This window comes from Streptomyces sp. Qhu_M48, assembly GCF_051305195.1.
Taxonomy (GTDB): domain Bacteria; phylum Actinomycetota; class Actinomycetes; order Streptomycetales; family Streptomycetaceae; genus Streptomyces.
The window spans coordinates 6,637,480-6,749,381 of the sequence record NZ_CP195432.1 but is presented as its reverse complement, the minus strand read 5'-3'; the positions used below and the strand labels follow the sequence as shown (position 1 = coordinate 6,749,381).

Sequence of the window (111,902 nt, the reverse complement as noted above, 5' to 3'; positions counted from 1 at the left end):
CTCCGACCGCGTCGGTGAATCTCCCACTCGCCGCCGGCGCCTCCGTCACGTACCGAACGGAGACACGTTTTCCCACGTCAGCGCTGGTAATTCGGACCTCAAGGCGCCCTCCGCCGGTGAATTCCACAGCTTCTCCGCCCCTCCTGTTCGGATCGCCCTCAAGAACGGAGATACTAGGTGCGGGCATCGACGACGCCGCGCTCCCGCGCAGACCAGCCCTATCGAGGAGGAACGACAGCGTGACCTACGTCATCGCGCAGCCTTGTGTCGACGTGAAGGACAAGGCGTGCATCGAGGAGTGCCCCGTCGACTGCATCTACGAGGGCAAGCGGTCCTTGTACATCCACCCGGACGAATGCGTCGACTGCGGGGCCTGTGAGCCGGTCTGCCCGGTCGAGGCGATCTTCTACGAGGACGACACCCCGGAGGAGTGGAAGGACTACTACAAGGCGAACGTCGAGTTCTTCGACGAGCTCGGTTCGCCCGGTGGTGCCTCCAAGCTCGGCGAGATCGAGCGTGACCACCCCTTCATCGCCGCCCTGCCGCCGCAGAACGGCTGATCGACCGCATCCGGTCCCGTACGGCGTCGGCCGCCGTGCGGGGCCGAGGCGTTTCCCCGTACGTACAGGAAGTGAGAGCCAACCCGTGAGCGCAGTCTCTTCGCGCCTGCCCGTCTTCCCGTGGGACAAGCTGGAGCCGTACAAGAAGACGGCCCTGGCCCACCCCGACGGGATCGTGGACCTCTCGGTCGGCACGCCCGTCGACCCGGTCCCCGCGCTGATCCAGGAGGCCCTGGTCGCGGCGGCGGACTCGCCGGGCTATCCCACGGTGTGGGGGACGAAGGAGCTGCGGGACGCGCTCACCGGCTGGTGCGGGCGGCGGCTGGGCGCGGTGGGCCTCGCCCACGAGAACGTGCTGCCGGTGGTGGGCTCCAAGGAGCTGGTGGCGTGGCTGCCGACGCAGCTGGGTCTCGGCGCGGGCGACAGGGTCGCGTACCCGCGGCTCGCCTACCCGACGTACGAGGTCGGCGCGCGGCTCTGCGGCGCGGAGGCGGTCGTCTACGACGACCCGACCGAACTCGACCCGGCCGGTCTGAAGCTGCTCTGGCTCAACTCCCCGTCCAATCCGACCGGCAGGGTCCTCTCCCCGGAGGAGCTGACCCGGATCGTGGCCTGGGCGCGGGAACACGGTGTCCTCGTCTTCTCCGACGAGTGCTACCTGGAGCTGGGCTGGGAGGCCGATCCGGTCTCCGTCCTGCACCCGGACGTCTGCGGCGGTTCGTACGAGGGGATCGTCGCCGTCCACTCGCTCTCCAAGCGCTCCAACCTGGCCGGCTACCGGGCCGCGTTCATCGCGGGCGACGCGGCCGTGCTCGGTGAGCTGCTCCAGATCCGCAAGCACGGCGGCATGATGACCGCGGCGCCGGTCCAGGCGGCGACGGTGGCGGCGCTCGGCGACGACGCGCACGTGGCCGGACAGCGGGAGCGGTACGCGGCCCGCCGGGCGGCGCTGCGGGCGGCGCTGGAGGCCCACGGCTTCCGGATCGAGCACAGCGAGGCGAGCCTGTACCTGTGGGCGACCCGGGACGAGCCGTGCTGGGAGACCGTGGCGTACCTGGCGGAGAAGGGCGTCCTGGTGGCGCCGGGCGACTTCTACGGCGAGGCGGGCGAGCGGTTCGTGCGGGTCGCGTTCACGGCGACGGACGAGCGTGTCGAGGCGGCGGTCAAGCGCCTGGGCTGACCGCCGGACGAGACGGGCAGCACAGCGGGCGAGGGCCCGGGGAGCGGATGCTCCCCGGGCCCTCGCCCGCTGTGGTGCGTGCGGTCAGCCGATCGGCAGGCCGCCGAGCGTCTGCCCGGTCGGCAGGCCGCCGAGGCCGCCGCCCAGGGCGCCGCCGGTCGGGCCCTCCGCGCTCTCGGCGGCGGCGCCGGCGGTCTTGCCGACGACCTCGCCCGCGCTGCCGGCGGTGTCACCGGCGACCTTCTGGGCGGCCGGGGTGGCGGTCTTGCCCGCCGCGCCGACGGTCTTGCCCGTGGCGGGGACGGCCGTGCCGACGGCCTTGCTGCCGGTGGCGCCGACGACGCCGGTGGCGGTCTGCGAGGCGCTGTCGACGGCGGTGCCCGCACCGGCGGCGTCCAGGGCGGAGACGCCGCCGAGGGCGCCGGTCGGCGCGAGGTTGTGGTCCAGGGCGCTCGCGGAGCCGGCCGCACCGACCACGGGGGCTGCTCCGGCCGCGAGGATGAGGGCGGCGCGGGCGATCCGACGGGTCAGGGGGAGGGTCATGGTGCTCCTTCGACGAGGTGCGAGGTGTGGTTCGGACGCAGTGACAACCGGCCCTGGGGCGGGTGAGGTTGCGGAGGTCGAAGGTAAAGAATTGGCAATGCGTCGTATTGTCGGGTGGGGAGGAAAACGGACGAACGCGTCATTGTCCCGGCCCCTGGCGAACCGTCACTTCCCTTGCCCGGCAAGGGGATTGGGCGGGTGGGGCGCAGGGTGCGAAAAGCGGCGCGGAAGGGTCGCGAATTTCTCCGGACGCGAACCGGGTCCATGCCACGGGCGAGTGAATCGCCGTACGGGTGACCGGCTACTGAGCGAGTCGCATACGGACGGTCTCCCCGCCCGCGGCAGCCGCGTCCGCGGCCTCGGACGCCCCCTTCGAGGAGTCCGGGGCCTCGGCCGCCGGAAGCTTCGACCAGCCCCCGAGCGCCTCGCCCGCGCGCCACACCCGGTCCCCGTAGACGACCTCGGTGATGCGCAGCGTCTCCGACCGCGCCACCGCCCACTGCGCCAGCTCCCAGCCGCGCCGGCCGTCCGCCCCGGCCCCCGCCGTCCCCGACCCGGCCACACCCCGTACCGGCACCACGAGCACCGGAGCCCCGGCCGCCGAACGGTCCGCGCTCGGACCAGCCGTCACCGCCTCCGGCGCCGCCTTCTCGCCGAACGCCCGGACCAGCTCCGCGCGGACCCGCTCGGGGTCGCCCGGCCGCCCCTCCGTCTCGTTCGCCGTACAGGTCAGCGCCGCCGGGGACCGGCCCGTCAGGGCGGCCGCGAGGAGCGTGGCGTCCGGCTCGTGCTTCGCGTACGCCTGCGGGAAACCGCTCTTCTGCACCTTCTGCGCCGCCACCGTCAGCGGCAGCCGCGAATACCCCGGAACCTTCTCCAGGCCCTCGTAGAACCGGGTCGCCGAGTACACCGGGTCCATGATCTGCGCCGGCGTCCCCCAGCCCATCGAGGGCCGCTGCTGGAAGAGGCCGAGCGAGTCCCGGTCGCCGTGCTCGATGTTCCGCAGCGCCGACTCCTGGAGCGCGGTCGCGAGCGCGATCGTCACCGCGCGCTCCGGCAGACCCCGGGTCGTACCGACCGCGGAGATCGTCGCGGCGTTCGACGCCTGCTCCGGCGTGAACTCGTAGCGGTTGTCGCCACTGCCCACACCGCACCGGGGGGTGCCCTTGCTCCCCGTCATCTGGTGCAGGGCCACGTACGAGGCGAGGCCGAGGAGCACGGCGAAGGCGGCCGCGGAACGGGCGAGGCGGCCGCGACGGGCGGGGCGGGTGGGCTCGGACACGGGGCCCACCGTACTGGAGGCCGCGTTAGGGTCGGCACATGGCTGACATCACCCCGCTCGACGCGCCCCTCGACCTGACCCAGGACGGGGCCGCGCTCACCGCGGCCCTCGTCGACTTCCCGTCCGTCAGCGGGACCGAGCGGCCGCTCGCGGACGCCGTCGAGCAGGCGCTGCGCACCCTGCCGCACCTCACCGTCGACCGGTACGGCAACAACGTCGTCGCCCGCACCCGGCTCGGCCGCGCCGAGCGGGTCGTCCTCGCCGGCCACATCGACACCGTGCCGATCGCCGACAACGTGCCCTCGCGGCTCGACGAGGACGGCATCCTGTGGGGCTGCGGCACCTCCGACATGAAGTCCGGGGTCGCCGTCCAGCTGCGGATCGCCGCCACCGTCCCCGAGCCCAACCGCGACCTCACCTTCGTCTTCTACGACAACGAGGAGGTCGCCGCCGACCTCAACGGCCTCGGGAAGATCGCCGCCGCGCACCCCGACTGGCTGGAGGGCGACTTCGCCGTCCTTCTGGAGCCCTCCGACGCCCAGGTCGAGGGCGGCTGCCAGGGCACCCTGCGCGTCATCCTGCACACCGCGGGCGAGCGGGCCCACTCCGCGCGCTCCTGGATGGGATCCAACGCCATCCACACCGCCGCCCCGATCCTCGCCCGCCTCGCCGCGTACGAGCCGCGCAAGCCGGTCATCGACGGCCTGGAGTACCACGAGGGCCTCAACGCCGTGGCGATCCAGGGCGGCGTCGCCACCAACGTCATCCCCGACGCCTGCACGGTCACGGTCAACTACCGGTACGCCCCCGACCGCTCCCCGGCCGAGGCCCTGGAGTACGTCCGCGCGTTCTTCGACGGCTGCGACATCGCCGATCTCGTCGTCGACGACGAGAGCCCCGGCGCCCTGCCCGGCCTCTCCCACCCGGCGGCGGAGGCCTTCATGAAGGCCGTCGGCGGCAGCGCCCAGCCCAAGTTCGGCTGGACCGACGTGTCCCGCTTCAGCGCCCTCGGCGTGCCCGCGGTCAACTACGGACCCGGCGACCCCATCTACGCGCACAAGCGGGACGAGCACGTTCCCGTCGAGCGGATCCACCACTGCGAGGCACGCCTCCGCGACTGGCTGACCGCCTGACTTCCGTAATTTCGCGTTTCGTCACCTCTGTGGTCCTACGCTGACCGGACCAGAAGATCAGTTGGCGGCCGGAAACGGGCCGCCGATCGGCGGAGGGAGCAGGCCATGGGCATTCCCGAGGGAATGGCGAAGCCCGAGGAGCAGCGACTCGGTCCGGTGCTCAGGCGGCGGGACCAGGTCCAGTCCGGCACCACGGACCAGCGGCTGCTCGACACGGAGGGTGACTCGGAGTGGGTGCACACCGACCCCTGGCGGGTCATGCGCATCCAGTCCGAGTTCGTCGAGGGCTTCGGCGCCCTCGCCGAACTGCCGAGCGCGATCAGCGTCTTCGGCTCGGCCCGGACGAAGCCCGACTCGCCGGAGTACGAGGCGGGCGTGCGGATCGGCCGGGCGCTCGTCGAGGCCGGGTTCGCGGTCATCACGGGCGGCGGCCCCGGCGCGATGGAGGCGGCCAACAAGGGGGCCAGGGAGGCCAAGGGCGTCTCCGTGGGCCTCGGCATCGAGCTCCCCTTCGAGCAGGGTCTCAACCCGCACGTCGACATCGGCGTGAACTTCCGCTACTTCTTCGTCCGCAAGACGATGTTCGTGAAGTACGCGCAGGGCTTCGTCGTCCTGCCGGGCGGCCTCGGCACCCTCGACGAGCTCTTCGAGGCGCTGACCCTGGTCCAGACGCGCAAGGTCACCCGCTTCCCGATCGTCCTCTTCGGCACGGAGTACTGGAAGGGCCTCGTCGACTGGCTCCGCGACTCGGTCGTCGCGGGCGGCAAGGCCTCCGAGCACGACCTGCTCCTCTTCCACGTCACGGACGACGTGGAAGAGGCGGTCGCGCTGGTGACGAAGGAGACGGGCAAGTAGCGGCCCGCGGGGCGGGAACGGCGGTCCTCCGCCGCCCCGCCCCGCCCGGGGTTCCTACGCCAGCCCGCGCCGGGCGACGGCCGGCGGCCGGTGCCCGGCGATCGACGCCACCATGTCCAGGACCTGCTTCGTCTCGGCCACCTCGTGCACCCGGTACACCTGGGCGCCCAGCCACGCGGAGACGGCGGTCGTCGCCAGCGTCCCGAGCACCCGCTCCTTCACCGGCCGGTCCAGCGTCTCCCCGACGAAGTCCTTGTTCGACAGGGACACCAGGACCGGCCACCCCGTCTCCGCCATCTCCCCGAGCCGACGCGTCGCCTCCAGGCTGTGCCGGGTGTTCTTCCCGAAGTCGTGGCCGGGGTCGATCATGATCGCGTCCCGGCGCACCCCCAGCGAGACCGCCCGCTCCGCGAGCCCCACGGTCACCCGCAGGATGTCGGCCATCACGTCCTCGTACGCGATCCGGTGCGGCCGGGTCCGCGGTTCGGCGCCCCCCGCGTGCGTGCACACGAGCCCGGCGCCGTACTTCGCGGCCACCTCGGCGAGTCCGGGGTCGACCCCGCCCCACGCGTCGTTCAGGACGTCCGCCCCGGCCTCGCAGACCGCCTCGCCGACCTCCGCCCGCCAGGTGTCCACGCTGATCACCACGTCGGGGTGGCGCCTGCGGACCTCGGCGACGAAGCCGACCGTGCGTCGCGCCTCCTCCTCGGCCGTCACCTCCTCGCCCGGGCCCGCCTTCACCCCGCCGATGTCGATGATCGCCGCCCCCTCCGCCACGGCCCGCTCGACCCGGGCGAGGGCGGGCTCGTCCCGGAAGGTGGCGCCCTGGTCGTAGAAGGAGTCCGGCGTCCGGTTCACGATCGCCATGATCACCGGCTCGTGCGACCCGAATTCACGCCGTCCCAAGCGCAGCATCCCTTTTGTCCTCCCTCGCGTCCGTTCGCCTGCGACCCTAGCTGTCGGTGACGCATGGCACGATCGGCACGGGACGTATTCCACTCCGGGGAGAGGCGCGCAGGTGTTCTGGTTTCTGCTCATCACGATGGTCGTGGTCGTGGCCGCGGTGACGCTCGCCGTGGTCGGCGGCGGCGACAGCGAGGTGCTGCCCGACGTGGCGCCCGAGCAGCTCGTCGACCCCCTCCCGGTCGCCCGCCCCGTCGACCGCGCCGACGTCGAGGCGCTCCGCCTTCCCGTCGCGGTCCGCGGCTACCGCATGGAGGACGTCGACGACGTCCTGGTCCGCCTCGGCGCCGAACTCGCCGAGCGGGACGCGCGGATCGCCGAGCTGGAGGACGCGCTCGCGGGAGCGGCGGGCCCCGGCCTCGGTGGAGGTCCCGCGGCCGGACCCGGCCCCGTCGACTTCACCAAGGACGTCGCCGGTGACCCAGAGGACGGCCGGGCATGACGGCCGGCGGGGCGGTACCGGGCCCCGACGGGCTGCCGCGCTGCCCCTGGGGCCTGTCGGCCGAGGACTACGTGGCGTACCACGACGAGGAGTGGGGCCGCCCGGTCCACGGCGACGACGCGCTCTTCGAGAGGCTCTGCCTGGAGGCCTTCCAGTCGGGCCTGTCCTGGATCACGATCCTGCGCCGCCGGGAGACCTTCCGGACCGCCTTCGCCGGCTTCGAGATCGCCTCCGTGGCCGGTTTCGGCGAGGCCGACCGCGAGCGGCTCCTCCTGGACGAGGGCATCATCCGCAACCGCGCCAAGGTCGACGCGACCCTCGCCAACGCGAGACTGCTCGCCACCTGGTCCCCGGGCGAACTCGACACCCTGATCTGGTCGTACGCCCCCGATCCGGCGGACCGCCCCGTGCCGCGTACGGTCGCGGACGTCCCGGCGGTCACGGACGAGTCCACGGCCCTCTCGAAGGCCCTCAAGAAGCGCGGCCTCCGCTTCATCGGCCCCACGACGGCCTACGCCCTGATGCAGGCGTGCGGGCTGGTCGACGACCACGTGGAGGGGTGCCTGGCCCGGGGCGGCGGAGCGGCCCCGCGCCGGTGATCCCGGTGGATCGGAAGACGTGCACGGCGCCGCCGCGGTCGTCATCGATCCCGAAACGCGTCGCGTGGAGGTCGGCCGAGCCGTTGTCCGCGGAGACGCGCGGCCACCAGGACCCGACGGTGCGCGGGATGCCGCCCCCGGTCATGTGCGTCCGCGTGGTGAGTGGATCTCACGTCCACCCACCACGCGTACGAACGCGTTCCGTCCCGGCTCAGCGGCCCAGGTACTTCGGCTTCTCCTTGGCGACGAACGCGCGGACCGCGATCGTGTGGTCCTCCGAGGAGCCCGCCAGGCTCTGGAGTTCCTCCTCCTTCTCCAGGGCCTCGGCGAGCGAGTGGTCGGCGCCGTAGGCGAGGGACTCCTTGAGGGCCGCGTACGCGACCGTCGGACCCTCCGCCAGCTCGCGGGCCACCTTCTCGGCCTCGGCGGCCAGGTCGGCGGAGGGGACCAGACGGTTCGCGATGCCGAGTTCGTACGCCTCCCGCGCGCCGATCGAGCGCGGGAAGAGCAGCAGGTCGGACGCGCGGCTCGCGCCGATCAGCCGGGGCAGCGTCCAGGACACGCCCGAGTCGGCGGTGAGCGCGACCCCCGCGAACGAGGTGTTGAACGAGGCGGTCTCCGCGACCACCCGGTAGTCCGCCGCGAGCGCGAAGCCGAGGCCGGCCCCGGCCGCGACGCCGTTCACGCCCGCCACCACCGGCTTCCGCATGCCGGCGAGCGCCTTGGTGATCGGGTTGTAGTGGTCGCGGACCGTGTTCATGGTCTCGCGGGTGCCGTTCTCCTGGTCCGCCATGAGCAGACCCACGTGCTCCTTGAGGTCCTGGCCTACGCAGAACGCCCGCTCGCCCGCCGCGGTGAGCAGCACCGCCCGTACGGCGGGGTCCGCGGCGGCCGTCTCCGCCGCGTCCCGGAGGGCGATCTTCGTCGCCACATTCATGGCGTTCATGGCCTCGGGCCGGTTGAGGGTGATGGTGGCGAGTCCGTCGCTCACCTCGTACAGCACCGTGTCGGCCATGGGGTTCCCTTCGCCTCATTGCGTGGTTGACCAGCACAGCATGGCGGAGATCACCCTCCCCGCACATGTGAGCTGTGTCAAAGACCGAAGGGGCCCCGGGGGACGCGAAGCGGCGAAGTATCGCAGGCGGATCGCCGAAATGTGGGGTTTTGAGAGAGCGCGTTGCGCAAGCGATGCCATTCGATGTTGGTCATCGGGTCCTGCCATGCGGGATAATGACCTGGAAGCAATGTGTTCGAAGCCGGCGACGCGTGCTCCATATCATGGAGCTGCCCGGCTGACAAAGAGCTGGTTTCAGGAAGGGGAACAAGCATGGCGGCCATGAAGCCGCGGACGGGTGACGGCCCGCTCGAGGTGACCAAGGAGGGGCGGGGCATCGTCATGCGCGTTCCGCTCGAAGGCGGCGGTCGGCTTGTCGTCGAGCTGACTCCCGACGAGGCCGAGGCACTGGGCGACGCCCTGAAGAAGGTCGTCGGCTGACCCCTTCCCTCGCATCCTGACCACTGCCCCGGTACGGCTCGCCGTACCGGGGCAGTGGTGTGTCCGCGGGGTGTACGGGAGGCGGCGCGGGGCCCCGGCCCCGGCCCGGTGCGGTTCCGGCCCGGCGAGACCGGCGGTACGGCGGCTCCGGGCGCGGTGGTGCCACGGCTCCGGACCCGGCCGTGCCACGGCTTCAGCCCCGGCGGACCGCGCACAGCAGGCCGTCGCCCACCGGCAGCAGGGAGGGGATGAGCTCCTGGCTCTCCCGCACCGTACGCAGCAGCTCGCGGATCCGCTGGACCTCGGCCGGCTGGGCCGCCGAGTCGACCGTGCGGCCGTCCGCGAAGACGCCCTCGAAGCAGACGAGACCGCCGGGCCGCAGCAGGCGCAACGATTCAGCGAGGTAGTCCAGGTACTCCAGCCGGTCGCCGTCGCAGAACACCAGGTCGTATCCGCCGTCCGCCAGCCGCGGCAGGACGTCCAGGGCCCGGCCGGGGATGAAGCGGGCCCGGTTGCCCGTGAAGCCGGCCTCGCGGAACGCCGTCTTGGCGAGCTGCTGCCGCTCCGGCTGGAGGTCCACCGTCGTCAGGACGCCGTCAGGGCGCATCCCGAGCAGTAGATAGATGCCCGACACGCCCGTGCCGGTGCCGATCTCCGCCACCGCTTTCGCGTCCGCCGTCGCGGCGAGCAGGCGCAGCGCGCCACCGGTGCCCGGGGACACCGAGGGCAGCCCTGCCTCCCGGGCCCGCTCCCGGGCCCAGCGCAGAGCGTCGTTCTCGGCGACAAAGGCGTCGGCGAACGACCAGCTCGTCTGCCGGTTGGCGGTAATGGCCCTCTCCTGTCCCCGTAGTTGACGCAACGGTGACTGTATCCGCTGTGAGCGGGAACCCGCAGATGGGACCGGGCGTTCACCAGGGGAAGGACGCGGCAGGAGGAAGCCGGGGGACCCGGTTCCAAATTCGCGTAAAGATTCTTATCCGGAGCTAACGGGCGAGGTGGCTATGGTAGGGGCTCCGCTGGACACCACCAGAGCCGACAGGGGAGGTGCGGCTGCGCCTGTGGATCGGGGAGGAGTGCTTCGGCGTCTTCTCAGGTCGGCTGGTGAGCCGAAATCCGTGACCGACACCGCTGACCGATTCCGCTCCACCGACTCCGCTCCCACCACCGCGACCTTCGCATCGGATGCGGAATCGCAGGCGTGGACTCCGCCCACCTGGGAGGAGATCGTCAGCACGCACAGTAGCCGGGTCTATCGCCTCGCCTACCGCCTCACCGGCAATCAGCACGACGCCGAGGACCTGACCCAGGAGGTCTTCGTCCGCGTCTTCCGCTCGCTGTCGACGTACACGCCGGGCACCTTCGAGGGCTGGCTCCACCGCATCACCACCAACCTCTTCCTCGACATGGTCCGGCGCAAGCAGCGCATCCGGTTCGACGCGCTCGCCGACGACGCCGCCGAGCGGCTGCCCAGCCGTGAGCCCTCGCCGCAGCAGGTGTTCAACGACACCCACTTCGACGCCGACGTGCAGCACGCCCTCGACACCCTCGCGCCCGAGTTCCGTGCCGCGGTCGTCCTCTGCGACATCGAAGGACTGTCGTACGAGGAGATCGCCGCGACCCTCGGCGTGAAGCTCGGCACCGTCCGCAGCCGGATCCACCGCGGGCGCTCCCACCTGCGCAAGGCCCTCAAGCACCGCTCCCCCGAGGCCCGGGCGGAGCGCGCCCTGGCCTCCGTCGGATGGGAGGCAGGGACAGCGTGAGCGGCACACGTCCCACGTCACCGGCCTCCGCTGAGCACCACCTCGGGGACCGGCTGGCCGCGCTCGTCGACGGCGAACTCGGTCACGACACCCGTGAGCGGGTCCTCGCCCACCTCGCGACCTGCGCCCGATGCAAGGCGGAGGCGGACGCCCAGCGCACCCTCAAGAGCGTCTTCGCCTCCGCGGCGCCCCCACCCCTTTCGGAGGGATTCCTCGCCCGGCTCCAGGGGCTACCCGGGGGCCCCGGTGAGCCGGGAGGCCCCGGTGGACCGAGAGGCCCCGGTGGACCGAGAGGCCCCCTGGAGGAACTCCTCGGCACGGGCGGAGTGAAGTCCGACGGCTTCGCCACGGCGGCCGTCGTCAGCCCGCACCCGCCGCACACCGGCTTCCGCATCCACGACGTCGGTGACCGCGCGTCCGGCGGCTCCGGCCGCGGGCGACGCTTCGCCTTCGCCGCGGCCAGCGCGGTCTCGTTCGCGGCCATCGCCCTCGGCGGCGCCCTGCCGATCGAGGCCTCGGTGAACGCGGGCACGCGCGGCGGCCAGGGCACGGGCACCGCGGTCACCCCGTTGCGCGCCACCGCGACGGGTCCCGGCGGCGGCACGGCCGTCACCCGGGGCACGCGCTCCGGCGAGCGGGGCGCCCAGTCCTTCGACGGCAACCGGGCGACCCCGGGGGCCCCGCTGTCCCCCGGGACCCCGTCGGCGGTGCCGCACGGGCCGGTGGCACCGGTCGGCCAGGGCATCGTCCCGGTGGGCGCGGTGCCGTCGGGCGCGGCGCGTCCCCTGATCGAGCCGCTGGTGGCGGTGCACCTCCAGAACCAGGCCCCCCAGTCGCTGTTCGCCCTCTCACCGTTCATACGACCGACGGCTCCGGCGCTTCCCCTGGCCTTCGGCCCCGGGCCCAGCCCGGCGCCGAGCCCGACGACCACACCGCTCGGCTCCCACCGCTGACCCGCGACCTGGTTGAATCCAGGGACAGGGGCGCCCGACCCAAGGGGCGCGGACGGGTCAGCGGGCTGCGGGGAGAGCATGAGCAACGGGAAGCCGAACTGGTGGAGCCGGCCTTCGAGCACACCGGAGGCGGGGCGGATACCCTCGCCGCCCCCGGCCGACGACGTCACCGGGGCCGGCAGCGGGGTCGGCCCCGTCGTCGAGGACGGCGACGGTGACTTCCCGCTGCCCGCGCCCCGGCCTCCGGGCGGGAGTCCGGCCGGCGCCGACGTGACGGACACGGGGGATGCCGTGGGCGTCGGGCCCGCGGCGGACGAGGCGTACGAGGCGTACGTGGCGGACCCGGCGGACCCGGCGGTGACGCCCCAGGCCGGCGCACCCGCCGAGATTCCCGCGCCCGCGCCCGTTCCCGAGGCCGCGCCCGCGCCCTCCGTCCTGCTGACCAAGAGCGAGCCTCCCGCCCCGGCGGACGCGGCTCCGACCGCGGGCCTCCCCGTCGTGGACGCCCCGGGGGCCCCGGCCGAACCGGCCTCCGCGCAGACCGCTCCACAGCCCCTGCACGCGCCCGACGAGTACCGGACGCCGCCCTACGGCGAGCCCGGGCCCTGGGCGCCCGCGCCGCCCGTACAGCGCCCCCCGGCGCCCGTACCGCCGCAGCAGGCCCATGTGCCCCCCGTACCGCCCCAGGGGCAGCCCCAGCCGCAGCCCCTCGTGCACGCGCGGGGCGGGGCCGTGCCGCCGCAGAGCGGCGCCCCCTGGGTGCAGTACGACCCCTGGGGAGCCGGCGGGGCCGGACTCCCGCCCGCGCCCGCGAAGAAGTCCCGCAAGGGGCTCGCGGTCGCGGGAGCCCTCGTCTTCGCGCTCGTCACCGGCGTCATCGGCGGCGGGATCGGCGCGTACGTCGAGCGGAACGGCGGACTCACCACCGTCGAGCTGCCGCAGGCGGACGGCGGGGACACCGACCGGGCCCCCGACAGCGTGGCCGGGATCGCGGCCAGCGCCCTGCCCGGCGTGGTCACCCTGCACGTCAGGGGCGGCGGTTCGTCCGGCACCGGCACCGGCTTCGTCCTGGACACCAAGGGCCACATCCTCACCAACAACCACGTCGTCGACGCGGCCCGGTCCTCCGAGGACATCTCGGTGACCTTCTCCAGCGGCGAGACCGCCCGCGCCAAGCTCGTCGGCAAGGACACCGGCTACGACCTGGCCGTCGTCCAGGTCACCGGCGTCTCCGGCCTCAAGCCGCTGCCGCTCGGCAACTCCGACAACGTGCGCGTCGGCGACCCGGTCGTCGCCATCGGCGCCCCCTTCGACCTCTCCAACACAGTCACCTCGGGCATCATCAGCGCCAAGGAGCGCCCGATCACCGCGGGTGGCGAGAAGGGCGACGGCACCGACATCAGCTACGTCGACGCCCTCCAGACCGACGCCCCCATCAACCCCGGCAACTCCGGCGGTCCGCTCCTCGACTCCAAGGCCCGGGTCATCGGCATCAACAGCGCGATCCGCGCCGCCGGCGGCTCCGGCGAGGGCGAGAACGCCTCCCAGCCCGGCTCCATCGGCCTCGGCTTCGCCATACCGATCAACCAGGGCAAGCGCGTCGCCGAGGAGCTCATCAACACCGGCAAGGCCACCCACCCCGTCATCGGGGTGAGCCTCGACATGCAGTTCAGCGGCGACGGCGCCCGCGTCGGCGAGAAGGGCAAGGACGGTGCCGCCTCCGTCACGCCCGACGGCCCGGCCGCGAAGGCGGGACTCCGCCCCGGGGACGTCATCACCAAGGTCGACGGACAGCGGGTGCACAACGGCGAGGAGCTGATCGTGAAGATCCGCGCCCACCGCCCCGGCGACAGGCTGGAGCTCACCCTGACCCGTGACGGCAAAGAGCTGACAAAGACGTTGACGCTCGGCTCCTCGCAGGGCACCTGAGTGCCATGTGGGGGACACCGCAAGGTACCCGTCCGGCAGTTTCGGCGGGTACCTTGGACCGGGCCCTTGACCGGCATGAAGGAGCTACTAGGTGTTCAGCGACATAGGCGCACTCGAGCTGGTGACGCTCGTCGTCCTCGCCGTGCTCGTCTTCGGGCCGGACAAGCTCCCGAAGGTCATCCAGGACGTCTCGCGTTTCGTCCGGAAGGTACGTGACTTCTCGGACAGCGCGAAGGAGGACATCCGCAGCGAGCTGGGCCCGGACTTCAAGGACTTCGAGTTCGAGGACCTCAACCCGAAGACGTTCCTGCGCAAGCAGATGGAGCAGAACGAGGACCTCAGGGAACTCAAGGAGCTGCGCGGCACCTTCGACCTCAAGAAGGAGATGAACGACGTCGCCGACGCGGTCCACGGCCGTGAGCCGCAGCCCTCGGCCGTCAACGGCTCCGGCTCCCCGGCGAACGGCTCCTCCACCGGCACCCCGGACCTGCTGAAGAAGCAGGACAAGCCGGACACCGGAGAGCGTCCGCCGTACGACTCCGACGCGACCTGACGACGGGCTGTCACCGACTCGACGCGTCCCGGTGGCTATCCTCCCTCTGTTGACGGAACGAGGAGGCGGCCTTGATGGAGACCACGAGTCGGGTGGAGGGCGTACCCACGGCCCGGCGTACCGCCGAGGGCTATCTGCGCGCGCCCTTCGCCTGGTACGGCCTCGACGAGGCGTTCACCGGGCCCCGCTGGCTGATGCAGGTCGGCACGGCGGCGGACGGAAGTGTGCAGCACGGGTCGACCGGGCACGGTGACACGCCGACCATAAAGTCGGACGCGACCGCCGCGGAGAAGGAGCGGTTCGCGGTCGTCGTGACCGTGGCCGCGAGCCCCGTACGGCGGACCGGGGACGGGACGGGCGTCCTCGATGCCACCACCGTCTCCTCGGCCGCCTGGCTGGCCGGCTCGGGGCTGCTCGTCCACACCTGGCCCGCCTCGCTGGACCACGCGACGCGGGACAACTGGCTGGACCAGCAGACGGAGACGGCGTTCGAACTCGCCGACGACCTCGACGGAGCGGAGTGGTCGACGCTGTCGCTCCCCGTGGACGGGGTGCCGGTGCCGTTTCACTACCGCGAGTCCGAGTTCGGGTGGGTCCTCGCCGGTTCCGCCGCGGGGGTGCACCTCGGGGCCTACGGGCGGGGGATGAGCGCGTACGGGCTGGGGTTCTCGCAGATCAAGGACCTCGACGCGTACGCGTGACGGCACGACGAAGGGGCACCCCGGATTCGGGGTGCCCCTTCACGCTGCGCGGCCGCCGCCGGCCGCTGGTCGGGCTGGGCCGTCGTTCCGCCCGCGGAACGACGGCCCACGACCTCCGTCAGAACTTGTTGCGCGGCGTGATGCCCAGGCTCATGCCCGACAGGCCGCGCTGACGGCCGCCGAGCTTGCCGGCGATGGCGCGGAGGGCCGCGCCCGCCGGGGAGTCCGGGTCGGACAGGACGACCGGCCTGCCCTCGTCACCGCCCTCACGGAGCCGTACGTCGATCGGGATCGAGCCGAGGACCGGGACGGTCGCGCCGGTGGTCTGCGTCAGACCGTCGGCGACCCGCTGGCCGCCGCCCGTGCCGAACACGTCGACCATCTCGTCGCAGTGCGGACACGGCAGGCCCGCCATGTTCTCCACGACACCGACGATCTTCTGGTGGGTCTGGACGGCGATCGAGCCGGCCCGCTCGGCGACCTCGGCCGCCGCCTGCTGCGGGGTGGTGACGACCAGGATCTCCGCGTTCGGGACGAGCTGCGCGACCGAGATCGCGATGTCGCCGGTGCCCGGGGGCAGGTCGAGCAGGAGGACGTCCAGGTCGCCCCAGTACACGTCCGCGAGGAACTGCTGCAGCGCGCGGTGCAGCATCGGGCCGCGCCACACGACGGGCGCGTTGCCCGGGGTGAACATGCCGATGGAGATGACCTTCACGCCGTGCGCCGACGGCGGCATGATCATGTTCTCGACCTGGGTCGGACGTCCGTCCGCGCCCAGCATCCGCGGCACGCTGTGGCCGTAGATGTCGGCGTCGACGACACCGACCTTCAGGCCGTCGGCGGCCATCGCCGCGGCCAGGTTCACGGTGACGGAGGACTTGCCGACGCCACCCTTGCCGGACGCCACCGCGTACACCCGGGTCAGCGAGCCGGGCTTCGCGAACGGCACCTCGCGCTCGGCGCTCGTGCCGCGCAGCGCCGCCGCCAGCTCCTTGCGCTGCTCGTCGCTCATCACGTCCAGCGAGACGTCGACGCCGGTGACGCCCTCGACCCGGGAGACGGCCTCGGTCACGCGCTGCGTGATGGTGTCGCGCATGGGGCACCCGGAGACCGTCAGGTAGACCGTCACGGCGACCCTGCCGTCCGGTTCGATCTCCACCGACTTGACCATGCCGAGCTCAGTGATCGGTTTGTTGATCTCGGGGTCGTTCACCGTCGCCAGTGCTTCGCGCACCGCGTCTTCCATAGCCATACCGACGATGGTACGGCGCCGACCACCGGCCCATGAAAGGCCTGTCAACGGTCGGCTACGTCACTTCCACGGGTGTCGCCGGACGGGAATAGATCCCGGCGCTCCTCCAGCTCCCTGATCAGGTCCTGGAGTTCCGAGCGGATCCAGTCACGGGTGGCGACCTCGCCGAGGCCCATCCGCAGCGCCGCGATCTCCCGCGTCAGGTACTCGGTGTCCGCGATCGACCGCTCGTTCTGCTTCCGGTCCTGTTCGAGGTTGACCCGGTCGCGGTCGTCCTGCCGGTTCTGGGCGAGCAGGATCAGCGGCGCCGCGTACGAGGCCTGGAGGGACAGCGCGAGCGTCAGGAAGATGAACGGGTACTCGTCGAACTTGAGCGACGCGGGCGCGAAGATGTTCCACACCACCCAGACGATGATCGTCAGGGTCATCCAGACGAGGAACCGGCCCGTCCCCAGGAACCGGGCGATCCGCTCCGAGAGCCGCCCGAAAGCCTCCGGGTCGTACTCGGGAAGCAGCCTGGCCCGCCGCTCGCGGGGCAGGTCGAGCCGGATGCGAGGACCCGGCCGCTCCCGCTCCCTCTCCCGCTCCCGGTCCTGCGTGCGCTCAGCCGCCATGCCCGGCCCCCTCCTCGTGGAACTCGGTCTCCCGCCAGTCCTCCGGCAGCAGGTGGTCGAGCACGTCGTCGACGGTGACCGCGCCGAGCAGCGAACCGCTCTCGTCCACCACGGGCGCCGCGACCATGTTGTACGCGGCGAGATAGCTGGTCACGGCGGGCAACGGGGTGTCCGGGCCGAGCGGCGGCAGATCGCTGTCCACGAGCGAGCTGACGAGCGTGAACGGCGGATCGCGCAGCAGCCGCTGGAAGTGCACCGTGCCCAGGTACTTGCCCGTCGGCGTCTCGTCCGGCGGCCGGCACACGTACACCTGCGCGGCGAGCGCCGGGGACAGGTCCTGCTGCCGGACCCGGGCGAGCGCGTCCGCGACCGTGGCGTCCGGCCGCAGCACGATCGGCTCCGTCGTCATCAGACCGCCGGCGGTGCGCTCCTCGTACGCCAGGAGCCGGCGCACGTCGGCCGCGTCGTCCGGCTGCATCAGGGTCAGCAGCCGCTCCTGGTCCTCCTCGGGCAGCTCGGACAGCAGGTCGGCCGCGTCGTCCGGGTCCATCGCCTCCAGGACGTCGGCCGCCCGCTCATCCTTCAGCTTGCCGAGGATCTCGATCTGGTCGTCCTCCGGCAGCTCCTCCAGGACGTCGGCGAGCCGGTCGTCGTCGAGCGCCGCGGCCACCTCGGCGCGCCGCTTGGGGGAGAGGTGGTGCAGCGCGTTGGCGAGGTCGGCGGGGCGCAGCTTCTCGAAGGTGGCGAGCAGGCTCTCGGCGCCCTGCCCGTGCTCCTCCAGGGAGAAGCCGGTGACCGCCGACCACTCGACGGTCAGCGTCTCGCCCTTGCGGCTCAGCACCCCGCCCTTCCCCTTGCGGACGAAGACCTTGTCGATCTCCCAGTCGCGGCGGGCGGGCAGCTGCTGGATGGCGACGTCGAGGACGGTGACCTCCTCGCCCTCCTGCCCGCCGGGCCCGACGAGGCGGACGCGCCGGTCGAGGAGCTCGCCGAGGACGAGCCGCTCGGTGGGGCGCCGTTCGAAGCGGCGCATGTTGACCACGCCGGTGGTGATGACCTGGCCGGACTCGACACCCGTGATGCGGGTCATGGGGACGAAGACGCGGCGGCGGCTGAGGACCTCCACGACCATGCCGAGCAGCCGCGGGGGCCTGCGGCCGACCCGCAACATGGCCACCAGGTCGCTGACCCGGCCGACCTGGTCACCGACGGGGTCGAAGACCGGGACCCCCGCGAGGTGGGAGACGAAGATCCGGGGGGCGCCTGCCGCCATGCCACGCGCCTCCTCGGTGCCGGACGATTCGAGTCCATGCGGTGCTTTGCCGGGTTCAGGCTAGCCCGTGCCGTTCCGGCCCGCCCCGGCAGCGCCTCCGTACGGCTGCCGCCGGGTCCGCCGACCGTGCCGGGTACGCTGCGGTCTTGCCGTCCCCCACCGGCACGCCGGCCCTCCCGCCCGGCAGAACAGAGGGCCGCCGCCCCGGCATCCGGTACGGGCGTGGCCCGGCAGCCCCCACGATCCCGAGAGGCAGCGCAGGTGACCGTTCGCACCCCGTCATCGCGTACCCCGTCAGCAGCGGTACGAGTCGTCCCGGCCGGGCGCCTCCGCAGAGCCGCCGTGCCGTTCGCGCTGTGCGCCGGCCTCACGGTGGGACTCGCGGCCTGCGCCGCGGACCCGGACGAGGGGACCAACGGGGTCGGGCGGCTCTCCGCCCCCGAGATCGAGGGCAAGGCGCGCTCCGTCGCGGACACGGCGAAGGCGGTACGGCTCGCCGGGACGCTGGTCAGCAAGGGCGACACCTTCAAGCTGAACATGCGGCTCAAGCAGGACGGCGCCACCGGCTCCGTGACGACGAAGAACAGCACCTTCGAGCTGCTGCGGGTCGGCGAGGCGCTCTACCTGAAGGCCGACGCGGACTTCTGGACCCACGACAGCCAGGGCGGCGACAGCCCGACGGACGCGGACGCCGAGGCCGCCGACAAGCTCGACGACATGTACGTGAAGGTGCCGCAGGGCGACCCCGCGTACAAGCAGCTGCGCGGCTTCACCGACATGGACCTGCTTCTGAAGGGGCTGATCGGGTTGCACGGCGAGCAGGTCAAGGGCGACCGGGACCAGATCGGCGGGGTCCGCACGATCAAGGTCAAGGGCGGCCCCGCGGGCGAGGGCGGCACCCTCGACGTGGCCCTGGACGGCTCTCCGTACCCGCTGCGGTTCGCGCGGGGCGGGGGAGCGGGTGTCGTGGTGCTCTCCGAGTGGAACACGGACTTCCCGCTCGCCGCGCCGTCCAGGGAGGAGACCCTCGACTACGGCAAGCAGCTGCCGCGGACCTGATTCCGGGGGTGAGGTCCGACCCGGTTCCGATTCCGGGGTCAGCGCCGCTTGCGGCGCTTGAACAGCAGCTTCGGGAGCCCGGACGGGACGCGGTCGAGGGTCGTGGCCCCCGAGGGCAGCGGTACGGCGGCCAGGGAGCCGTCGGGCAGCTCCGTGGTCGAGGAACGGGGGTCGAGCCGCAGGACCCGGCACTCGCGCGCCCAGCGGCCCGTCATCGCCTCGCCGTCGGGCGCGTTGAGCCGCTTGCCCTTGAGCTCGGCGACCGCGGCGTCCCACTCCTCGGTGCCGTGGGCGAGCTCGCGCACGGCCGCCGTCCAGACGACCAGCCGGCCGCCCTTGTCCTTGCTGCGGACGGTCACCTCGGCCGTCCCGCCGTCGGCCAGTCCCGGCAGCGGCTGCTCGCCGGGGCCGTCGCCGACGACGAACGCGGCGCCGTCGTGCCACACGTGCCAGAGCGCGCGGGCCGGCCCGGTGCCGCGGACCCACACCAGGCCGGACTTCTTGGTGGCCTCCTCGACGAGGGCGGGCCCGAGCAGCTCTTCAGTCATGGCCCGAAGCCTAGGGGATGCCGGTCAGAGCCAGCCGTTGCGCTTCAGCGTGCGGTGGATGGTGAAGCAGACCGCGATGATGCCGGTCAGCACCATCGGGTAGCCGTACTTCCAGTGCAGCTCGGGCATGTGGTCGAAGTTCATGCCGTAGACGCCGCAGACCGCCGTGGGGACCGCGACGATCGCCGCCCACGAGGTGATCTTGCGCATGTCCTCGTTCTGCGCGACGGTCGCCTGCGCCAGGTTGGCCTGGAGGATCGAGTTGAGGAGTTCGTCGAACCCGACGACCTGCTCCTGGACGCGGGCGAGGTGGTCGGCGACGTCCCGGAAGTACTTCTGGATGTCGGGGTCGACGAGCCGCATCGGCCGCTCGCTCAGCAGCTGCATCGGGCGGAGCAGCGGCGTGACGGCCCGCTTGAACTCCAGCACCTCACGCTTCAGCTGGTAGATCCGCCCGGTGTCCGTACCGCGCGAGGAGCCCTTCGTCGCCGGCGAGAAGACGTCGATCTCCAGCTGGTCGATGTCGAGTTCGACGGCGTCCGCCACCGCGATGTAGCCGTCGACGACATGGTCGGAGAGGGCGTGCAGCACGGCCGAGGGACCTTTGGCGAGCAGTTCCGGCTCGCCCTGGAGGCGGTGCCGGAGGTTGCGCAGGGAGCCCTGGCCGCCGTGCCGGACCGTGATGACGAAGTCCGGGCCGGTGAAGCACATGACCTCACCGGTCTCGACGACCTCGCTGGTCGCGGTGAGCGCGGTGTGCTCGACGTAGTGGATGGTCTTGAAGACGGTGAAGAGGGTGTCGTCGTACCGCTCCAGCTTGGGCCGCTGGTGGGCGTGGACGGCGTCCTCGACGGCGAGCGGGTGCAGTCCGAACTCGGCGGCGATACCGGCGAATTCGGCCTCGGTCGGCTCGTGCAGGCCGATCCAGGCGAAGCCGCCGCTCTCCCGCACCTGGCTCATGGCGCCACGCGGCGTGAGGCATTCGCGGTCGTCGACGCGGCTTCCGTCGCGGTAGACGGCGCAGTCGACCACGGCGCTGGAGGCCGTGTGGTCGCGGGTCGGGTCGTACGAGGTGTAGGTGGTGGGTGTCTTGCGCAGGGGGTGCCGCAGGCTCGGGCGGACGGCGGCGCGCAGGTCACGGATCATCGACATGGGCATGCTCCTTCACGGAGAGGCCGTCGGCGAGCGTGGCACAGCCCGGAATGGGGACGTGGAGCTACGTCGTCCACAAAGCGGGCGGCACCGAGGGATCGCGGTGACGGCGTTCGCTACAGACAGGCAAAGGCGAGATGCTCTTCCGTCGTGCGAGATGCCGGGGAGCGGGCCCGTACGGTCACGGGCCGGGAATCACCGGAGGTACGTACGCACCGGGCTCGGGTGCGGGTCGGAAGAGCGGCTTGTACTGCCCGATCGACTTCGGTCCATCGCAGCCCCACCTCCTCCGGCCGGTCCCTCGTGAGGGATGACGTGTGACGAGTAGTCGGGAGTCCCGACCAGCGGCCAAGACTATCAGCCGACTGAGGGTCAATCCCTTACTTTGCCCGTTCCATACGCGCTTTATGCTCAACCCATGGGAGAAGTTCTTGCTCTGGTCGAGGCCCGGCTGCGGACGGCGCTCGGAGAACCGGACGCGCGGGCCGCGGTGACGTTCCTCGGCACGGACCGGATCGAGGTACTCCGTTTCATCGACGGCGATCTCGTGCGGTACGCCACCCTCGGCATGTCCGCCCAGCCGATGGCCGACCCGACCGCCGCGCTCGCCGACCCCGTCAAGGGACCCCGCGCGGAACTCGTGCTGACCGTGCGGGCCGGACTTGCCGACACCGACAAGGTGCTGCGCCCGCTCGCCGTCCTCGCCGCGACCCCCCAGGTCGAGGGCGTGATCGTGGCGGCGGGCGCCTCGCTCGACGTCGGCGACCCGCTCTGGCCGGGCGCCGCCTTCAGCTCCGTCCTGGTCGCGGAGTCGGGCGGGCTCGTGGAGGACCTGGAGCTCGACGAGCCGATGGACCCGGTGCGGTTCCTGCCGCTGCTCCCGATGACCTCGAACGAGGCCGCGTGGAAGCGGGTGCACGGGGCGCAGGCCCTGGAGGAGCGCTGGCTCGCGCAGGGCACGGACCTGCGCGACCCGCTGCGCCGCTCCGTGAACCTGGACTGACGCACCCCGGCGGTCGGGGCGCGTCAGCGGTCTCCGGAGGGCTCGACCGGGTGGGGGCGCCGGTGGGCCGGGAGCTCGCCGCCCCCGCCCGGTCGAGCCCTCCGGTTCGGGTCACCGGGCGGTGGCGACCCGGCCGGCGACGAGGTTGGCGATCACCACGTAGACGACGGCGGGGATGCCGTAGTCGAGCAGGACCTGGAAGGTGTGCTGGGAGACGCTGAACAGCCCGATCGACCAGCCGGCGAGCCAGTCCGCGGCGCTGTGGAACCAGCCGACCACGGTGTTCCCCCTGTTGGCGTCCAGCAGGTCCAGGGCGATCCAGACGATCAGGATGCCGGCGAGGACGTGGGCCACGGTTCTTATGACGGAGTCGATGCCTCTCATGGGTTCCGTCTAGCCCGAGCCCGCCGAAGCAAACCGGCCACGACGGTCCCGGACCCCCGCCGCCCGCCGGATTACGGGCCGCGGCGCCCACCGAGGGTGAACGCCACGGGCCGGACGGGTGATCGTCGGTGATCGTCCTTGACGCGGGGCCCCGGGGGTAGGACCGTTGAGCCCTATGAGGGGCGAACCCAGTTGTCCGAAGTGCGGTGGCCGGGTCAGGGCGCCCGGGCTCTTCGCCGACTCCTGGCAGTGCGACGCGCACGGCTCGGTGCACCCGCTCCAACCCGTGATCCCACCCAGTGTCGAGGCCCTCGGCGTCGTGGTGCACCGGTCCCGGGTACCGGTGTGGATGCCGTGGCCCCTGCCCGTCGGCTGGCTGTTCACCGGAGTCGCGTACGCCGGTGACGACCGCAGCGGCGGACGCGCGACCGCCGTCGCCTGCTCGGGCCCCGGACCGCTCGGCGGGATCGGCGAGCTGCTCCTGATCGCCGAGGAGCTCGGAGTCGGCCTCGGCGCCCGGTACGCCGGCATCGACGGCCCCGATCCCGGCGCCGGCATGGCCATCGACAAGCCCCCGCAGACCAAGGTCCTCGCCGCCGGACGGCCCACCGCGCTCTGGCACGTCAACGGAGCCCCGCACGACCGCGCGGTCTTCGCCGGTGAGGCGCGCGGCCTCTGGCTGTGGGCGATCGTCTGGCCCGAGCAGTCCGGCCTGCTGATGTACGACGAACTCGTCCTGACGGACCTGCGGGACGCGGGTGCCGAGGTCGAACTGCTGCCGTGCGGCGCGCTGACACCGAGGCTGCTGAACTAGCCGGATCACCCCCGGCCGCTCCCGTCGACCGGAGCGCTCGCGGCCCCGGCGGCGCCGTCGCTTCCGTACGGGCGTGTTCGATTCGCCCGTTATGCTGGAGCGTCCCTCGTCCGTGCCGAGTTCCTGGAGTACCGCGTCGTGCGCATCGACCTGCACACCCACTCCACGGCCTCCGACGGTACGGACTCCCCGGCCGAACTCGTCCGCAACGCGGCGGCCGCGGGACTCGACGTCGTCGCGCTCACGGACCACGACACCACCCGCGGCCACGCCGAGGCGATCGCCGCGCTCCCCGAGGGCCTGACCCTCGTCACCGGCGCGGAGCTGTCCTGCCGGGTCGACGGCATCGGCCTGCACATGCTGGCGTACCTCTTCGACCCCGCGGAGCCCGCGCTCCTCGCCGAGCGCGAGCTCGTCCGGGACGACCGGGTGCCGCGCGCGCGGGCCATGGTCGGCAAGCTCCGGGAGCTGGGCGTCCCCGTCACCTGGGAGCAGGTCGCCCGGATCGCCGGCGACGGCTCCGTGGGCCGGCCGCACGTCGCCGAGGCGCTCGTCGAACTCGGCGTCGTACCGGACGTGTCGGGGGCGTTCACACCCGAGTGGCTCGCCGACGGCGGCCGCGCGTACGTCGGGAAGCACGAGCTGGACCCGGTCGACGCGATCCGCCTCGTCAAGGCGGCCGGCGGGGTCACCGTCTTCGCGCACCCGCTCGCCGTCAAGCGCGGCCAGGTGCTGTCCGACGCCTCGATAGCCCGGCTCGCCGAGGCGGGGCTCGACGGCGTCGAGGTCGACCACATGGACCACGACGAGGCGACGCGCGCGCGGCTGCGAGGGCTCGCGAAGGAGCTCGGTCTGCTGACCACGGGCTCCAGCGACTACCACGGCAGCCGCAAGACCTGCCGCCTCGGCGAGTACACGACCGACCCCGAGATCTACGGCGAGATCACCCGCCGTGCCGCGGGGGCCTTCCCGGTCCCCGGCGCGGGGGGACCCGCCGCCTAGGCCCTGCCCGGGCCCGGCTCGGGGGCGACGGTCCGCTTCGGGACCCGCCTCCGGCCGGTCGCCTCGGGGAGCGGGTCAGGTCCGGTCCGCTTCGGGCCGGTCGTCTCAGGGAGCAGGTCCGCTTCGGTCCGGTCCTCTGCGGTGCGGTTCTCTGCGGTGCGGTGCGGTTCGATCCGGTCCGCTTCGGTCCGGTCGTCGGTCCGCCCCGAGTGCGTCCGGGACGTGGTTCCGCCGGCCCGGCCCGTCGGGCACGTCCTGGCGGGATCCGTTCCGTCGGGACGGTTCCGTCCGGTCCGACGGAACGGATCCCGCCCTGTCCGACCCGCCCGCCCGTACCGCGTCCCGCCCGTCGCCGCCCCCGCGGTGACGTCCGCGTGCGCTCCGGGCTCCTGCCGGACGCTCCCAGGCCTCCTCAGGGCTCCTTCCGCCTCCTGGTCCGCCCCCGTACGGCTCCGTGCCGTGCGCGGGGCGGCGCTCCTCCTGCCCCGCGCACGGAATCCCGCATTCCGTCGCGCCGGGTCACACCCCACCGTTCGACCTCTCCCGCAAGGCACCCCACCGTGTTCGACGTCGCCGTCTTCGGCTCGCTGTTCCTGACCCTCTTCGTGATCATGGATCCCCCCGGGATCACCCCGATCTTCCTCGCCCTCACCTCCGGCCGCGCGGCCAAGGTGCAGCGCCGGATGGCCTGGCAGGCCGTCGCCGTGGCGTTCGGCGTCATCACCGTCTTCGGCATCATGGGGCAGCAGATCCTCGCGTATCTGCACGTCTCCGTCCCCGCGCTGATGATCGCGGGCGGTCTCCTGCTGCTGCTCATCGCGCTGGACCTGCTCACCGGCAAGACCGACGAGCCCCAGCAGACCAAGGACGTGAACGTCGCCCTCGTCCCGCTCGGCATGCCGCTGCTCGCCGGGCCCGGCGCGATCGTCTCGGTCATCCTCGCCGTGCAGAACGCCGACGGCGCCGCCGCGCGGGTCTCCGTCTGGGCCGCCATCGTCGCCATGCACGTCGTGCTCTGGCTCACCATGCGGTACTCGCTGCTGATCATCCGGGTCATCAAGGACGGCGGCGTGGTCCTGGTGACCCGTCTCGCCGGCATGATGCTCTCCGCGATCGCGGTGCAGCAGATCATCAACGGCGTCACACAGGTGATCCAGAACTCCTGACCCGCCGGGGGACCCCGGACACCACTGCGCCCCCGTACGGATTCCGCTCTTGCGAAGTCCGTGCGGGGGCGCGGTGCGTGGTGTGGACCTGACCTGCTACGAGGCCGAGGTCTCGGCGGGGCGGATCCAGATGCGCTGGCCGATCGAGGCGGCCTGCTGCACGATCCGGTTGACGGAGGCGGCGTCCACGACGGTCCGGTCGACGGGCGTGCCGTCGATGTCGTCGAGTCGCAGGATTTCGAAGCGCACAGGCTTCTCCCTTCGTCTGAGTTGATCCTCCTGGTGGAGAACTGCGTTACGTATGGGTCCAACGACATGCATCCTGCAAACATTCCTTACGCTAAGGAAAATTTTCGGATGACTAACTACCCGCTGGTAGGAGGGTGTGGCGGCCGGGCCTCCCACGGCGGACAATGAGCCCCGTATGAACGACGCAGACACCCCACAGGTGACCGAGACCGACGCCCGCCTTCGCGCGCTGGACGCGCGCCTGGAGCGCACCAACGAGCTCCTCCAGCGGATGCTGGCCGAGGTCGCCAAGACGCCCTCCACCCACGCCATCTTCGTCGACGCAGGTTACGTCCATGCTGCGGCCGGGTTGCTGGTGGCGGGCACCGAGGACCGGCGCTCCTTCGACCTCGACGCGGAGGGCCTCATCGAGGCCTTCATCGACAAGGCCCGCACGATCTTCGCCGACAGCCGGCTCCTCCGCGTCTACTGGTACGACGGGGCCAGACGGCGCATCCACACCCCCGAGCAGCAGGCCATCGCCGAGCTGCCCGACGTCAAGGTGCGCCTCGGCAACCTCAACGCCAACAACCAGCAGAAGGGCGTCGACTCCCTCATCCGCACGGACCTGGAGTCCCTCGCCCGCCACCGCGCCATCAGCGACGCCGCCCTCGTCGGCGGCGACGAGGACCTCGTCTCGGCCGTCGAGGCCGCCCAGGGCTACGGGGCCCGTGTCCACCTCTGGGGCATCGAGGCCGCCGAGGGGCGCAACCAGGCCGAGGCGCTCCTCTGGGAGGTCGACAGCCAGCGCACCTTCGAGCTCGACTTCTGCCGCCCCTACGTCACCCGCCGCCCCGTCACCACGTACGAGAACGAGGGCGAGCCGCCGCCCTCCCGCGAGGAGGTGCGGTTCGTCGGCGCACAGATCGCGGCGACCTGGCTCGGCGAGCGCGGCCGGGACCGGCTGGCCGAGCTGCTGCCGAGCGCGCCCTATCTGCCCGGGCCCGTCGACCAGGACCTGCTCGTCGAGGCCGAACGCCTGCTCAGCCGCTCGCTGCGCGGCCACGCCTCGCTCCGGCGTGCCCTGAGGGACGGCTTCTGGCAGCACCTCAAGGCGCAGTTCTGACGGCTTCCAGGCTCTGGGGCGCCGCTCCGGCCCCTATCGCGCCGCGCCGGCTCCGGCGGGGGCGGCCGTCCGCTCCCAGAAGCCGGTGAGCCGGTCCGTCAGCTCGCGCGGGTGCGACACGTTGGGGGAGTGGCCCGCGCCCGCCACCACCGTGTGGTGCGCGCCGGTGCGGGCCGCCGCCGCGGCGAGGTCCGCGACGGGCCAGACCATCTCCTCCGCCCCGTACGCGATGTGCAGCGGCGTCCGCAGCGCGGCCAGCTCCGCCGTACCGTCCCGGCGGCTGAGCAACAGCCGCCCCGCCCCAGCCAGTTGGGCGATCCTGGTGCGCATCCAGCGCCGCCTCAGGAAGCCCGCGAGCTCCGGGGCGTCGTCCGTGTCCGGCTCCTCGCCGCGGCTGTCCAGCCAGCACATCGCCTGCCACACCCGCTCCTTCGGCAGCAGCGCGAGCGCGCCGCGCAGCACCCTGATCCGGATCCGCTGCGGCCGGGCGACCCGGCCGGGGCCCGAGGAGAGCAGGGTGAGGGACCGGAAGGCGGCCGGGGCGAGCGCCACCGCCGCACGGGCCACCAGGCCGCCGAACGAGTGGCCGAGCAGATGGACCGGGCCGTCGCCGAGCGCGGCGGCCTGCGCCACCGCGTCGAGCGCCAGCGCCCTGCGTCGGTAGCCGGCCCGGCCCCGGGAGCCCGGGGACTGGTACTGCCCGCGCCCGTCCACCGCCACGGACCGGTACCCGGCCTCGCTCAGCGGCCCGAGCAGGGCCAGGAAGTCCTCCTTGCTGCCGGTGTACCCGGGCAGCAGCAGCACCGTTCCGCGCCGCGCGCCCAGCGGTTCCGTGTCGAGGACGGCGAAGTCGCCCCGCGCCGTCGTGAGGTGGCGGGCGCGGGTACCGGGCGGCAGGACGAGGGACCGGGGCTTGCTCATGTCTGGACTGTAACCGCGCGGCATGCGGGCCCGCGCCGTGGGAAGACGACCGCGGCCCGGCCTCTGGGGAGGGGCCGGGCCGCGGTCATGAGGGTCGGACGGGATCAGCTCTCCGGCTGAGCCGCCGCCTTCTTGGTGGTGCGACGGCGCGGTGCCTTCGGGGCCTCGGCCTCGGCGGCCTCGGCGACCGGCTCGGCGACGGCCTTCTTCGTCGTACGGCGACGGGTCGGCGTCTTCGGCTCCGAGGCGTCGGGCGCCTCGGCGGCGACGGCCTTCTTGGCCGTACGGCGACGAGGGGCCTTCTTCGGCTCCTCGGCAGGCGCCTCGGCGGCAGGCGCCTCGACGGTCTCGGCGACCGGTTCCGCGACGGCCTTCTTGGCCGTACGGCGGCGGGGAGCCTTCTTCGGCTCCTCGACCGGGGCCTCGACCGGGGCCTCGGCGGCGGGGGCCGGAGCGGCCTCCACGACCGGAGCGGTCTCCACGACCGGGGCCGTCGCGACGATCACGGTCTCGGCCGGGGCGGACGACGCCGGCGAACCGGCGGCCTTGCGGACCACACGGCGACGCGCGGGCTTCTTCGGCTCCTCCTCGACGACCGGCGCGGGCGCCGGCTCGACGACGGCCTCGACGACCGGGGTGGAGGTCACCGGCGAGCCGGCGGCCTTGCGCACCACACGGCGACGACGCGGCGCGGGAACCTCGGCCGTGACCGTGACCGCGGGTGCGGCCTCGACGACCGGCGCGACGGGCTCGGCCACCACCGGGGCGGCGACGACGGTCTCGGCGACCGGCTCCGCGACGGTCTTCCTGGCCGTACGGCGGCGGGGAGCCTTCTTCGGCTCCTCGACCGGGGCCTCGGCGGCGGGGGCCGGAGCGGCCTCAACGACCGGGGCGGCCGACGCGGCGCGCAGGGCGGCCGCGGCCGTCTCGACCGTCTGGAACGAACCGGTGTCCTCGACCGGCCGGGCCACCCGGGCACGGCGACGACGCGGCGCCGGGGCGAGCTCCTGGGCCACGGGGGCCGGAGTCGCGGGCTTCACGGCCTCCGGGCGGGCGGCGGTGCGGCTGCGGCGGCGGGGGGCCTTCGGCTCGGCCGCCGGGGCCTCGGCGACGGGCGCCGGAGCCTCCTCGACCAGGACCGGGGCGGCGACCGGAGCGGCCTGGGCGACGGGGGCCGCCTGGGTCACGGGTGCGGCGGCCTGGGCGACGGGGGCCGCCTGGGTCACGGGTGCGGCGGCCTGGGCGACCGGGGCCGCCTGGGTCACGGATGCGACGGTCTGGGCCACCGGCGCGGAGCCCGGGGCGCCGACGCGGGTACGGCGACGACGGCGCGGGGTGCGCGGGCCGGACTCGGCCTGCGCCTCGTCCGCCACCGTCTCGACGGCCGGGGCCGCCGATGCTGCCGGGGCCGCCGACGCCGGAGCGCCGTCGAGGTCGCCGCCACGGGTCCGTCGGCGCTGACGCGGGGTCCGCGGCCGCTCCGGGCGCTCCTCGGTCCGCTCGGCCTTGTCGGTCTTCGGCCCGCGCGCACGGCGTCCGCCGGGCTCGCCCAGGTCCTCCAGCTCCTCCGCGCCCAGACCCGCGCGGGTCCGCTCGGCGCGGGGCAGGGTGCCCTTGGTGCCCGTCGGGATGTCCAGCTCCTCGAAGAGGTGCGGGGAGCTGGAGTACGTCTCGACCGGGTCGTGGAAGTCGAGGCCGAGCGCCTTGTTGATGAGCTGCCAGCGCGGGATGTCGTCCCAGTCGACCAGCGTCACGGCCGTGCCCTTGTTGCCCGCGCGGCCGGTGCGGCCCACGCGGTGGAGGAAGGTCTTCTCGTCCTCCGGGGACTGGTAGTTGATGACGTGGGTGACGCCCTCGACGTCGATGCCGCGGGCGGCGACGTCGGTGCAGACGAGCACGTCGACCTTGCCGTTGCGGAAGGCGCGCAGCGCCTGCTCGCGGGCGCCCTGGCCGAGGTCGCCGTGGACCGCGCCGGAGGCGAAGCCGCGACGCTCCAGCTGCTCGGCGATGTCGGCCGCGGTGCGCTTCGTACGGCAGAAGACCATCGCGAGCCCGCGGCCGTTGGCCTGCAGGATGCGGGAGACCAGCTCCGGCTTGTCCATGTTGTGCGCGCGGAACACGTGCTGCTTGATGTTGGCGACGGTCACGCCCTCGCCGTCGGACGAGGTCGCCCGGATGTGCGTCGGCTGCGACATGTAGCGGCGGGCCAGACCGATGACGGCGCCGGGCATGGTCGCCGAGAACAGCATGGTCTGCCGCTTCGGCGGCAGCATGTTCATGATCTTCTCTACGTCGGGCAGGAAGCCCAGGTCGAGCATCTCGTCGGCCTCGTCCAGGACGAGGACCTTGACGTGCGAGAGGTCGAGCTTGCGCTGGCCGGCCAGGTCGAGCAGGCGGCCGGGGGTGCCGACGATGACGTCGACGCCCTTCTTCAGCGCCTCGACCTGGGGCTCGTACGCGCGGCCGCCGTAGATGGCGAGCACACGGACGTTGCGCACCTTGCCGGCGGTCAGGAGGTCGTTGGTGACCTGCTGGCACAGCTCGCGGGTCGGGACGACGACGAGCGCCTGCGGGGCGTCGGTCAGCTGCTCGGGCCTGGCCCGGCCGGCCTCGACGTCCAGGGGGACGGTGACGCGCTCCAGGATGGGCAGACCGAAACCGAGGGTCTTGCCGGTGCCGGTCTTGGCCTGGCCGATGACATCGGTGCCGGTGAGGGCGACCGGAAGGGTCATCTCCTGGATGGGGAAGGGGGTGACGATGCCGACCGCCTCAAGGGCTTCGGCCGTCTCGGGAAGGATTCCGAGGTCTCGGAAAGTCGTAGTCAGGGTGCTGCCTCTTCTGTGAGACGCGGTGCGAGGCGAACGAAGGGGGTCGTACCGTGCCGGGAACTTCCGGCGCGATCGGGAAGATCGCTGCCGGGTGGCGCGGGACCACTGCCGTCGCTCGAGCGTCGTACCGCTGAGGGTGACCCTTCCGCGGGTCCGCCGGAAGGGCTGTCGGGCCGGAGCCGATCGGGCCACCGACCGGGCATCCTCATTCATGCGTCGGCCCACCGGATACGTCCGAACGTGCGAAAGCATGTCCGCATACTCAGCAGGCGCCTTATCACTGTACCCCGGAATCGTGCATGTGTGTTGGGGGAAATGGCGATGAGGGCACCGTCACACTGACTGACCAGCGCCTTACCCCGGTGCGCGAGCGGGCTATTGTGCGCTCCATGGAGACGCCTGACAACGCCACACCCACCGGGATCGCCGCCAAGGACTGGGCGACGGCTTCCGAGGAGCCGCAGTACCGCGCCGCCGTGATCGACCTCCTCGGCGCCCTCGCCTACGGAGAGCTCGCGGCCTTCGAGCGGCTCGCCGAGGACGCCAAGCTGGCGCCGACCCTCGCGGACAAGGCGGAGCTGGCGAAGATGGCCTCCGCCGAGTTCCACCACTTCGAGCGGCTGCGGAACCGCCTCACCGCCGTGGACGCCGAGCCGACCGCCGCCATGGAGCCCTTCGCCAAGGCGCTCGACGACTTCCACCGCCAGACCGCGCCCTCGGACTGGCTGGAGGGCCTGGTCAAGGCGTACGTCGGCGACTCGATCGCCAGCGACTTCTACCGCGAGGTCGCGGCCCGCCTCGACTCGGACACGCGGGACCTCGTCCTCGCCGTGCTCGACGACACCGGCCACGGCAACTTCGCCGTGGAGAAGGTCCGCGCGGCGATCGACGCCGACCCGCGGGTCGGCGGCCGCCTCGCGCTCTGGGCGCGCCGTCTGATGGGCGAGGCGCTCTCGCAGGCCCAGCGTGTGGTCGCCGAGCGCGACGCGCTCTCGACCATGCTGGTCGGCGGTGTCGCGGACGGCTTCGACCTCGCGGAGGTCGGCCGGATGTTCTCCCGGATCACCGAGGCGCACACCAAGCGCATGGCGGCGCTCGGTCTGGCCGCCTGAGGGCTACCGGAGCGGGTGGGGGGCGGGCGGTGTCGTCACGCCGCGGCTGATCGGCGCAGTCGGCGACGCGAGGCCGGCCGGATCAGCAGCGAGAGCAGCACCGCCGCCACCGCCACCGCACCGATCAGGGTGGCGAGGAAGTGGCCGGGGCCGAGGGCCCCGTGGGTGACGAGCGCGCCGAAGACCCCACCGAGCGTGCCGGTGGCGAGGACGAGCACCCGGACGGGGAGGCGGTCGGACAGCCGGTGCGCGGCGGCCCAGGCCAGGGCGAAGCCGAGCAGGGCGGAACCGAGGGCTTCCAGGAACACGGAGAATCACCTCGCGAGGGGTGCGGGGCGGGTGGTGCGGTCGAGGACCCTCCTACCCATGGCGTCCGGAACGCAATCCTCCCGTACCCCCGACGTGGCCGTCCGCCCCGCCCGGATGGGGTGTCCGCTCCCGCCCCGACGACCCCGTCCGCCCCAGCCCCGACGTGCTCGTCCGCGCCGCCCCGCGCCGGGGCCGTCCGCGCAGACGAGAGGCCCGGTGGACCGAAGACGGTCCACCGGGCCTCTCGCGCGGATCCTGGGCTCAGAGCGCGCCGAAACCCACGCGGCGAACGGCGGGCTCGCCGAGCTCCACGTACGCGATCTTCTCGGCCGGGATCAGGATCTTGCGGCCCTTCTCGTCCGAGAGGCTGAGCAGCTGCGCCTTGCCGGCCAGCGCGTCGGCGACGGCGCGCTCCACCTCCTCGGCGGACTGCCCGCTCTCCAGAACGATCTCCCGGGGTGCGTGCTGCACGCCGATCTTGACCTCCACGGCTATGTCCCTCCGAACGGTCAGCGTTGCGCGAATACCCGCGCCGTACGCTGCACACATTAGCCCGGTGAGGGGACGCGTACGGCTCAGCCGCCGCACGCCAGGAGCGAACAGCCCGCGGGAATGCCCCGCGGGGACGCTCAGTGACCCTCGGCGCTCAGCTGGCCCTCCACCGCGTGCAGCGGGAAGCCGGCGATGCCGCGCCAGGCGAGCGAGGTCAGCAGACCGACCGCCTTGTCGCGGGGGATGGCGGATCCGCTCGACAGCCAGTAGCGGGCGACGACCTGCGAGACGCCGCCGAGGCCGACGGCGAGCAGCATGGACTCGTCCTTGGACAGGCCCGTGTCCTCGGCGATCACGTCGGAGATCGCCTCGGCGCACTGCAGGCTGACGCGGTCCACGCGCTCGCGCACGGCCGGCTCGTTGGTGAGGTCGGACTCGAAGACCAGCCGGAAGGCGCCGCCCTCGTCCTCGACGTAGGCGAAGTACGCGTCCATGGTGGCCGCGACCCGCAGCTTGTTGTCGGTGGTGGAGGCCAGGGCCGTGCGCACCGCCAGGAGGAGGGACTCGCAGTGCTGGTCGAGCAGCGCCAGGTAGAGCTCCAGCTTCCCGGGGAAGTGCTGGTAGAGCACCGGCTTGCTGACGCCCGCGCGCTCGGCGATGTCGTCCATCGCGGCGGAGTGGTACCCCTGGGCGACGAAGACCTCCTGGGCCGCGCCGAGGAGCTGGTTCCGTCGGGCACGTCGCGGCAGGCGCGTGCCCCGAGGGCGTGCTGCCTCTGTCTGCTCGATGGCGCTCACGCGGCCTCCCAAAAATCGATCCATGCGCGCTGTCGCACGCGCCGCCATCGTACTTTTGGGTAACCCGGCTGTGCGCGGTGCGAACGCAGAATTTCACGGACCGGACGCCCGGGGCGACAGTCGATTCAAGATTAAACCGAACAAATCAGCGATAGTCGTCTTCGTCCAGGGCGACCACACGGGCCTGTTCGGACGAATCCGCCTCGTTCGCCGAGTCGCGTTCGACCGTGGTCAGCGGATCGTCCTCGCGCTGCCGCAGTTCGGCGTGCTGCTCCGCGGCGTCGGCCTCCGGGATTTCCTCGTCCAGCACGACGTCCTCTTCCTCGGCGAATGTGTCCGGTTCGGTCGGATCGACAGTCATGAGGTTCCTTCCGGAGCATGCGGGTCGCGGTCCTCTCCGATGGCCCTCTCTTCGAGCCTAGGAGCACACGCGGCTCGCCGCACACGCACCTGTGACCGCACCCACACGTCCGGGCGCGTGATCGTCTCGTAATATTGCGGCCATGTCGTCGACCGAGCTGCCGGAAACACGGACCGCCGCCGCACCACCCGCGTCGCGCACGACCCGCGCCGTGCGGGTCGCCGACGGCGAGGAGCTCCGCTCCGTCTCGCTGCCCGGACTCACCCTCACCGTGCGGGCCCGGCCGGGTGAGACCCCCGGCCTGCCGCCCGCGCTGTACGTCCACGGCCTCGGCGGTTCCTCGCAGAACTGGTCCGCCCTGATGCCGCTCCTCGCCGACCTGGTCGACGGCGAGGCCGTCGACCTGCCCGGCTTCGGCGACTCGCCGCCGCCCGACGACGGCGACTACTCGGTCAGGGGCCACGCCCGCGCCGTCATCCGGCTCCTGGACTCCACGGGGCGCGGCCCGGTCCACCTCTTCGGCAACTCGCTGGGCGGCGCCGTCGCCACCCGCGTCGCCGCGGCCCGGCCCGACCTGGTCCGCACCCTCACCCTCGTCTCGCCCGCCCTCCCCGAGCTGCGCGCCCAGCGCACGGCCTGGCCCACGGTGCTGCTCGCGGTGCCCGGAGTCGCCTCCGCCTTCGCCCGGCTCACCAGGGACTGGACGCCCGAGCAGCGGGTCCGGGGCGTCCTCTCGCTCTGTTACGGGGACCCCGGCCAGGTCACCGACGAGGGCCTCCGGCACGCCGTCGAGGAGATGGAGCGCCGCCTGGAGCTCCCCTACTTCTGGGACGCGATGGCCCGTTCCTCGCGCGGCATCGTCGACGCGTACACGCTCGGCGGCCAGCACGGACTGTGGCGGCAGGCCGAACGGGTTCTCGCGCCGACGCTGCTCGTCTACGGTGGGCGCGACCAACTCGTCTCGTACCGGATGGCCCGGCGGGCGGCCGCCACCTTCCGCGGTTCGCGCCTGCTGACCCTCCCCGAGGCGGGGCACGTGGCGATGATGGAGTACCCCGAGACGGTCGCCCAGGCCGCTCGGGACCTGATCGCCGATCACGGCGGGAGCTGATCCGGGGCGTGGGACGTCACAGTCGCAAGGGCTCCGCGCCCTCGGTGGCCGACACCGGGCAACAGCGGCAACAACAACAGACGGCGGCGGCCGGGCAGCCGGCCGGGGCGGGACCGGGGGCGCCGGGTACGGCCGCCGGGCGCGCGCCCGGCACCGGACGCCGCCGCAGGACCGCCGGAGCCGGCCAGGACGCGGCCGGCGCTCCGACGTACGGGACCCCGGCACACGGCACTCCGGCTCACGGAACCCCCGTCCAGGGCACCCCCGCGCACGGCACCCCCGCGCACGGCACCCCTTCCTACGGCACCTCCGGACACGGCGGCGGGGCCCACGACACTCCGGCGCACGGCACCCCCGGCACGCCCGCCCACGGCATCCCCGTCTACGGCGGCACCGCCGTCCGGGGCGGCCACCCGCAGCACGAGGAGGGCACGGCGCCCCGCCCCGGTGGCTACGGTCCCCGGCGCGCGGACCGGCGCGCCGCTCCCACCAACGACGAGGCCGAACAGGCCTCTCCCCAGGGCCCGTTCATTCCCGGCCAGCGCCGCGAGGGCGGGGCCGGGGACGAGGAACCGGCCGGCCGGGGCGGGCTCGGCCGCACCCTCTCCGGAGTCGCGGCCGCCGCCGTCGCCACCGTCCTCGCCGTGGTCGTCACCGGGCAGGTCGCCGACCGGGAGGAGGCGTCGGCCACCACCAGCGCCGCCGAGCAGCCGGCCGACCGGTCCGTGGACGACTCCTCCGCCTCCCGTTCCGACGAGCGGGACACCCCGGCGAGCCCGGCGCCCGTCGCCCTCCCGCCGCCGCCCACGTACGCGCAGCTGATCGCCCGGCAGTACCCGATCGACCCGAAGCTGAAGGGCTCGGGCGCCTTCAAGGCCGTTCCGGGCTTCCAGAAGGCGCCCGGCAAGGGCCGCCTGGTCCGCTACCGGATCGACGTCGAGGAGGGGCTCGGTCTCGACCAGGACCTCTTCAGCTCGACCGTCTTCAAGACCCTCAACGACCCGCGCAGCTGGGCCGGCCGGGGGGCGATGACCTTCGAGCGCGTCTCCAGCGGCGAGGCCGAGTTCGTCATCACGCTCGCCAGCCCCGGCACCACGGGCGTCTGGTGCGACAAGTCCGGGCTCGACACCACGGTCGAGAACGTCTCCTGCGACTCGGCCTCCACCGACCGCGTGATGATCAACGCGTACCGCTGGGCGCAGGGTTCGGCGACCTACGGGCCCAAGGCGATGCTCGCGTACCGCCAGATGCTCATCAACCACGAGGTCGGACACCGGCTCGGACACGACCATGTGAACTGCGGCACTCCCGGTGCGCTCGCTCCCGTGATGCAGCAGCAGACGAAGTCCCTGAACATCGGCGGAATCAAGTGCCGCCCCAACCCCTGGGTGTATCCGGGCAGTTGATGTTCCTTCACTACGCGATTCGGCCACATGGTGAGACGGGTGTCTCACCGAATCCCCGAATCGCGTTGACATCGTTCGCGTGTTCGTCCATATTTCTCGGCATGTCGAACCGTCACGTCGTCTCCGATCGCGCCGCCTTTGAGCTGGCGCTCATCGGCGTGGCCGGACATTCCGTCGCCGACGTTCTCTGTAGCTGACCCGCCCCGGGCCCAGCGCCCCGGGCGGAACCCCCGGCCCGAGTGCGCCCGTCGGCCCCGCTTTCCCTCTTTCGCCGACGATCTTCCGCGCCCGGGTGTTCCCTCCCGCAGGCGCGGCTTTTCTCTGTGAATCCCCGATCCCGGCCATTCCTCATCGACGGCACCGATCGCCGCTGCCTGCGCGGAATTCCCTTTTCCGTGCCCGCAGTTCTTCGAGAGGTTCCTTCCGATGCGCCAATCGTCCGTCATTTCCCGCCGCGTGGCAGCGGCCGCCGTCAGTCTCGTCCTGGCCTCCGGCGCCGTCGCCTGCGCCGGACCCGAGGACACCGGCGCCAAGAGCGGCACCTCCGGCAAGGCCGCGGGCACCCCGCAGAAGGGCGGCACGCTCACCGTCCTCAACGCCGAGGCCCAGACCGACTTCGACCCCGCCCGCCTCTACACCTCCGGCGGCGGCAACGTCCCCTCCCTCGTCTTCCGTACGCTCACCACCCGCAACCGCGAGGCGGGCGCCGCCGGCACCCAGGTGGTCCCCGACCTCGCCACCGACATCGGCCGGCCCAACAAGGACGCCACGGAGTGGACGTACACGCTGAAGGAGGGCCTGAAGTTCGAGGACGGCACGCCCATCACCAGCGCCGACATCAAGTACGGCATCGAGCGCTCCTTCGCCGCCGAACTCTCCGGCGGAGCCCCGTACCTGCGTGACTGGCTGGTCGGCGGCGACACCTACCAGGGCCCGTACAAGGACAAGAAGGGCCTCGCGTCCCTCGTCACCCCCGACGCCCGGACGATCGTCTTCAAGCTGAGGAAGCCCGAGGGCGAGTTCCCCTTCGTCGCCACCCAGACCCAGTTCACCCCCGTCCCGAAGGCCAAGGACACCGGTGCGAAGTACGAGGAGCACCCCGTCTCCTCCGGCCCGTACAAGGTCGTCAGGAACGAGAACGACGGCGAGCGCCTCGTCCTGGAGCGCAACGAGCACTGGGACCCCAAGACCGACGAGGAGCGCAAGGCCTACCCGGACAGGATCGACGTCAGGTCCGGGCTCGACGAGGCCGTCATCAACCAGCGCCTCGCCACCTCCTCCGGCGCCGACTCCGCCGCCGTCACCACCGACACCAACCTCGGCCCGGCCGAACTCGCGCAGGTCGGCTCCGACAAGGCCCTCGCCGCCCGCGTCGGCACCGGCCACTTCGGCTTCACCAACTACATCGCGTTCAACCCCAAGGTGAAGCCCTTCGACAACCCCAAGGTGCGCCAGGCGATCTCGTACGCGATCAACCGCACCAGCGTCGTCAACGCGGCCGGCGGCTCCTCGCTCGCCGAGCCGGCCACCACCTTCCTGCCCGAGCAGAAGGCCTTCGGCTTCACGCCGTACGACCACTTCCCGGCCGGGAGGACGGGCGACCCGGAGAAGGCCAGGCAGCTCCTCAAGGAGGCCGGACACCCCGACGGCCTCAAGATCACCCTGCTGCACTCCACCGCCCAGAACCGCGCCACCAGCCCCGAGATCGCCACCGCCGTCCAGGAGGCCCTCGGCAAGGCCGGCATCACCGTCGAGCTCGACGGGCAGGAGCCCAACTCCTTCAACGAGAAGCGCTGGAGCGTCAAGGACGCCCCCGGCTTCTTCCTCTCCCGCTGGGGCGCCGACTGGCCGGCCGGCGGCCCGTTCCTCGCGCCGATCTTCGACGGACGCCAGATCGTCGCCAACGGCTCCAACTACAACCACGCCCAGCTGAACGACCCCGCGGTCAACAAGGAGATCGACGAGATCAACAAGCTGACCGACCTCAAGGCCGCCGCCGCCCGCTGGGGCGCCCTCGACAAGAAGATCGGCGAGCAGGCGCTCGACGTGCCCCTCTTCCACCCGGTCTACAAGCGACTCGTCGGCAAGGACATCAAGAACGTCGTCATCAGCGACTGGACCGGCGTCCTCGACATCTCGCAGGTCGCCGTCAAGTGACCGCGTCGATCGGCACGACGGCGCCCGTGGCGGGCATCCCCGCCACGGGCGCCGCCCGGCAGGTGTGGCGACGGCTCCGCACCCGCCCCGCCGCCCTCGTCTCCGCCACCGTCCTCCTCCTGCTCGTCCTCCTCGCCCTCGCCGCGCCGCTGCTCGCCGCCCTGGAGGGCCAGGACCCGAACACGTACCACGACGACCTCGTCGACTCGGCCCGCGGCGGCGTCCCGTACGGCGCCTTCGGCGGGGCGAGCGCCGACCACTGGCTCGGCGTCGAACCCGGCACCGGCCGTGACCTGTTCGTCCGGCTCCTCCACGGCGCCCGGGTCTCCCTCCTCGTCGCCGTCGGCGCCACCGCCGTCCAGGTCGTCATCGGCGTCCTCGTCGGACTCGTCGCCGGGCTCGGCAGCCGCTGGATCGACGGCGTCCTCGGCCGGATCACCGACGTGCTCGTCGCCCTGCCGATGCTGGTCCTCGCCGTGGCGCTGACCGCCGTCGTCCCGCGCGACTTCCCCCGGCCCCTGCTGCTGATCCTCGTCATCGGCTTCCTCGGCTGGGCCGGGACCTCCCGGATCGTCCGCGCCCAGACCCTCACCCTCAGAAGCCTCGACTTCGTCGCGGCCTCCCGGCTGGCGGGCTCGGGGCCGTGGCGGACCGCGCGCCGCGAGCTCCTGCCCTCCCTCGCCGCCCCCGTCATCACGTACGCGGCGATCCTCGTCCCCACCAACATCGTCGTCGAGGCGTCCCTCTCCTTCCTCGGGGTGGGCGTCACCCCGCCCACCCCTTCTTGGGGACAGATGCTGTCGACCGCCCAGACCTGGTTCCGGGCCGACCCCGCGTACGTCCTGCTGCCCGCCGGACTGCTCTTCGTCACCGTGCTCGCCTTCACCGTCCTCGGCGACGCGGTCCGCGCGGCCCTCGACCCGCGCGAGGCGAGCCGGCTCGGCGTGGGCACCCGTAAGGAGACCTCCCGATGACCCGCTTCGTCCTCAAGCGGCTCGCGGGTGCCGCGCTCGTCCTCCTGGCGCTCTCGGTCCTGGTGTACTCGCTCTTCTACCTGGCCCCGGGCGACCCCGCCCGGCTCGCCTGCGGAGAGCGCTGCAACCCCCAGCAGATCGCCCAGGTCCGCGAACAACTCGGCCTGAACGACAGCATGGTCACCCAGTACCTGCACTTCCTCCAGGGCGTCTTCGCCGGCCGCGACTACTCCACCGGCACCTCCCTCGTCCACTGCGACGCACCCTGCCTCGGCCTCTCCTACCAGAGCGACCAGCAGGTCACCCAGCTCGTCCTGGAACGGCTGCCCGCCACCGCCTCCCTCACCCTCGGCGCCATGGTCATCTGGCTCGTCATCGGCGTCGGCACCGGACTGGTCTCCGCACTGCGCCGGGGCGGCCCCACCGAGCGGATCCTGACCCTGCTCACCCTCGCCGGCACCGGCACCCCCGTCTTCATCCTCGGGCTGCTGCTCCTGATGGCCGTCTGCGCCTACCTCCGGTGGCTGCCCTTCCCCAGCTACGTACCGCTCGGCGAGAACCCCGAGCAGTGGGCCTGGAACATGCTGCTCCCCTGGCTCACCCTCGGCTTCTTCGAATCCGCCAAGTACGCGCGCCTCACCCGGAGTTCCACCCTGGAGACGCTCGCCGAGGACCACATCCGCACCTTCCGCGCCTACGGGGTGGGAGAGCGGTCCGTCGTCACCCGCCACGCGCTGCGCGGCGCCGTCCCGCCGGTCATCGCGGTCAGCGCCGTCGACCTCGGGTCGATGTTCGGCGGGGCCGTCCTCACCGAGTCCCTCTTCGGCATCCCCGGCCTCGGCAAGACCCTCCTCGACGGGGTCCGCGCGATCGACCTGCCCGTGGTGGTGGGCGTGGTCATGGTGACGGGCACGTTCGTCGTCCTCGCCAACGTCCTCGCGGACCTGCTCTACGCCGCCGCCGACCGAAGGGTGGTCCTGACGTGACCCCGATCGTCGAAGTACGGGACCTGACCGTCGAGTTCGCCCGTGAGGGGGAGCCCGTGCGGGCCGTCGACAGCCTCTCCTTCACCCTCGACGAGGGCCGCGCCCTCGCCCTCGTCGGCGAGTCCGGCAGCGGCAAGTCCACCGTCGCCGCGGCCCTCCTCGGACTCCACCGGGGGACCGGCGCGAAGGTCGGCGGCACCGTGCGCGTCGGCGGCGTCGACGTCGCCGCCGCCGGGACCGGCGAGCTGCGGAGACTGCGCGGCGGAGTCGCCGCCATGGTCTTCCAGGACCCGCTCTCCGCCCTCGACCCCTACTACGCCGTCGGCGACCAGATCGCCGAGGTGTACCGCATCCACGCCGGAGGCTCCCGGCGCGCCGCCCGCGCCCGCGCCGTCGAGGTCCTCGACCGGGTCGGCATCGCCGACGCGGCCCGCCGCTCCCGCTCGCGCCCGCACGAGTTCAGCGGCGGCATGCGGCAGCGGGCCCTGCTCGCGATGGCCCTCGCCTGCGCGCCCCGGCTCCTCGTCGCAGACGAGCCCACCACCGCCCTGGACGTCACCGTGCAGGCCCAGATCCTCGACCTGCTGCACGAGCTGCGGCGCGAGACGGGCACCGCGCTGCTCCTCGTCACCCACGACGTGGGCGTCGCCGCCGAGAGCGTCGACGAGGTACTCGTCATGCAGGGCGGCCGGGAGATCGAACGCGGCCCCGTGGAAGGGGTGCTGGGCGCGCCGTCGGAGCCGTACACACGCCGGCTGCTCGCCGCCGTGCCCCGGCTCGACGGCCCGGTGCGCGCACCCCTGGCCAAGGGCGAGCCGCTGCTCGAAGCGCGCGACCTCCGAAGGGAGTTCGGGCGCGGCGTGAAGACCGTGACCGCCGTCGAGGGAGCCTCCCTCACCGTCCACGCGGGGGAGACCCTCGGCGTCGTCGGCGAGTCCGGCAGCGGCAAGACCACCCTCGGCCGCATGCTGGTCCGGCTCCTCGACCCGACCGGCGGCGAACTCCGTTACCGGGGTGCGGAGATCGGCGCCCTCCCGGAGCGGGAACTGCGCCCGTACCGCCACGAACTCCAGATGGTCTTCCAGGACCCCGTCGCCTCCCTCAACCCGCGCCGCTCCGTCGGCGAGTCGATCGCCGACCCCCTGCGCGTGGCCGGGGAGCGCGACGAGACCCGGATACGCGGCCGGGTGCGGGAGCTGCTCGACCGGGTGGGGCTCGACCCCGACCGGTACGGGGCGTACCCGCACGAGTTCAGCGGCGGGCAGCGCCAGCGCGTCGGCATCGCCCGCGCGCTCGCCGCCGAGCCCCGGCTGATCGTCTGCGACGAACCCGTCTCCGCGCTCGACGTCACCACCCAGGCCCAGGTGACCGCGCTGCTCGCCGAACTCCAGGCCGAACTCGGCCTCGGGCTCGTCTTCATCGCCCACGACCTCGCGGTCGTCCGGCAGGTCAGCGACCGGGTCGCCGTCATGCGCACCGGGCGGATCGTCGAACAGGGCACGGTCGAGGAGGTGTACGGCGCGCCCCGGCACCCGTACACCCGGCAACTGCTCGCCGCCGTCCCCTCGCTCGATCCGGTCCGCGCGGCCGAACGCCGGGAGCGACGCCAGGAGCTGGCCGCCGCTTGACCCTCCGTGACCGTTCTGCCGCTTAGCGCGACAGAACGCGACCGGGGTGGGAAAGTTACGTGCATTCACCCCTTCCGGTGGTGCGACGGACAACCGTCCGTCGCTCCACCGGTATCTCCGCTTACGTTCTTCCCGCTGCGAGTCGCCGGACCGACGGTGACCGGCGTCAAGGGAGAACGGGGGTGCACTCGTGCGGATCGGACTGCTCACGGAGGGCGGCTACCCGTACGCCACCGGCGAGTCCGGACTCTGGTGCGACCGGCTCGTACGCGGACTCGGGCAGCACCAGTTCGACCTGTACGCCCTCGGCGGGTCCGGCACCCCGCGCCCGCTCCCCCCGAACACCCGCGTCGCGCGAGCCGCGGACCCGGGGAGCCCCGACGCGGCCCCCGCGGGCAGGAACCTCCTCGAACGGAGCGCCTTCGGCGACCGCGCCGCCCGCCGCGCCTACGGCCGCCGCGAGCGCCGCCGCTTCACCGAGGCCTTCCACCAGCTGGCCGTGGGGCTGTGCGCGGAGCCGGGCGCCGGTGACCTCGCCGTCGACCCCTCCTCCGCCGCCGAAGCCTCTTCCGCCGTCGCTCCCTCCCTCGCCTCCGGCCCCTCCTTCGCCACCGGGCTCTACGCCCTCGCCGAACTCGCCCGCGAGCGCGGCGGACTGCCCGGCGCGCTCCGCTCCGACGACGCCGTCCGCACCCTCGAATCCGCCTGCCGCGCGCCCGGCGCACGCCGGGGCGCGGCCGCCGCCGGACTCCCCGACCACCTCGCCCTCGTCGAACACCTGGAGCGGGCCCTGCGCCCCCTCTCCCTCGACTGGTACGCGGAGGACGCCCTCGGCGCGGCCGACCTCTGCCACGCCGCCGCCGGAGGCACCACCGCGCTCCCCGGCCTGCTGGCCAAACGCTTCTTCGGCACCCCGCTCCTCGTCACCGAGTACGGCGTCCAGCTCCGCTCCCACTACCTCTCCGCCGCCGGCGCCGACCGCTCCGCCCCCCTGCGCACCCTGCTCGCCGCCCTGCACGGTGGACTCGCCGCCGAGGTCTACCGGCAGGCCGCGCTCCTCACCCCCGGCAACGCCCACACCCGCCGCTGGCAGGAGAAGTGCGGCGCCGACCGGGCCCGCATCCGGACCGTCCACCCCGGCATGGCGGCCGACCGCTTCGCCGAGGTCGGCGAGGACGAGGAGAGCGGCGACCCCGCCACCCTGGTCTGGGTCGGCCGCGTCGAGCCCGCCAAGGACCTCATCGCCCTGCTGCACGCCTTCGCCGAGATCCGGGCCCGTCGGCCCGACGCCCGGCTGAGGATCGTCGCCGTACCCGTACGGGAACCCGGAGCCGGCGCCTACCTCGCCCACTGCAAGGGCCTCGCCGCCCAGCTCTTCCCCGACGAGGCCGCCGGGGCGCACGCCGTCGGCGAGAACCCGGTCACCTTCGAGGAGCTCGGCGGCCCCGAGGCACCCACCCTGGAGGACACCTACGCCTCCGGCGCTGTCGTCGTCCTCTCCAGCGTCGTCGAGGGCTTCCCCGCCGGCCTCGTCGAGGCCATGCTCTGCGCCCGGGCCACCGTCTCCACCGACGTCGGCGCGGTCGTCGAGATCATCGGCGGCACCGGCCTCGTCGTCCCCCCGCGCAACCCCCGGGCGCTCGCCGACGCCTGCCTCGCGCTGCTGCGCGACCCCGAGCGCCGTCACCGCCTGGGCGCCGCCGCCCGCGCCCGCGCGCTCGAACTCTTCTCCGTCGAACAGAACCTCGCCGCGTTCCGCGGCATCTACCTCGAACTCCTCTCCCACGCGCCGGTGCGCCGCCGCCCCGGCGACGGCGTGCCCTTCGCCCACCCCGCCGAGGCGCACGTGCGGGGCAGCTGGGCGCAGAAGGCCGTGACCGCCGGGACAGGAGGCCCCGATGCCTGAAGGAGACACCCCCATGCGCGGCTCCGCCGCCCCGACGAGCCCCGGAGCCTGGGACGCCCGCTCCGAGGCCCTCCTCGGCGCCCCCACGCCGACCCTCCGAGCCGGGGTGGGCCTCGACCCCCGCACCCCCGCCGACACCGCCGACCCCGCCGACCCCGCATCGTCCGGGATAGCCCCGGCCCCGGGGGAGGCCGCCGCGATGCCCCCACGACCGGAGACGACGGGGGAGCCGACCGCCCTGGTCCCCGCCCCCCTCGCACCCGCGCCGGTCCCCGTCGCACCCGAGCCGGCTGTCCCGGTCCCCGCCGCTCCCGTCGCACCCGAGCCGGCTGTCCCGGTCCCCGCCGCTCCCGTCGCACCCGAGCCGGCTGTCCCGGTCCCCGCCGCTCCCGGCGCACCCGCGTCGACCGCCCCGGTCCCCGCCGCTCCCGTCGCACCCGAGCCGGCCCCGGCCGCACCCCCGGCCGGCCGGGAGGGGAGCGCAGCCGCCCCCCGTGCCCGGCGCGGGAACGCCGACCCCGTGAAAGTCCTCATGCACCGTCACCGGGAGCTCTGCGAACGGGCCGTCGACCCGCTGGAGATCGCCGCCGGCCTCGAAGCCCAGGGATTCACCGACCGGACCGCCGCACGGTTCCGGCACCGGGACGTCTTCTCGCTGGCCGAGGAGCTGTACGTACGCGTGCCCCGCGGTACCGGTACCGGTACCGGCACCGCCACGGCTCCGGCGTCCACGGCACCCCGCACCGACGCGTGGCTGCTCGCCGCCCTCACCCCCGGCGCCGCCGCCGCCCTCACCGGCATCGGGCTCGCCGTCACCCACGGGCCCGTGCGCCTCGCCGTCGGCGCGACCGGGGCCCTGCTGCTCGCCGGGTCGCTCCTGTTCGCCGTCCGGCGCGGGCCCTTCCGCGCCCCCGACGGCCGGGCCGTGCCCGCCGCCCGCCTCTGGACCCTCTGGCTCCTGGCGTACGCGGTCGGCGGCGACGGACTCCTGACCCAGGTGCTCGGCGGCGGCCCCGACGGCCCCTGGGAGCTGACCCCCGGCCCCCTCCTGGGCCTCGCCCTCGCCGTCGCCCCCGCCGCCTGGTGCGCCCGGCTCTTCGCCACCCGGGCACGCCGCCGGATCGCCGACAGCCGCGACCTCGCCGACTTCGCCGCCGCCGCCAGGCCGCTGCTCCTGGGCACCGTGACCCTCCAACTCCTCGCCCTGACCGCCCTGCTCGGGCTCACCGGGTTCAGCCCCGGAGCCCTCGCCCTCGGCGCCCTCCTGCTGTTCGCCCGGCTCCTCACCGTCCACGGCTTCCTCGAGACGGCCGCCGCCGCCCTCGCCGCCGCCAGCGCCGCCGAGGCGCTCGCCCTCGCGAGCGTCCTCGCCGCCCGAGTCCCCCTCCCCGGCTTCGACGCGCTCGCCGCCCCCGTACGGGCCGTCGTCGACGCCGGGGGCCCCGGAGCCGTACCCACCCTCGTCTGCGGCGCCGCCGCGCTCGGCCTGCTGGCCCACGCGACCGGCTCCCTCGCCCGGGCCTCGGCCCACGCCACCCCGTGAGAACCCGCCGCGACCCCCGGCGGAGGCCGGGCGACCACAGCACCACCCACCCCGCCGAGCCTCCCGTCCGGAAACCTTCTCGCACCCGCGGAGCCGACGCTGCGGGCGCGCCCCGTCACCTCTCCCACCACCCCGCAAGGAGCTCGAAGACCATGACCCCGCAACCCCAAGGAACGGCCGGTCGGCACGAAGGGGCCGCGCGATGAGGGTGCTACTGCTCGGAGCCAACGGCTTCATCGGCCGGTTCGTCGCCGACCGACTGCTCGCCGACCCGGCCGTCCACCTCACCGCGCTCGGCCGGGGCGACGACGCCGACGTGCGTTTCGACCTCGCCTCCGGCAGCCCGGGAGCGCTGACCCGCTTCCTCGACGCCGTCCACCCCGGGGTCGTCGTCAACTGCGCGGGCGCCACCCGCGGCGGCGCCCGCGACCTGACCCGGCACAACACCGTGGCCGTCGCCACCGTCTGCGAGGCGCTGCGGCGCAGCGGCTGCGGCGCCCGGCTCGTCCAGGTCGGCTGCGCCTCGGAGTACGGGCCGAGCCAGCCCGGCTCCTCCACCGCCGAGGACGCCGTCCCCCGCCCCGGCGGCCCGTACGGGGTGTCGAAGCTGGCGGCGACCGAACTGGTCCTCGGCTCGGGACTCGACGCCGTCGTCCTCCGGGTGTTCTCGCCCGTGGGCCCCGGCACCCCGGCCGGCTCGCCGCTCGGCCGCCTCGCCGAGGCGATGCGCCGGGCCATGCAGGCCGGGGACGGGGAGCTCAAGCTCAGCGGCCTCGGCGTGCAGCGGGACTTCGTCGACGTACGGGACGTCGCGCGGGCCGTCCACGCGGCCTCGCTCTCCGCCGCCCAGGGCGTCGTCAACATCGGCACCGGCCGCGCGGTCCGGCTCCGGGACGCCGCCGCCGTCCTGGCCAGGGTCGCCGGCTACTCCGGCAACCTGCACGAGCTGGACGCCCCGCACGGCATGCCGCAGCGCCCGATGATCGGCGCCCCCCGCACCGAGGGAACCATCGCCGACCAGCTGGCCTCCGCCCCCTACCCGTACCCCGACGGCTGTGGACCCTGGCAGCAGGCCGACGTCCGGACCGCCCGCGACCGCCTCGGCTGGCGGCCCCGGATCAACCTGGAGGAGTCCCTCGCCGACATCTGGATGGAGGCGGCGTGTCGCATCTGACGGCGACCGGGGCGGTCCAGGCGCTCGGGGTGGGCGTGCCCGGCTACGCCCACCCGCTGCTCGCCCCTGTCGAGTGGGGCGAGCTGACCCGCCCCGGGACCCCGCTGCACTGGGCGGTGCTCAATGTGGCGGAGGGGCCGGGCAGCCGTCCCGACCCGCACTGTCTGGAGGCGGCGGGCAGGCTCCGCGACGCCGGGGTACGGGTCCTCGGGCACCTGGACGCGGCCCACGGCTCCCGGCCGTTCGGGGAGCTCGTCACGGACGCCCACCGCTTCCTCGACTGGTACAAGGTGGACGGCTACTACCTGGACCGCTGCCCCGCGGACCGGGCGGACCTGGCCGGGGTGCGGCGGGTCACGGCGACCCTGGAGGCGATCCTCGGCGGCGAGGCCCATCTCGTCCTCGGCCACGGCACCCACCCCCACCCGGGGTACGCCGAGACCGCCGACCAGCTGGTCACGTTCTCCGGCTCCTGGGTGGACTACCGCTGGTCGCAGGTGGCGGAGTGGACCGCCGAGTACACGGAGGCGAAGTTCGTCCACCTCGTGCACGGGGTGCCGCGCACCCACCTGGAGGAGGCGCTGCGGATCGCCCGCTGGCAGGGGGCCGGGACGATCTTCTTCACGGACCGGACGGGGGCTTCGGGACAGACCGCCGCATTCCACTCGCTGCCCGGCTACTGGGACGAAATCGTCTCGCGGATCGGACCGGGTGTCTCGGAATGAGGAGGGGCGTGGCAGTGTTACGGGGAGAACAACCGTACTGACATACCGACCACCGGAGTCCCCGTGTCGCTGCCACCCCTGGTCGAGCCGGCTGCCGAGCTCACCGTAGACGAGGTCCGCAGGTACTCCCGCCACCTGATCATCCCGGACGTCGGGATGGACGGGCAGAAGCGGCTGAAGAACGCCAAGGTGCTGTGTGTCGGCGCCGGTGGCCTCGGCTCGCCGGCGCTGATGTACCTGGCCGCCGCCGGCGTGGGCACGCTCGGCATCGTGGAGTTCGACGAGGTCGACGAGTCGAACCTCCAGCGCCAGATCATCCACAGCCAGGCCGACATCGGCCGCTCCAAGGCGGCGTCGGCGCGCGACAGCGTGCTCGGCATCAACCCGTACGTGAACGTGGTCCTTCACGAGGAGCGGCTCGAAGCCGAGAACGTGATGGAGATCTTCGGTCAGTACGACCTGATCGTCGACGGCACGGACAACTTCGCCACCCGCTACCTGGTGAACGACGCCTGCGTGCTGCTGAACAAGCCGTACGTGTGGGGCTCGATCTACCGTTTCGACGGCCAGGCGTCCGTCTTCTGGTCCGAGTACGGCCCCTGCTACCGCTGCCTCTACCCGGAGCCCCCGCCGCCGGGCATGGTCCCGTCCTGCGCCGAGGGCGGCGTCCTGGGCGTGCTGTGCGCGTCCATCGGCTCCATCCAGGTCACCGAGGCCATCAAGGTGCTCGCCGGCGTGGGCGACCCGCTGGTCGGCCGCCTGATGATCTACGACGCCCTGGAGATGCAGTACCGCCAGGTCAAGGTCCGCAAGGACCCCGGCTGCGCGGTCTGCGGCGAGAACCCGACCGTCACCGAGCTCATCGACTACGAGGCCTTCTGCGGCGTCGTGTCCGAGGAGGCCCAGGAGGCGGCGCTCGGCTCCACGATCACTCCGAAGCAGCTCAAGGAGTGGATCGACGAAGGCGAGAACCTCGACATCATCGACGTCCGCGAGCCGAACGAGTACGAGATCGTCTCGATCCCGGGCGCGCGTCTGATCCCGAAGAACGAGTTCCTGATGGGCACCGCCCTCCAGGACCTCCCGCAGGACAAGCGGATCGTCCTGCACTGCAAGACGGGTGTCCGCAGTGCGGAGGTCCTCGCGGTGCTCAAGTCCGCGGGCTTCGCGGACGCGGTCCACGTCGGCGGCGGCGTGATCGGCTGGGTCCACCAGATCGAGCCCGAGAAGCCGGTCTACTAGTCGGCCGAACGAAGGGGCCCGGATCTCGTCACGAGATCCGGGCCCCTTCTCATGCCCCGCTGCCTCTCATGCCCCGCTGCGAGCCGCCCCGCTGGAGCAGGTCTTGCCGTACGCGGGGACCTCGCCGTCCAGGAGGTACGCGTCGACGGTCGCCGTCACGCACGACGACGTGCCGTACGCGCCGTGGCCCTCGCCCTCGTTGGTGACCAGGACGCCGACGCCCCCGCCGAGCTCCTTCGCCATCTTCTCCGCGCCCTCGTACGGGGTCGCCGGGTCGCCCGTCGTCCCGACGACCAGGATCGGCGCCGCCCCCGAGGCGCTCGCCTCCGGCGTCGCCCGCTCGCCCTTCACCGGCCACTCGGCGCACCAGCCGGCCGTGTCCCAGGCGAGGAACGCGCCGAACACGGGGGAGAGCCGGCGGAACTCCGGGATCAGCGCCTTCGCCTCCGCGGCGGTCGCCCGCGCGCTGGTGTCGGCGCAGGAGATCGCCCGCTGGGAGTGCGACTGGGTGGAGTAGTGGCCCTCGGCGTCACGGTCGTTGTAGTAGTCGGCGAGTTCGAGCAGGGCGCCGCCGCGACCCTTCTCGGCGTCCGCCAGGGCCTCGGTCAGGAGGGGCCAGTTGGACTGTCCGTACAGCGTCACCGCGATGCCGGTGAGCGCCAGGCCCTCGGTGAGCTTCCGCTCGCCGACGGTCAGCGGCGCCCGGTCGAGCTTCCGCAGCAGACGCGCGATCCGCTCGCTCCCGGCCTTCGCGTCCTCGCCGGTGCTCTTCAGGTAGTTGTCCAGGGCCCGCTGGAAACCGATCGTCTGGTGGCGGGCGTGCCCGACGGTGTCGGCGGTCGGGTCGACGACGGCGTCGAGGACGAGACGGCCCACGTTCTTCGGGAAGAGGTGGGCGTAGGTGCCGCCGAGCTGCGTCCCGTACGAGATGCCGAAGTAGTGGAGCTTCGCGTCCCCGAGGACCTGCCGGATCAGGTCCAGGTCGCGGGCGGTGGCGGTGGTCGTGGTGTGCGGGAGGAGCGCGGCGGAGCGGCGGGCGCAGCCGGCGGCGAAGTCGGCGTTGTCCTTGAGGTACGTGGCCTCCTCGGCGGCCGAGTCCGGGGTGAGGTCCACGGTCGCCTCGGCGGCGGCCTGTTCGGCGTCGCTCCGGCAGACGACACCGGAGCTGCGGCTCACCCCGCGCGGGTCGAAGCCCACCAGGTCGTAGCGCTTGCCGAGCGTGTCGTAGTCCTGTGCCGCCTGCGGCAGGATGTCGACGCCGGAGCCGCCGGGGCCGCCGAAGTTGAAGAGCAGGGAGCCGATGCGGTCGGCCTTCCGGCCGGCCTCCTTGCGGATCAGCGCGATCGGGATCGTCGCGCCCTCGGGCTTCGCGTGGTCGAGCGGCACCGCGACGGTGGCGCAGCGCCACTCCGCACCGGGCTTCTCCCCGCCCTCGGGAGCCGCGCACCGCTTCCAGTCGGGGCGCTGGCCGGTCAGGGAGGCGGGCAGCGGGGGAGTGGTGGCGGCACCGTCCGACGGCTTCGCGTCGGTGGTGCGCGGCGGGGCCGTGGTGGGGGTGGCGGACGGCGCCCCGCCGCCGGTGCTCGTACAGCCCGCGACGAGCAGACCGGTGACGGCCAGGACGGCCGCGCGGATGCGTATGGACATGTGTTCCCCCCAGGAGCCGGCAAGGCGGCCCATCCTAGGGGGAGCTCCGGCCGGAGTTACTTGCAGACCGTGCCGGAGGCCGGGACCCTGCCGTCCAGGAGGTACGCGTCGACCGCCTTCTTCACGCACGCGTTGCCGCTGGTGTAGGCACCGTGGCCCTCGCCCTCGTACGTCAGCTCCACGCCGACACCCGGGCCGAGCGCCTTCACCATCGACCGCGCGCCCTCGTACGGGGTGGCGGGGTCGCCGGTGTTGCCGACGACCAGGATCGGCGCCGAGCCGGGCGCGGAGACGTCCGGGTTCTCCCAGGTGCCGGGCACCGGCCACTGCGAGCAGCTGGAGAGGGCCCAGCCCATGAAGTCGCCGAAGACGGGGGAGGCCTCGCGGAACTGGCCGAGGCGCTCCTTCGCCTGGCCGAGGGTGTAGCGCTCCTTGAAGTCCACGCAGTTGATGGCGGCGTTGGCGGCCTGGATGTTGCTGTAGGAGCCGTTCGGGCCGCGGCCGTTCATCGAGTCGGAGAGGTTGAGGAGCAGCGCCCCGTCGCCGCCGTCGGCGTCGTCGAGCCCCTGCTCCAGATAGGTCCAGTACTCCTTGGAGTACAGGGCCTGCGCGATGCCGTTGGTGGCCTGTGTCTGGGTGAGCTCGCGCTCGCCGATGCCCGCGATCGGCTTCTTGTCGAGGGCGGCGAGGAGGTCGGTGATGAAGGACTCGATCTCGGCGACGCTCGTCCCGGGCAGGGTGCACTCGTCGCCCCGGTCCACACAGTCCTGGGCGAAGTTGTCGAGGGCGAGCTGGAAGCCCTTCGCCTGGCCGAGTGCGCCCTCCTCGACGCCCGCGTCCGGGTCGACTACGGCGTCGAAGACGGCCCGGCCGACGTTCGAGGGGAACTGGTGGGCGTAGACGCCGCCGAGTTCGGTGCCGTACGAGATGCCGAAGTAGTGGAGCTTGTCGTCGCCGAGGACCTGGCGCATCAGGTCCAGGTCCCGGGCGGCGTTCTCCGTGCCGACGTGCGGGAGCGACGGCCCCGCGTTCTTCTCGCAGCCGCCCGCGTACCTCTTCTGCGCGTCCGAGAGGGTCCGTTCCTCCGCCTCGTCGTCGGGCGTGAAGTCCAGGGCGTAGTAGGCGTCGAGCTCCTTGTCGGTGAGGCACTCGACGGGGTCGCTGCGGCCCACCCCGCGCGGGTCGAAGGAGACCAGGTCGTAGCGGCCGCGCAGCCCCTCGTACTCGTTGGCGAAGGCGGGCAGCCCGGTGACGCCGGAGCCGCCGGGCCCGCCGAAGTTGAAGACGAGCGAACCGATCCGCCGCTCCTGGTCACGGGCGCGGGCCCGGATGAGCGCGAGCTCGATCGTCTCGCCCTCCGGAACCGCCCAGTCCAGCGGGGCCTGGAGGAAGGAGCACTCCCAGGCGGCGCCGCCGGGCAGCGCCGAGGGCGCGGTCCCACCGCCCTCGGCGGCGGACGGCGGCGGGCACGGCGCCCAGGACAGCTTCTGCGACGCCAGCGTCGAGAGCCCGGCCGAACCGCTCGGCGACGCCGGAGCCGCCGCCTCGTCTCCCCCGTCCGAGCACCCGGCGGCGAGCAGCACGGTGGTGGCGGTCAGCAGAGCGGCGCGCTGGGCGGCGGAGATCGGCATACGCCCATGGTGGGTCGCGGGCCCGGCCGCCGCGCGGGACGGAGGTCCAAGTGGGTGGGCCGGCACCGGCGCCGCCGCGCGGGACGGTGGTCCAAGTGGGTGGGCCGGCACCGGCGCCGCCGCGCGGGACGGTGGTCCGGGTGGGCGGGCCCGGCCCGGTGCCCCGCCCCACGGCCTCGTCCTACAGCGCTTCGCGTTTCGTCAGCCAGTTGAAGCAGATCCACCCCGGCAGCACCGGGATCCACAGGGTCAGCAGGCGGTAGAGGAGCACCGCCGGGGTCGCGACCTCCAGGGGGAGGCCCACCGCGACCAGGCCGAAGGTGAGCGCGCCCTCGACCGCGCCGACACCGCCGGGCGTCGGCGCCGCCGAGCCGAGGGCGTTGCCCGCGAGGAAGACCACCGCCACGCTCGCGTAGCTGATCGACTGGTGGCCGTGGCCGAAGGCCCGGATCGAGGCGTCCAGGCAGAGCACGAACGCGCCGGTGAGCAGCAGCATCCCGCCGATGCCGGTCAGCAGCTTCATCGGCCGCTGGAGCACGTCCAGCATGCGCGGGACCACGCCCGCGAAGAGCGACCGCAGCCGGGTCGACACGAACTTGCGCATGAACGGGATCGCCGTCACCACGAGCACGAGCACCGCGACCGTGAGCAGACCGGCGATGACCGTCCTCGACGGGGTGAAGGACTGCGACTTCTCCGTGCCCGTGAGATAGCCGAAGGCGAGCAGCAGCAGGATGTGCGCGCCGAGACCGAAGAGCTGGGAGGCGCCGACGCTCGCCACCGCGAGCCCCGGCCGGACCCCCGCGCGCTGGAGGAAGCGGGTGTTCAGGGCGACGCCGCCGACCGCCGCCGGAGCGACGATCTTCACGAACGAGCCGGCGACCTGCGCCACCACCGTCCGCCAGAACCCGACCCGCTCCGGCACGAAGCCCAGCAGGCTCATCGCCGCCGCCAGATAGCTGACCGCGGAGAACAGCACCGCGGCCGTCACCCACCGCCAGTCCGCCTGGCTGATCGTCGACAGCGGCGTCCGGGCGATCTGCGACAGCAGGAAGTACGCGGCGACCGCGCCCGCGATCAGGCTGACCAGGGTCCGCGGCTTGATCCGCTCCAGCCGGACCGGCTCCACGGGGGCCTGCGGGCGGATCAGCAGCACCTGCTGGCGGATCTGGGCCAGCAGGTCCTCCTCGCGGGCCTCGTCCAGCGCCGTGTCGAGAGCCCGCTTCTCGGCCTTCTTGTCCGCCTTCTTCTCGGCCTTCGTCTCCGCCCGTACGACGGTCGGGTCCGCGGCGGCCTCCGCCGCCTCGGCCTTCGCCAGCTCCCGCTCGTGCTTGGCCGCCTCCGACGCGGCGAGCACGGCCTCGCGCTCGCGCGCCGACCGTTCGCGGGCCAGTCTCCGCAGCGTCGCGCGCGTGGAGCGGCTCAGCGCGATCGGCTGGAGCAGCGGCAGACAGTCGGCGACCGTGTCCGGGCCGAGCACCTCGACGGCCGCGGCGACCGCCCGCTCGGCCCCGACCCGCAGGCCGAGGGTGGTGAGCAGCTGGGCGATGTCCATCCGCAGGATCAGGTCGCCGGCGGCGATCTCGCCGCCCCGCAGATCGGTGAGGATCACCCTGCCGGAACGATCCACCAGAATCGCGTCGCCCGTGAGCCTGCGGTGCGCGATCCGGCGCGACTGGAGCGCCCGCACCTGCCGGAAGGCGCTGCGGACCAGCTCGTCGTTGATGTCGTCGTCGTCCAGCGAGTCCAGGCTCCGGCCGCCGATGTGCTCGTACACGAGCATCACGGCGTCCGGGCCGAGCTCCGAGGTGGCGATCAGTTTCGGCGCGTTCGCCCCGGCGGCGATCGCGGCGTACGCGAGGAGCGCCTCCTGCTCCAGGGCCTGCCGCAGCGAGACGATCGAGCGGCGGGTGGTGATCGTCCGCAGGGTGATCCGCCGCCACGCGCGGTAGAAGAAGCCGTGCGCCTGCTGTTCCCGGTCGACGACGGTGACGTCGAGCGGTGGCCCGTCCTCCAGGGTCACGATGTACCGGCGGCCCCGGTCCCCGCTGTCCGCCGAGTCGGGGACGCCCTCGGCGCGCAGCGCCGTCACCGGCCGGAAGCCGACCCGGCGCAGCCCGGCGAGGAGGGTCTGGCCGGTGGGCCGCACGTTGGGGGAACCCACCGCGTAGAGGGTGCCGTACGCCACCGTCCAGCCGATGAGGACGGTCAGGATGATCGAGAGCGCGGTGGTGTAGCCGGCCACCAGCATGGTGAAGGCGTCGAGCAGCAGCACCACCCAGAGCGACACCCGCCAGCGCGGTCTGCGGGCCATGCCGACGGCGGTCATGTACGCGATCACCGGGGCGAGGTAGTTGTGCACCGGGTCGGTCAGCCCGCCGCCGGACTGCGGCTGGGTCAGCGCGTCCTGGATCGTGCCGGGCGCGGCCTGGGCGACCCAGAGGTCGGTGGCGAGGGTGACGCCGTGGGCGAGGACGGCGGCGAGGACGCCGTCCGCGATCCGCAGCCCGTCCCGTTTGATCAGGCGCTCGATGGCGAAGGCGACGGGGACGAGCAGGACGGCGATGGAGGAGACGAGACCGGCGATCTTGACGAAGACATCGGGTGCGCCGACGGCACCCTTGTTGATGTCCTCCTCCAGGCCCGAGGTCGTCGCGTGGGCGAACGCGGCGACGGCGATGACGAGCCCGATGGCGAGCAGACCGGCGAGCAGTCGCATCAGGTCGGAGGGCCGGTGGACGCGGGCGGCGAGCAGCGGCTCGTCGCCGGAGACCCGCTCGGGCACGTCGGGCTGGGCCTCCTCCGGAGGCTGCGTGTCCTGCCCCATCACCATGTCCGTCTCTGCGTGCGCGTCGTGTCGTTCCCGTGCCCGTACGTCTGCTCGTACGCCGTCTGGAACGTGCTCTTGTTCTTGTCCCGGTTCTTGTACTTGTCGCTCTTGATCTCGTATCACCAGTCACCGCCCGCACGATGGTGGCACGAAGAGCCACCGCGCGGAGGCATCAGGGCCATGTCGGTGGGGTGAGGCAGGATGGGGCGGATGAGCGTGGAGAAGCCCGTGGGGGAGACCGGAGAACTGCCCGAGTACGCGGAGCGGGTGCTCGACGTCGCCGACGGGATCCCGCCCGGCCGGGTGATGACCTACGGCGACGTCGCCGAATGGCTGGGCGAGGGCGGGCCGCGCCAAGTCGGCCGCGTCATGGCCCTGTACGGCGGGACGGCACCCTGGTGGCGGGTGGTCCGGGCGGACGGCACGCTGCTCCCCGGGCACGAGCCGAGGGCCCTCGGCCACTACCGCGAGGAGGGCACCCCGCTGCGCGAGGCGGGCCGGGCGGCCGAGGGACACGTACCGAGGATCGACATGCGGCGGGCCCGCTGGGACGGAACTCACACCTGACGGCTCCGGCCGGGAGGGCACGGGCCGGGCCGGGCGCGAGCGGCGCCCGGCGGGGCACCCGGGGGACGGAACGGGGTACGGAGTACGGCTCGGCGACGGTCCGTTTCGCGTAACGTCGACGTTCGCGTCTCCCGAGGCGACGGCGGGCCGACGAGCCCGCCGGCCGTCCGCGGCGGACGGCCGCCTCACCCGCACCACCACTCCCACCAGGACCGGCGACCCACGTGAGTACCTCCTCGACCACCCGGCGTACGCCGCCGCACCAGGGACAGCCGTACCCGGGTCCGGGACGGCAGCGGACCCCGGGCGCGTACCGACTGGTGCGTACCACGCCGGCCCCGATGGATCCCCCTCAGCTGGACGCAGCCCAGCGGGAAGTGGTTGACCACACCGCGGGACCGCTTCTCGTCCTCGCCGGACCCGGCACCGGAAAGACGACCACCCTCGTCGAGGCCGTCGCCGCCCGCATGGAGAACGGCGCCGACCCCGAACGCCTCCTCGTCCTCACCTTCAGCCGCAAGGCCGCCGTCGAACTCCGCGACCGCATGGCCGCCCGGCTCGGCGGCCGCCGCCCGCCCCAGGCCACCACCTTCCACTCGTACTGCTACGCCCTGATCCGCGCCCACCAGGACGCCGAACTCTTCGCCGAACCCCTGCGGCTGCTCTCCGGACCCGAGCAGGACCTCGCCGTGCGCGAACTGCTCGCCGGCCACATCGACCTGGAGAAGGCCGGCCTCGGGAGCATCCGCTGGCCCGACGAACTCCGCGCCTGCCTCACCACCCGCGGCTTCGCCGACGAGGTACGCGCCGTCCTCGCCCGCTCCCGCGAACTGGGCCTCGGACCCGACGCGCTCGCCCGCTTCGCCGAACGGGTCGGCCGCCCCGACTGGAAGGCGGCGGCCGGCTTCCTCGCCGAGTACCTCGACGTCCTCGACCTCCAGGGCGTCCTCGACTACACCGAACTCGTCCACCGGGCCGTACCGCTCGCCGGGAACGCCGGCCTGCCCGCGTACGACGCCGTCTACGTCGACGAGTACCAGGACACCGACCCGGCACAGGTCCGGCTGCTCCACGCGCTCGCCGGCACCGGACCCCGCACGGTGGTCGCCTTCGGCGATCCGGACCAGTCCATCTACGCCTTCCGGGGCGCCGACGTGAACGGCATCCTCGACTTCCCCGCCGCCTTCGGCGGCGCCGACGTCCGGGTCCTGCGCACCGCACGCCGCTCCGGCGCGGAGCTGCTCGGGGCGACCCGGTTCCTCGCCCGCCGGATGCCGATGCCCCGGCTCCCCGCCGACAAGGTCCGCGCCCACCGCGACCTCACGGCCGCCCGGGACGGCGGCCGGGCGGAGGCGTACACCTACCCCACCGCCTCGGCGGAGGCCGAGAACATCGCCGACCTCCTGCGCCGCGCCCACCTGGAGGACGGCGTCCCCTGGCAGGACATGGCCGTCCTCACCCGCGCCGCCGCCTCCCTCCCGTCCCTCCGCCGCGCCCTCACGTCCGCCGGCGTCCCGGTGGAGACGGACGCGGCGGACACCCCCCTGCGCCACGAACCGGCGGTCGCGCCGCTGCTCCTCGCGCTGCGCGCGGTGTCGACGGCGGGCCCCGTCACGGACGAGCCCGACGCCACCCCCGACTGGCTCCCCACCGAGACCGCCCTGGAACTGCTCGCCTCCCCCCTCGCCGGCGTCGACCCCGCCGACCTCCGGCGCCTCGGCCGCGCCCTCCGCGACGAGGAGCGGGCCGCCGGGAACAAGGTCCCGCCCCCCTCCGACGTCCTCCTCGCCCGCGCGCTCGCCGAGCCCGAGCGGCTCGTCGCGCACGACCCCGCCCACGCGCGCGGCGCGAAACGGCTCGGCGACCTGCTCCGCGACACCCGCACCCTCCTCGCCGACGGCGGCACCGCCGAGGAGGCCCTCTGGGTGCTCTGGAACGGCACACCCTGGCCCGGCCGCCTGGAGCGCGCCGCCCTGCGCGGCGGCCCCGCCGGACGGAACGCCGACCGCGACCTCGACGCCGTCTGCGCCCTCTTCGAGACCGCCGCCCGCGCCGAGGAGCGCGTCGGCGGCCGCGGCGCCCTCAACTTCCTCGAAGAGGTCGACGCCCAGGACATCGCCGCCGACACCCTCACCCGCCGCCACACCCGCCCCGACGCCGTCCGCCTCATGACCGCCCACCGGTCCAAGGGCCTCGAATGGGACCTCGTCGTCGTCGCGGGCGTCCAGGAGGGCCTCTGGCCCGACCTGCGCCGCCGCGGCTCCCTCCTGGAGGCCGACCGCATCGGCCGCGACGGCCTCGCCGAACCCCTCACCCCCGGCGCCCTCCTCGCCGAGGAACGCCGGCTGTTCTACGTGGCCGCCACGCGCGCGCGTGAACGGCTCGTCGTCACCGCCGTCAAGGCCCCCGCCGAGGACGGCGACCAGCCCTCCCGTTTCCTCACCGAACTCGGCGTCGAGCCCAGGGACGTCCCCGGCCGCCCCCGCCGCCCCCTCGCCGTCTCCGCCCTCGTCGCCGAACTCCGCGCCACCACCGTCGACCCCGCCGCCTCGCCCGCGCTCCGCGACGCGGCCGCCCACCGCCTCGCCCGGCTCGCCGCGCTCACCGACGAGGACGGCCAGCCGCTCGTCCCGGCCGCCCACCCGGACCGCTGGTGGGGCCTGTTCGAGCCGACGCACAGCACGGTGCCGCTGCGCGAGCGCGACCGGCCCGTCGCCCTCTCGCCCAGCTCCCTGGAGAACCTCGTCGGCACCTGCTCCCTCCAGTGGTTCCTGGGCCGCGAGGTCAAGGCCGCCGCCCCGGCCACCGCCGCCCAGGGCTTCGGCAACGTCGTCCACGTCCTCGCCGACGAGGTCGCCTCCGGCCGTACCCCCGCCGACCTCGACGTCCTCATGGCCCGCCTGGACTCCGTGTGGGACGCCCTCGCCTTCGACGCGCCCTGGAAGTCGGCCCAGGAGAAGGCCCACGCGCGCGTGGCCCTGGAACGCTTCCTGAGCTGGCACGTCATGGACCGGGGCGGCCGCACCCCCGCCGCCTCCGAACACGGCTTCGACGTGACCCTGGAGGCCGGCGCGTACGAGGTCCGCATCCGCGGCTCCATGGACCGCGTCGAGACCGACGAGCAGGGCCGCGCGTACGTCGTCGACTTCAAGACCGGCAAGTCCGCCCCCACCAAGGACGAGGTCGCCCAGCACCCGCAGCTCGCCGTCTACCAGCTCGCCGTCCGGGAGGGCGCCCTCGACGAGGTCTTCGACGGACGCCGGCCCGAGCCCGGCGGCGCCGAACTCGTCCAGCTGCGGCAGGCCGCCCCCCAGAAGGAGGGCGGCGACGCCCTCCCGAAGGTCCAGGCACAGCAGCCGCTCGCCGGGGAGTGGGTCGGCGAGCTGCTCGCCCACGCCGCCGGCCGGGTCCTCGACGAACGCTTCACCCCCTCCACCGGCCAGCACTGCACGACCTGCTCCTTCCGGGCCTCGTGCAGCGCCCAGGCGGAGGGCCGCCAGGTCGTCGACTGAGCACCCCGGCACCGACTGTGCGGCGCGTCACGTCCCCATCCGCACATCCTTCGCACTCCCTCGCAGGTCACTCTCCTCGCACCGCCCGGTAAGGGCGGCGTGAGGAAACGCTGTGAACGATCGCTGTTGAGGAGTACGGGCATGAGGGCGAACAAGAGGTTCTGGGTGGCGGCGACGGTCTGCGCGGCCGTGGTCGCGGGTGCCACGGGCTGCACCCAGGGCGACGACAAGGCCGCCGACCCCTTCGCCGGGCTCACGGCGGACGCCATCGCCGAGAAGGGCGTCCAGACCACCAAGGCGGCGACCGCCCTGCGCATGTCCGGCACCGGCAAGACCGAGGGCAAGGACATGACCACCGACTTCACCCTCGACGCCAAGGGCTCCTGCAAGGGCACCATGGCCGCGAGCGCGGGCAAGGACGGCAAGGCCGAGATCCTGCGGACCGGCGGCTTCACCTACATGAAGGGCGACGACGCCTTCTGGCGTTCCACCGGCGGCGAGGAGGGCGCCTCCGCCGACGAGGCCGGGGCCATGGCCACGCTCCTCAAGGGCCGCTGGATGAAGATGCCGTCCCAGGGCGACGACAACGACCTCGGCTCGCTCTGCGACCTCAAGACCATGATCAAGGAGATGGACGACGAGAAGAAGAGCGACCGCACGGGCCTGACCCGGGGCGAGGACGCCGACGTCGACGGCACCCCCGCGGTCGCCCTCACCAAGAAGAAGGGCGCCGAGACCACCACGTTCTACGTCGCCAAGGAGGGCAAGCCGTACCTCCTCCGGGTCGTCGCCACCGGCGGCAAGGAGCCGGGCACGGTCACGTTCAGCGAGTTCGACAAGGCCCTCACCGTCGCCGCGCCGCCCGCCGACCAGGTCGTCGACATGGCGCAGCTCGCGGAGCTCTCCGGCTCCTGACCCGCGCGGAGGAGGGGCCACGCGCGCGCGGCGGCTCTGGTGGACGGGGACCCGGAGCCCGGGAACGGTCCGGGAATCCGCGAGGAGGCCCGCACGACGTCCCACCGAAGGCTCCGCGCCGCGGCCCGTCGGCTGCGCCGTCGCGTCGTCGCGGGCCCCGCGGCGGCGCGCACCTCCCCGCACGGGGCCCGCGGGCGTCCGGCGGGACCGCACTGTCGGCGGTCCGCGTTAGCCTCTTTGAGGTGACCGCACGAATCACCGACCCCGAGCAGCTCAAGGAGCTCCTCGGCATCCCCTTCACCCCGGAGCAGACGGCCTGCATCACCGCGCCGCTCGCCCCGCAGGTCGTCGTGGCCGGAGCCGGCTCCGGCAAGACGACGGTGATGGCCGCCCGCGTGGTCTGGCTGGTCGGCACGGGCCAGGTCGCCCCCGAGCAGGTCCTCGGTCTCACCTTCACCAACAAGGCCGCCGGCGAGCTCGCCGAGCGCGTCCGCACCGCCCTCGTCCGCGCCGGGGTCACCGACCCCGACGTCATCGACCCGGACAACCCCCCGGGCGAACCCCGCATCTCGACGTACCACGCCTTCGCCGGTCAGCTCCTCACCGACCACGGCCTCCGCATCGGCCTCGAACCCACCTCCCGGCTCCTCGCCGACGCCACCCGCTACCAGCTCGCCGCCCGCGTCCTGCGCGAGGCCCCCGGCCCGTACCCGGCCCTCACCCGGTCCTTCCCGACCCTCGTCACCGACCTGCTCGCCCTCGACGCCGAGCTCGCCGAACACCTCGTACGGCCCGAACAGCTCCACGCGTACGACTCCGAGCTGCTCACCGCCCTCGCGGACACCAGGCTCAGCAACGCCGAGCTGCGCAAGATCCCCGAGGCCGCCACCGCCCGCCGCGAACTCCTCGACCTCGTCGTCCGCTACCGCGCCGCCAAGCGCTCCCGCGACCTCCTCGACTTCGGCGACCAGATCGCCCGCTCCGCCGAGCTGGCCACCACCCGCCCCGAGGTCGGCGAGATCCTCCGCGAGGAGTTCCGCGTCGTCCTCCTCGACGAGTACCAGGACACCTCCGTCGCCCAGCGGCTGCTGCTCTCCGGCCTCTTCGGCCAGGCCACCGGCGGCCGGGCCACCGGACACGCGGTGACCGCCGTCGGCGACCCCTGCCAGGCCATCTACGGCTGGCGCGGCGCCTCCGTCGCCAACCTGGACGACTTCCCCGAGCACTTCCCGCACCGGGACGGCACCCCCGCCGACCGCTACTCGCTCTCCGAGAACCGGCGCAGCGGCGGCCGCCTCCTCGACCTCGCCAACGGCCTCGCCGCCCCCCTGCGCGCCATGCACGCGGGCGTGGAGGCGCTGCGCCCCGCTCCGGGCGCCGAGGCCGACGGCAGCGTCCGCATCGCGCTCCTCCCCACCCACGCCGAGGAGATCGACTGGCTCGCCGACTCCCTCGCCCACCTCGTCCGCACCGGCCGCGAACCCGGCGAGATCGCCGTCCTGTGCCGCACGGCCACCGACTTCCCCGCCCTCCACGCCGCCCTCGTCGCCCGCGACGTGCCCGTCGAGGTCGTCGGCCTCTCCGGCCTCCTCCACCTGCCCGAGATCGCCGACCTCGTCGCCGTCTGCGAAGTCCTCCAGGACCCCGGGGCCAACGCCGCCCTGGTCCGCCTCCTCACCGGCCCCCGCTGGCGGATCGGCCCCCGCGACCTCGCCCTCCTCGGGCGCCGCGCCCGCCTCCTGGTCCACCGGGGCGGCGACGACCCCGACCCCGAACAGCGGCTCGCCGCCGCCGTGGAGGGCGTCGACCCGGCCGAGGTCGTCTCCCTCGCCGACGCGCTCGACACCTTCCTCGACTCCGGCGGCGCCGCCGACGACGGGCTCGCCTTCTCCGCCGAGGCCCGGGTCCGCTTCGCCCGCCTCGCCGCCGAGCTGCGCTCCCTGCGCGGCTCGCTCGCCGACCCCCTCATGGACGTCCTGCACCGGGTGCTCTCCGCCACCGGCCTCGAAGTCGAACTGTCGGCCTCCCCGCACGCGCTCGCCGCCCGCCGCCGCGAGACCCTGGGCCACTTCCTCGACATCGCCGCCGGCTTCGCCTCCCTCGACGGCGAGGCGAGCCTGCTCGCCTTCCTCGGCTTCCTGCGCACGGCCGTCCAGTTCGAGAAGGGTCTCGACAACGCCCTGCCGGGCGGCGAGAACACCGTCAAGGTCCTCACCGCCCACAAGTCCAAGGGCCTGGAATGGGACGTCGTCGCCGTCCCCGGCCTGGTCACCGGCCAGTTCCCCAGCGCCCGCGCCCGGGAGTCGTGGACCTCCCAGCCGCAGGTCCTCCCGCACGCCCTGCGCGGCGACGCGGACACGCTGCCGGGGATCGACACCTGGAACGCCAAGTCCCTCGCGGCCTTCAAGAACGAGATGCGGGACCACCAGCACACCGAGGAACTCCGCCTCGGCTACGTCACCTTCACCCGGCCCCGCTCCCTGCTGCTCGGCTCCGCCCACTGGTGGGGCCCGTCCCAGAAGAAGCCCCGCGGGCCGTCGGACTTCCTCCAGGCCCTGTACGACCACTGCGCGGCGGGCCACGGTGACATCGAGACCTGGGCGGAGGAACCGGAGGAGGACGCCCGGAACCCGACGCTGGCCGCGGCGGACCACGACCGGGCCTGGCCCCTGCCCCTGGACGCGGAGTCGTTCGAGCGCCGCCGGAAGGCGGCGGAACAGGTGATGACCCGGCTGTGGGCCCTCGCCCCGCAGGAGGGCGCACACCACCCCGCCGCCACGGCGCCCACCACCACGGCACCCGCCCCCCAGGACCCGCACGGCCAGGACCCGCACGGCCAGGACCCCTGGCCGGACGAGGAGGAACCCGTCTGGGACGAGGACGAAGAGGCCCTCCCCGAGGACATCCACGCGGACGCCGTCCCGGCACCCCGCCAGGAGTCCGAGCCCCCGCCCCCGGAGCCGGACGAGGACCTCGCCCCCGAGGACGCCAGAACCATCGCCTCCTGGGACCGCGACCTCACCGCCCTCACCACCGAACTCCGCCGCGCCCGCGCCACCACCCGCGACGTCCTGCTCCCCGCGTACCTCTCCGCCTCCCAGGTCCTGCGGCTCGCCGCCGACCCCGACGGCTTCGCACAGGAGCTGGCCCGGCCCATGCCCAAGGCGCCGCAGCCCGCCGCGCGCCGCGGCACCCGCTTCCACGCGTGGGTGGAGTCCCGCTTCGAGGAACTGCCGCTGCCCTTCCTCGGCCCGGACGAGCTGCCCGGCGGAGAGGAGTTCGCGGGCGAGCCGGAGATCCTCGACGAGCGGGACCTCGACGAGCTCAAGGAGGCCTTCGCCCGCACCCCGTACGCCCACCGCACCCCCTACCGCGTCGAGGTCCCCGTCCACCTCTCGCTCGCGGGCCGGGTCGTCCGGGGCCGGATCGACGCCGTCTACCGGGACCCGGAGTCCGGCGCGTACGAGATCGTCGACTGGAAGACCAGCCGGGTGCGCACCGCCGACCCCCTCCAGCTCGCGATCTACCGCCTCGCCTGGGCCGAGCGGCACGGCCTCGCGCCCGAGGACGTGGCAGCCGCCTTCGTGTACGTCCGAACGGGTGAGGTCGCCCGCCCCGCCCGCCTGCCCGGCCGAGCCGAGCTGGAGGCCCTCCTGCTGGGAGGGGCACCCCCGGACGCCGGATAGGCTCGGGGGCATGAGCGAGACCCCGGACAGCGTCGTCCACGCCGTGCGTACGTACATCGAGCAGCACCGTGCCGCCTTCCTCGGCGACCTCTCCGAGTGGCTGCGCATCCCGTCCGTGTCGGCCCAGCCGGAGCGGGCCGGGGACGTACGGCGCAGCGCCGAGTGGCTCGCCGCCAAGCTCACCGCGACCGGCTTCACCACGGTCGAGGTCTGGGAGACCGACGGCGCTCCCGCCGTCTTCGCCGAGTGGCCCTCCGACGACCCGGACGCCCCGACGGTCCTCGTCTACGGCCACCACGACGTGCAGCCCGCCGCCCGCGAGGACGGCTGGCGCACGGACCCGTTCGAGCCGACCGTGATCGACGGCCGGATGTACGCGCGCGGGGCGGCGGACGACAAGGGCCAGGTGTTCTTCCACACCCTCGGAGTCCGGGCCCACCTCGCCGCCACCGGCCGCACCGCGCCCGCCGTGCACCTCAAGCTGATCGTCGAGGGCGAGGAGGAGTCCGGCTCCCCGCACTTCCGCGCACTCGTCGAGACCCACGCCGCCCGCCTCGCCGCCGACGCCGTGATCGTCTCCGACACCGGCATGTGGTCCGAGACCACCCCCACCGTGTGCACCGGCATGCGCGGGGTCGCCGACTGCGAGATCGAGCTCTACGGCCCCGACCAGGACATCCACTCCGGCTCCTTCGGAGGCGCCGTGCCGAACCCGGCCACCGTCGCCGGCCGGATCGTCGCCGCCCTCCACGACGAGCGGGAGCGCGTCGCCATCCCCGGCTTCTACGAGGGAGTGACCGAGCTGACCGACGCCGAGCGCGCCCTCGTCGCCGAACTGCCCTTCGACGAGGCGGCCTGGCTGCGTACGGCGAAGTCCCACGGCACCCTCGGCGAGGCCGGCTTCTCCACCCTGGAGCGGGTCTGGGCCCGCCCCACCGCCGAGGTCAACGGCATCGGCGGCGGCTACCAGGGCCCCGGCGGCAAGACGATCGTCCCCGCCTCCGCCCAGCTCAAGCTGTCGTTCCGACTGGTCGCCGGCCAGGACCCGGCCACGATCGAACGGGCCGTACGGGACTGGCTCGCCGGCCTCGTCCCCGCCGGCGTCCGGTACGAGATCGTCTTCGGCGCCCCGACCCGCCCCTGCCTCACCCCCCTCGACCACCCCGCCCTCAAGGCGGTCGCCGGGGCCATGAGCCGGGCCTTCGACGGCGCCAAGGTCCGCTACACCCGCGAGGGCGGCTCGGGACCGGCCGCCGACCTCCAGGACGTCCTGGAGGCGCCCGTCCTGTTCCTCGGCATCTCCGTCCCGTCCGACGGCTGGCACGCCCCCGACGAGAAGATCGAACTGGATCTCCTCATGAAGGGCGTCGAGACGACCGCGCACCTGTGGGGCGACCTGCCCGCCGCCCTGCACGCCGCCGCGCGCTGAACCCACACACCGATCCGGGGGAGTTGGAAGCACCTGTGAGCACCTTGAAGAACGCGTCAGCGGACCGCCCGATCTCGCTCACCGCCCCGAGCGGCATCGACCGGGCCGCTCACCACCGCCTCGACGAGGCCTGGCTGGCGGCCGCCTGGAGCCACCCCACGACCCGGGTCTTCGTGGTCTCCGGCGGCCAGGTGCTGATCGACGACCTGGCCGACGGCACCACCGCGCTCGTCATGACCCCGGCGTTCGAGGCCCCGGTCACCGAGACCCACCGCTACTTCCTGGGCACCGACACCGACGGGGTCTCCTACTTCGCGCTCCAGAAGGACTCCCTGCCCGGTCGCATGGACCAGTCCGCCCGCCCCGCCGGGCTCCGCGAGGCGGGGCTGCTGCTCTCCGACCGCGACGCGGGCCTCATGGTGCACGCCGTGGCCCTGGAGAACTGGCAGCGGCTCCACCGCTTCTGTTCGCGCTGCGGCGAGCGCACGGTCATCGCCGCCGCCGGCCACATCCGCCGCTGCCAGGCCTGCGGCGCCGAGCACTACCCCCGCACCGACCCCGCGGTGATCATGCTGGTCACGGACGAGAAGGACCGGGCGCTCCTCGGCCGGCAGGTCCACTGGCCGGAGGGCCGCTTCTCGACCCTCGCCGGCTTCGTCGAGCCCGGCGAGTCCATCGAGCAGTCGGTGGCCCGCGAGGTCTTCGAGGAGGCCGGAGTCACGGTCGGCGAGGTCGAGTACATCGCCAGCCAGCCCTGGCCGTTCCCGTCCAGCCTGATGCTGGGCTTCTTCGCCCGCGCCACCTCCTCGGAGATCACCGTCGACGGCGAGGAGATCCACGAGGCCCGCTGGTTCTCCCGCGAGGACCTGGCCGCCGCCTTCGAGTCCGGCGAGGTACTGCCCCCGTACGGCATATCGATCGCCTCCCGCCTGATCGAGCGCTGGTACGGCAAGCCGCTCCCGAAGCCGGGCGACGTGATCTGAGACATCCGCCACCCCGCGCGACACGGCTCCGCCCGGACGCGCGACCCCGCGGAAACGAAAGAACCCCCGACCGGTCGGGGGTTCTTTTCCGTGTTCCAGGGTGCCCGGAGCGGCACTCCTCAGACGCCGAGGGCCTGCTTCACCTGGGCGAGGCTCGGGTTCGTCAGCGTCGAACCGTCCGGGAAGAGCACGGTCGGAACGGTCTGGTTGCCGCCGTTGGCCTTCTCCACGAACGCCGCCGAATCCGGGTCCTGCTCGATGTTGATCTCGGTGTACGCGATGCCCTCACGGTCCATCTGGCTCTTCAGCCGACGGCAGTAGCCGCACCACGTGGTGCTGTACATCGTCACAGTGCCCTGCATGGCGAGGCGCTCCTCTAGTTCGCTGACGGGTGCCAGTGGAAGAACGTACGCCCCGGCCCGCCCATTCCCGGAATTCGTATGACCGGCAGGTCACCCTGTGGACAAGCCTCCGCGTCGACCTCGGCCGACCTGGCAGCATTGGGGGGTGACAGCAGCAACGCACTCCACTCTCTTCCCTCAGGTCCCTGAGACGGCCGACGCGGTGCTCGACGGGCTCGACCCCGAGCAGCGCGAGGTCGCCAGGGCACTGACCGGTCCGGTGTGCGTGCTGGCGGGAGCCGGCACGGGCAAGACACGGGCCATCACCCACCGGATCGCGTACGGGGTGCGGGCGGGCATACTCCAGCCCGCCAGCGTGCTGGCCGTCACGTTCACCCAGCGCGCCGCCGGCGAGATGCGCGGCCGGCTCCGCCAGCTCGGCGCGGGAGGCGTCCAGGCCCGCACCTTCCACTCCGCCGCCCTCCGCCAGCTCCAGTTCTTCTGGCCGAAAGCAGTCGGTGGCGACCTGCCCAGGCTCCTTGAGCGCAAGGTCCAGCTGGTCGCCGAGGCCGCGGCCCGCTGCCGGATCCGGCTCGACCGCAACGAGCTCAGGGACGTCACGGGCGAGATCGAATGGGCCAAGGTCACCCAGACCGTCCCCGCCGACTACCCCGCCGTCGTCGCCAAGTCCGCCAGGGACGCCCCCCGGGACCCGGCCGAGATCGGCCAGATCTACGCCATGTACGAACAGCTGAAGCGCGACCGCTCGGTGATCGACTTCGAGGACGTGCTGCTGCTCACCGTCGGCATCCTCCAGGACCGGCACGACATCGCCGACCAGATCCGCCGCCAGTACCAGCACTTCGTCGTGGACGAGTACCAGGACGTCTCGCCGCTCCAGCAGCGGCTGCTCGACCTCTGGCTCGGCGACCGCGACAACCTCTGCGTCGTCGGCGACGCCAGCCAGACGATCTACTCGTTCACCGGCGCCACCCCCGACCACCTGCTGAACTTCCGCGCCCGGCACCCGGGCGCCACCGTCGTCAAGCTCGTCCGCGACTACCGCTCCACCCCGCAGGTCGTCCACCTCGCCAACGGACTGCTCAGCCAGGCACGCGGCCGGGCCGCCGAGCACCGCCTGGAACTGATCTCCCAGCGCGACCCGGGCCCCGAACCCGCCTACACCGAGTACGCCGACGAACCGACCGAGGCCGAGGGCACCGCCCGTCGCATCCGCGACCTCATCGCCGCCGGGGTCCCGGCCGGCGAGATCGCCGTCCTCTACCGCATCAACGCCCAGTCCGAGGTGTACGAACAGGCCCTGGCCGACGCCGGAGTCCCCTACCAGCTCCGCGGCGCCGAGCGCTTCTTCGAGCGCCAGGAGGTACGGGAGGCGGGCATCGCCCTGCGCGGCGCCGCCCGCGCCGGGGGCAACGACTCCCTCCTCGACGACGCCGACGACCTCCCCTCACAGGTCAGGGCCGTCCTCTCCACCAAAGGCTGGACGAGCAAGCCGCCGGCCGGCTCCGGCGCCGTCCGCGACCGCTGGGAGTCCCTCGCGGCCCTCGTCCGGCTCGCCGAGGACTTCGCCCGGGCCAAGCCCGGCGCCACCCTCTCCGACCTGGTCGCCGAACTCGACGAGCGGGCCGCCGCCCAGCACGCCCCGACCGTCCAGGGCGTCACCCTCGCCTCGCTGCACGCGGCCAAGGGCCTCGAATGGGACGCCGTCTTCCTCGTCGGCCTCACCGAGGGCATGATGCCGATCACCTACGCCAAGACCGACGAACAGGTCGAGGAGGAGCGGCGCCTGCTGTACGTCGGCGTCACCCGCGCCCGGCTCCACCTCACCCTCTCCTGGGCGCTCTCCCGCTCCCCGGGCGGCCGCGCCTCCCGACGGCCCAGCCGGTTCCTCAAGGGGCTGCGCCCCGGCTCCGGCGGCCTCGGCACGGTGAGCGGCGGCGGATCCGGCTCCTTCGAGCGGCCCGTCGGCGCGGCCGGCCGGCGCAAGCCGCGCGGCCCCGTTCTCTGCCGGGTCTGCGGAGCGACCCTCACCGAGGCGGGCGCCATGAAGCTCACGCGCTGTGAGGACTGCCCCTCGGACATGGACGAGGCCCTCTACGAGCGGCTCCGGGACTGGCGATCGGAACAGGCCGCCGAGCTCGGCCAGCCCGCCTATTGCGTGTTCACCGACAAGACGCTCATGGCCATCGCCGAGCGCGTCCCCACGACCGGCGGGGAGCTCTCCTCGATCTCCGGCGTCGGCGCCCGCAAGCTGGACCGCTTCGGGGACGACGTCCTGGCCATCTGCGCAGGTGGGGAGGGCGGGGCAGGAGACGACGAGAGCTGAGGAAAACTCGTCGGAAAAATAGTTTGCGCCTGCCCCGTCAAGCCCCATAGGTTCTTAACCACGACAACAGCGGCTTCTTCGAAGCCCTGTCTTCGTGCTGTACTTGTCCAAATAAACATGAGGGTCCGGCTCGCACCCGAGCCCTCCGAGACGCCGAGAGGAGGCGATTTCCAGTGATCAGCAACATCATTCAGGCCAGCTCCGTCACCACCGCCAGCTTCGTCAGCACCGCCAAAATGACCGATCGCTCGGTTGTCTCCGCCTGCGCCCTCGGCCTCTCCGCCTCGGTGTTCGTTGGCACCGGTCTGCCCGTCTCCGGTCTTTCCGGTCTCGGCGTGCGGCCCGTGGAGCTGCGCGATGAGCGACCGACCAAGGCACTGGAAGCAGGAGCAGCCGGCAAGGCCAAGGCCTATGCCTTTGCGGCGACCGGTGCCGGCACCCAGCAGCAGACGACGACGCACCACCACATGATGTGGGCCTTCCGTGGGCTCGAACCCTGGAGTGATCCAGTCTGATCCGATGATCGGACCGGCGCCTTCAGGGCCGCGGAACCCCACCCGGGATCCGCGGCCCTTCTGTTTGTCCCCGAACGGGGACGACGGCCCGAAGGCGCCTCGGGACAGACACACCCGGTACCAGCCGAAAACCCGGTCAACAGGCCGGAACGACCAGACGAGGAAAGACCACCGTGCAACTCGAAGCGCACGCCCCGTCCGTACCGCCTTCCGAATCGATCCCCCAGCCCGGCCTCACGGAGGACCCCGCTTTGACCCCCCTCGCTCCCCTCACGTCGCTCACCGCGCTCGACGACGCCATCGAGAACCTCGGCGTCCCCGTCCCCTGTCGCGCCTACGACCCCGAGGTCTTCTTCGCGGAGTCCCCGGCCGATGTCGAGTACGCGAAGTCCCTCTGCCGGACCTGCCCGCTCGTGGCCGCCTGCCTCGCCGGCGCCCAGGAGCGGCGCGAGCCGTGGGGCGTCTGGGGCGGCGAGCTCTTCGTCCAGGGCGTGGTCGTCGCCCGCAAGCGGCCCCGTGGCCGCCCGCGCAAGAACCCGGTCGCGGCATGAGCGCCACCGGAACCATCGACCGCCCCCTCACGCACGATCCCCAGAAGCAGGCCCCGATGACCTCTTCCGCAGCCGAGCCCGCCGGCTCCGCGACCCCAGTCTTCTTCCCCTCCGCCGCGCCCACCGCGCGTCAGAACAGGACCCGTGAAATGCAACTCATCCCAGAAGCCCTGGCCCGTGCCCATATGCACGAGCGACAGCGTGAGGCCGACGCGGAACGCCAGGCCCTGCGCCTGGTCGCCGCCCGCCGCATGCAGCGGCGCGCCGAGCGTGCCTCGCTGCGCGCCCGCCGCGCGCTGGCCATGGCCGTCATGCACTAGTCGATCCCGCGCCCCCAGGGGCGCGCCCACGGGGGCCGGTCCGCGACGGACCGGCCCCCGCGGTGCGTTGCCGGGGCCACCGGCCGTCCGGCGGGTTATCGTCACGAGGGTGAACGACGCCCGTACCCCCGAGGGGCCCCTCGCCTGCGCGCGCTGCGGCAAGACCGCCGACACCCTGCCGCTGACCTGGACCTGTTCGGTGGAGAACGGCCGGCGCACCTACTTCTGCGAGGACTGCGCCCGCGCCAACCTCCGCGCGATCGAGGGCCGCCTCGACTCGTCCTGGTGGTGAGTCCCGGCACCGGGGGCCTCCCCCTCCCCGCCCCCTCCCCCCGCCCCTCCCCTCCGTCCCCCGTTCTTCGGTCTAGTCGGCCGGGGGCGTCACGAAGCCCGGTAGCCATTCCTCCAGTTCGGCCCGCAGGTTCACCGTCGCGTTGAGCTGGCAGAGGACCCCGATGGTGCTCAGCGTCACCCGGTGTATCAGCAGGTACGAGGGCGGCAGGTTGAGCTGCTTGCCCAACTGGTGTGCGGGGGAGCGGGGGTCGGCGATGCGGGCCGCCTGGCCGCGCATCCAGCCGCGGGTGAAGAGGAAGGACTCCGCCTCGGCCGGTTCGATGATCGGCTGCAGGTACTCCAGGACCGTGTCCGGGTCGAGCGCGACGGACTCCTTGACGAAGCCGTCCGCGCGCAGCAGTTCGTAGACCGTCTCGGCCTCACCGTCGAGCGCCATCCGCAGACAGGTGCCGATCGTCTCCGGCAACCCGCCCGGCAGCCGGTCCACGGTGCCGAAGTCCAGCACCCCGAGCCGCCAGGCCTCCGGCCCCGCGTCCTCGTCGGCACCCGGCATCAGCCGGAAGTTCCCCGGGTGCGGATCGGCGTGCAGCAGACCGGTCCGCGCCGGGCCCGAGAAGAGGAACCGGGCCAGCAGCTGGCCAGCGCGGTCCCGTTGCGCCTCCGTGCCGTCCGCGATCACCTCCGCGAGCGGAATGCCGTCCAGCCACTCGCTCACCAACACCTGCTCGGCCCGGTGGACCACCGCGGGAACCAGCACATCGGGATCGTCCGCGAACTCCTCCGCGTGCTTCTGCTGGGCCGCCGCCTCCAGGGCGTAGTCCAGCTCCTCGGCGACCCGGTCCCTCATCTCGGCGATCAGCGGCTTGATGTCCATGCCCGGGATCAGCGGGCCGAGCAGCCGGGCGAAGCGGCTCAGCTGCGTCAGGTCGGAGAGCAGCGCCTCCCCGGCGCCGGGGTACTGCACCTTCACCGCGACCTCGCGGCCGTCGTGCCAGACGGCCCGGTGCACCTGCCCGATCGAGGCCGCCGCCGCCGGCTTGTCCTCGAACTCCAGGAACAGCTCGCGCCACTCCGCGCCCAGCCGTTCCTCCAGGACCGCGTGCACGGTCCGCGTCGGCATCGGCGGCGCCGCGTCCTGGAGCTTGGTGAGCGCCGCCCGGTACGGTCCGGCGATCTCCTCGGGGAGGGCCGACTCGAAGACGGACAGCGCCTGCCCGAACTTCATGGCCCCGCCCTTGAGCTCGCCGAGCACCTTGAACAGCTGCTCGGCCGTGCGCTGCTGGAGCTCGCGGGCGACCAGCTCCGCCGATCTGCCGCCGATCCGCTTGCCCAGGCCCCAGGTGGCCCGGCCCGCGAAGCCGAGCGGCAACGCGGCCAACTTGGCGGTCCGGGTGACCGCCTTCCGGGGAAGATCAGACATACGCCCCTCCAAAACCCAGACTGCCGTGCCGCGCAGGGCCGTTACCCCGCCATTGTGTCCTGCGTGCCTCCGGCTGCCGAGACGCGCTCCCCCTCTTCCGCGCGTGCCGCCCCGCAGGGGCAGGCCGGATGGGGTCTCAGCCGCTCCGCCCGCCACTCCGAGAGCGGCAGCGACGCCTCCCAGCGGGTGCCCGTGCTCGCCGGGAGATCACCGTCGAGGAAGGCCAGCGCGTGCGCGGCGGCGAGGCCCGCCACCGCGGTCGCGAGGCCCAGGTCGCACGCGGGCAGGGGGTGCGGGGCGCCGGAGCGCCACTGGGCGAGCAGCCGGGGCCGGTCCGGCTCCCGGTCCGTCCGCGTCTCCTGGAGGCACCGCGCGCAGGCCGTGCCGCCCGGCAGGACGAGCGGCCCGACCGTTCCCGTCGCTTCGAGGACCCCCGCGTACAGGTGGGGGGTGCCGGTGGCGATCCACGGTTCGGTCGGGACCGGGTCCGGGACGTACGCGCCGAGGCCGTCCCTCGGAGTCACCACGACGAGTGACAGTCCCGGCGGACCGTGGCCGTCACCCGACCTGGAGACTCCCGGGGCCCCGGAAGTCCCCGACGCCCGTGCGCTTCCCGTCCGTTCCGCCGCTCCGGCCGTCGCGCCCGTTCCTCCGGCCGTCCCGTCCGGCGGGGCGGGGCGTCCGGCGCTCCGTGCCCAGCGGCGCACCAGACGGCGGGCCGCCGTCGCCCGGCGCTCGCCGACCGCCTCGGACGGCAGGCCGCCCGGGGCGGTCTCCCACGGCTCGACCCGGCCGGAGTCGAGGACCTCGACCGTGCCCACGCCCGCCGCGGAGAGCAGGGCCGCCACCATCGTCCCCACCCGTCCCGCGCCCCGGACCTGGACGCGCTGGGCGCGCCGGGCGTCCAGGATCCTCGCCGCACCGTCCGGTTCGCGGTGGACGACGGAGAGGGAGGCCAGGTCGGCGCGGAGCGGATCGAGCGTCGTGTCCACCGCGCCGGCGGAGGGCCCCGCCTTCCCCGGCCGTCCGGTGGAGGCGTCCACGAGGAGTCCGGCCGCCGCCAGTCGGCCGAGGAACGCCTCCAGGCGTCCGTCCGGCAGGCCCAGCGCCCGGGCCTCGGCCCGCAGCAGCTCCGTCCCCCGCGTGCCGTCGAGCAGCCCGAGCAGGGTCCCGGTCGCCGTGTCGACCGGGCTCATCACCACCGCGTGCGCGGGAGTGATCCCGAACTGGACGCACTGGAGACTCCGCCATGCGCGTCGCAGCGCAGGTTTCACCATCGGATGCATTTCCCCGCCCCCGCCCTCACCACATTCATGATCGACAACGGCGCTTTCGCCGTCACGAGGTGAGAATGCCCCGCCGCCGTGACGGGTGCCGAAAGTTGTCCACAGGCGAGGGGATTAGTCATTCGAATGGTGCGGGGTGTACTCGGATCGTTGTCGAAACCACCCCGGAGGCGGGACTTCCCCCGCTGACAGCGGGTAACGTCGGGGCCGTGCCCGCCGACCCCCAGCGCAGCGTGACCGACACCCCGCACCGCGGTGCGGGGACGAGTGCGGTCGAGGTCCGCAGAAGCCCACGGCGGAGCAGAACGGTCTCGGCCTACCGCGAGGGCGACCGGACCGTGGTGCTCATCCCGGCCCGGATGTCCGAGGCGGAGGAGCGCCGCTGGGTCGGCGTGATGCTGGACAAACTCGCCGCGCAGGAGAGTCGGAGCGTCCTCGGGGACCGCGAGCTGACCGAGCGGGCGCTGCGCCTCTCCGAGCAGTACTTCGGCGGCCGGGCCCGACCCGGCTCCGTGCGCTGGGTCACCAACCAGAACACCCGCTGGGGCTCCTGCACCCCCTCCGAGGGCAGCATCCGCCTCTCCCACCGGCTCCAGGGCATGCCCGAGTACGTCGTCGACTACGTCCTCCTGCACGAGCTGGCCCATCTGCTCGTCCCCGGGCACGGTCCCCGGTTCTGGCGGCTCCTCGAGGCGTATCCGCGCACCGAGCGGGCCCGCGGCTATCTGGAGGGCGTGGTCGCGGCCGCGCGGCTTCCGCACCTTCCCACCGCTCGCGCGGAGTGACGTCGCGGGTACCCGCGCGTGAGCGGGTTTCCCGATTCCGTACCGAAAACGACCTGCCCTGTCTCAATGTCGCACTCAGCGGTTAGCCTGGCGCGAGCAAATCGCCATTCGGGATGGGGGACGGTCGTAACGCATGGCCAGGGAATTCCAACGCGGCCACAAGGCCAAGATCAGTGATCTCACCGCGGGTACCGATCTGTACGTCGGTGTGCACATCGCGGCGCCCGGACTGAGCTTCGACATCAGCTGCTTCGGGCTCGACGCGGAGGAGCGGCTCTCCGACGACCGTTACTTCGTCTTCTTCAACCAGCCGAAGACGCCGGAGGAGTCCGTCCAGCTGCTCGGGGCGCAGTCCGGTGACACCGAGTCCTTCCGCGTCACTCTCGACCGCGTCCCGGCGAACATCCACAAGCTGTCGTTCACCGCGACCATCGACGGCGCCGGCCAGATGTCCCAGGTCGGCCCCGGTCACCTGCGGATCGTCGCGGGCGGCGAGGAGGTCGCCCGGTACGCCTTCACGGGCGCGGAGTTCACCACCGAGCGTGCCGTGATGCTCGGCGACTTCTACCTGAAGGACGTGTGGCGGTTCGCCGCCGTCGGCCAGGGCTTCGACGGCGGACTGGACGCGCTCCTGCGCAACTTCGGCGGCGAGGTCGCCGAGGAGGAACCCGCCGCGCAGCAGGCCGCTCCCGGTTTCGCCCCGCCGCAGCAGGCCGCGGCGCCCCCGGCCTTCGGTGCCCCCGCGGCCCCGGCTCCCGCGCCGGTCTTCGGCGCGCCCCCGGCGCCCGCACCGGCCCCGGCGCCCGCGTTCGGCGCTCCGCCGGCCGCGCCCGCGCCGCCGGCTCCCGTGCACACGGCGCCCACGATGGTGGCGCCGCTGGCGCCCGCCCCCGTACCGCCGCCCGCTCCGGCCCCCGCCCCCTACGGGCAGCCGCCGCAGCAGCCCCAGTACGGCCAGGTCCCGGGGCAGCCTCCGGGCCAGTACCCCGGGCAGGTCCCCGGCCAGTACGGCCAGGGGCAGCCCCCGCAGGCGCCGCCCTACGGGCAGGCCGCCCCCGCCCCGTACGGGCAGCAGCCCCCGTACGGCCAGCAGTCCGGCGTCCCGCAGGGCGTCCCGGCCGCCGGAGCGGGGCTCGCCGCCGCGCTCGCGCCGTACAAGGAGACCGCGACCGGCGCCCGCTGGACCCCGCAGAACCAGCAGCTCATGCGGGTCGACCTCGCCATGGGCGGCACCCCCGTCCTCGCCCGCCAGGGCTCCATGGTCATGTACCAGGGCAAGGTCGACTTCTCCCACAAGGGCGCCGGCTTCACCGGCCGGATCGTCGGCAACGCCACCGGCCAGGAGATGCAGCTGATGCGCTGCTCCGGCCGCGGCCAGGTCTTCCTCGCCGAGGAGGGCGCCCACCTGCACCCGATCGAGCTGCAGGGCGACGGGATCTGCGTCTCCGCCGAGAGCGTCCTCGCCTTCGACGAGTCCCTCCAGTACGAGGTGCGGCGCATCGAGGGCCACGGCATCCCCGGCGGCGCCCTGTTCACCATGCAGTTCCAGGGCACCGGCACCGTCATCGTGAAGACCCACGGCGTCCCCGTGGTGCTGCCCGTCACGCCGACGACCTTCGCCGACTGCAACGCCGTCGTCGCCTGGTCGTCCGCGTCCCAGGTCATCCTCTCCAGCCAGGTGAGGCTCCGCCGCAACGCCTACCCGGGCCACAGCGGGGAGACCGTGAACCTCCAGTTCCGGGGAGCACCCGGCAACTTCATCGTCGTCCAGCCCTACGAGGTCTGAGGGAGCCCGAAGTCATGAACCAGCAACTCGCGGGCTACGCCCCGACCCCCGTCGCGGCCCGGATGGAGAACCACGGCCGCACCATGCTCAAGGTGGCCATGGCATCCGGCCAGGACCTCTACGCCCGGACCGGCTCGATGGTCTCCTACGAGGGGTACATCACCTACGAGCCCAACCCGCCCGCCGTCCGCCAGGTCGGCAGGGAGTGGGCCACCGGCGAGGGCACGCCGATCATGAAGTGCTCCGGCGACGGACTGCTCTACCTCGCCGACTACGGCGCCGACGTCGTCGTGATCAACCTCCAGAACGACTCCCTCTCGGTCAACGGCACCAACCTGCTCGCCTTCGACGCCCACCTCCAGTGGGGCGTCGAGCGGGTCAAGGGACTCGCCAAGTTCGCCGGCCAGGGCCTGTTCAACGTGGAGATCTCCGGCACCGGCTGGGTCGCCCTGACCTCGCGCGGCACGCCGATCGTCGTCGACTGCGGCCGCGGCGACGACGAGACCTACGTCGACCCCGACGCGCTCGTCGCCTGGTCGCCGGCGCTCAAGGTCAAGGGCAAGCGCAGCTTCAAGGCGTCCTCGCTCATCGGGCGGGGCAGCGGCGAGGCCTTCCAGATGGCCTTCTCGGGCCAGGGCATCGTCGTCGTACAGCCGAGTGAGGACAGCACCGACCGCCTGCGGGTCCGGGGCTGAGGGGGAGCGAGAACACCATGCAGAGCCCGCTTTTCAACCACGCGGAACAGCAGAGCCAGGAGCGGTACGTCCTCCAGAACCCGCAGCTCCTGCGGGTCAGCCTCACCGGGCAGGACGACATCCTCGCTCGCAAGGGCGCCATGGTGGCGTACCAGGGGCTCGTCGACTTCGACGGCGAGTACAAGACCCCGAGCCAGCGGCGGTCCCAGGCCCGCACCGGCGAGGGCCTCGACCTGATGCGCTGCTCCGGCCAGGGCACGGTCTACTTCGCCAACCTCGCCCAGTACGTCCACGTCGTGGAGGTCGAGCAGGAGGGCCTCACCGTCGACAGCGCCTACGTCCTGGCGCTCGACTCGTCCCTCCACACCGAGGTCATCGCCGTCGACAGCCAGTACGGCGTCTCCGGCTCCGGCAAGTACCAGCTCAACATCTCAGGCCGCGGCAAGGTCGCCCTCATGACCTCGGGCCAGCCGCTGATGATGCAGGTCACGCCCGACAAGTACGTGAGCGTCGACGCGGACGCGATCGTCGCCTGGTCCACCGGGCTGCGCGTCCAGATGCAGGCGCAGACGCACAACTCCAGCATCCGCAGCCGCCGCGGCAGCACCGGCGAGGGCTGGGAGCTCAGCTTCCTCGGGCAGGGCTTCGCGCTCGTCCAGCCGAGCGAGGTCATGCCCCCGCAGAACGCGGCCATCGGCCAGGGCATCGCCGCCCAGTTCGGCGCGGGCCAGCACGGCTCCCACGCGCAGAACCAGAACAACGCCTGGAACTAGACGCGGGCAGGGACAGGGGGCGGTCGCCGCACGGCGACCGCCCCCTTCCGTATCCGGCCACGGGCCCGGCGTCCCGCTACAGGCGCGCCAGCGTGTTCTCCAGGAGACGGACCACCGACGTGTCCGCCACGCCCGCCACCTCCTCGTACGCGAACCAGCGCAGGTCCAGCGACTCCTCGCTGAGCTGCTCCACCGCACCGGCCGGGGCCAGCGCCGCGTACTGCACGTCGAGGTGCCAGTGACAGGGCGCCGGGATCGGATGCCGGTCGAGCCGCACCGGACCGCCCGGCAGCAGGGCCAGCCCCGTGATCCCCGACTCCTCCGTCGCCTCCCGCAGCGCGGCCGCCTCGACCGTCGCGTCGCCCGGCTCGCAGTGACCGCCCATCTGCAGCCACATGCCCAGTTTCTTGTGCAGCGTCAGCAGCACCCGCCCGCGCGTGGGGTCGACCACCAGCGCGCTGGAGGTCAGATGCCCGGCCCCGCAGGGCTTGTACATGCCGTCCGGATGCGCCGCGAGGTGGTCCAGGTACAGGTCACGCAGGTCCGCCTGGTCCCCGTACTCCTTGAGCACGAGGACCGCGTCGTCGTACAGGGTCACTTGGCGCCGTCGTCCTTGCCGTCGTTCCCGGCCTCGTCCTCGCCCTTGCCCCCGGAGCGGCCCTCGGCCGCCTCGCCGAGCATCTTGTCCAGCTCGGAGAAGTCGAGGTGCTCGCGGTGCACGAAGCCGTCCGGGTCGTCCAGGTCGGTCGCCGTCGGCAGCATGTCCGGGTGCTCCCACAGACCGTCCCGGCCGTCGACCCCGCGCGCGTCCGTGAGCGAGGCCCACAGGCGCGCCGCGTCCCGCAGCCGCCGCGGACGCAGCTCCAGACCGATCAGCGTCGCGAAGGTCTGCTCGGCGGGACCGCCCGAGGCCCGGCGTCGGCGCAGCGTCTCGCGCAGCGCGTCCGCCGAGGTCAGACGGGACTTGGCGGCCTCGTGGACCACCGCGTCCACCCAGCCCTCGACGAGCGCGAGCGCCGTCTCCAGACGGGCCAGGGCCGCCTTCTGCTCCGGAGTGTCCTCCGGCTGGAACATGCCCTGCTGGAGCGCCTCCTGCAGCTGCTCGGGGTGCGTCGGGTCGAGCTGGCCCACCGCCTCCTCCAGCTTCGAGGTGTCGACCTTGATGCCCCGCGCGTACCCCTCGACCGCGCCGAACAGGTGCGCGCGCAGCCACGGCACGTGCGCGAAGAGCCGCTGGTGGGCGGCCTCGCGCAGGGCCAGGTAGAGCCGCACCTCGTCGGAGGGCACGCCCAGGTCCTTGCCGAAGGCCTCGATGTTCAGCGGCAGCAGCGCGGCACGCCCGGCGGGGCCGAGCGGCAGACCGACGTCGGTCGAGCCGACGACCTCGCCGGCGAGCGCGCCGACGGCCTGCCCGATCTGCTGGCCGAACATGGCGCCGCCCATGGAGCGCATCATGCCGATCAGCGGCCCGGCCATGGCCTGCATCTCCTCCGGCAGGACGTCACCCATCGCGGCGCCGACCCGCTCGGCGACCGGGTCCACGAGCCGCTGCCACGCCGGGAGCGTCGCCTCGACCCACTCCGCGCGGCTCCACGCCACCGCCGTGCTCGCGCCCGAGGGCAGCGAGGTCACGCCGTCCAGCCACAGGTCGGCCAGGCGCACGGCCTCCTGGACGGCGGCCTTCTCCGCCGGGCCCACGCTGGCGTCCTTCGTGCCGTCGGCGGTGCCCTGGGCCACCACCTGGCGCGCGATCTGCTTGGCCATGTCCCAGTTCACGGGACCGCCCTCGTAGCTCAGCATCTGCCCGAGCTGCTGGAAGGCCGCGCCGAGGTCGTTGGGGTTCAGCGAGCCGAACATCGCCGCGAACGGGTTGTCCGCGCCGCCGGGGCCGCCCATGCCGGGGATCCCGCCGAAGCCGAACGGGTTCGCCCCGAAGGGGTTGCCGCCCTGGCCACCGGACCCCTGGCCACCTCCGGCGGGGTCCTTCTTCTTGCCCTCGTCGCCGTTCTCCGGCTCCTCCGGCGGAAGGCCGAATCCGAATGGGGTGTCACTCACAGGTTTCCTCGGCTCGTAGGGCCGCCGGCCTCCTGCCGACGGCGACTGCCCGACCAGGGCCTGTTCCGACAGGCCCCGCACACCACCAGCGTAGACATCCGGGCCGGAAATGGGCTCGGTGCTCCGCCGGGCCGTGCCCTGCGGCAGGATGGACGCCACCTGGTCCGTACGCGTCATCCGTGTACGTACTGAAGACAACCGCTGGAGACGCCCGGTGAGTTCCCCAGATCCACAGGTTCGCGGAGCGCGAAACCACTCGACCCGGTCCGCCGGGCGCGGCCCCGTCGTCGCGGTCACCGGCGCCGCTTCCGGCGTCGGCGACCTGCTGACCAGGCGCCTCGCCGCGTCCGAAGAGATCAAGAAGGTCGTCGCCATCGACGAGCGCCGGGGCGAGGTCCCCGAGGCGCAGTGGCACATCCTCGACGTGCGCGATCCGGCCATCGCCGAGAAGCTGCGCGGCGCGGACGTCGTCGTGCACCTCGCCGTCGATCTCGACCTGGAGACCGACCCCGCCGCCCGGACGGCCTACAACGTGCGCGGCACGCAGACCGTGCTGACCGCGGCGGCCGCCGCCGGCGTGCACCGGGTGGTGCTCTGCACCTCCGCGATGGTCTACGGAGCCCTGCCCGACAACGACATCCCGCTCTCCGAGGACGCCGAGCTCCGGGCCACGGCCGAGGCCACCGGCGTGGGCGACATGCTGGAGATCGAGCGCCTCGGCCGCCGCGCGCCCCGGGCACACCCCGGCCTCCAGGTGACCGTCGTCCGCCCGGCCGTCCTCGTCGGCGGTACGGACACGGCGCTGACCCGCTACTTCGAGTCGCCCCGGCTGCTCGTCGTCGCCGGTTCCCGGCCCACCTGGCAGTTCTGCCACGTCGACGACCTGGTGAGCGCCCTGGAGTACGCGGCCCTGGAGAAGGTCGAGGGGGAGTTCGCCGTCGGCTGCGAGGGCTGGCTGGAGCAGGAGGAGGTCGAGGAGCTCTCCGGGATCCGGCGCATGGAGCTGCCCTCCGCCGTCGCCCTCGGCGCCGCGGCCCGCCTCCACCGGATCGGGCTGACCCCGTCCCCGGCGGGTGATCTCGCGTACACCATGCACCCGTGGGTGGTGAGTGTCGGACGGCTGCACGACGCCGGCTGGCGGCCGAAGTGGACGAACGAGGAGGTCCTCACGGCGCTCCTGGAGGAGGTCGAGGGCCGTCACACGGTCGTCGGCCGCCGTCTGGGCCGCAAGGACGCCACGGCGGCGGGCGCGGCCGGTGCGACGGTGGCGCTGCTCGGTACGGCGGCGCTCGTCCGGCAGATGCGGAAGCGGCGCGGGATCTGACCCGGGCGGTCGCGGGGCTTCCCGGGACCCCGCCGGGCGGCGGCCTGTAGGACCCTCCTACGGGCGGTTCCGACCGCCGGTCGAAACCGCTATTCCGGGATGCCGCGCGCGTGCGGCACGATGGGTCCATGGCACCGACGTTTGACCACCCGGGCGAGCAGGCCGCCGCCGACCCGATCAAGCTCCTCGCGATCCGGGAGACCCCGCTCTCCGTCGACGAGGTCTTCCGGGCGGTCGGCGACGACGCCTCCGGCGGTACGACGCTCTTCGTCGGCACCGTGCGCGACCACGACGGCGGAGCGGACGTCGAGGGCCTCGGCTACTCCTGCCACCCCAGCGCCGACGCGGAGCTGCGGCGGGTCGCGGAGAAGGTCGTCGCCGACTACCCGGTCCGCGCGCTGGCCGCCGTGCACCGCGTGGGCGATCTGCGGGTGGGCGACATCGCGGTCGTCGTGGCGGTCTCCTGCCCGCACCGCGCCGAGGCCTTCGAGGCCTGCCGCAAGCTGATCGACGACCTCAAGCACGAGGTACCCATCTGGAAGCACCAGACCTTCTCGGACGGCACCGAGGAGTGGGTGGGGGCCTGCTGAACCCTCGCCCCTGCCGAGGGTCCCCCGGCCGGAGGCCTAAGGCCGGGGGCCCGCTGAGCCTCCACCCCCTGCCGGCCCGGCGCGCAAGGCGGCGCGCCGACGCCGTGTAGCCGAACGCCCGATTTGCGTAACCGGCCCCCGAGCGCGAGCGTTGATCCCACAGATGACAGAGTCTGCTGATCAACTCACTGGGGATGGGAGGTCGGGATGGCAGCGCTGGCATGGTTGCTGATTCCGCTTTTCGCAGTCGTCGGCGCGGCGATATGGGGAAGCTGGGCTTCGAGGAACAAGACCATAGGTGACGTGGCCGAACTCGCCGGCTACGCCCGTTTCCGGGACGCGATGGAACGCTCCCACCCCACGGCCCCCGATGCCGCCCGTCCGGAGCGCGAACCGGCCACCGCCGCCGGTGGTGTCACCACCTCTCCGTCGAGCTGACGCGGCCCGCCCCGTACGGCCCCGCCCCACAGGTGCACCCACAGACGAGTCCCGTACTGTCGTTCCATGCCACGCCGCACCGCGACGATGCTCGCCTCCACCCTGGTCCTGATCTGTCTGCTCATCGCGGGCGTCCTGATCCCGGTGCCGTACGCGGAGATGAGCCCCGGCCCCACGGTCAACACCCTCGGCGAGGCCCGTGGAGAGCCCGTCCTGCACATCGAGGGACGCAAGACCTACCCGACCGACGGTCACCTCAACATGACGACGGTCCGCGTCACGAGCGCGGACTACAAGATGAACGCCGTCGAGGCCGTGTACGGCTGGCTGGCCCACGACAACGTGGTCGTGCCGCACGACACGCTCTACCCGGACGGCAAGACCGAGGAGCAGTCGAGTCAGGAGAACGCCGAGGAGTTCAGCCAGTCCCAGGAGAGCGCCAAGGTGGCCGCCCTGGAGGAGCTGGACATCCCGGTCGTCTCCCGGGTCGTCGTCGGCACGGTGATCAAGGGCTCCCCCTCCGAGGGCAAGCTGCACGCCGGTGACGTGATCAAGGCCGTCGACGGTGTGCCGATCACCGCGCAGGCCGAGGTGGCCAAGCAGGTCGTGAAGCGCGAGCCCGGCCAGGACGTCGAGTTCACGATCGTCCCCGCCAAGGAGGCCGCCGCAGCCGAGAAGGCGCGCAGGGAGCCGACCGTCACCAGGAAGGTGGTCATCACGACCACCACCTCCGAGGAGGGCGACCGGGCCGTCGTCGGCATCCAGGCCGGCACCGACCACGTCTTCCCGTTCACGATCGACATCAACCTGGCCGACGTCGGCGGCCCCAGCGCCGGTCTCATGTTCGCCCTCGGCATCGTCGACAAGCTCACCCCGGAGAGCCTCACCGGCGGCAGGTTCGTCGCCGGTACCGGCACCATCGACGACCAGGGCGAGGTGGGCCCGATCGGCGGTATCGAGATGAAACTGGTCGGCGCGCGCAACGCCGGCGCCCGGTACTTCCTCACCCCGGCCGACAACTGCGAGACCGCCGCCGCGGACACGCCCGAGGGGCTCACCCTCATCAAGGTGGACACCATCGACGACGCCACGAAGTCCCTGGAGAAGCTCCGCAAGGGCGACACGAAGTCCCTCCCGAGCTGCGCGAAGAGCTGACGCCGCCCGAACGGGCGGCAGCGCCCCCGGGCGGGCGGGAGCGCGGAGACGCCGAAGGGGCGCCCGGTCGACCTGACCGCGCGCCCCTTTTCCGTACCCGGGTCCCGGTACCCGAGGGGACTTCCGTGCCGCCGGGGCTCAGATCTCGAAGGTCGCCGCCAGTGCCTCGGCGAGCCCCGGCACCAGGTCGGGGCCGGTCAGGACCTCGGTCGCGGTGTCCTTCTCGCGCAGCCGGATCGCCGCCTCGCGCGCACCGCCCCGCAGCACCGCCACGGTCATCCGCACCTCCTGCCGGTCCGGGTGGGCGGCCACCCACTTGGCGAGCTGCTTCTCGTTCAGGCCCTGCGGGACCTGGGCCTCGGCCGACGGGGGCAGCATCAGCCGCTCCACCGTCATGGCGCAGCCGGCCACGGCGTCGGGCCAGGCGACGGTGCCGAGGAACTCGTCGAGGGGCTTCCCGCGCGGCAGCTTCTCCTGCTCGATCGGGGTGTAGGCGGTGGCGTCGTCACCCAGGCCCAGCTGGGAGGCGAGCGCGGGTTCCCTGGCGCGCAGCCGCGCGGTGTCGACCAGGGCGAAGAGGCGGGCCGGCTGGTCCCAGCCGAGGCCCGCCGCGTACTCGTCGATCTCGAGCACGGCGCGGGTGAGGGGGCTCGCGGCCATTGCCGGGCCGGAGGGGGAAACGTTGGACATGACCAACATCCTGCCTCCTCTACCCCTGAACACGGGAACTAGGTAAAGCCTCAGTAAGTTGCATCAGTGGGCTCTACGATCGCGGGGCCTGCTTTCAGACGCATCAACATCGAGGGGCGCACGTTGGCTTTCCAGATGCCGGACCGCGGCGGTAGCCCGTCCGGGCCAAGGATGAGAGTCGGCCGGCCGTCCCGGCGGGCCCGAACCCTGCTCATGACACTCGGGGTGCTGGCCGTGCTGGCCATGGCGTTCGTGATGTTCGCCGGGTTCTGGACGGACTGGCTCTGGTACCGCTCGGTCAAGTACTCGTCCGTGTTCACGACCACGCTGTGGACCAAGGTCGGCCTCTTCGCGGTCTTCGGCCTGCTGATGGGGCTCGCCGTGGGCCTGAACATCTGGCTGGCGTACCGGCTGCGGCCGCCGCTCAGCGCGATGTCGCTGGAGCAGCAGAGCCTCGACCGGTACCGGATGGGCCTGGCCCCGTTCAAGAAGTGGGTGCTGCTCGCGGTCACCGCCCTGGTGGCGCTGATCGCCGGCGCCTCCGCCTCCGGCCAGTGGCGGACCTGGCTGATGTGGGTCAACGGCGTGAAGTTCGGCCAGAAGGACCCGCAGTTCGGGCTCGACGTGTCGTTCTACGCCTTCGACCTGCCCTGGTACCGCTTCCTGCTCGCCTTCGGCTTCGCAGCCGCCGTCCTGTCGCTGATCGCCGCCGCGCTCACGCACTACCTGTACGGCGGACTGCGGATCACCAGCCCGGGCGCGCGCGCCACCGCCGCGGCCACCGGTCACCTCTCGGTGCTGCTCGGTGTCTTCGTGTCGCTGAAGGCCGTGGCGTACTGGCTCGACCGGTACGGCCTGGCCGTGAAGTCCAGCGACTTCAAGGCCACCGGCAACTGGACGGGTCTGCGGTACGTCGACGCCAACGCGTACCTGCCGGCGAAGACCATCCTGTTCTGCATCGCCGCGATCTGCGCCGTGCTGTTCTTCGCGACGCTCTGGCGCCGCACCTGGCAGCTGCCGGTGATCGGCTTCGGTCTGATGGTGCTCTCCGCGATCCTGATCGGCGGCCTGTACCCGGCCATCGTGCAGAAGTTCCAGGTCCAGCCGAACGAGCAGGCCAAGGAAGCGCCGTACATCCAGAAGAACATCGACGCGACCCGCAAGGCGTACGCGATCGACGGGACGAAGCCCGAGAACTACTCGGGCAAGTCGACGGTGAAGGCCAAGGACAAGCTGCGCACGGACGCCGACTCGGCGGCCAGCTACCGCGTCCTCGACCCGAACATCGTCTCGCCGACGTTCCAGCAGCTGGAGCAGAAGCGGAAGTACTACCAGTTCCCGACGACCCTGGACGTGGACCGCTACGCGGGCAAGGACACCGTCGTCGGTCTGCGTGAGCTCAACATCAAGGGCATCCCGAAGCGCAACTGGATCAACGACCACTTCACGTACACCCACGGCTACGGCGCGATCATGGCCTCGGGTACGCAGACGGACGCCAACGGCTCCCCGGTCTTCACCGAGGCCGGCCTGCCGACCACGGGGACGCTCGGCCCGTACCAGCAGCGGATCTACTACGGCGAGAAGACCGACCAGTACTCGATCGTGGGCGGCCCGCAGAAGGAGCTGGACTACGAGGAGAACGGCGAGAAGACCACCAGCTACCAGGGCAGGAGCGGGGTCAACCTCTCCAACACGTTCAACCGCGCCGCGTACGCGGTGGCCTTCAGCGAGCCGCAGATCCTCTACTCGGGGGCCATCGGCGAGGGCTCGCGGATCCTCTACAACCGCACGCCCAAGGAGCGCGTCGAGGCGGTCGCCCCCTGGCTGACCATCGACGGCGACGCCTACCCGGCGGTCGTGAACGGCAAGATCCAGTGGATCATCGACGCCTACACGACGACCAACGGCTACCCGTACGCCTCGCGCACCACGCTCGGCGACACCACGGCCGACTCGCTGACCGTCGGCAACCAGCAGCGCGCGGTCGTCGCCCAGCAGAACCAGGTCAACTACATCCGCAACTCGGTGAAGGCCACCGTCGACGCCTACGACGGCACGGTGACCCTCTACCAGTGGGACACCCAGGACCCGGTCCTGAAGACCTGGATGAAGGCCTTCCCGGGCACGGTCAAGGCGAAGGCCGAGATCAACGCCGACCTGATGCAGCACCTGCGCTACCCGCAGGACATGTTCAAGGTCCAGCGCGAGCTGCTGACCCGCTACCACGTCACCGACCCGGCGCAGTTCTACAGCGGCTCGGACGCCTGGCAGGTGCCGGACGACCCGACCAACAAGGACGGCAACGCGGTCCCGCCGTACTACCTGAGCATGAAGATGCCCGGGGACACGGCGCAGCGCTTCTCGCTGACGACGACGTTCACGCCGAGCGGGCGGCCCAACCTGGGCGGCTTCATGGCCGTCGACGCCGACGCCACCAGCAAGGAGTACGGCCGGCTGAGACTGCTCCGGGTCACCGAGGACGTGCCCGGACCGGCCCAGGTGCAGAGCAAGCTGAACGGTCTGCCCTCCGTGGCCACCTTCGTCCGGGACATGAAGGGCGCCGACTCCGACATCCAGTACGGCAACCTGCTGACCGTCCCGCTCGACGGCGGCTTCCTGTACGTGGAGCCGGTGTACGCCCAGGGACGCAACGCGCTCTACCCGCTCCTGAAGAAGGTCGCGGTGTCGTACGTGGACGCGGACCAGCCGGACGGTGACACGACCAAGGACACCACGGTGTTCGAGGACAACCTCACCAAGGCGCTCAACGCGGTCTTCGGGGTGGAGGCGCCCACCACACCGCCGCCCACCTCGCCCACGACCCCGCCGGGCACCACCGACCCGCCGCCCACCAACGACGCCGCGCTCAAGCAGGCGATCGCCGACGCGCAGAAGGCGTACGACGAGGGCGAGGCAGCCCTGGCGAAGGGCGACTGGACCGCGTACGGCAAGGCGCAGGAGGACCTGCAGGCGGCCCTCCAGCGGGCGGCCGAGGCCGGAGCGAAGCTCAAGACGACGGGATCAAGCGGCTGACCTGAGGTTTTCCACCCCGCGACCGTGGTACTGTTGGTTCACCGACGCGGGGTGGAGCAGCTCGGTAGCTCGCTGGGCTCATAACCCAGAGGTCGCAGGTTCAAATCCTGTCCCCGCTACTCAGAGGACGAGGGCCCGGATCCATAAGGATCCGGGCCCTCGTCGTGTGTCGGCGTGCGAGGGGGGCCCGAAGCGCGGTAGGGAAGGGGCGAGTTGGCGTGAGTCGTGTTTGACTTGTCTCTCTGTGGGCATGTCGACAAAACGCTGAGTGACCTCACTGGCTGCGGTATACCAGGTGTGCTCGGGTTGCGGGTGGTGCGACGATGGTATTTATGGGGGACAGGGCAACTCTGTTGGAGACAGGGCGGTTTGTGCAGCGGCACGCCAGGAACGCCGCGGACGAGATCATCGAGGCAGCGGGGGCCGTCGGTGCGGCCCTCGACACCACCGCCGAGACCGATGCCGACACCGAGAACGAGACCGAGACCGAGGCCCGCCACCGGCGAGCCGCCGAGCGTGGTGACCTCGCCTCGATGAGCGCCCTCGGCGCACTGCTCCTGCGCCGCGGCGACCTCGACGGCGCCGAGCCCTACCTGCGCGGCGCCACCGCCGAGGGCGACCGGGCCGCCGCCAACAACCTCGGGGTCCTGCTGCACCAGCGCGGCTACGCCGAAGAGGCCGCCGGCTGGTGGCGGGTCGCCGCCGTCGCCGGCTCCGCGCCCGCCGCCCACGCCCTCGGCCGCCACCACCGTGAGCGCGGCGACGAGCCCGCCGCCGAGTACTGGCTGCGCCAGGCCGCCGAGCAGGGCCACGCCCTCGGCGCGTACGCCCTCGCCGACCTCCTGGAGCACCGCAGCGACGTCGGCGCCGAGCGCTGGCTCCGTGCCGCCGCCGAGCAGGGCCACCGCGAGGCCGCCTACCGGCTCGCCGTCGCCCTGGAGCGCCGTGCCACCGAGACGACCCGGGGCCCGCACGACACCGGCACCCGGCTGCCCGTGCCCGGCGCCGGCGGGGTCGTGCCCACCGGCGCCCCCACGACCGGCACGGGGGCCGCCGCGGGGCGCGCCGCAGGCGAGCCCGGGGGAGAGCCGAACGAGGCCGAGCAGTGGTTCCGGCAGGCCGCCGCGCGCGGCCACCGGCGGGCCGCGCTCCACCTCGGCGCGATCCTGGAGCACCGGGGCGAGCTCAAGGAGGCCGGCCGCTGGTACCTCAGCTCCGCCAAGGAGGGCGAGGCCAAGGCCGCCTGCGCGCTCGGCTTCCTGCTCCGCGACGCGGGCGACGAGGAGAGCGCCGCCGTGTGGTGGCTGCGCGCCGCCCAGGACGGCGACGGCAACGCCGCCAACGCCCTGGGAGCGCTGCACGCGGCCCGGGGCGAGCAGCAGACCGCCGAGCGCTGGTACCGGGCCGCCATGGACGCGGGCGACGTCAACGGCGCCTACAACCTCGGGCTGCTCTGCGCCGCCCAGGACCGCATCCCGCAGGCCGAGCAGTGGTACCGCAGGGCCGCCTACGCGGGCCACCGCGAGGCCGCCAACGCGCTCGCCGTGCTGCTCCTCCAGGCCGGCGACGCCAACGGCGCCGAGCCCTGGTTCTCCAAGGCCGCCGAGGCCGGCAGCGTGGACGCCGCCTTCAACCTGGGCATCCTCCACGCCGGCCGCGACGACGACCGCACGGCCCTCGTCTGGTACGAGCGGGCCGCGGCGGCCGGACACACCGAGGCCGCCCTCCAGGTCGGCATCGCGGCGCTCCGGGACGGCGACGAGCGGACCGCCGAGCGGCACCTGCGCTGCGCGGCGGGCGGCGGCAGCGCCGAGGCCGCCTTCCGGCTCGCCTCGGTGCTCGACGCGCGTCGGCCCGACCCCGGCCCCGCCGTCCTCGGCGTGTCCCGGGAGGAGAAGACGGAGTGCGAGGAGTGGTACGAGCGGGCCGCCCAGCAGGGGCACCGGCGCGCCCAGGTGAGGGTCGGCATGCTCGCCGCCGGGCGCGGCGACCTGGCCGAGGCCGACCGCTGGTACCGAGAGGCGGCGGAGGCGGGCAGCCGCAACGGCGCCTTCAACCTCGGGCTGCTCCTCGCCCGTGAGGGCAGCGAGCGCGAGGCGGCCCTCTGGTGGACCCGGGCGGCCCGGGCCGGGCACGGCCGCGCCGCCCTGCGGCTCGCGCTGCTCGCGGCGCGCCGCGGGGAACTCACCGAGGGGCGCCACTGGTGCGCCCGCGCGGTGGAGCTGGGCCCGGCGGAGGTCGCCGAGCGGGCCTCCCGGCTGAGCGAGGCGCTGCACCAGGAGCTCACCGCTTAACGGATTTGCGCTGGTCGCGGGCGGTCCCGTAGAGTCAGGTCTACCGACGCGGGGTGGAGCAGCTCGGTAGCTCGCTGGGCTCATAACCCAGAGGTCGCAGGTTCAAATCCTGTCCCCGCTACTCAGTAGCAACGAGGCCCGGATCCGATCGCATCGGATCCGGGCCTTCGTCGTGTGCGCCTTCTCCGGAGGGGCGGCGGCACGCACGTGGAAGGCCCCCGCCGTGGCGGGGGCCTTCCACGTGTTCTCTCAGGCGGTGGTGGCGCAGCTCGGGCAGATGCCGCGGTAGGTGACCTCGACGTCGGAGATCGTGAAGCCGAAGCGCTCGGTGTCCGGCAGGTCGGCCAGCGGGTCGCCGCCCGGGTGGACGTCACGGATCGCGCCGCAGCGGCCGCAGACCAGGTGCTGGTGCGGCCGGTGGGCGTTGGGGTCGTACCGCTTGGCGCGTCCGTCGGTCGCGACCTCGAGGACCTCGCCGAGGGTGACCATCTCGCCCAGCGTGTTGTAGACGGTCGCGCGGGAGATCTCGGGCAGGCGCGTCACCGCGCGCGCGTGGACCTCGTCGGCGGTCAGGTGTACGTGGTCCCCGTCGAGGACCTCGGCCACGACGCGCCGCTGCGCGGTCATTCGCCAGCCGCGTCCGCGCAGTCGTTCCAACAGGTCACTCATGGAGGTCAGCGTAACAGTCGCGGGGCCCGGTCCCGAATAGGTGTGACTTTAGATGCCTGCTTGACTTGGACAAGATCCATTGTGGGATCCTGTCAGGTGTAGGTCGGGAGTCCGTACGCGGGCTCCGAGGTCGGCAAGCGGCCGGGGGCCGCGGTCCAGGCCCTGCGCGGCTGAGGACGCTTGCCGTCGGGAGGGCGGGCCGGACTCCGTACGGGGTCCGGCCCGCTTTCGTGTGTCGGGGACGCTCAGCCCGCCACGCTGTGGACCGGGACCCAGCAGCGGATGATGTCGCGTACGGAGACCATGCCGACGGGACCTCGGTCGTCGAGGACCACGAGATGGCGGAAGCCGCCCCGGGTCATCGTCTCGGCCGCCTCCGCCAGGGTCCAGGCGGGCGCGGCGAAGACGACGTCGCGGGTGGTGTGGGAGCCGGCCGTCTCCAGGTCGGGGTCCTGGTCCCTGGCGAGGGAGTTGAGGATGTCGCGCTCGGTGAGGATGCCGAGGCCGCCGGCGTCGGTGTCGAGGACGACGGCCGCGCCGACGCGGCGCGCCGCCATCAGCCGGGCCGCCTGTCGGAGGGTGTGTGCGGGGCCGATGGTGAGGACCACGGTGCTCATGGCGTCACGGACGAGCATGGGCGGAGCCACCTCCTTGGTGAATCGTTCCCGCCTTCAACGAGAAGGGATTCACAAGTTCACAAGTGGGGGGACCCTCAGAGTGACACCGGGGGAGAAGCCCGACAAGGGGGCGCGCGAGGCGCCCACGGGGAGCGACGAGGGCGCTCGGACCGGGCGCCGTCACCTCACCGGCGGGACGCTCAGGCCCGCGCCGGCTCCTGGTTGAGGTAGCTCAGCAGCTCGCCGTGGAGCAGGCCGTTCGACGCCGCCGCGTTCCCGCTGTGCGGACCGTGCCGACCGTCCAGGCCCGTGTACGTCCCGCCCGCCTCCTGCACCACGACCGCCACGGCGGCCATGTCCCACAGGGACAGCTCGGGCTCCGCGCAGATGTCCACGGAACCCTCGGCGACCATCATGTACGGCCAGAAGTCGCCGTACGCCCGGGTCCGCCAGCACGCGCGCGTGAGGTCCAGGAAACCGTCGAGACGGCCCTGCTCCTCCCAGCCGCTCAGCGAGGAGTACGCGAAGGAGGCGTCCTCCAGGGTGGCCACCTTCGAGACCCCGATCCGGGTCGCCGAGGCCAGACTCCGGCCGGTGTACGCGCCGAGGCCCTTCGCCGCCCACCAGCGCCGGCCGAGGGCCGGAGCCGACACCACGCCCACCACCGGCTGGAAGCCGGTCTCCCCGGCCTCCATCAGCGCGATCAGGGTCGCCCAGACGGGCACCCCGCGCACGTAGTTCTTCGTGCCGTCGATCGGGTCGATCACCCAGCGGCGCGGGCCCGAGCCCTCCACGCCGTACTCCTCGCCCAGGATCGCGTCGCGCGGCCTGGCCCGCTGGAGCTGCCCTCGGATCAGCTCCTCGGCCGCCTTGTCGGCCTCGCTCACCGGGGTCATGTCCGGCTTCGTCTCGACCTTGAGGTCGAGCGCCTGGAATCGGTCCATGGTGGCCGCGTCGGCGGCATCCGCGAGGACGTGGGCGAGACGCAGATCATCGTGGTAATCGGCCATGGTCGGCACTCTATCCCCGCGCGATCACCGCACGGCGAACCGTCCACCGGTGCGGGCCGACCCGCCGGGAGCCTTGACAGTGCGTGGTCGTCTGCCGACGCTGGGCACACAGCCCGTCGTCCGCCGTCGCCGGGTCACACAGCCGCACACAGGAACGTCCGGTCCGGGAGGCGCCGTGCCGACTGCCCGCGAGGCCCTGCTCGACGCCGCGCTCGGCGCGCTCGAGCGCCGGCCGTGGTCCGCCGTGCGGATGGCCGACCTCGCCGCCGCCGCCCGGGTCTCCCGGCAGACCCTCTACAACGAGTTCGGCAGCAAGGAGGGGCTCGCCCGCGCCCTGGTGCGGCAGGAGGCCGACACCTATCTCCAGGGCGTCCGGCGGCTGCTCGCCGCCCCGGCCCCGCCCGAGCGGAACCTGCTCGTCCTCGCCGAGTGGATCGTGACCCGGGCCGCCTCCCGGCCCGTGCTGCGGGCCCTGCTCACCGGCGCCTGGGACGAGCGGCTGCCCTCACCCCGGCCGGCCAGGGCGGGCGCCCGTCCGGCGGCCGTCCCCGCCCAGCGCCGGGCCGACGCGGGGCCGCCCGCGCCGGGCGAACTGGTGGCGGCGACCGCGGCCTGCGCGGGGGAGCGGGCGGCGGTCTGCGAACTCGCGGTCCGGCTCGCCCTCAGCCATGTCGTCGCGCCCGTCGTCCCCTCGGTGGAGTGGCCGGGGGACGGTCAGTGCGCGGAGCCGGACAGCTGGAGCCCGATCACCCCGGCGATGACCAGACTGATCGAGACGATCTTGAGTGTGGAGACGACGTCACCGAGGAAGATCATCCCGTAGACGGCCGTCCCGGCCGCCCCGATCCCGGTCCACACCGCGTACGCCGGACCCACGTCGAGCTTCCGCAGGGCCAGCGTGAGGAGGCCGAAGCTGCCCAGGGCGAACGCGGCGAACGCGACCGTCGGCCACAGCCGGGTGAAACCGTGCGAGAGCTTCAGACAGACCGCGAAGCCCGTCTCCAGGAAACCCGCGACCACCACCAGCAGCCACGCCATCGTCAGTGCCTCCCACGCTTCGGTGACTGCTTCGTCGCACTTGGTGCGATTATGCACTTACCGATCGTGGGTGCCCGTAAACGCGGACGGCTCAGTCGCCCTCGCGTCGCTCCCGCGTCGAGAGCAGCCGTCGCAGCGAGACGAGCCGCGCCGGATCGGCGTGCCCGTCCGCCACCCACGCGTCGAGCGCGCATTCCCGCTCGTCGTGGCTGCACGCGCGCGGGCAGTTCTCCGTCCCCGGCACGAGATCGGGGAAGGCGAGGATCACCCGGGACGGATCGACGTGGTGCAGACCGAAGGAGCGCACGCCCGGGGTGTCGATGACCCAGCCGCCCTCCTCGTCGTTCAGGGGCAGGGCGAGCGCCGAGGTGGTGGTGTGCCGGCCGCGGCCGGTGACCGCGTTGACCACACCCGTGGTCCGCCGCCGGTCCGCCGGGACCAGGGCGTTGACCAGTGTCGTCTTGCCGACACCGGAGTGCCCCACGAACGCGGTGGTCCGGCCCTTGAGGTGCTCGTGGACCCGCTCGGCCGCCACCCCGTCCACGAACTCGTCGCGCGTGGTCACCACGTACGGCACACCGAGCGCGCCGTACATGTCCAGGAGCGCGTCCGGCGGCGCCAGGTCCGACTTGGTGAGGACGAGCAGCGGGGTGAGGCCGCCGTCGTACGCCGCGACCAGACAGCGGTCGATCAGGCGGGGACGCGGCTCGGGGTCGGCGAGGGCGGTGACGATCGCCAGCTGGTCGGCGTTGGCGACGACCACCCGCTCGTACGGGTCGTCGTCGTCGGCCGTGCGGCGGAGCACCGAGCTGCGCGCGCCGATCCGGACGATCCGGGCCAGCGTGTCCTTCTCGCCCGACAGGTCGCCGACGATCGAGACCCGGTCGCCGACCACGGCGGCCTTGCGGCCCAGCTCGCGCGCCTTCATCGCGGTCACGAACCGGTCGTCGACCAGACAGGTCAGCCGGCCCCGGTCGACGGTGAGGACCATGCCCTCGACGGCGTCCTCGTGCTTCGGGCGGATCGTCGTACGGGGACGGGTGCCCTTGCGGTTGGGCCGCTGGCGGATGTCGTCCTCGTCGGTGTTCTTGTTGTAGCGCCGCATGGGTCAGGCACCGAGCATTTCGGTCCACATCCTCGGGAAGTCCGGCAGGGTCTTCGCCGTCGTCGCCACGTCCTCGATCTCCACGCCCTCGACCGCGAGGCCGATGATCGCGCCCGCCGTCGCCATGCGGTGGTCGTGGTACGTGTGGAAGACGCCGCCGTGCAGCGGGCGCGGGCGGATGTGCAGACCGTCCTCGGTCTCGGTCACGTCTCCGCCCAGCTCGTTGATCTCCTTGGTGAGCGCCGCGAGCCGGTCCGTCTCGTGCAGCCGCAGATGGGCGACGCCGCGCAGGGTGGACGGGGAGTCGGCGAGCGCGGCGACCGCGGCGATGCCGGGGGTCAGCTCGCCGACCTCGCCGAGGTCCACGTCGATGCCGTGGATCCGGCCCGTGCCGGTGAAGGTCAGACCCGCCTCGGTCAGCTCGCAGACTCCACCCATCTCGGTGAAGATCTCCCGCAGCGCGTCACCGGGCTGGGTGGTTCGCGCGGGCCAGTCCGGGACCGTCACGCGGCCGCCGGTCACCAGGGCGGCCGCCAGGAACGGCTGCGCGTTCGACAGGTCGGGCTCGACGACCAGGTCCCGGCCGCGCAGCGCGGACGGGGCGACCCGCCACACGTTCGGCTCGCCGCCGTGCTCCGGCTCGTCGACCTGGGCGCCCACCGCGCGCAGCATGTCGACCGTCATCCGGATGTGCGGCAGCGAGGGCAGCCGCGCGCCCACGTGCCGTACCTCGACGCCCTGGTTGAAGCGGGGCGCGGACAGCAGCAGGGCGCTGACGAACTGGGAGGACGAGGAGGCGTCGATCTCGACCGTCCCGCCGTCCAGGCCGCCACCGCCGTGCACGGTCATCGGGAGCGCGCCCCGGCCGTCGTCGTCGACGCGGGCGCCGAGCGCGCGCAGCGCGTCGATCACGCCGTGCAGCGGCCGCTCGTGCGAGCGGGGGTCGCCGTCGAAGCGGACCGGGCCGTCGGCGAGCGCCGCGACCGGGGGCAGGAAGCGCATGACCGTACCGGCGTTGCCGACGTCGACGGTCGCGGGGCCGCGCAGCGGGGAGGGGAGGATCCGCCAGGCCTCGCCGGAGCCGTCGGTGCCCCCCGTGACGGAGGAGCTGGACGACACGGTCTCCTCGATGCGGACGCCGAGGGTACGGAGCGCCTCGGCCATCAGGAGGGTGTCGCGGGAGCGCAGCGGGCGGCGGAGCCAGCCGGGTTCCGAGGCGAGCGCGGCCAGGACCAGGGCGCGGTTGGTGACCGACTTCGATCCGGGCACGGTGACGGTCGCGTCGACGGCACCGCGGGCGTACGGGGCGGGCCAGAGATCGGTGGACGGATCGGTGTGCGCGGAAGCTGCTGCGGTCATGGACTCACTGTACGGGGGAGTCAGTGGCCCAGGAGCCAGCGCCCGCCGCCGATCAGGGCACAGATCGCGACCGCGTGGAAGAAGGACAGCCACACCCCGGCGGGCACGTGGGTGAGCCGCGCGAGCTGGTCCGCGTCCGAGTCGGGGGCGCCGCCGTGGCGCCTCTTGGCCTGGAGTTCGAAGGCCGGCCGGACGCCGCCGACGAGCAGGAACCACACCGCCGCGTACGCGAAGGCGCCCTGGACCTCGGGGCCGGCCAGCAGGGAGACGAGGAGGAAGGCGGCGCTCGTCAGGAGGACGGTGAGGATGCCGTACGCGTTGCGGACCATCACGAGCAGCGCGAGGAGCAGGGCGGTGGCGATCCACAGGAGCAGGGTGACGTGCCGGGTGCCGAGCAGGGCGGCGCCGCCGAGGCCGAGCAGCGGGGCCGCGGGGTAGCCGGCGGCCAGCGTGAGGACCACACCGACGCCGGTCGGACGGCCCCGGCTCACGGTCAGTCCGCTGGTGTCCGAGTGCAGCCGGATCGCTTCGAGCCGCCGGCCGGTGGCGAGGGCGACGAGCCCGTGACCGCCCTCGTGGGCGATGGTGATCGCGTTGCGGGCCGGCAGCCAGAGGGTGCGGAGGACGACCAGGGCCAGCGCGCACGCGGCGGTGGCGTAGACGATCCACTCGTCGGGGGCGGGCTGGGTGCCGAGGATCTCTGTCATGGGTCGGACGGCTCCTCGGTCGGGTTCGGGATCGTGGCAGTGTGGCACGCATGTGCGGACGGTATGCGGCGAGTCGGCGGCCCGAGGACCTCGTCGACCTCTTCGGGATCGAGATGAGAGAGCCGGAGGAGACTCTGGCCCCGGACTGGAACGTGGCCCCCACCAAAGAGGTCTGGGCCGTTCTGGAGCGTCCTCTGAAAGACGCAGAGTCCCGGCGTCCGGTTCGCCAGTTGCGCGCGCTGAGATGGGGCCTCGTGCCGTCCTGGGCGAAGTCGCCGGAGGGCGCCGCCCGCATGATCAACGCGCGCGCGGAGACCGTGGACGAGAAGCCCTCCTTCAAACGGGCCTTCGCGGCCCGCCGGTGCATCCTGCCGGCCGACGGCTACTACGAGTGGGTAACCGGGGCGGGGGAGCGGGACCTGGAGGTCGAGGGGAAGCGGAAGCGGGCCCGCAAACAGCCGTACTTCGTGACCCCGGCGGACGGCTCGGTCTTCGCGATGGCCGGGCTCTACGAGTTCTGGCGCGACCCGACGCTTCCCGACGCCCACCCCTCCGCCTGGTGGGTGACCTGCTCGGTGATCACCACCGAGGCCGAGGCCGGGCCGCTCGCCGTGGCCCCGGCCGAGGGCCCGCACTCGCTCGCCGAGATCCACCCCCGGATGCCGCTGATGCTGACGGAGGACCGCTGGGACGCCTGGCTCGACCCGGCGCGCACCGGCCCGGAAGAGCTGCGCGGGCTGCTCGCCGCGCCGCCGGAGGGGCTGATGCGGGCCTACCCGGTGGCGACGGCGGTCAGCAACGTCCGGAACAACGGCCCCGGACTTCTGACGGAACTGGAGGGCCCGGAGGAGGCCACGCTCTTCTGAGCGGCGTTCCTCCCCCGGGCCGGACGGCAGGATGGGGGCGTGACCGACGTGACACAGATCGAGACCGTTCCCACCGACGCCGGTGAGGCCCGCGTCACCTGGCACGAGGCGGCGGCGCCGTACGTCGTGCTCGCCCTCGGCCACGGTGCCGGCGGTGGCATCGAGGCCCGCGACCTCCGGGCCCTGGCCGCCGCGCTGCCCTCCCGGGGCGTGACCGTCGCCCTCGTCGAGCAGCCCTGGCGGGTCGCGGGCAAGAAGGTCGCGCCCGCGCCGAAGACCCTCGACACCGGCTGGCGCGGACTCTGGCCGGTCCTCGCGCGGCCCGGCCTCCCGGTGGTCGCGGGCGGCCGCAGCGCCGGCGCCCGCGTGGCCTGCCGCACCGGCCGTGACCTGGGCGCACCCGCCGTCCTCGCGCTGAGCTTCCCGCTCCACCCGCCGGGCAGGCCGGAGAGGTCCCGCGCCGATGAACTCCTCGGCACCGGACTGCCGACCCTCGTGGTGCAGGGCGGCAACGACCCGTTCGGACGCCCCGACGAGTTCCCGGACGGCCCGTACGACCTGGTCGAGATCCCGTTCGGGGACCACGGGTTCGCCCTCCCGAAGCGGGCGCCGCTCGGCCAGGACGAGGCCGTGGAACAGCTCGTCGAGGGGGTCGCCCGATGGATCTCCGGGCTGTTCCCGGAACGGGAATGCTGAGCCGGGGACCACTGTTGTTCCGTGCGTCGGTGTGAGAGCAAGGAAGAGGGAGTCCGTCGCATGGGTTCGACCATCTGCCCGGAGCGTGCGCAGGCCGCTGACCTCGACTGGACAGTCCTGCCCGCCCCCAAGGGCGGCCCGATTCGGGCGGCGGCCGGAGGGGTTCCTCGTCTATCCTCCGAAACGAGCGGGTCCGCCCTCGGGCTCGCCGCGGCGCTGGAGGAGGTGGGTCCGGTCACTGGGACCGACACAGGGACCGACGACGGCCCCGAGGAGACGACCGGGGAGCGCAACGCGCGCTTCGAGCGGGACGCCCTCGGCTACCTCGACCAGATGTACTCGGCCGCGCTGCGCATGACGCGCAACCCCGCGGACGCGGAGGACCTGGTGCAGGAGACCTACGCCAAGGCGTACGGATCCTTCCACCAGTTCCGTGAGGGTACGAACCTCAAGGCCTGGCTGTACCGCATCCTCACCAACACCTTCATCAACTCGTACCGCAAGAAGCAGCGTGAGCCCCAGCGCAGCGCCGCCGAGGAGATCGAGGACTGGCAGCTCGCCCGCGCCGAGTCGCACATGTCGACGGGGCTGCGCTCCGCCGAGTCGCAGGCCCTCGACCACCTGCCCGACTCCGACGTGAAGGAAGCCCTCCAGGCGATTCCGGAGGAGTTCCGCATCGCCGTCTATCTCGCGGATGTCGAGGGCTTTGCGTACAAGGAGATCGCGGACATCATGGGGACACCCATCGGTACGGTGATGTCCCGACTGCACCGGGGACGCCGCCAGCTGCGCGGCATGCTCGAGGACTACGCTCGCGACCGCGGGCTGGTACCCGCGGGCGCCGGAGAGTCGTCGAACGATCTGAAAGGCTCGGGCTCATGAGCTGCGGAGAGCCGCACGAGACGGATTGCTCAGAGGTCCTGGACCATCTCTACGAGTTCCTCGACAAGGAGATGCCCGACAGCGACTGCACCAAGTTCGAGGTGCACTTCGAGGAGTGCTCCCCGTGCCTGGAGAAGTACGGCCTCGAACAGGCGGTGAAGAAGCTCGTCAAGCGCTGCTGCGGCAGTGACGACGTCCCCACCGACCTGCGGTCCAAGGTCATGGGCCGGATCGACCTGATCCGCTCCGGACACCTGGTGCCCGAGCAGGAGATCGCGCCGATCGTGCCGACGACCCCGGCCACCCAGGAGTAACGCCCCCCAGCGGGAACGGAGGCCGTCGCGGCGAGACCGCGGTGGCCTCCTTCGTATATCAGCTTGTATCACCCGATGGTGCGAATCGGCGCCACCGAGCCGCCCCGGGCCGCCCGACTCGCTAGCGTGACGGGGGTGATGGGCGTGAAGGTCATTCCGCGAGCGGCCCGCGTGTACATCGGCTGCGCCCTGCTCGGAGCCGGGGCGTCCGCCCTGCCCGCGCTGCGCCCCGGCGCGGCCACCCCCTGGGGCACCGTCGCGCTCCTCGCCGCCCTGTACGCACTCTGCGAACTGCCCGCCCGCTGCCCCCTCCTGGGCCGGGCGCTCGGCGGCCACGTCCCCATGGGCACCGGCTCCTTCTTCCCCGTCCTCCTCGCCGCCGCCCTCCTCCTGCCCCCCGCGGCGGCCGCGCTCACCGCCCTGCCCGGCAGCCTCCTCGCCCGCGTCGAGGAACCCCCGGCCGCGCCCCGCCGCGCCTGGCGGGCCGCCGCCACGGCCCTCGCCGTCTGGGCCGCCGCCCACGCCGCCGGGGCCCTGAGCTCCTCCGGCGCCCTCGGGCGAGGCCCCGACGCCCCCGACTTCCCGGACGCGCTGCTGCCCGCGGGCGCCGCCGCGCTCACCTTCTGCCTGGTCCTGACCGCCCTCGACGGCGGCATCCGGGCGACGGCCGACGGAGTGCCGCTCCGAGCCGCCTGGCGCGGCCTCCTCGGCCGGGCGCTCGCCCCGCACGTCGTGCACGGGCTCGCCGGGCTGATGATGGCCGTGCTCTGGCGCAGCACGTACGGGCCGGTCGCGGCGCTCTTCGTGCTCCTCCCGATGTACATCTCCTGCTGGGTCTTCGCCCAGTACCACCGCGAGCGGGCCGCCCACCAGGCCACCATCCGCGCCCTCGTCCAGGCCGTCGACATCAAGGACCGCTACACCCGGGGCCACAGCGAACGCGTCGGACACGCCTCCGTCCTGATCGCCCGTGAACTCGGCATGGCCGGGGAACGGCTCGACGTCGTACGGTTCGCCGGCATCCTCCACGACGTCGGCAAGCTGGGCGTACCCACCCGCGTCCTCCGCAAGGACGGACCGCTCACCCCGGAGGAGCGCCGGATCATCGAACTGCACCCGGAGTACGGACACGAGATGGTCCGGGGCATCGGCTTCCTCGGCGAGGCGCGGGCCGCGATCCTCCACCACCACGAACGCATGGACGGCGGCGGCTACCCGTACGGGCTGCGCGGTGAGGAGATCCCCGAGTTCGCCCGGGTGGTGGCCGTCGCCGACGCCTTCGACGCCATGACCTCCACCCGCTCCTACAGCCGGGCCCGGCCGGTGCCGACCGCCGTCGCCGAACTGGAGCGGTGCGCCGGCAGCCACTTCGACCCCCGGATGGTCGCCGCCCTCGTCCGGGCCCTCGACCGGCACGGCTGGCAGCCCGCCGCCACCGCCGACGAGACGTCCCCGCAGCCCGAGCAGGTGCCTTCGCCGCGCGCGCGGGACACCTCGTCGCCCGACCGGTCCAGGGAGCGCGCATGAGAAGACCGGCGCGCCCCCGGCCCGGGGCCGTCACCGTCGGCGCCGTGTACGGAGCCGCGCTGCTGCTGAGCCTCGCCGGCCTCGGCGCCACCCTCTGGTACGGCATCGAGCAGCCGGGCAACGCCCTCGCCTTCGGCGCCCTCGTCGCCCTCGGCGAACTCGCCCGCTGGGGCGCTCCACGAGACATGGGGGCACCTCCCGTGCTCGAAGAGCCACGGGGGAGCGAACCCGCGCCGCTCGCCGCCGCCGGGGCCCTCGCCTACGCCCTGCTCGGGGCGAGCGCCGGGACCGCCACCACCCACGGCGTCCTCCAGATCGTCGCCGTCGTCGTCGCCGCGGGCCTCGCCGGGATCGTCCCCCACCTCGCCCGCGGCCTGGACCCCGGCCTCGACCAGCTCGCCCGCCGCGTCCTCACCGTCGGCTTCGCCGCACTCTGCTTCCAGCCCCTCTACAACGCGGGGGCCGTCGTCGCCCACCTCGGCGAGGGCCCGTTGTACGCCCTCTTCCTGCTCCTCCTCCTCGTCCTGACCGCCCTGTGCGACGCCGTGCTCGCCGCCCTCGTGCTCCGCGCACGCACCGGATTCCCGTACGGCCCCCTCCTCCGCGACGAACTGCGCGCCCTCCTCGGCATCGGCTCCGCCGTCTGCGCCACCGGTGCCGTCATGGCGCTCGGGGTGGCCGCCGCCGGCCTGTGGGCGCTGCCCGTCCTCGCCGTGCCGCTGCTGCTCACCCAGGTCTCCTTCCGGCGGTACGCGGCCGTGCGCACGGTCAACCGGCAGACCATCGCGTCCCTCGCCCGGGCCACCGAGATCGCCGGCTGCACCCCGCCCGGGCACGCCCGCCGGGTCGCCGCCCTCAGCGCCGCCGTCGGGCGGGAGCTGGGCCTCTCCGGGGCCGAGCTGACCGTCCTCGAACACGCGGCGCTCATGCACGACATCGGACAGCTCTCCCTCGTCGACCCGGTCGCGGGCGGCGCCACCGCCCTCCTCCCGGCCGAGGAACAGCGTCGGATCGCCCTCCTGGGCGGCGAGGTCGTCCGCAGGACCGGTGTCCCCGAGGCCGTCGCCGTCGTCGTGGAACGCCAGGCCGACCCGTACCGCGAGCAGCCGCCGGCCGCCCGGGTCGTCCGTGCCGTGAACGCCTACGACGACCTCGCGGGCGGCGAGGGCGCGGGCGCCGCGCTCGCCGCCCTGGAGCGGCTCCGGCTCGGCACCGCCCGCGACTATCACCCGGATGTCGTCGAATGCCTGGCCAGGGTCCTGGCGCGGGGCGGAGCAGCTGGGGTGACCTCTGCCGTCCCTGGGTAACCCATGGGTAATGAGCGCGCGTCCGACCGGGCATGGTTGGATGCGAACAAGAGGGTGAAGCGACCGGCAGGCGGGAATCGTGAAGATCTTCGGGAAGGTACGGCATCGGCCCTCCGCCTCGTGGCGGCAGGCCACCGACCGCGCGTTCACGCTGATCGGCGACGGCCGGTACGAGGACGCGGGTGCGTTGCTGACGCGTGCGGCGGATCTGGAGCCCTGGCTCTCGGAGTCCTGGTTCAACCTGGCGCTGCTGCACAAGTTCCGGCACGACTGGGAGCAGGCGCGGGCCGCCGGGCTCCGCGCGGTCGCGCTGCTCGACAAGGAGACCGGCGCCCCCGACTGGTGGAACGTCGGGATCGCCGCCACCGCGCTGCAGGACTGGCCGCTGGCCCGCCGCGCCTGGCAGGCCTACGGACTGAAGGTGCCGGGCGCCGCCGCCGGCACCGGCGAGCCCGCCGGCATGGAGCTGGGCAGCGCCGCCGTCCGGCTCTCGCCCGAGGGCGAGGCCGAGGTCGTCTGGGGCCGTCGGCTCGACCCGGCCAGGATCGAGGTCCTCTCCATCCCGCTGCCGTCCTCCGGGCGCCGCTGGGGCGAGGTCGTCCTCCACGACGGCGTGCCGAACGGCGAGCGCACCACCACCGCGGGCCCCTCCTACCCGGTCTTCGACGAGATCGAGCTGTGGGCGCCCTCTCCCGTTCCCACCTGGGTGGTCCTCCTGGAGGCGGCCACCGAGGCCGACCGGGACGCCCTGGAGCAGCTCGCCGCCGAGGCCGGTTTCGCCGCCGAGGACTGGTCGTCCTCCGTGCGGCTGCTCTGTCGCGCCTGCTCCGAGTCGACCATGCCGAGCGCCGAGGGCGAGGGCGAGCACTCCGACCCGCACGACCACAGCGAGCCCGGGCACCCCGGGCCGCTCGGCCACCGTTCGCCGGGCGAGCTGTGGGTCCCGGAGCGGGAGTGCGGCCTCGCGGCCCCGGCGGGCCTGGTGCGCGGGCTCCTCGACGGCTGGGTGGCGGACAGCCCCGACAGCCGTGAGTGGCGGGATCTCGAAGAGGTCTGCTGAGCGGGCGCCGGTGGGCCCGTAGGCTGTCCTTCGACGGAATCGGGTTTTCAGGAAGGCGCGGCCGGACATGGCGCAGCAGGAGACGGACGAGCAGACGCAGGTCAACGACGGCTTCGTCGTGGACACGGAGGAGTGCGAGGAGCGCGAGCTCGCCCACCGTGAGCGCGGTACTGCCCGCCCGATCACGGTGGTCGGCAACCCGGTGCTCCACAAGGAGTGCAAGGACGTCACCGAGTTCGACGACTCGCTCGCGGCGCTCATCGACGACATGTTCGCCAGCCAGAAGGCCGCCGAGGGCGTGGGCCTGGCCGCGAACCAGATCGGTGTGGACCTCAAGGTCTTCGTCTACGACTGCCCCGACGACGAGGGCGTCCGGCACACCGGTGTCGTGATCAACCCGGTCCTCCAGGAGCTCCCGGCCGAGCAGCGCGTCCTGGACGAGTCCAACGAGGGCTGCCTGTCCGTGCCGACCGCCTACGCCGAGCTGGCCCGCCCCGACTACGCGGAGGTCCACGGCCAGGACGCCCAGGGCAACCCGATCAAGGTGCGCGGCACCGGCTACTTCGCCCGCTGCCTCCAGCACGAGACGGACCACCTGTACGGCTACCTGTACATCGACCGGCTCTCCAAGCGGGACCGCAAGGACGCCCTGCGCCAGATGGAGGAGGGCACCCCGCGCTACGAGACGGTGCCGAACGCCTGATCCGGTCCGAGCGTGACGACGAAGGGCCCCGCACTCCTCGGAGTGCGGGGCCCTTCTCGTACCGCCGGGTCCTAGAAGTCCTCGTCTAGGTCCACCGAGCCCTCGACCGCCACCTGGTAGGCGGACGGGCGGCGCTCGAAGAAGTTCGTGAGCTCCTGGACGCCCTGGAGCTCCATGAACGCGAACGGGTTCTCGGAGCCGTACACCGGGGCGAAGCCGAGGCGCTGGAGGCGCTGGTCGGCGACGCACTGGAGGTACTCGCGCATCGACTCGGTGTTCATGCCGGGCAGGCCGTCGCCGCACAGGTCGCGGCCGAACTGCAGCTCCGCCTCGACGGCCTCCTTCAGCATGTCGGTGACCTGCTGCTGGAGCGCGTCGTCGAAGAGCTCCGGCTCCTCCTTGCGGACGGTGTCCACGACCTCGAAGGCGAAGTTCATGTGCATCGTCTCGTCGCGGAACACCCAGTTGGTGCCGGTGGCGAGGCCGTGCAGCAGACCGCGGGACCGGAACCAGTACACGTACGCGAAGGCGCCGTAGAAGAACAGGCCCTCGATGCACGCGGCGAAGCAGATCAGGTTCAGCAGGAAGCGGCGCCGGTCGGCCTGGGTCTCCAGGCGGTCGATCTTCTCGACCGAGTCCATCCAGCGGAAGCAGAACTGCGCCTTCTCGCGGATGGAGGGGATCTCCTCGACCGCGTCGAACGCGGCGGCGCGGTCGTCCGGGTCGGGCAGGTAGGTGTCGAGCAGCGTCAGATAGAACTGGACGTGCACGGCCTCCTCGAACAGCTGCCGCGACAGGTAGAGGCGCGCCTCGGGGGAGTTGATGTGCTTGTAGAGCGTCAGCACCAGGTTGTTCGACACGATCGAGTCGCCGGTCGCGAAGAACGCGACCAGACGGCCGATCATGTGCTGCTCACCGGGGGTCAGCTTGGCGAGGTCGGCGACGTCCGAGTGGAGGTCGACCTCCTCGACGGTCCAGGTGTTCTTGATGGCGTCCCGGTAGCGCTCGTAGAAGTCCGGGTAGCGCATCGGACGCAGGGTCAGCTCGAAGCCCGGGTCGAGGAGGTTCTTCTGTTCGGTGGCGTTCATTACTGGCAGGCCTCGCAGGACTCGGGGTTTTCCAGGGAGCAGGCGACCGCGTCGGGGTCGGCGGCCTGCTGGACGGGGATGGTGGCGGCCGCCGTCGACGCCTGGGCGGCGCGGGCGATCCGGGTCGCCGGGCGGGAGCGCAGGTAGTACGTCGTCTTCAGACCCTGCTTCCAGGCGTACGCGTACATCGACGACAGCTTGCCGATCGTCGGCGTCTCCAGGAACAGGTTCAGCGACTGCGACTGGTCCAGGAACGGCGTCCGGGCGGCGGCCATGTCGATCAGACCGCGCTGCGGGATCTCCCACGCCGTGCGGTACAGCTCGCGCACCTCGGCCGGGACCCAGGTGAAGCCGGCCACCGAGCCGTTGGCGTCGCGCAGCGCCTCACGGGTCTGCGCGTCCCACACGCCGAGCCTCTTCAGCTCGTCGACCAGGTACGAGTTGACCTGGAGGAACTCGCCGGAGAGCGTCTCGCGCTTGAAGAGGTTGGAGACCTGCGGCTCGATGCACTCGTACACGCCGGCGATCGAGGCGATCGTCGCGGTCGGCGCGATGGCGAGGAGCAGCGAGTTGCGCATGCCGACGGCGGCGATCCGCTCGCGCAGCGCGGCCCAGCGCTCCGGCCAGTTGAGCTCCACGTCGTAGTGGTCCGGGTGCAGGACACCGCGGGCGGCGCGGGTCTTGTCCCAGGCGGGGACCGGCCCGTTGCGCTCGGCGAGGTCGGCGGAGGCCTCGTACGCGGCGAGCATGACGCGCTCGGCGATCCGGGTGGAGAGCGCGCGCGCCTCGGGGGAGTCGAACGGCAGCTTCAGCTGGAAGAAGACGTCCTGGAGGCCCATCGCGCCCAGGCCCACCGGCCGCCAGCGGGCGTTGGAGTTGCCCGCCTGCTCGGTCGGGTAGAAGTTGATGTCGACGACGCGGTCGAGGAAGGTGACGGCCGTGCGCACGGTGGCGTCGAGCCGCTCCCAGTCGATGTCCGAACCGACCACGAAGGCGCCGAGGTTGACCGAGCCCAGGTTGCAGACCGCGGTCTCGCCGTCGTCGGTGACCTCCAGGATCTCCGTGCAGAGGTTCGAGGAGTGGACGGTGTGGCCGGGCTCGGCGGTCTGGTTGGCCGTCCGGTTCGAGGCGTCCTTGAAGGTCATCCAGCCGTTGCCGGTCTGGGCCAGGGTCCGCATCATCCGGCCGTACAGGTCGCGGGCCGGCATCGTCTTGCGGGCGAGGCCCGCCTCCTCGGCCTTGCGGTAGGCGGCGTCGAACGCGTCGCCCCACAGGTCGACCAGCTCGGGCACGTCCGCCGGGGAGAACAGCGACCACTCGGCGTCCGCGTTGACGCGGCGCATGAACTCGTCCGGGATCCAGTGCGCCAGGTTCAGGTTGTGCGTACGGCGCTGGTCCTCGCCGGTGTTGTCGCGGAGCTCCAGGAACTCCTCGATGTCCGCGTGCCAGGTCTCCAGGTAGACGGCGGCGGCGCCCTTGCGGCGGCCGCCCTGGTTGACCGCGGCGACGGAGGCGTCGAGGGTCTTCAGGAACGGCACGATGCCGTTGGAGTGGCCGTTGGTGCCGCGGATCAGCGAACCGCGGGCGCGGATGCGGGAGTACGAGAGGCCGATGCCGCCCGCGTGCTTCGAGAGCCGCGCCACCTGGTGGTAGCGGTCGTAGATGGAGTCCAGCTCGTCCTGCGGGGAGTCCAGGAGGTAGCAGGAGGACATCTGCGGGTGGCGGGTGCCGGAGTTGAACAGCGTGGGGGAGGACGGCAGGTAGTCGAGCCGGCTCATCAGGCCGTACAGCGCGGCGACCTCGTCGAGCGCGCGGACGCTGTCGTCCTCGGCGAGCCCGCAGGCCACGCGCAGCATGAAGTGCTGCGGGGTCTCGATCACCTTGCGGGTGATCGGGTGGCGCAGCAGGTAGCGCGAGTAGAGGGTGCGCAGACCGAAGTAGCCGAAGCGGTCGTCGCCGGCCGCGTCGATCGTCGCGTCGAGGCGGTCCGCGTGCAGCGTCACGAACGCGGCGGTGCGGTCGGCGATCAGGCCCTCGTGGTGGCCGACGGCGACGGAGGCGGAGAAGGAGAACGAGCCCTGGCTCGCGGCCTCGTCGGCGATGGTGATGGTCAGGAGCCGGGCGGCGAGCCGGGAGTACGCCGGGTCGTCGGCGATCAGGCCGGCGGCGGCCTCGGTGGCCAGCTCGCGCAGTTCCGCCTCGTCCGACGAGGCGCTGCGGCCGCGGAGCGCGGCGGCGGCGACCTTGCCGGGGTCGGTGTCGGGGAGATCGGCGGTGAGGTCGGTCAGGGTCCGCAGCAGCACGGTCCCGGGGCCGTCGCTCTCGACCGCGGAAGCCTCGGCCGAAGCCGGATCGGCGGGCGCGATGGTCACGTGGGGGCTCTCCCTCGCTCGGCTCGGGGCCGCGGCGGGGGGAGGCGGGCACGCGGGGGTCCGGACGCCGGACGCGCTGTGTCCACCGGCCCACTCCGCGGGGCCCGGAAGTCATTGGCACCCGAAACGGACGGACCGGGTGCGCTGGCGGCAGGTCTTCGGACTCACCCCGTACGAAACCGCACGAAGCACACCGTTGCGGGACAGTTCCGGATTCGCGCCGGATTCCCCTGCGTCGACAGCGAGGTCGAGCATACATGTGGGGGGCGTCGCTTGCGGAACCCCCCACATGTTGTGTCGCGCCGTGGACTTAGAACTCCAGGGCGTAGGTGCGCAGAGAGTGGTCGGGGATCGGTTCCCAGTCCCGGTGCGGGGTGCGGACGAAGCCCAGACGTTCGTATACGCGGTGCGCCGAGACCATCGAGGCGTCCGTGGAGAGCACCAGGCGGGCACAGCCGGGAAGCGCCCGGGCGCGCTCGACACAGGCCCTCACAAGGGCCTCTCCGACGCCTCGGCCGCGGGCCTCGCGGGCGACGACGAGCATGCGGAACTCGGCCTCGCCGGCGACGGCGATGTCCGCCCACGGGGTGTCGCCGGTGGCGAAGGTCACGCCGCCGAGGAGCAGCCCGTCACCGTCCTCGGCGACGAGGATCTCGCTCTCGCGGGCCCGCCGCGCGGTGTCCCGCAGCACGTTCAGGTACGAGTCCTCGGCCCCGTACTTCAACAGCCCGTCGTTCAGATAGGTCCCCGCGGTGAGTTCGCCGAGCGCCTCGTACTCCTCGGGCCGTACCGCCCTGATGGTGAAGTCCATGAGGGCAGTGTGCCTGGGGACGGCCGCCTCCTGTCAGCCACCGGCCCCACCCGGGTCGCCGGAACCCCCGGGCCGGAAGCGGTCCCCGGTCCGCGTTCTCGCCGGGGGACGGCGAAGGCCGCCCCGCCTCCGGGAGGAGACGGGGCGGCCTATCGCGGGTCCGGCGGCCGTTTCCGGCCGTCGGGTCAGTGGGTCTCGGCGCCGAGCTTCGGGAGCTTCGTGCTGACCCCGGCGTCGCCGGCGTCGGCCGTGTAGTCCTCCGGGGAGGTCTCGTCGATGCCCTCGGGGGCCTTGACGGCCTTGAGGACGAAGGTGAGGACGACCGTGACGACCAGGTTGAGGACGAAGGCGGTGAGACCGATGTAGCCGATCTCGCCGATGCCCGGGATCTCGGCCGAGGAGCCGCCGAAGTGCTTCTGGGTCGGGCTGGCCACCCCGTACGCGGCGACCGTGCCGTAGAGCATGCCGACGGCCCAGCCGGCGAGCAGCGCCCAGCGGTGGAACCAGCGGGTGAAGAGACCGCCGACGAGGGCCGGGAAGGTCTGCAGGATCCAGATGCCGCCGAGCAACTGGAAGTTGATCGCGACCGTCTTGTCCATGGTGAGGACGAAGGCGAGCGCGCCGACCTTCACCAGGAGCGAGACCAGCTTGGAGACCTTGGTCTCCTGGGCCGGGGTCGCGTCCGGTTTGATGAAGTCCTTGTAGATGTTGCGGGTGAAGAGGTTGGCCGCGGCGATCGACATGATCGCGGCCGGGACGAGTGCGCCGATGCCGATCGCGGCGAAGGCCACGCCCGCGAACCAGTCCGGGAACATCGTCTCGAAGAGCTGCGGGATGGCGAGCTGGCCGTTCTTCACCTGGATGCCGGCGGCGATCGCCATGAAGCCGAGGAGCGCGAGCAGGCCCAGCATCAGCGAGTACAGCGGCAGGATCGTGGTGTTGCGGCGGATGACCTCACGGCTCCGGGACGACAGCGTCGCAGTGATGGAGTGCGGGTACATGAAGAGCGCGAGCGCCGAGCCGAGCGCCAGCGTCGCGTACGTCCACTGGCCGGCCTCGCCGGGGACGAGCGCGCCGCGCGGCTTGTCGGTCGCCGGGTTGGTCTGCGCGTACGCCTCGCCCGCCTTGGCGAAGATCTCGTCGAAGCCGCCGAGCTTGATCGGGATGTAGATGATCGCCACCGCGATGACGATGTAGATCAGGGTGTCCTTGACGAAGGCGATGAGCGCCGGGGCGCGCAGACCCGAGGAGTACGTGTACGCCGCGAGGACACCGAAGGCGATGAGCAGCGGAAGGTCCTTGATGAACCAGTGGGTGGTCTCGCCGCCGCCGACGCCCATCACGTCCAGGACGGCCTGGATGCCGACGAGCTGGAGCGCGATGTACGGCATGGTGGCGAGGATGCCGGTGACCGCCACCGCGAGGGAGAGGCCCTTGGAGCCGAACCGGCCGCGCACGAAGTCCGAGGTGGTGACGTATCCGTGCTTGTGGGAGACCGACCAGAGGCGCGGCAGGAAGGTGAAGATCAGCGGGTACACGAGGATCGTGTACGGCACGGCGAAGAAGCCGGCCGCGCCCGCCGCGTAGATGGCCGCCGGGACGGCGACGAAGGTGTACGCGGTGTAGAGGTCTCCGCCGAGCAGGAACCAGGTCACCCAGGTGCCGAACGACCGGCCGCCCAGGCCCCATTCGTCCAGGCTGTTCTCGTTCTCGGCCCTGCGCCAGCGCGAGGCGAGGAATCCCATGACCGTGACGGCCAGGAAGAAGAAGATGAACACGGCGAGCGCGACGCCGTTCACGCCGTCCTTCATCGCGCGTCACCTCCCTTGCGGCCGCGCTGGTCCAGCTGCCACAGCTTGTACGCGACCATGGTGAGCACGGTCGAGATCAGCACCCAGAGCATCTGGTACCAGTAGAAGAACGGGATGCCCGCGAAGAGCGGTTCGGTCTTCGCGTACGAGCTCACCCAGAGCATCGCCACGAACGGCGCGAACAGACAGAGCGCGATCACCACCCTCAGGGGTGTGATGGTGGGTTGTTTCCCTTGTGTCGCTTCTGACATGGCGATTCCCGTCCCCTTACTGATCACCTCGGTAATGGTGGGGAAATCTAGGGGACGCGTGGGCTCCACGGAACCCCCGTCCGTATAACGGATGGGACTCCGCCCCAGCTGCGGCGGTCCAGGGGCGGCGCGGTGGTCGGGCGATGGCCGGGCGGTGGTCGCGCGATGGTCGGGACCGCCCGTGGAGGGCCGATGGAGGGGTGGTGGAGCGGTGGTGGAGAGGGCGGGGCACGAGGGCGGACGCCGCTCAGGGCCAGCCCTCCAAGGCGGGGCGCGAGGGCGGGCGCCGCTCAGAGCCAGCCCTCCTTGGCGGCCCGCACCCCCGCCTCGAAACGGCTGCGCGCGCCGAGCCGGTTCATCAGCTCCGAGCTCATCCGGCGCACGGTCCGCAGGGAGACGCCGAGCCTCCGGGCGGCGATGTCGTCCGTGCAGCCGATGCCGAGCAGCATGAGCAACTCCCGCTCCTGCGGGGAGAGGGCGTGCTCGTCCCGGCGCGGGGCCTCGCCGAACGGGGTGCCGCCGTCCCACAGCCGGTCGAAGAGCACCACGAGCGCGTGCACCAGGCCGGGACTGCGGACCTCCAGGGCGCCCGCGCGGCCGTCCTCCGGGTCGACCGGGACGAGCGCGGCCTCGCGGTCGACGATCACCATGAGCATCGGCACCACGGGCACCGTCCGGGCCTGGCCGCCGAGATCGCAGTACCACCGCACGTACTCGACGGTCGGCGGGTCGTTGCGGAAGCTCTCCTGGTAGATGGACCGGATCCGTACCCCGCGTTCCAGGGCGAGTTGGTCGAGCGGCTGGCTCGCGTCCATCGTGTCGGGGAGCTGCGCCCCGCCCGGGAGCAGAGAGAGGCACTCCGTACGGGCGTTCGCGGCGAGGTCCTCCAGGCGCTCGCGGACGTTCTCCAGGCCCACGACGCGGTGCACGACGTCGTGCCGCGCCGATCCGTCGGTCCGGTCGGCGTACGTGGCGAGGATGTCGGCCACCGCCCGCTCGGCCCGCTCGACCTCGCGCCGCCGCCGGCTCAACTCGGCCTCGGCCCGGGAGAGGAGGAAGGAGAAGCCCACCTCGGGATCGAACGGGAGGACCTCCCCCGTTCCGTCCTCCATGGAGACGAGGCGGGCCTCCGTGAGTCTGCCCAGTGCCTCGCGGACCTGCTCCTCCGACCAGCCGAGGCGGCCGGCCATGTCCGCCACCCCGTAGTCGGGCCGTTCGAGCATGAGCCGGTACACGGTCTCCGCGGACTGCTCTATTCCCAGCGCATCCAGCAAGACGACTTCCCCCCGCATAGTCCCGTCGTGCCGTTCACTTTGCGTGCCTGACCGTGCGGCCCCTGCGATGGTAGGCCGCGGTCGGCCCGTAGGACTAGACCAATCGAACGGACAGGGGAATCCTCGGAGTTCGGCCACCGCTTGTCCGGCGAAACCCCTGTGCGGCGGGAGGTCTTGATCCAAGATGGTCTAGTCCAACCGTCTTCGAGAAGGACTGTATCCATGGCGATCCCGCAGCGCACCCTGGCACTCGGCGCCCTGCCGTTCGGTACGACGGTCGACGAGGCCACCTCGTTCGCCGTGCTCGACCGCTTCACCGAACTCGGCGGCACCGTGATCGACACCGCCAACAACTACGCCTACTGGGTCGAGGGGGGAACCGGCGACGAGAGCGAGGCGACCCTCGGCCGCTGGCTCGCCGCCCGCGGCAACCGCGACGGCCTCGTCCTCTCCACCAAGTGCGGCGCACGGCCCACCGCCCCCGGGGCCTCCGAGGTCGAGGGACTCTCCGAGAAGGCGATCAGGAGCGCCCTGGACGACAGCCTGCGCCGGCTCGGCGTGGACCGGGTCGACGTCTTCTGGGCCCATGTGGAGGACCGCGCGGTCCCGCTCGCCGAGACCGTGGCCGCCCTCGCCGACCTCGTCGACGAGGGCCGGGCGGGCGAACTCGGCGTCAGCAACCACGCCGTCTGGCGGGTCGAGCGCGCCCGCGCCCTCGCCGGCGACCGCCCGCGCTACACCCACCTCCAGTACCGCCACTCCTACCTCCAGCCCCGCTTCGACAAGGGCCTGCCCTCCACGGCGCACGTCCACGTCACCCGGGAACTCCTGGACTACACGCGCAGCGAGGGCGATCTGACGATCTGGGCCTACAGCGCGCTGCTCTCCGGCGGCTACACCCGCCCCGAGGTCGAGGTCCCCGACGCGTACGACCACCCCGGCACCGCCCCGCGCCTCGCCGCGCTCCGCGAGGTCGCCGGAGAACTCGGCGCGACCGTCAACCAGGTGGTGCTCGCCTGGCTCCTCGACGGCGAACCGTCGATCCTGCCCGTCGTCGGCGCGAGCCGCGTCGAGCAGGTGGAGGAGGTCATGGGCGCGCTCGACCTCACCCTCGACCCCGACCAGCGGCGACGGCTGGACGAGGCCGGTTCCTGACGGAGCAGGGCACGGCGGCGGGCCGGAACCCTTCAGGGGTCCGGCCCGCCCCGCTCAGCCCACCGGGGAGACCAGCAGCTCCTGGCCCTTGTGGTCGGAGAGACCCGCGGCGGAGACCAGCGCGTAGCGGTGCACGCGCAGGGCCTCGTCCGTGAACGTCCAGTCCAGCCGCCACAGCGGGAGACCCCCGACGCCCCAGGTGCCCGGCAGGAACGACGACGAGGCCGGCAGCGCGTCGCGGAACGCCTCCCGCAGCCCCGCCAGATCACCCATGGCCGGGGTCGTGTTGAAGTCCCCCGAGATCAGCAGCGGGTGGGGGTTCGCGCGGGCGTCCCCGAGCAGCGCCGCGTAGTGCTCCTTGCGCACGGGGTCGGTGGCGCGGACCACCCCGTAGAAGCCGGGGCTCAGCCAGCTGCGCTCGATGTCCAGCTGCACCGGGACGTGCACGTTGTAGAACGACACCACCGTGCCGGCCACGTCCACGTCGGTGCGCAGCACCTTGTTCCACTCGAACCGCTCCCGCCAGGACGCGGACGCGCCCGGCGCCCGGCCGGGGCCGACCGGGGGAGCGGCGACCACCGGATACCGCGAGAGGGTGACCAGCTCCCCCCGCGCCACCAGGTGGTAGCCCGGGAACTCCGCCCGCAGCCGGTCGAGCCGGTCGATCTCCTTGTGCTTCCCGTCCTCCCAGGCCAGATGCTCCTGGAGCAGGTAGACATCGGCGTCCTTGGACCGCAGGTAGCGGTGGAAGACGTCCGGGTCGTCGGTCGTGTCCCAGTAGAGCGTGTTCCACGAGAACACTTTGAGGGCCTGCCCGGGCGCCTGGCCGGGACCCGCCCCGGGGACCAGCGCCCCCCAGTGGAGCCCCGCCCTCCCCACCCCCGCCACCAGAAGCACCGCGAGGGCCGGGAGCAGCCACCGCCGGGTACGCCCGCGGGTCACCGCGCACGCCAGGGCGAAGAGCAGGACGGGCACCGCGACGAAGGCCGGCGGCGGCGCCAGGTCCGGCAGCAGCCACAGCCACCACCGCCCGCTCAGCAGCTGCCCGAGGGCGACGAGCAGCGCCCAGGCCGCTGTCACCCCGATGAGGAGCCGGGTGGCGGTGCGGTGCGCGCGTGTCCCGGCGGCGGCGCCGGAGATCGGG

The 111,902-nt window shown here is 72.9% G+C and carries 104 protein-coding genes, 2 tRNA genes and 1 riboswitch (2 of these 107 only partly in view); of the genes, 64 read left to right on the top strand and 42 right to left on the bottom strand.

The genetic code is table 11. The features are described from left to right. Positions 1-127, bottom strand: partial view of a GNAT family N-acetyltransferase gene (locus ACRRSS_RS30160; protein ID WP_435974203.1) — the 5' portion only. Its footprint begins 875 nt before the window's first position; 127 of the gene's 1,002 nt are visible here — the first part of the coding sequence; its start codon is at positions 125-127; its stop codon lies off the left edge, out of view. A 112-nt stretch (positions 128-239) separates the two neighbouring features. On the opposite strand from ACRRSS_RS30160, the gene fdxA reads away from it, so the two are divergent. Beyond that, entirely contained in the window at positions 240-560 is a 321-nt protein-coding gene (gene fdxA, locus ACRRSS_RS30155) for a ferredoxin (RefSeq protein ID WP_015035968.1), read from the top strand. An 85-nt stretch (positions 561-645) separates the two neighbouring features. Next, a complete protein-coding gene (locus ACRRSS_RS30150) occupies positions 646-1,740 on the top strand; it encodes a bifunctional succinyldiaminopimelate transaminase/glutamate-prephenate aminotransferase (RefSeq protein ID WP_435974202.1) in 1,095 nt (364 codons plus the stop codon). Positions 1,741-1,824: 84 nt separating this feature from the next. On the opposite strand, the gene ACRRSS_RS30145 is transcribed toward ACRRSS_RS30150, so the two are convergent. Both ACRRSS_RS30145 and ACRRSS_RS30140 read right to left on the bottom strand, forming a co-directional pair. Next, positions 1,825-2,283, bottom strand: coding sequence for an ATP-binding protein (locus ACRRSS_RS30145; protein WP_435974201.1), 459 nt, complete (start codon positions 2,281-2,283; stop codon positions 1,825-1,827). Positions 2,284-2,584: 301 nt separating this feature from the next. Further along, positions 2,585-3,565 carry a hypothetical protein gene (locus ACRRSS_RS30140; protein WP_435974200.1) on the bottom strand — a complete coding sequence of 327 codons (981 nt, stop codon included), beginning with the start codon at positions 3,563-3,565 and terminating at the stop codon, positions 2,585-2,587. Between the two features lie 38 nt (positions 3,566-3,603). Between ACRRSS_RS30140 and dapE the strand changes: the two genes are divergently transcribed. Continuing rightward, positions 3,604-4,698 (top strand): succinyl-diaminopimelate desuccinylase, encoded by a 1,095-nt coding sequence (gene dapE / locus ACRRSS_RS30135; protein WP_435974199.1) that lies wholly within the window; start codon positions 3,604-3,606, stop codon positions 4,696-4,698. A gap of 105 nt (positions 4,699-4,803) precedes the next feature. Then, complete coding sequence (locus tag ACRRSS_RS30130; RefSeq protein ID WP_435974198.1) at positions 4,804-5,553, top strand: TIGR00730 family Rossman fold protein; 750 nt, start codon at positions 4,804-4,806, stop codon at positions 5,551-5,553. Between the two features lie 54 nt (positions 5,554-5,607). Here ACRRSS_RS30130 and folP read toward each other — a convergent pair whose 3' ends face one another. After that, positions 5,608-6,468, bottom strand: a complete 861-nt coding sequence (gene folP / locus ACRRSS_RS30125; RefSeq protein ID WP_435974197.1) for a dihydropteroate synthase — start codon at positions 6,466-6,468, stop codon at positions 5,608-5,610. A 103-nt stretch (positions 6,469-6,571) separates the two neighbouring features. On the opposite strand from folP, the gene ACRRSS_RS30120 reads away from it, so the two are divergent. Next, positions 6,572-6,958, top strand: coding sequence for a hypothetical protein (locus ACRRSS_RS30120; RefSeq protein WP_435974196.1), 387 nt, complete (start codon positions 6,572-6,574; stop codon positions 6,956-6,958). After that, the gene (locus ACRRSS_RS30115; RefSeq protein ID WP_435974195.1) at positions 6,955-7,557 is read left to right on the top strand and encodes a DNA-3-methyladenine glycosylase I; all 603 of its coding nucleotides are present in this window, start codon (positions 6,955-6,957) and stop codon (positions 7,555-7,557) included. Before ACRRSS_RS30120 ends, ACRRSS_RS30115 begins: the two co-directional genes overlap by 4 nt. A 211-nt stretch (positions 7,558-7,768) precedes the next feature. Here ACRRSS_RS30115 and ACRRSS_RS30110 read toward each other — a convergent pair whose 3' ends face one another. Continuing rightward, positions 7,769-8,572 carry an enoyl-CoA hydratase/isomerase family protein gene (locus ACRRSS_RS30110; RefSeq protein ID WP_435974194.1) on the bottom strand — a complete coding sequence of 268 codons (804 nt, stop codon included), beginning with the start codon at positions 8,570-8,572 and terminating at the stop codon, positions 7,769-7,771. Between the two features lie 312 nt (positions 8,573-8,884). On the opposite strand from ACRRSS_RS30110, the gene ACRRSS_RS30105 reads away from it, so the two are divergent. Then, entirely contained in the window at positions 8,885-9,052 is a 168-nt protein-coding gene (locus ACRRSS_RS30105) for a DUF3117 domain-containing protein (protein ID WP_009997451.1), read from the top strand. Between the two features lie 193 nt (positions 9,053-9,245). On the opposite strand, the gene ACRRSS_RS30100 is transcribed toward ACRRSS_RS30105, so the two are convergent. Next, positions 9,246-9,911 (bottom strand): O-methyltransferase, encoded by a 666-nt coding sequence (locus ACRRSS_RS30100; RefSeq protein WP_435974193.1) that lies wholly within the window; start codon positions 9,909-9,911, stop codon positions 9,246-9,248. A 142-nt stretch (positions 9,912-10,053) separates the two neighbouring features. On the opposite strand from ACRRSS_RS30100, the gene sigE reads away from it, so the two are divergent. The 5 genes from sigE to ACRRSS_RS30075 all read left to right on the top strand — a co-directional run bounded on the left by sigE (position 10,054) and on the right by ACRRSS_RS30075 (position 14,948). After that, on the top strand, positions 10,054-10,812 hold the full coding sequence (sigE, locus tag ACRRSS_RS30095) for an RNA polymerase sigma factor SigE (RefSeq protein ID WP_435974192.1): 759 nt from the start codon (positions 10,054-10,056) through the stop codon (positions 10,810-10,812). Continuing rightward, positions 10,809-11,765 carry an anti-sigma factor family protein gene (locus tag ACRRSS_RS30090; RefSeq protein WP_435974191.1) on the top strand — a complete coding sequence of 319 codons (957 nt, stop codon included), beginning with the start codon at positions 10,809-10,811 and terminating at the stop codon, positions 11,763-11,765. Before sigE ends, ACRRSS_RS30090 begins: the two co-directional genes overlap by 4 nt. Positions 11,766-11,843: 78 nt before the next feature. Next, positions 11,844-13,694, top strand: a complete 1,851-nt coding sequence (locus ACRRSS_RS30085) for a trypsin-like peptidase domain-containing protein (protein ID WP_435974190.1) — start codon at positions 11,844-11,846, stop codon at positions 13,692-13,694. A 91-nt stretch (positions 13,695-13,785) separates the two neighbouring features. Beyond that, positions 13,786-14,247, top strand: a complete 462-nt coding sequence (locus ACRRSS_RS30080; protein ID WP_435974189.1) for a sec-independent translocase — start codon at positions 13,786-13,788, stop codon at positions 14,245-14,247. Positions 14,248-14,321: 74 nt separating this feature from the next. Further along, on the top strand, positions 14,322-14,948 hold the full coding sequence (locus ACRRSS_RS30075) for a hypothetical protein (RefSeq protein WP_435974188.1): 627 nt from the start codon (positions 14,322-14,324) through the stop codon (positions 14,946-14,948). A gap of 118 nt (positions 14,949-15,066) precedes the next feature. Here ACRRSS_RS30075 and ACRRSS_RS30070 read toward each other — a convergent pair whose 3' ends face one another. Genes ACRRSS_RS30070 through ACRRSS_RS30060 form a run of 3 tightly spaced genes read right to left on the bottom strand, consistent with a single transcriptional unit; the run spans position 15,067 to position 18,087 of the window. After that, on the bottom strand, positions 15,067-16,200 hold the full coding sequence (locus ACRRSS_RS30070) for an Mrp/NBP35 family ATP-binding protein (RefSeq protein ID WP_435974187.1): 1,134 nt from the start codon (positions 16,198-16,200) through the stop codon (positions 15,067-15,069). Positions 16,201-16,244: 44 nt separating this feature from the next. Further along, positions 16,245-16,814, bottom strand: a complete 570-nt coding sequence (locus tag ACRRSS_RS30065) for a DUF1003 domain-containing protein (RefSeq protein ID WP_435974186.1) — start codon at positions 16,812-16,814, stop codon at positions 16,245-16,247. Continuing rightward, positions 16,804-18,087, bottom strand: coding sequence for a magnesium transporter MgtE N-terminal domain-containing protein (locus tag ACRRSS_RS30060; protein ID WP_435974185.1), 1,284 nt, complete (start codon positions 18,085-18,087; stop codon positions 16,804-16,806). Before ACRRSS_RS30060 ends, ACRRSS_RS30065 begins: the two co-directional genes overlap by 11 nt. 342 nt (positions 18,088-18,429) lie before the next feature. Here ACRRSS_RS30060 and ACRRSS_RS30055 point away from each other — a divergent pair, with 342 nt between their 5' ends. Beyond that, positions 18,430-19,146: a hypothetical protein gene (locus ACRRSS_RS30055; protein ID WP_435974184.1), complete on the top strand. Its 717-nt coding sequence runs from the start codon at positions 18,430-18,432 to the stop codon at positions 19,144-19,146. A gap of 38 nt (positions 19,147-19,184) precedes the next feature. On the opposite strand, the gene ACRRSS_RS30050 is transcribed toward ACRRSS_RS30055, so the two are convergent. Then, the gene (locus tag ACRRSS_RS30050; protein WP_435974183.1) at positions 19,185-19,694 is read right to left on the bottom strand and encodes a hypothetical protein; all 510 of its coding nucleotides are present in this window, start codon (positions 19,692-19,694) and stop codon (positions 19,185-19,187) included. Between the two features lie 24 nt (positions 19,695-19,718). Beyond that, positions 19,719-20,846 carry a magnesium and cobalt transport protein CorA gene (locus ACRRSS_RS30045; protein WP_435974182.1) on the bottom strand — a complete coding sequence of 376 codons (1,128 nt, stop codon included), beginning with the start codon at positions 20,844-20,846 and terminating at the stop codon, positions 19,719-19,721. Positions 20,847-21,264: 418 nt separating this feature from the next. Between ACRRSS_RS30045 and ACRRSS_RS30040 the strand changes: the two genes are divergently transcribed. After that, positions 21,265-21,849 (top strand): suppressor of fused domain protein, encoded by a 585-nt coding sequence (locus tag ACRRSS_RS30040; RefSeq protein WP_435974181.1) that lies wholly within the window; start codon positions 21,265-21,267, stop codon positions 21,847-21,849. A gap of 111 nt (positions 21,850-21,960) precedes the next feature. On the opposite strand, the gene ACRRSS_RS30035 is transcribed toward ACRRSS_RS30040, so the two are convergent. Continuing rightward, a complete protein-coding gene (locus ACRRSS_RS30035; RefSeq protein ID WP_435974180.1) occupies positions 21,961-22,233 on the bottom strand; it encodes a hypothetical protein in 273 nt (90 codons plus the stop codon). Positions 22,234-22,408: 175 nt separating this feature from the next. Here ACRRSS_RS30035 and ACRRSS_RS30030 point away from each other — a divergent pair, with 175 nt between their 5' ends. The 3 genes from ACRRSS_RS30030 (at position 22,409) to ACRRSS_RS30020 (ending at position 25,215) form a co-directional block, all read left to right on the top strand. After that, positions 22,409-23,047 carry a DUF6758 family protein gene (locus ACRRSS_RS30030; RefSeq protein WP_435974179.1) on the top strand — a complete coding sequence of 213 codons (639 nt, stop codon included), beginning with the start codon at positions 22,409-22,411 and terminating at the stop codon, positions 23,045-23,047. A 138-nt stretch (positions 23,048-23,185) separates the two neighbouring features. Further along, positions 23,186-24,049: a PHP domain-containing protein gene (locus ACRRSS_RS30025; protein WP_435974178.1), complete on the top strand. Its 864-nt coding sequence runs from the start codon at positions 23,186-23,188 to the stop codon at positions 24,047-24,049. Positions 24,050-24,609: 560 nt separating this feature from the next. Continuing rightward, positions 24,610-25,215: a MarC family protein gene (locus tag ACRRSS_RS30020; protein ID WP_435974177.1), complete on the top strand. Its 606-nt coding sequence runs from the start codon at positions 24,610-24,612 to the stop codon at positions 25,213-25,215. 96 nt (positions 25,216-25,311) lie between these two features. Here ACRRSS_RS30020 and ACRRSS_RS30015 read toward each other — a convergent pair whose 3' ends face one another. Then, the gene (locus ACRRSS_RS30015) at positions 25,312-25,464 is read right to left on the bottom strand and encodes a hypothetical protein (RefSeq protein WP_086024648.1); all 153 of its coding nucleotides are present in this window, start codon (positions 25,462-25,464) and stop codon (positions 25,312-25,314) included. Between the two features lie 175 nt (positions 25,465-25,639). On the opposite strand from ACRRSS_RS30015, the gene ACRRSS_RS30010 reads away from it, so the two are divergent. After that, positions 25,640-26,569, top strand: a complete 930-nt coding sequence (locus tag ACRRSS_RS30010) for an NYN domain-containing protein (protein ID WP_435974176.1) — start codon at positions 25,640-25,642, stop codon at positions 26,567-26,569. A 33-nt stretch (positions 26,570-26,602) separates the two neighbouring features. Here ACRRSS_RS30010 and ACRRSS_RS30005 read toward each other — a convergent pair whose 3' ends face one another. Both ACRRSS_RS30005 and ACRRSS_RS30000 read right to left on the bottom strand, forming a co-directional pair. Beyond that, positions 26,603-27,490, bottom strand: a complete 888-nt coding sequence (locus ACRRSS_RS30005) for an alpha/beta fold hydrolase (protein ID WP_435974175.1) — start codon at positions 27,488-27,490, stop codon at positions 26,603-26,605. A gap of 104 nt (positions 27,491-27,594) precedes the next feature. Further along, positions 27,595-30,222, bottom strand: coding sequence for a DEAD/DEAH box helicase (locus ACRRSS_RS30000; RefSeq protein ID WP_435974174.1), 2,628 nt, complete (start codon positions 30,220-30,222; stop codon positions 27,595-27,597). Positions 30,223-30,707: 485 nt separating this feature from the next. On the opposite strand from ACRRSS_RS30000, the gene ACRRSS_RS29995 reads away from it, so the two are divergent. Then, entirely contained in the window at positions 30,708-31,430 is a 723-nt protein-coding gene (locus ACRRSS_RS29995) for a ferritin-like fold-containing protein (protein ID WP_351907130.1), read from the top strand. Positions 31,431-31,465: 35 nt separating this feature from the next. Here the strand turns inward: ACRRSS_RS29995 and ACRRSS_RS29990 are convergent, their stop codons facing one another. The 4 genes from ACRRSS_RS29990 to ACRRSS_RS29975 all read right to left on the bottom strand — a co-directional run bounded on the left by ACRRSS_RS29990 (position 31,466) and on the right by ACRRSS_RS29975 (position 33,389). After that, the gene (locus ACRRSS_RS29990; RefSeq protein ID WP_351907128.1) at positions 31,466-31,738 is read right to left on the bottom strand and encodes a hypothetical protein; all 273 of its coding nucleotides are present in this window, start codon (positions 31,736-31,738) and stop codon (positions 31,466-31,468) included. A 262-nt stretch (positions 31,739-32,000) separates the two neighbouring features. Next, positions 32,001-32,228 carry a DUF3107 domain-containing protein gene (locus ACRRSS_RS29985; protein ID WP_030207540.1) on the bottom strand — a complete coding sequence of 76 codons (228 nt, stop codon included), beginning with the start codon at positions 32,226-32,228 and terminating at the stop codon, positions 32,001-32,003. Positions 32,229-32,368: 140 nt separating this feature from the next. Continuing rightward, positions 32,369-33,028, bottom strand: coding sequence for a TetR/AcrR family transcriptional regulator (locus ACRRSS_RS29980; RefSeq protein ID WP_189835731.1), 660 nt, complete (start codon positions 33,026-33,028; stop codon positions 32,369-32,371). Positions 33,029-33,173: 145 nt separating this feature from the next. After that, complete coding sequence (locus ACRRSS_RS29975) at positions 33,174-33,389, bottom strand: hypothetical protein (RefSeq protein WP_435974173.1); 216 nt, start codon at positions 33,387-33,389, stop codon at positions 33,174-33,176. A 142-nt stretch (positions 33,390-33,531) separates the two neighbouring features. On the opposite strand from ACRRSS_RS29975, the gene ACRRSS_RS29970 reads away from it, so the two are divergent. From ACRRSS_RS29970 to moeZ, 12 genes are all read left to right on the top strand, one after another. Continuing rightward, the gene (locus ACRRSS_RS29970) at positions 33,532-34,500 is read left to right on the top strand and encodes an alpha/beta fold hydrolase (RefSeq protein ID WP_435974172.1); all 969 of its coding nucleotides are present in this window, start codon (positions 33,532-33,534) and stop codon (positions 34,498-34,500) included. Between the two features lie 8 nt (positions 34,501-34,508). Continuing rightward, positions 34,509-35,906: a DUF3152 domain-containing protein gene (locus ACRRSS_RS29965; protein ID WP_435974171.1), complete on the top strand. Its 1,398-nt coding sequence runs from the start codon at positions 34,509-34,511 to the stop codon at positions 35,904-35,906. Next, a complete protein-coding gene (locus tag ACRRSS_RS29960) occupies positions 35,906-36,103 on the top strand; it encodes an Ms4533A family Cys-rich leader peptide (protein WP_435974170.1) in 198 nt (65 codons plus the stop codon). Before ACRRSS_RS29965 ends, ACRRSS_RS29960 begins: the two co-directional genes overlap by 1 nt. A 229-nt stretch (positions 36,104-36,332) precedes the next feature. Beyond that, the gene (locus ACRRSS_RS29955) at positions 36,333-38,063 is read left to right on the top strand and encodes an ABC transporter substrate-binding protein (RefSeq protein ID WP_435974169.1); all 1,731 of its coding nucleotides are present in this window, start codon (positions 36,333-36,335) and stop codon (positions 38,061-38,063) included. Further along, the gene (locus ACRRSS_RS29950) at positions 38,060-39,037 is read left to right on the top strand and encodes an ABC transporter permease (protein WP_435974168.1); all 978 of its coding nucleotides are present in this window, start codon (positions 38,060-38,062) and stop codon (positions 39,035-39,037) included. Before ACRRSS_RS29955 ends, ACRRSS_RS29950 begins: the two co-directional genes overlap by 4 nt. Further along, entirely contained in the window at positions 39,034-40,023 is a 990-nt protein-coding gene (locus ACRRSS_RS29945) for an ABC transporter permease (protein ID WP_435974167.1), read from the top strand. The genes ACRRSS_RS29950 and ACRRSS_RS29945 overlap by 4 nt, the downstream gene beginning before the upstream one ends. Next, positions 40,020-41,651: a dipeptide ABC transporter ATP-binding protein gene (locus tag ACRRSS_RS29940; protein WP_435974166.1), complete on the top strand. Its 1,632-nt coding sequence runs from the start codon at positions 40,020-40,022 to the stop codon at positions 41,649-41,651. The genes ACRRSS_RS29945 and ACRRSS_RS29940 overlap by 4 nt, the downstream gene beginning before the upstream one ends. A 190-nt stretch (positions 41,652-41,841) precedes the next feature. Beyond that, positions 41,842-43,557 (top strand): glycosyltransferase, encoded by a 1,716-nt coding sequence (locus ACRRSS_RS29935; protein ID WP_435974165.1) that lies wholly within the window; start codon positions 41,842-41,844, stop codon positions 43,555-43,557. Continuing rightward, on the top strand, positions 43,550-45,100 hold the full coding sequence (locus tag ACRRSS_RS29930; protein ID WP_435974164.1) for a hypothetical protein: 1,551 nt from the start codon (positions 43,550-43,552) through the stop codon (positions 45,098-45,100). The genes ACRRSS_RS29935 and ACRRSS_RS29930 overlap by 8 nt, the downstream gene beginning before the upstream one ends. A gap of 202 nt (positions 45,101-45,302) precedes the next feature. Then, a complete protein-coding gene (locus ACRRSS_RS29925) occupies positions 45,303-46,274 on the top strand; it encodes an NAD-dependent epimerase/dehydratase family protein (protein WP_317878378.1) in 972 nt (323 codons plus the stop codon). After that, positions 46,262-46,999, top strand: a complete 738-nt coding sequence (locus ACRRSS_RS29920; RefSeq protein WP_435974163.1) for a spherulation-specific family 4 protein — start codon at positions 46,262-46,264, stop codon at positions 46,997-46,999. The genes ACRRSS_RS29925 and ACRRSS_RS29920 overlap by 13 nt, the downstream gene beginning before the upstream one ends. 63 nt (positions 47,000-47,062) lie before the next feature. Further along, on the top strand, positions 47,063-48,241 hold the full coding sequence (gene moeZ, locus ACRRSS_RS29915) for an adenylyltransferase/sulfurtransferase MoeZ (RefSeq protein ID WP_435974162.1): 1,179 nt from the start codon (positions 47,063-47,065) through the stop codon (positions 48,239-48,241). A gap of 66 nt (positions 48,242-48,307) precedes the next feature. Here moeZ and ACRRSS_RS29910 read toward each other — a convergent pair whose 3' ends face one another. The 3 genes from ACRRSS_RS29910 to ACRRSS_RS29900 form a co-directional block, all read right to left on the bottom strand. Continuing rightward, entirely contained in the window at positions 48,308-49,888 is a 1,581-nt protein-coding gene (locus ACRRSS_RS29910; RefSeq protein WP_435974161.1) for an alpha/beta hydrolase, read from the bottom strand. Positions 49,889-49,944: 56 nt separating this feature from the next. Further along, the gene (locus ACRRSS_RS29905) at positions 49,945-51,519 is read right to left on the bottom strand and encodes an alpha/beta hydrolase (RefSeq protein ID WP_435974160.1); all 1,575 of its coding nucleotides are present in this window, start codon (positions 51,517-51,519) and stop codon (positions 49,945-49,947) included. A 181-nt stretch (positions 51,520-51,700) separates the two neighbouring features. Beyond that, positions 51,701-54,352: a lysylphosphatidylglycerol synthase domain-containing protein gene (locus tag ACRRSS_RS29900; RefSeq protein WP_435974159.1), complete on the bottom strand. Its 2,652-nt coding sequence runs from the start codon at positions 54,350-54,352 to the stop codon at positions 51,701-51,703. Positions 54,353-54,550: 198 nt separating this feature from the next. On the opposite strand from ACRRSS_RS29900, the gene ACRRSS_RS29895 reads away from it, so the two are divergent. The 6 genes from ACRRSS_RS29895 (at position 54,551) to nudC (ending at position 65,441) form a co-directional block, all read left to right on the top strand. After that, complete coding sequence (locus tag ACRRSS_RS29895) at positions 54,551-54,916, top strand: MGMT family protein (protein WP_435974158.1); 366 nt, start codon at positions 54,551-54,553, stop codon at positions 54,914-54,916. 224 nt (positions 54,917-55,140) lie between these two features. After that, positions 55,141-58,428: an ATP-dependent helicase gene (locus ACRRSS_RS29890; protein WP_435974157.1), complete on the top strand. Its 3,288-nt coding sequence runs from the start codon at positions 55,141-55,143 to the stop codon at positions 58,426-58,428. Positions 58,429-58,569: 141 nt separating this feature from the next. After that, a complete protein-coding gene (locus ACRRSS_RS29885) occupies positions 58,570-59,343 on the top strand; it encodes a hypothetical protein (RefSeq protein ID WP_435974156.1) in 774 nt (257 codons plus the stop codon). A gap of 242 nt (positions 59,344-59,585) precedes the next feature. Beyond that, positions 59,586-63,029, top strand: coding sequence for a UvrD-helicase domain-containing protein (locus tag ACRRSS_RS29880; protein WP_435974155.1), 3,444 nt, complete (start codon positions 59,586-59,588; stop codon positions 63,027-63,029). Between the two features lie 10 nt (positions 63,030-63,039). Continuing rightward, positions 63,040-64,458 carry a dipeptidase gene (locus ACRRSS_RS29875; RefSeq protein WP_435974154.1) on the top strand — a complete coding sequence of 473 codons (1,419 nt, stop codon included), beginning with the start codon at positions 63,040-63,042 and terminating at the stop codon, positions 64,456-64,458. Positions 64,459-64,493: 35 nt separating this feature from the next. Then, positions 64,494-65,441 (top strand): NAD(+) diphosphatase, encoded by a 948-nt coding sequence (nudC, locus tag ACRRSS_RS29870; RefSeq protein WP_435974153.1) that lies wholly within the window; start codon positions 64,494-64,496, stop codon positions 65,439-65,441. A gap of 119 nt (positions 65,442-65,560) precedes the next feature. Here nudC and ACRRSS_RS29865 read toward each other — a convergent pair whose 3' ends face one another. After that, positions 65,561-65,803, bottom strand: coding sequence for a mycoredoxin (locus ACRRSS_RS29865; protein WP_351907081.1), 243 nt, complete (start codon positions 65,801-65,803; stop codon positions 65,561-65,563). Positions 65,804-65,948: 145 nt separating this feature from the next. Between ACRRSS_RS29865 and ACRRSS_RS29860 the strand changes: the two genes are divergently transcribed. From ACRRSS_RS29860 to ACRRSS_RS29840, 5 genes are all read left to right on the top strand, one after another. Next, a complete protein-coding gene (locus ACRRSS_RS29860; protein WP_435974152.1) occupies positions 65,949-68,129 on the top strand; it encodes an ATP-dependent DNA helicase UvrD2 in 2,181 nt (726 codons plus the stop codon). 173 nt (positions 68,130-68,302) lie between these two features. Next, positions 68,303-68,644, top strand: coding sequence for a hypothetical protein (locus tag ACRRSS_RS29855; protein ID WP_435974151.1), 342 nt, complete (start codon positions 68,303-68,305; stop codon positions 68,642-68,644). A gap of 173 nt (positions 68,645-68,817) precedes the next feature. Then, positions 68,818-69,195, top strand: a complete 378-nt coding sequence (locus ACRRSS_RS29850) for a WhiB family transcriptional regulator (RefSeq protein WP_351907075.1) — start codon at positions 68,818-68,820, stop codon at positions 69,193-69,195. Further along, the gene (locus ACRRSS_RS29845) at positions 69,192-69,515 is read left to right on the top strand and encodes a hypothetical protein (RefSeq protein WP_351907073.1); all 324 of its coding nucleotides are present in this window, start codon (positions 69,192-69,194) and stop codon (positions 69,513-69,515) included. Before ACRRSS_RS29850 ends, ACRRSS_RS29845 begins: the two co-directional genes overlap by 4 nt. Positions 69,516-69,624: 109 nt before the next feature. Further along, positions 69,625-69,807 carry a hypothetical protein gene (locus ACRRSS_RS29840; RefSeq protein ID WP_435974150.1) on the top strand — a complete coding sequence of 61 codons (183 nt, stop codon included), beginning with the start codon at positions 69,625-69,627 and terminating at the stop codon, positions 69,805-69,807. Between the two features lie 72 nt (positions 69,808-69,879). Here the strand turns inward: ACRRSS_RS29840 and ACRRSS_RS29835 are convergent, their stop codons facing one another. Both ACRRSS_RS29835 and ACRRSS_RS29830 read right to left on the bottom strand, forming a co-directional pair. Continuing rightward, a complete protein-coding gene (locus ACRRSS_RS29835) occupies positions 69,880-71,229 on the bottom strand; it encodes an ABC1 kinase family protein (protein ID WP_435974149.1) in 1,350 nt (449 codons plus the stop codon). Between the two features lie 41 nt (positions 71,230-71,270). After that, entirely contained in the window at positions 71,271-72,515 is a 1,245-nt protein-coding gene (locus tag ACRRSS_RS29830) for a TOMM precursor leader peptide-binding protein (protein WP_435974148.1), read from the bottom strand. 209 nt (positions 72,516-72,724) lie between these two features. Between ACRRSS_RS29830 and ACRRSS_RS29825 the strand changes: the two genes are divergently transcribed. The 4 genes from ACRRSS_RS29825 to ACRRSS_RS29810 all read left to right on the top strand — a co-directional run bounded on the left by ACRRSS_RS29825 (position 72,725) and on the right by ACRRSS_RS29810 (position 76,554). After that, complete coding sequence (locus tag ACRRSS_RS29825) at positions 72,725-73,300, top strand: SprT-like domain-containing protein (RefSeq protein WP_435974147.1); 576 nt, start codon at positions 72,725-72,727, stop codon at positions 73,298-73,300. 133 nt (positions 73,301-73,433) lie between these two features. After that, complete coding sequence (locus ACRRSS_RS29820; protein WP_435974146.1) at positions 73,434-75,086, top strand: TerD family protein; 1,653 nt, start codon at positions 73,434-73,436, stop codon at positions 75,084-75,086. A 14-nt stretch (positions 75,087-75,100) separates the two neighbouring features. Further along, positions 75,101-75,781 carry an AIM24 family protein gene (locus ACRRSS_RS29815; protein WP_435974145.1) on the top strand — a complete coding sequence of 227 codons (681 nt, stop codon included), beginning with the start codon at positions 75,101-75,103 and terminating at the stop codon, positions 75,779-75,781. Positions 75,782-75,798: 17 nt separating this feature from the next. Next, positions 75,799-76,554, top strand: coding sequence for an AIM24 family protein (locus ACRRSS_RS29810; RefSeq protein WP_435974144.1), 756 nt, complete (start codon positions 75,799-75,801; stop codon positions 76,552-76,554). A gap of 76 nt (positions 76,555-76,630) precedes the next feature. Here ACRRSS_RS29810 and ACRRSS_RS29805 read toward each other — a convergent pair whose 3' ends face one another. Beyond that, positions 76,631-77,152 carry an NUDIX hydrolase gene (locus ACRRSS_RS29805; protein WP_435974143.1) on the bottom strand — a complete coding sequence of 174 codons (522 nt, stop codon included), beginning with the start codon at positions 77,150-77,152 and terminating at the stop codon, positions 76,631-76,633. Further along, positions 77,149-78,609, bottom strand: coding sequence for a zinc-dependent metalloprotease (locus tag ACRRSS_RS29800; protein ID WP_435974142.1), 1,461 nt, complete (start codon positions 78,607-78,609; stop codon positions 77,149-77,151). The genes ACRRSS_RS29805 and ACRRSS_RS29800 overlap by 4 nt, the downstream gene beginning before the upstream one ends. Positions 78,610-78,823: 214 nt before the next feature. On the opposite strand from ACRRSS_RS29800, the gene ACRRSS_RS29795 reads away from it, so the two are divergent. The 4 genes from ACRRSS_RS29795 to ACRRSS_RS29780 all read left to right on the top strand — a co-directional run bounded on the left by ACRRSS_RS29795 (position 78,824) and on the right by ACRRSS_RS29780 (position 82,116). Next, positions 78,824-79,933 (top strand): SDR family oxidoreductase, encoded by a 1,110-nt coding sequence (locus ACRRSS_RS29795; RefSeq protein ID WP_435974141.1) that lies wholly within the window; start codon positions 78,824-78,826, stop codon positions 79,931-79,933. A gap of 128 nt (positions 79,934-80,061) precedes the next feature. Beyond that, positions 80,062-80,523, top strand: a complete 462-nt coding sequence (locus ACRRSS_RS29790) for a molybdenum cofactor biosynthesis protein MoaE (RefSeq protein WP_435974140.1) — start codon at positions 80,062-80,064, stop codon at positions 80,521-80,523. A gap of 303 nt (positions 80,524-80,826) precedes the next feature. Continuing rightward, positions 80,827-80,961 (top strand): hypothetical protein, encoded by a 135-nt coding sequence (locus tag ACRRSS_RS29785; protein ID WP_435975530.1) that lies wholly within the window; start codon positions 80,827-80,829, stop codon positions 80,959-80,961. 66 nt (positions 80,962-81,027) lie between these two features. Continuing rightward, positions 81,028-82,116 carry a YlbL family protein gene (locus ACRRSS_RS29780; RefSeq protein ID WP_435974139.1) on the top strand — a complete coding sequence of 363 codons (1,089 nt, stop codon included), beginning with the start codon at positions 81,028-81,030 and terminating at the stop codon, positions 82,114-82,116. 138 nt (positions 82,117-82,254) lie between these two features. Here the strand turns inward: ACRRSS_RS29780 and ACRRSS_RS29775 are convergent, their stop codons facing one another. Then, a complete protein-coding gene (locus ACRRSS_RS29775; protein ID WP_435974138.1) occupies positions 82,255-82,806 on the bottom strand; it encodes a PPA1309 family protein in 552 nt (183 codons plus the stop codon). A gap of 135 nt (positions 82,807-82,941) precedes the next feature. Here ACRRSS_RS29775 and ACRRSS_RS29770 point away from each other — a divergent pair, with 135 nt between their 5' ends. From ACRRSS_RS29770 to ACRRSS_RS29755, 4 genes are all read left to right on the top strand, one after another. Beyond that, positions 82,942-85,842 carry a UPF0182 family membrane protein gene (locus ACRRSS_RS29770; protein WP_435974137.1) on the top strand — a complete coding sequence of 967 codons (2,901 nt, stop codon included), beginning with the start codon at positions 82,942-82,944 and terminating at the stop codon, positions 85,840-85,842. A 45-nt stretch (positions 85,843-85,887) separates the two neighbouring features. Next, positions 85,888-85,961: transfer RNA gene (locus tag ACRRSS_RS29765), tRNA-Met, on the top strand. Between the two features lie 204 nt (positions 85,962-86,165). Further along, positions 86,166-88,136 carry a tetratricopeptide repeat protein gene (locus ACRRSS_RS29760; protein ID WP_435974136.1) on the top strand — a complete coding sequence of 657 codons (1,971 nt, stop codon included), beginning with the start codon at positions 86,166-86,168 and terminating at the stop codon, positions 88,134-88,136. A gap of 47 nt (positions 88,137-88,183) precedes the next feature. Then, a tRNA-Met gene (locus ACRRSS_RS29755) sits at positions 88,184-88,257 on the top strand. A 128-nt stretch (positions 88,258-88,385) separates the two neighbouring features. Here the strand turns inward: ACRRSS_RS29755 and ACRRSS_RS29750 are convergent. From ACRRSS_RS29750 to hisN, 3 genes are all read right to left on the bottom strand, one after another. Beyond that, the gene (locus ACRRSS_RS29750) at positions 88,386-88,805 is read right to left on the bottom strand and encodes a Fur family transcriptional regulator (RefSeq protein ID WP_435974135.1); all 420 of its coding nucleotides are present in this window, start codon (positions 88,803-88,805) and stop codon (positions 88,386-88,388) included. Between the two features lie 245 nt (positions 88,806-89,050). Next, on the bottom strand, positions 89,051-89,440 hold the full coding sequence (locus ACRRSS_RS29745; RefSeq protein ID WP_435974134.1) for a CBS domain-containing protein: 390 nt from the start codon (positions 89,438-89,440) through the stop codon (positions 89,051-89,053). Positions 89,441-89,622: 182 nt separating this feature from the next. Further along, positions 89,623-90,432, bottom strand: coding sequence for a histidinol-phosphatase (gene hisN / locus ACRRSS_RS29740; protein ID WP_435974133.1), 810 nt, complete (start codon positions 90,430-90,432; stop codon positions 89,623-89,625). Positions 90,433-90,607: 175 nt separating this feature from the next. Between hisN and ACRRSS_RS29735 the strand changes: the two genes are divergently transcribed. After that, on the top strand, positions 90,608-91,255 hold the full coding sequence (locus tag ACRRSS_RS29735; protein ID WP_435974132.1) for a TetR/AcrR family transcriptional regulator: 648 nt from the start codon (positions 90,608-90,610) through the stop codon (positions 91,253-91,255). Here ACRRSS_RS29735 and ACRRSS_RS29730 read toward each other — a convergent pair. The 4 genes from ACRRSS_RS29730 to ACRRSS_RS29715 form a co-directional block, all read right to left on the bottom strand. Then, a complete protein-coding gene (locus ACRRSS_RS29730; RefSeq protein ID WP_435975457.1) occupies positions 91,147-91,470 on the bottom strand; it encodes a DMT family transporter in 324 nt (107 codons plus the stop codon). The two genes, ACRRSS_RS29735 and ACRRSS_RS29730, sit on opposite strands and share 109 nt — an antisense overlap. A 91-nt stretch (positions 91,471-91,561) precedes the next feature. Then, on the bottom strand, positions 91,562-92,575 hold the full coding sequence (gene rsgA / locus ACRRSS_RS29725; RefSeq protein WP_435974131.1) for a ribosome small subunit-dependent GTPase A: 1,014 nt from the start codon (positions 92,573-92,575) through the stop codon (positions 91,562-91,564). A 3-nt stretch (positions 92,576-92,578) separates the two neighbouring features. Next, positions 92,579-93,934, bottom strand: a complete 1,356-nt coding sequence (aroA, locus tag ACRRSS_RS29720) for a 3-phosphoshikimate 1-carboxyvinyltransferase (RefSeq protein WP_435974130.1) — start codon at positions 93,932-93,934, stop codon at positions 92,579-92,581. Positions 93,935-93,954: 20 nt separating this feature from the next. Next, positions 93,955-94,641: a M50 family metallopeptidase gene (locus tag ACRRSS_RS29715; protein WP_435974129.1), complete on the bottom strand. Its 687-nt coding sequence runs from the start codon at positions 94,639-94,641 to the stop codon at positions 93,955-93,957. A 50-nt stretch (positions 94,642-94,691) separates the two neighbouring features. Here ACRRSS_RS29715 and ACRRSS_RS29710 point away from each other — a divergent pair, with 50 nt between their 5' ends. From ACRRSS_RS29710 to def, 8 genes are all read left to right on the top strand, one after another. After that, positions 94,692-95,507: an SOS response-associated peptidase gene (locus ACRRSS_RS29710; RefSeq protein ID WP_435974128.1), complete on the top strand. Its 816-nt coding sequence runs from the start codon at positions 94,692-94,694 to the stop codon at positions 95,505-95,507. Between the two features lie 48 nt (positions 95,508-95,555). Continuing rightward, positions 95,556-96,203: an alpha/beta hydrolase family protein gene (locus ACRRSS_RS29705; RefSeq protein WP_435975456.1), complete on the top strand. Its 648-nt coding sequence runs from the start codon at positions 95,556-95,558 to the stop codon at positions 96,201-96,203. 225 nt (positions 96,204-96,428) lie between these two features. Beyond that, positions 96,429-97,085 (top strand): sigma-70 family RNA polymerase sigma factor, encoded by a 657-nt coding sequence (locus tag ACRRSS_RS29700; RefSeq protein ID WP_356542875.1) that lies wholly within the window; start codon positions 96,429-96,431, stop codon positions 97,083-97,085. After that, entirely contained in the window at positions 97,082-97,399 is a 318-nt protein-coding gene (gene rsrA / locus ACRRSS_RS29695; protein WP_435974127.1) for a mycothiol system anti-sigma-R factor, read from the top strand. Before ACRRSS_RS29700 ends, rsrA begins: the two co-directional genes overlap by 4 nt. A 144-nt stretch (positions 97,400-97,543) precedes the next feature. Beyond that, the gene (locus tag ACRRSS_RS29690; RefSeq protein WP_435975455.1) at positions 97,544-98,926 is read left to right on the top strand and encodes an HD-GYP domain-containing protein; all 1,383 of its coding nucleotides are present in this window, start codon (positions 97,544-97,546) and stop codon (positions 98,924-98,926) included. Then, positions 98,923-100,233 (top strand): HD domain-containing protein, encoded by a 1,311-nt coding sequence (locus ACRRSS_RS29685; protein ID WP_435974126.1) that lies wholly within the window; start codon positions 98,923-98,925, stop codon positions 100,231-100,233. The genes ACRRSS_RS29690 and ACRRSS_RS29685 overlap by 4 nt, the downstream gene beginning before the upstream one ends. A 79-nt stretch (positions 100,234-100,312) precedes the next feature. After that, positions 100,313-101,293: a tetratricopeptide repeat protein gene (locus tag ACRRSS_RS29680; protein WP_030548424.1), complete on the top strand. Its 981-nt coding sequence runs from the start codon at positions 100,313-100,315 to the stop codon at positions 101,291-101,293. Between the two features lie 67 nt (positions 101,294-101,360). Continuing rightward, entirely contained in the window at positions 101,361-101,996 is a 636-nt protein-coding gene (gene def / locus ACRRSS_RS29675; RefSeq protein ID WP_435974125.1) for a peptide deformylase, read from the top strand. A 71-nt stretch (positions 101,997-102,067) separates the two neighbouring features. Here def and ACRRSS_RS29670 read toward each other — a convergent pair whose 3' ends face one another. The 6 genes from ACRRSS_RS29670 to ACRRSS_RS29645 form a co-directional block, all read right to left on the bottom strand. Continuing rightward, entirely contained in the window at positions 102,068-103,084 is a 1,017-nt protein-coding gene (locus ACRRSS_RS29670) for a ribonucleotide-diphosphate reductase subunit beta (protein WP_435974124.1), read from the bottom strand. Continuing rightward, the gene (locus ACRRSS_RS29665) at positions 103,084-105,456 is read right to left on the bottom strand and encodes a ribonucleoside-diphosphate reductase subunit alpha (RefSeq protein ID WP_435974123.1); all 2,373 of its coding nucleotides are present in this window, start codon (positions 105,454-105,456) and stop codon (positions 103,084-103,086) included. Before ACRRSS_RS29665 ends, ACRRSS_RS29670 begins: the two co-directional genes overlap by 1 nt. Positions 105,457-105,588: 132 nt before the next feature. Further along, a riboswitch (cobalamin riboswitch) is annotated at positions 105,589-105,715 on the bottom strand. A gap of 51 nt (positions 105,716-105,766) precedes the next feature. Next, complete coding sequence (locus ACRRSS_RS29660; RefSeq protein WP_435974122.1) at positions 105,767-106,267, bottom strand: GNAT family N-acetyltransferase; 501 nt, start codon at positions 106,265-106,267, stop codon at positions 105,767-105,769. Between the two features lie 185 nt (positions 106,268-106,452). Next, the gene (mctP, locus tag ACRRSS_RS29655; protein WP_435974121.1) at positions 106,453-108,078 is read right to left on the bottom strand and encodes a monocarboxylate uptake permease MctP; all 1,626 of its coding nucleotides are present in this window, start codon (positions 108,076-108,078) and stop codon (positions 106,453-106,455) included. Continuing rightward, the gene (locus tag ACRRSS_RS29650; RefSeq protein WP_435974120.1) at positions 108,075-108,329 is read right to left on the bottom strand and encodes a DUF3311 domain-containing protein; all 255 of its coding nucleotides are present in this window, start codon (positions 108,327-108,329) and stop codon (positions 108,075-108,077) included. Before ACRRSS_RS29650 ends, mctP begins: the two co-directional genes overlap by 4 nt. 290 nt (positions 108,330-108,619) lie before the next feature. Further along, positions 108,620-109,603: a LuxR C-terminal-related transcriptional regulator gene (locus ACRRSS_RS29645; RefSeq protein WP_435974119.1), complete on the bottom strand. Its 984-nt coding sequence runs from the start codon at positions 109,601-109,603 to the stop codon at positions 108,620-108,622. 222 nt (positions 109,604-109,825) lie between these two features. Between ACRRSS_RS29645 and ACRRSS_RS29640 the strand changes: the two genes are divergently transcribed. Further along, positions 109,826-110,758 (top strand): aldo/keto reductase, encoded by a 933-nt coding sequence (locus ACRRSS_RS29640; protein WP_435974118.1) that lies wholly within the window; start codon positions 109,826-109,828, stop codon positions 110,756-110,758. Between the two features lie 54 nt (positions 110,759-110,812). Here ACRRSS_RS29640 and ACRRSS_RS29635 read toward each other — a convergent pair whose 3' ends face one another. After that, positions 110,813-111,902, bottom strand: the 3' portion of a protein-coding gene (locus tag ACRRSS_RS29635; RefSeq protein ID WP_435974117.1) for an endonuclease/exonuclease/phosphatase family protein. 11 nt of this gene lie beyond the right edge of the window; only the last 1,090 of its 1,101 coding nucleotides appear in the window; the start codon falls outside the window, past its right edge; its stop codon occupies positions 110,813-110,815.

What these genes read in the sequence shown, in the direction of transcription:
- ACRRSS_RS30145 (WP_435974201.1), bottom strand. Translation starts at nt 2,283, where the DNA reads ATGACCCTCCCCCTGACCCGTCGGATCGCCCGCGCCGCCCTCATCCTC.
- dapE (WP_435974199.1), top strand. Translation starts at nt 3,604, where the DNA reads ATGGCTGACATCACCCCGCTCGACGCGCCCCTCGACCTGACCCAGGAC.
- ACRRSS_RS30130 (WP_435974198.1), top strand. Translation starts at nt 4,804, where the DNA reads ATGGGCATTCCCGAGGGAATGGCGAAGCCCGAGGAGCAGCGACTCGGT.
- folP (WP_435974197.1), bottom strand. Translation starts at nt 6,468, where the DNA reads ATGCTGCGCTTGGGACGGCGTGAATTCGGGTCGCACGAGCCGGTGATC.
- ACRRSS_RS30115 (WP_435974195.1), top strand. Translation starts at nt 6,955, where the DNA reads ATGACGGCCGGCGGGGCGGTACCGGGCCCCGACGGGCTGCCGCGCTGC.
- ACRRSS_RS30110 (WP_435974194.1), bottom strand. Translation starts at nt 8,572, where the DNA reads ATGGCCGACACGGTGCTGTACGAGGTGAGCGACGGACTCGCCACCATC.
- ACRRSS_RS30105 (WP_009997451.1), top strand. Translation starts at nt 8,885, where the DNA reads ATGGCGGCCATGAAGCCGCGGACGGGTGACGGCCCGCTCGAGGTGACC.
- sigE (WP_435974192.1), top strand. Translation starts at nt 10,054, where the DNA reads ATGGTAGGGGCTCCGCTGGACACCACCAGAGCCGACAGGGGAGGTGCG.
- ACRRSS_RS30085 (WP_435974190.1), top strand. Translation starts at nt 11,844, where the DNA reads ATGAGCAACGGGAAGCCGAACTGGTGGAGCCGGCCTTCGAGCACACCG.
- ACRRSS_RS30075 (WP_435974188.1), top strand. Translation starts at nt 14,322, where the DNA reads ATGGAGACCACGAGTCGGGTGGAGGGCGTACCCACGGCCCGGCGTACC.
- ACRRSS_RS30070 (WP_435974187.1), bottom strand. Translation starts at nt 16,200, where the DNA reads ATGGCTATGGAAGACGCGGTGCGCGAAGCACTGGCGACGGTGAACGAC.
- ACRRSS_RS30065 (WP_435974186.1), bottom strand. Translation starts at nt 16,814, where the DNA reads ATGGCGGCTGAGCGCACGCAGGACCGGGAGCGGGAGAGGGAGCGGGAG.
- ACRRSS_RS30060 (WP_435974185.1), bottom strand. Translation starts at nt 18,087, where the DNA reads ATGGCGGCAGGCGCCCCCCGGATCTTCGTCTCCCACCTCGCGGGGGTC.
- ACRRSS_RS30050 (WP_435974183.1), bottom strand. Translation starts at nt 19,694, where the DNA reads ATGACTGAAGAGCTGCTCGGGCCCGCCCTCGTCGAGGAGGCCACCAAG.
- ACRRSS_RS30045 (WP_435974182.1), bottom strand. Translation starts at nt 20,846, where the DNA reads ATGTCGATGATCCGTGACCTGCGCGCCGCCGTCCGCCCGAGCCTGCGG.
- ACRRSS_RS30040 (WP_435974181.1), top strand. Translation starts at nt 21,265, where the DNA reads ATGGGAGAAGTTCTTGCTCTGGTCGAGGCCCGGCTGCGGACGGCGCTC.
- ACRRSS_RS30035 (WP_435974180.1), bottom strand. Translation starts at nt 22,233, where the DNA reads ATGAGAGGCATCGACTCCGTCATAAGAACCGTGGCCCACGTCCTCGCC.
- ACRRSS_RS30030 (WP_435974179.1), top strand. Translation starts at nt 22,409, where the DNA reads ATGAGGGGCGAACCCAGTTGTCCGAAGTGCGGTGGCCGGGTCAGGGCG.
- ACRRSS_RS30010 (WP_435974176.1), top strand. Translation starts at nt 25,640, where the DNA reads ATGAACGACGCAGACACCCCACAGGTGACCGAGACCGACGCCCGCCTT.
- ACRRSS_RS30005 (WP_435974175.1), bottom strand. Translation starts at nt 27,490, where the DNA reads ATGAGCAAGCCCCGGTCCCTCGTCCTGCCGCCCGGTACCCGCGCCCGC.
- ACRRSS_RS30000 (WP_435974174.1), bottom strand. Translation starts at nt 30,222, where the DNA reads ATGACCCTTCCGGTCGCCCTCACCGGCACCGATGTCATCGGCCAGGCC.
- ACRRSS_RS29995 (WP_351907130.1), top strand. Translation starts at nt 30,708, where the DNA reads ATGGAGACGCCTGACAACGCCACACCCACCGGGATCGCCGCCAAGGAC.
- ACRRSS_RS29975 (WP_435974173.1), bottom strand. Translation starts at nt 33,389, where the DNA reads ATGACTGTCGATCCGACCGAACCGGACACATTCGCCGAGGAAGAGGAC.
- ACRRSS_RS29970 (WP_435974172.1), top strand. Translation starts at nt 33,532, where the DNA reads ATGTCGTCGACCGAGCTGCCGGAAACACGGACCGCCGCCGCACCACCC.
- ACRRSS_RS29960 (WP_435974170.1), top strand. Translation starts at nt 35,906, where the DNA reads ATGTTCCTTCACTACGCGATTCGGCCACATGGTGAGACGGGTGTCTCA.
- ACRRSS_RS29955 (WP_435974169.1), top strand. Translation starts at nt 36,333, where the DNA reads ATGCGCCAATCGTCCGTCATTTCCCGCCGCGTGGCAGCGGCCGCCGTC.
- ACRRSS_RS29945 (WP_435974167.1), top strand. Translation starts at nt 39,034, where the DNA reads ATGACCCGCTTCGTCCTCAAGCGGCTCGCGGGTGCCGCGCTCGTCCTC.
- ACRRSS_RS29930 (WP_435974164.1), top strand. Translation starts at nt 43,550, where the DNA reads ATGCCTGAAGGAGACACCCCCATGCGCGGCTCCGCCGCCCCGACGAGC.
- ACRRSS_RS29925 (WP_317878378.1), top strand. Translation starts at nt 45,303, where the DNA reads ATGAGGGTGCTACTGCTCGGAGCCAACGGCTTCATCGGCCGGTTCGTC.
- ACRRSS_RS29910 (WP_435974161.1), bottom strand. Translation starts at nt 49,888, where the DNA reads ATGTCCATACGCATCCGCGCGGCCGTCCTGGCCGTCACCGGTCTGCTC.
- ACRRSS_RS29905 (WP_435974160.1), bottom strand. Translation starts at nt 51,519, where the DNA reads ATGCCGATCTCCGCCGCCCAGCGCGCCGCTCTGCTGACCGCCACCACC.
- ACRRSS_RS29900 (WP_435974159.1), bottom strand. Translation starts at nt 54,352, where the DNA reads ATGGTGATGGGGCAGGACACGCAGCCTCCGGAGGAGGCCCAGCCCGAC.
- ACRRSS_RS29895 (WP_435974158.1), top strand. Translation starts at nt 54,551, where the DNA reads ATGGGGCGGATGAGCGTGGAGAAGCCCGTGGGGGAGACCGGAGAACTG.
- ACRRSS_RS29885 (WP_435974156.1), top strand. Translation starts at nt 58,570, where the DNA reads ATGAGGGCGAACAAGAGGTTCTGGGTGGCGGCGACGGTCTGCGCGGCC.
- ACRRSS_RS29875 (WP_435974154.1), top strand. Translation starts at nt 63,040, where the DNA reads ATGAGCGAGACCCCGGACAGCGTCGTCCACGCCGTGCGTACGTACATC.
- ACRRSS_RS29865 (WP_351907081.1), bottom strand. Translation starts at nt 65,803, where the DNA reads ATGCAGGGCACTGTGACGATGTACAGCACCACGTGGTGCGGCTACTGC.
- ACRRSS_RS29845 (WP_351907073.1), top strand. Translation starts at nt 69,192, where the DNA reads ATGAGCGCCACCGGAACCATCGACCGCCCCCTCACGCACGATCCCCAG.
- ACRRSS_RS29835 (WP_435974149.1), bottom strand. Translation starts at nt 71,229, where the DNA reads ATGTCTGATCTTCCCCGGAAGGCGGTCACCCGGACCGCCAAGTTGGCC.
- ACRRSS_RS29830 (WP_435974148.1), bottom strand. Translation starts at nt 72,515, where the DNA reads ATGCATCCGATGGTGAAACCTGCGCTGCGACGCGCATGGCGGAGTCTC.
- ACRRSS_RS29820 (WP_435974146.1), top strand. Translation starts at nt 73,434, where the DNA reads ATGGCCAGGGAATTCCAACGCGGCCACAAGGCCAAGATCAGTGATCTC.
- ACRRSS_RS29815 (WP_435974145.1), top strand. Translation starts at nt 75,101, where the DNA reads ATGAACCAGCAACTCGCGGGCTACGCCCCGACCCCCGTCGCGGCCCGG.
- ACRRSS_RS29810 (WP_435974144.1), top strand. Translation starts at nt 75,799, where the DNA reads ATGCAGAGCCCGCTTTTCAACCACGCGGAACAGCAGAGCCAGGAGCGG.
- ACRRSS_RS29790 (WP_435974140.1), top strand. Translation starts at nt 80,062, where the DNA reads ATGGCACCGACGTTTGACCACCCGGGCGAGCAGGCCGCCGCCGACCCG.
- ACRRSS_RS29780 (WP_435974139.1), top strand. Translation starts at nt 81,028, where the DNA reads ATGCCACGCCGCACCGCGACGATGCTCGCCTCCACCCTGGTCCTGATC.
- ACRRSS_RS29775 (WP_435974138.1), bottom strand. Translation starts at nt 82,806, where the DNA reads ATGTCCAACGTTTCCCCCTCCGGCCCGGCAATGGCCGCGAGCCCCCTC.
- ACRRSS_RS29770 (WP_435974137.1), top strand. Translation starts at nt 82,942, where the DNA reads ATGCCGGACCGCGGCGGTAGCCCGTCCGGGCCAAGGATGAGAGTCGGC.
- ACRRSS_RS29760 (WP_435974136.1), top strand. Translation starts at nt 86,166, where the DNA reads ATGGTATTTATGGGGGACAGGGCAACTCTGTTGGAGACAGGGCGGTTT.
- ACRRSS_RS29750 (WP_435974135.1), bottom strand. Translation starts at nt 88,805, where the DNA reads ATGAGTGACCTGTTGGAACGACTGCGCGGACGCGGCTGGCGAATGACC.
- ACRRSS_RS29745 (WP_435974134.1), bottom strand. Translation starts at nt 89,440, where the DNA reads ATGCTCGTCCGTGACGCCATGAGCACCGTGGTCCTCACCATCGGCCCC.
- hisN (WP_435974133.1), bottom strand. Translation starts at nt 90,432, where the DNA reads ATGGCCGATTACCACGATGATCTGCGTCTCGCCCACGTCCTCGCGGAT.
- ACRRSS_RS29730 (WP_435975457.1), bottom strand. Translation starts at nt 91,470, where the DNA reads ATGGCGTGGCTGCTGGTGGTGGTCGCGGGTTTCCTGGAGACGGGCTTC.
- rsgA (WP_435974131.1), bottom strand. Translation starts at nt 92,575, where the DNA reads ATGCGGCGCTACAACAAGAACACCGACGAGGACGACATCCGCCAGCGG.
- aroA (WP_435974130.1), bottom strand. Translation starts at nt 93,934, where the DNA reads ATGACCGCAGCAGCTTCCGCGCACACCGATCCGTCCACCGATCTCTGG.
- ACRRSS_RS29715 (WP_435974129.1), bottom strand. Translation starts at nt 94,641, where the DNA reads ATGACAGAGATCCTCGGCACCCAGCCCGCCCCCGACGAGTGGATCGTC.
- ACRRSS_RS29710 (WP_435974128.1), top strand. Translation starts at nt 94,692, where the DNA reads ATGTGCGGACGGTATGCGGCGAGTCGGCGGCCCGAGGACCTCGTCGAC.
- rsrA (WP_435974127.1), top strand. Translation starts at nt 97,082, where the DNA reads ATGAGCTGCGGAGAGCCGCACGAGACGGATTGCTCAGAGGTCCTGGAC.
- ACRRSS_RS29685 (WP_435974126.1), top strand. Translation starts at nt 98,923, where the DNA reads ATGAGAAGACCGGCGCGCCCCCGGCCCGGGGCCGTCACCGTCGGCGCC.
- def (WP_435974125.1), top strand. Translation starts at nt 101,361, where the DNA reads ATGGCGCAGCAGGAGACGGACGAGCAGACGCAGGTCAACGACGGCTTC.
- ACRRSS_RS29670 (WP_435974124.1), bottom strand. Translation starts at nt 103,084, where the DNA reads ATGAACGCCACCGAACAGAAGAACCTCCTCGACCCGGGCTTCGAGCTG.
- ACRRSS_RS29660 (WP_435974122.1), bottom strand. Translation starts at nt 106,267, where the DNA reads ATGGACTTCACCATCAGGGCGGTACGGCCCGAGGAGTACGAGGCGCTC.
- mctP (WP_435974121.1), bottom strand. Translation starts at nt 108,078, where the DNA reads ATGAAGGACGGCGTGAACGGCGTCGCGCTCGCCGTGTTCATCTTCTTC.
- ACRRSS_RS29650 (WP_435974120.1), bottom strand. Translation starts at nt 108,329, where the DNA reads ATGTCAGAAGCGACACAAGGGAAACAACCCACCATCACACCCCTGAGG.
- ACRRSS_RS29640 (WP_435974118.1), top strand. Translation starts at nt 109,826, where the DNA reads ATGGCGATCCCGCAGCGCACCCTGGCACTCGGCGCCCTGCCGTTCGGT.